General features: G+C 35.7%; 90 protein-coding genes and 2 pseudogenes. 60 read left to right on the top strand and 32 right to left on the bottom strand.

The features are described 5' to 3' along the window. Positions 1–346: 346 nt before the first annotated feature. Both F6K06_RS02795 and F6K06_RS02790 read right to left on the bottom strand, forming a co-directional pair. Complete coding sequence (locus tag F6K06_RS02795) at positions 347–2,548, bottom strand: ATP-binding protein (RefSeq protein ID WP_287239529.1); 2,202 nt, start codon at positions 2,546–2,548, stop codon at positions 347–349. A gap of 1,038 nt (positions 2,549–3,586) precedes the next feature. Further along, the gene (locus F6K06_RS02790) at positions 3,587–3,757 is read right to left on the bottom strand and encodes a hypothetical protein (RefSeq protein ID WP_192901129.1); all 171 of its coding nucleotides are present in this window, start codon (positions 3,755–3,757) and stop codon (positions 3,587–3,589) included. A gap of 121 nt (positions 3,758–3,878) precedes the next feature. On the opposite strand from F6K06_RS02790, the gene F6K06_RS02785 reads away from it, so the two are divergent. Both F6K06_RS02785 and F6K06_RS02780 read left to right on the top strand, forming a co-directional pair. Beyond that, positions 3,879–4,142, top strand: a complete 264-nt coding sequence (locus F6K06_RS02785) for a hypothetical protein (protein WP_124155128.1) — start codon at positions 3,879–3,881, stop codon at positions 4,140–4,142. Positions 4,143–4,496: 354 nt separating this feature from the next. Next, a complete protein-coding gene (locus F6K06_RS02780) occupies positions 4,497–5,048 on the top strand; it encodes a DUF2854 domain-containing protein (RefSeq protein WP_124145145.1) in 552 nt (183 codons plus the stop codon). Positions 5,049–6,587: 1,539 nt separating this feature from the next. On the opposite strand, the gene F6K06_RS02775 is transcribed toward F6K06_RS02780, so the two are convergent. Beyond that, on the bottom strand, positions 6,588–6,845 hold the full coding sequence (locus F6K06_RS02775) for a chlororespiratory reduction protein 7 (RefSeq protein ID WP_124145146.1): 258 nt from the start codon (positions 6,843–6,845) through the stop codon (positions 6,588–6,590). Positions 6,846–7,186: 341 nt separating this feature from the next. Here F6K06_RS02775 and sir point away from each other — a divergent pair. The 3 genes and pseudogenes from sir to F6K06_RS02760 form a co-directional block, all read left to right on the top strand. Continuing rightward, positions 7,187–8,971: pseudogene (sir, locus tag F6K06_RS02770) on the top strand (sulfite reductase, ferredoxin dependent); the annotation flags it as partial. A gap of 1,667 nt (positions 8,972–10,638) precedes the next feature. Continuing rightward, positions 10,639–11,397, top strand: coding sequence for a 16S rRNA (uracil(1498)-N(3))-methyltransferase (locus F6K06_RS02765; RefSeq protein ID WP_124145162.1), 759 nt, complete (start codon positions 10,639–10,641; stop codon positions 11,395–11,397). Between the two features lie 1,207 nt (positions 11,398–12,604). Further along, positions 12,605–13,714 carry a lipopolysaccharide assembly protein LapB gene (locus tag F6K06_RS02760; protein ID WP_124145148.1) on the top strand — a complete coding sequence of 370 codons (1,110 nt, stop codon included), beginning with the start codon at positions 12,605–12,607 and terminating at the stop codon, positions 13,712–13,714. Positions 13,715–13,786: 72 nt separating this feature from the next. On the opposite strand, the gene F6K06_RS02755 is transcribed toward F6K06_RS02760, so the two are convergent. Then, entirely contained in the window at positions 13,787–14,236 is a 450-nt protein-coding gene (locus F6K06_RS02755; protein ID WP_124145149.1) for a hypothetical protein, read from the bottom strand. A 470-nt stretch (positions 14,237–14,706) separates the two neighbouring features. Here F6K06_RS02755 and F6K06_RS02750 point away from each other — a divergent pair, with 470 nt between their 5' ends. Then, the gene (locus tag F6K06_RS02750) at positions 14,707–15,336 is read left to right on the top strand and encodes a triacylglycerol lipase (RefSeq protein ID WP_124145150.1); all 630 of its coding nucleotides are present in this window, start codon (positions 14,707–14,709) and stop codon (positions 15,334–15,336) included. Positions 15,337–15,438: 102 nt separating this feature from the next. On the opposite strand, the gene F6K06_RS33735 is transcribed toward F6K06_RS02750, so the two are convergent. Beyond that, complete coding sequence (locus tag F6K06_RS33735; protein WP_338043187.1) at positions 15,439–15,651, bottom strand: hypothetical protein; 213 nt, start codon at positions 15,649–15,651, stop codon at positions 15,439–15,441. Between the two features lie 3 nt (positions 15,652–15,654). Next, a complete protein-coding gene (locus F6K06_RS33730) occupies positions 15,655–15,858 on the bottom strand; it encodes a hypothetical protein (protein WP_338043188.1) in 204 nt (67 codons plus the stop codon). A 393-nt stretch (positions 15,859–16,251) separates the two neighbouring features. Between F6K06_RS33730 and F6K06_RS02740 the strand changes: the two genes are divergently transcribed. Both F6K06_RS02740 and F6K06_RS02735 read left to right on the top strand, forming a co-directional pair. Then, entirely contained in the window at positions 16,252–16,428 is a 177-nt protein-coding gene (locus tag F6K06_RS02740; RefSeq protein ID WP_205127377.1) for a hypothetical protein, read from the top strand. 76 nt (positions 16,429–16,504) lie between these two features. Further along, on the top strand, positions 16,505–16,852 hold the full coding sequence (locus F6K06_RS02735) for an IS200/IS605 family accessory protein TnpB-related protein (protein ID WP_275670381.1): 348 nt from the start codon (positions 16,505–16,507) through the stop codon (positions 16,850–16,852). Positions 16,853–17,117: 265 nt separating this feature from the next. Here the strand turns inward: F6K06_RS02735 and F6K06_RS02730 are convergent, their stop codons facing one another. Further along, a complete protein-coding gene (locus tag F6K06_RS02730; protein WP_124145151.1) occupies positions 17,118–17,555 on the bottom strand; it encodes a VOC family protein in 438 nt (145 codons plus the stop codon). A gap of 317 nt (positions 17,556–17,872) precedes the next feature. On the opposite strand from F6K06_RS02730, the gene F6K06_RS02725 reads away from it, so the two are divergent. The 8 genes from F6K06_RS02725 to F6K06_RS02690 all read left to right on the top strand — a co-directional run bounded on the left by F6K06_RS02725 (position 17,873) and on the right by F6K06_RS02690 (position 29,078). Further along, a complete protein-coding gene (locus F6K06_RS02725; RefSeq protein ID WP_124145152.1) occupies positions 17,873–18,697 on the top strand; it encodes a TIGR00297 family protein in 825 nt (274 codons plus the stop codon). 389 nt (positions 18,698–19,086) lie between these two features. Continuing rightward, positions 19,087–19,851: a peptidylprolyl isomerase gene (locus F6K06_RS02720; RefSeq protein WP_287239519.1), complete on the top strand. Its 765-nt coding sequence runs from the start codon at positions 19,087–19,089 to the stop codon at positions 19,849–19,851. Positions 19,852–20,379: 528 nt separating this feature from the next. Beyond that, the gene (locus tag F6K06_RS02715) at positions 20,380–21,153 is read left to right on the top strand and encodes a class I SAM-dependent methyltransferase (RefSeq protein ID WP_124145154.1); all 774 of its coding nucleotides are present in this window, start codon (positions 20,380–20,382) and stop codon (positions 21,151–21,153) included. Between the two features lie 384 nt (positions 21,154–21,537). Beyond that, the gene (locus F6K06_RS02710) at positions 21,538–22,752 is read left to right on the top strand and encodes a HEAT repeat domain-containing protein (protein ID WP_124144716.1); all 1,215 of its coding nucleotides are present in this window, start codon (positions 21,538–21,540) and stop codon (positions 22,750–22,752) included. Positions 22,753–23,619: 867 nt separating this feature from the next. Further along, positions 23,620–25,341, top strand: a complete 1,722-nt coding sequence (hflX, locus tag F6K06_RS02705) for a GTPase HflX (RefSeq protein ID WP_124144717.1) — start codon at positions 23,620–23,622, stop codon at positions 25,339–25,341. Between the two features lie 189 nt (positions 25,342–25,530). Next, positions 25,531–25,791 (top strand): glutaredoxin 3, encoded by a 261-nt coding sequence (gene grxC, locus F6K06_RS02700; protein ID WP_124144718.1) that lies wholly within the window; start codon positions 25,531–25,533, stop codon positions 25,789–25,791. A 200-nt stretch (positions 25,792–25,991) separates the two neighbouring features. Beyond that, positions 25,992–26,981 (top strand): glutathione synthase, encoded by a 990-nt coding sequence (gene gshB, locus F6K06_RS02695; protein ID WP_124144719.1) that lies wholly within the window; start codon positions 25,992–25,994, stop codon positions 26,979–26,981. Positions 26,982–27,953: 972 nt separating this feature from the next. Beyond that, positions 27,954–29,078, top strand: a complete 1,125-nt coding sequence (locus F6K06_RS02690; protein ID WP_124144720.1) for a Gfo/Idh/MocA family protein — start codon at positions 27,954–27,956, stop codon at positions 29,076–29,078. Positions 29,079–29,275: 197 nt separating this feature from the next. Here the strand turns inward: F6K06_RS02690 and F6K06_RS02685 are convergent, their stop codons facing one another. Continuing rightward, complete coding sequence (locus tag F6K06_RS02685; protein ID WP_124144721.1) at positions 29,276–29,818, bottom strand: GAF domain-containing protein; 543 nt, start codon at positions 29,816–29,818, stop codon at positions 29,276–29,278. A gap of 179 nt (positions 29,819–29,997) precedes the next feature. On the opposite strand from F6K06_RS02685, the gene F6K06_RS02680 reads away from it, so the two are divergent. Both F6K06_RS02680 and F6K06_RS02675 read left to right on the top strand, forming a co-directional pair. Then, positions 29,998–30,906 (top strand): ion channel, encoded by a 909-nt coding sequence (locus tag F6K06_RS02680; RefSeq protein ID WP_124144722.1) that lies wholly within the window; start codon positions 29,998–30,000, stop codon positions 30,904–30,906. Between the two features lie 136 nt (positions 30,907–31,042). Further along, complete coding sequence (locus F6K06_RS02675) at positions 31,043–31,531, top strand: DNA-binding protein (RefSeq protein ID WP_124144723.1); 489 nt, start codon at positions 31,043–31,045, stop codon at positions 31,529–31,531. A 164-nt stretch (positions 31,532–31,695) separates the two neighbouring features. On the opposite strand, the gene nadC is transcribed toward F6K06_RS02675, so the two are convergent. Then, positions 31,696–32,598, bottom strand: a complete 903-nt coding sequence (gene nadC, locus F6K06_RS02670) for a carboxylating nicotinate-nucleotide diphosphorylase (RefSeq protein ID WP_124144724.1) — start codon at positions 32,596–32,598, stop codon at positions 31,696–31,698. 504 nt (positions 32,599–33,102) lie between these two features. Between nadC and nadA the strand changes: the two genes are divergently transcribed. From nadA to F6K06_RS02580, 18 genes and pseudogenes are all read left to right on the top strand, one after another. Further along, positions 33,103–34,074 carry a quinolinate synthase NadA gene (nadA, locus tag F6K06_RS02665; RefSeq protein WP_124144725.1) on the top strand — a complete coding sequence of 324 codons (972 nt, stop codon included), beginning with the start codon at positions 33,103–33,105 and terminating at the stop codon, positions 34,072–34,074. Positions 34,075–34,098: 24 nt separating this feature from the next. Then, positions 34,099–34,701: a cyclopropane-fatty-acyl-phospholipid synthase family protein gene (locus tag F6K06_RS02660; RefSeq protein WP_240038928.1), complete on the top strand. Its 603-nt coding sequence runs from the start codon at positions 34,099–34,101 to the stop codon at positions 34,699–34,701. A 363-nt stretch (positions 34,702–35,064) separates the two neighbouring features. Further along, positions 35,065–36,180, top strand: a complete 1,116-nt coding sequence (locus tag F6K06_RS02655) for a mandelate racemase/muconate lactonizing enzyme family protein (RefSeq protein ID WP_287239509.1) — start codon at positions 35,065–35,067, stop codon at positions 36,178–36,180. A 42-nt stretch (positions 36,181–36,222) separates the two neighbouring features. Continuing rightward, on the top strand, positions 36,223–36,837 hold the full coding sequence (locus F6K06_RS02650) for a class I SAM-dependent methyltransferase (RefSeq protein WP_124154366.1): 615 nt from the start codon (positions 36,223–36,225) through the stop codon (positions 36,835–36,837). Next, positions 36,837–37,742: a 2-hydroxyacid dehydrogenase gene (locus F6K06_RS02645; RefSeq protein ID WP_287239506.1), complete on the top strand. Its 906-nt coding sequence runs from the start codon at positions 36,837–36,839 to the stop codon at positions 37,740–37,742. The genes F6K06_RS02650 and F6K06_RS02645 overlap by 1 nt, the downstream gene beginning before the upstream one ends. Before the next feature lie 13 nt (positions 37,743–37,755). Beyond that, positions 37,756–38,559, top strand: coding sequence for an aldolase/citrate lyase family protein (locus F6K06_RS02640; protein ID WP_161564486.1), 804 nt, complete (start codon positions 37,756–37,758; stop codon positions 38,557–38,559). Positions 38,560–38,589: 30 nt separating this feature from the next. Then, entirely contained in the window at positions 38,590–39,564 is a 975-nt protein-coding gene (locus F6K06_RS02635) for a hypothetical protein (RefSeq protein ID WP_124144729.1), read from the top strand. Between the two features lie 16 nt (positions 39,565–39,580). Beyond that, positions 39,581–40,903: an MmgE/PrpD family protein gene (locus F6K06_RS02630; RefSeq protein ID WP_124144730.1), complete on the top strand. Its 1,323-nt coding sequence runs from the start codon at positions 39,581–39,583 to the stop codon at positions 40,901–40,903. A 629-nt stretch (positions 40,904–41,532) separates the two neighbouring features. Next, on the top strand, positions 41,533–41,751 hold the full coding sequence (locus tag F6K06_RS02625) for a glutathione S-transferase N-terminal domain-containing protein (protein WP_287239503.1): 219 nt from the start codon (positions 41,533–41,535) through the stop codon (positions 41,749–41,751). 301 nt (positions 41,752–42,052) lie between these two features. Next, the gene (locus tag F6K06_RS02620) at positions 42,053–42,268 is read left to right on the top strand and encodes a hypothetical protein (RefSeq protein ID WP_287239500.1); all 216 of its coding nucleotides are present in this window, start codon (positions 42,053–42,055) and stop codon (positions 42,266–42,268) included. A gap of 14 nt (positions 42,269–42,282) precedes the next feature. Next, complete coding sequence (locus tag F6K06_RS02615; protein ID WP_287239498.1) at positions 42,283–43,713, top strand: flavocytochrome c; 1,431 nt, start codon at positions 42,283–42,285, stop codon at positions 43,711–43,713. A gap of 170 nt (positions 43,714–43,883) precedes the next feature. Next, entirely contained in the window at positions 43,884–44,774 is an 891-nt protein-coding gene (locus tag F6K06_RS02610; protein ID WP_124147805.1) for a phytanoyl-CoA dioxygenase family protein, read from the top strand. Between the two features lie 369 nt (positions 44,775–45,143). Further along, positions 45,144–45,489, top strand: a pseudogene (locus F6K06_RS02605) (IS701 family transposase); the annotation flags it as partial. Positions 45,490–45,653: 164 nt separating this feature from the next. Further along, positions 45,654–46,397, top strand: a complete 744-nt coding sequence (locus F6K06_RS02600) for an isochorismatase family protein (RefSeq protein ID WP_287239494.1) — start codon at positions 45,654–45,656, stop codon at positions 46,395–46,397. A gap of 865 nt (positions 46,398–47,262) precedes the next feature. Beyond that, positions 47,263–48,972: an L-aspartate oxidase gene (gene nadB, locus F6K06_RS02595; RefSeq protein ID WP_287239491.1), complete on the top strand. Its 1,710-nt coding sequence runs from the start codon at positions 47,263–47,265 to the stop codon at positions 48,970–48,972. A gap of 419 nt (positions 48,973–49,391) precedes the next feature. Further along, positions 49,392–49,613: a transposase gene (locus tag F6K06_RS02590; protein WP_124147808.1), complete on the top strand. Its 222-nt coding sequence runs from the start codon at positions 49,392–49,394 to the stop codon at positions 49,611–49,613. A gap of 591 nt (positions 49,614–50,204) precedes the next feature. Next, positions 50,205–50,771: a hypothetical protein gene (locus F6K06_RS02585; RefSeq protein WP_287239488.1), complete on the top strand. Its 567-nt coding sequence runs from the start codon at positions 50,205–50,207 to the stop codon at positions 50,769–50,771. An 883-nt stretch (positions 50,772–51,654) separates the two neighbouring features. After that, positions 51,655–52,134: a DNA polymerase beta superfamily protein gene (locus F6K06_RS02580; RefSeq protein WP_124147811.1), complete on the top strand. Its 480-nt coding sequence runs from the start codon at positions 51,655–51,657 to the stop codon at positions 52,132–52,134. A gap of 122 nt (positions 52,135–52,256) precedes the next feature. Here F6K06_RS02580 and F6K06_RS02575 read toward each other — a convergent pair whose 3' ends face one another. From F6K06_RS02575 to F6K06_RS02565, 3 genes are all read right to left on the bottom strand, one after another. Further along, a complete protein-coding gene (locus F6K06_RS02575; RefSeq protein ID WP_124147812.1) occupies positions 52,257–52,685 on the bottom strand; it encodes a hypothetical protein in 429 nt (142 codons plus the stop codon). A gap of 640 nt (positions 52,686–53,325) precedes the next feature. Beyond that, on the bottom strand, positions 53,326–54,363 hold the full coding sequence (locus tag F6K06_RS33725) for a glycoside hydrolase family protein (protein WP_353734848.1): 1,038 nt from the start codon (positions 54,361–54,363) through the stop codon (positions 53,326–53,328). Between the two features lie 595 nt (positions 54,364–54,958). Next, complete coding sequence (locus F6K06_RS02565; protein ID WP_124147814.1) at positions 54,959–55,618, bottom strand: NAD(P)H-binding protein; 660 nt, start codon at positions 55,616–55,618, stop codon at positions 54,959–54,961. Between the two features lie 513 nt (positions 55,619–56,131). Here F6K06_RS02565 and F6K06_RS02560 point away from each other — a divergent pair. Next, complete coding sequence (locus F6K06_RS02560; RefSeq protein ID WP_124147815.1) at positions 56,132–56,830, top strand: DUF1997 domain-containing protein; 699 nt, start codon at positions 56,132–56,134, stop codon at positions 56,828–56,830. Between the two features lie 57 nt (positions 56,831–56,887). Here F6K06_RS02560 and F6K06_RS02555 read toward each other — a convergent pair whose 3' ends face one another. Then, on the bottom strand, positions 56,888–57,355 hold the full coding sequence (locus tag F6K06_RS02555; protein ID WP_124147816.1) for a DUF4079 domain-containing protein: 468 nt from the start codon (positions 57,353–57,355) through the stop codon (positions 56,888–56,890). Between the two features lie 102 nt (positions 57,356–57,457). On the opposite strand from F6K06_RS02555, the gene F6K06_RS02550 reads away from it, so the two are divergent. Next, positions 57,458–58,936 carry an ankyrin repeat domain-containing protein gene (locus tag F6K06_RS02550; protein ID WP_287239480.1) on the top strand — a complete coding sequence of 493 codons (1,479 nt, stop codon included), beginning with the start codon at positions 57,458–57,460 and terminating at the stop codon, positions 58,934–58,936. Between the two features lie 230 nt (positions 58,937–59,166). Here F6K06_RS02550 and F6K06_RS02545 read toward each other — a convergent pair whose 3' ends face one another. Continuing rightward, positions 59,167–59,295: a hypothetical protein gene (locus tag F6K06_RS02545; protein ID WP_275670476.1), complete on the bottom strand. Its 129-nt coding sequence runs from the start codon at positions 59,293–59,295 to the stop codon at positions 59,167–59,169. A 949-nt stretch (positions 59,296–60,244) separates the two neighbouring features. Between F6K06_RS02545 and cpeB the strand changes: the two genes are divergently transcribed. Together cpeB and F6K06_RS02535 are read left to right on the top strand one after the other, a co-directional pair. Beyond that, positions 60,245–60,805 carry a C-phycoerythrin subunit beta gene (gene cpeB, locus F6K06_RS02540; protein WP_124147818.1) on the top strand — a complete coding sequence of 187 codons (561 nt, stop codon included), beginning with the start codon at positions 60,245–60,247 and terminating at the stop codon, positions 60,803–60,805. Positions 60,806–60,940: 135 nt separating this feature from the next. Next, complete coding sequence (locus F6K06_RS02535) at positions 60,941–61,435, top strand: bleomycin hydrolase (RefSeq protein WP_124147819.1); 495 nt, start codon at positions 60,941–60,943, stop codon at positions 61,433–61,435. 1,402 nt (positions 61,436–62,837) lie between these two features. Here F6K06_RS02535 and ispF read toward each other — a convergent pair. Next, positions 62,838–63,323 carry a 2-C-methyl-D-erythritol 2,4-cyclodiphosphate synthase gene (gene ispF / locus F6K06_RS02530; RefSeq protein WP_124147820.1) on the bottom strand — a complete coding sequence of 162 codons (486 nt, stop codon included), beginning with the start codon at positions 63,321–63,323 and terminating at the stop codon, positions 62,838–62,840. A 112-nt stretch (positions 63,324–63,435) separates the two neighbouring features. Between ispF and F6K06_RS02525 the strand changes: the two genes are divergently transcribed. From F6K06_RS02525 to F6K06_RS02515, 3 genes are all read left to right on the top strand, one after another. Beyond that, the gene (locus tag F6K06_RS02525; protein WP_124147821.1) at positions 63,436–63,750 is read left to right on the top strand and encodes a PqqD family protein; all 315 of its coding nucleotides are present in this window, start codon (positions 63,436–63,438) and stop codon (positions 63,748–63,750) included. Positions 63,751–63,995: 245 nt separating this feature from the next. Continuing rightward, a complete protein-coding gene (locus F6K06_RS02520; RefSeq protein ID WP_124147822.1) occupies positions 63,996–64,472 on the top strand; it encodes an SET domain-containing methyltransferase in 477 nt (158 codons plus the stop codon). Positions 64,473–64,586: 114 nt separating this feature from the next. Then, positions 64,587–65,156, top strand: a complete 570-nt coding sequence (locus F6K06_RS02515) for a GNAT family N-acetyltransferase (RefSeq protein ID WP_287239475.1) — start codon at positions 64,587–64,589, stop codon at positions 65,154–65,156. Positions 65,157–65,178: 22 nt separating this feature from the next. On the opposite strand, the gene trmD is transcribed toward F6K06_RS02515, so the two are convergent. Beyond that, entirely contained in the window at positions 65,179–65,865 is a 687-nt protein-coding gene (trmD, locus tag F6K06_RS02510; RefSeq protein WP_124147824.1) for a tRNA (guanosine(37)-N1)-methyltransferase TrmD, read from the bottom strand. Between the two features lie 251 nt (positions 65,866–66,116). Here trmD and F6K06_RS02505 point away from each other — a divergent pair, with 251 nt between their 5' ends. Then, the gene (locus F6K06_RS02505; protein WP_124147825.1) at positions 66,117–66,989 is read left to right on the top strand and encodes a cyanophycinase; all 873 of its coding nucleotides are present in this window, start codon (positions 66,117–66,119) and stop codon (positions 66,987–66,989) included. On the opposite strand, the gene F6K06_RS02500 is transcribed toward F6K06_RS02505, so the two are convergent. After that, positions 66,973–67,200 (bottom strand): hypothetical protein, encoded by a 228-nt coding sequence (locus tag F6K06_RS02500; protein ID WP_124147826.1) that lies wholly within the window; start codon positions 67,198–67,200, stop codon positions 66,973–66,975. The two genes, F6K06_RS02505 and F6K06_RS02500, sit on opposite strands and share 17 nt — an antisense overlap. 130 nt (positions 67,201–67,330) lie before the next feature. Here F6K06_RS02500 and cphA point away from each other — a divergent pair, with 130 nt between their 5' ends. Continuing rightward, a complete protein-coding gene (cphA, locus tag F6K06_RS02495) occupies positions 67,331–70,045 on the top strand; it encodes a cyanophycin synthetase (RefSeq protein ID WP_124147827.1) in 2,715 nt (904 codons plus the stop codon). 381 nt (positions 70,046–70,426) lie between these two features. Here the strand turns inward: cphA and F6K06_RS02490 are convergent, their stop codons facing one another. The 4 genes from F6K06_RS02490 to F6K06_RS02475 form a co-directional block, all read right to left on the bottom strand. Beyond that, positions 70,427–70,570, bottom strand: a complete 144-nt coding sequence (locus tag F6K06_RS02490; RefSeq protein WP_124147828.1) for a chlorophyll a/b-binding protein — start codon at positions 70,568–70,570, stop codon at positions 70,427–70,429. A gap of 212 nt (positions 70,571–70,782) precedes the next feature. After that, a complete protein-coding gene (locus F6K06_RS02485; RefSeq protein ID WP_124155088.1) occupies positions 70,783–70,926 on the bottom strand; it encodes a high light inducible protein in 144 nt (47 codons plus the stop codon). A 212-nt stretch (positions 70,927–71,138) separates the two neighbouring features. Then, the gene (locus F6K06_RS02480; protein ID WP_124145065.1) at positions 71,139–71,282 is read right to left on the bottom strand and encodes a chlorophyll a/b-binding protein; all 144 of its coding nucleotides are present in this window, start codon (positions 71,280–71,282) and stop codon (positions 71,139–71,141) included. A gap of 290 nt (positions 71,283–71,572) precedes the next feature. Next, the gene (locus F6K06_RS02475; protein ID WP_124145066.1) at positions 71,573–71,716 is read right to left on the bottom strand and encodes a chlorophyll a/b-binding protein; all 144 of its coding nucleotides are present in this window, start codon (positions 71,714–71,716) and stop codon (positions 71,573–71,575) included. Positions 71,717–72,867: 1,151 nt separating this feature from the next. Here F6K06_RS02475 and F6K06_RS02470 point away from each other — a divergent pair. From F6K06_RS02470 to F6K06_RS02460, 3 genes are all read left to right on the top strand, one after another. Continuing rightward, a complete protein-coding gene (locus tag F6K06_RS02470; RefSeq protein WP_124145067.1) occupies positions 72,868–73,263 on the top strand; it encodes a hypothetical protein in 396 nt (131 codons plus the stop codon). 313 nt (positions 73,264–73,576) lie between these two features. Beyond that, entirely contained in the window at positions 73,577–77,269 is a 3,693-nt protein-coding gene (locus tag F6K06_RS02465; protein ID WP_287309003.1) for a DUF4912 domain-containing protein, read from the top strand. Between the two features lie 372 nt (positions 77,270–77,641). Then, positions 77,642–77,803, top strand: a complete 162-nt coding sequence (locus tag F6K06_RS02460) for a hypothetical protein (protein ID WP_287239459.1) — start codon at positions 77,642–77,644, stop codon at positions 77,801–77,803. A gap of 234 nt (positions 77,804–78,037) precedes the next feature. Here the strand turns inward: F6K06_RS02460 and F6K06_RS02455 are convergent, their stop codons facing one another. Beyond that, positions 78,038–78,196: a hypothetical protein gene (locus F6K06_RS02455; RefSeq protein WP_287309001.1), complete on the bottom strand. Its 159-nt coding sequence runs from the start codon at positions 78,194–78,196 to the stop codon at positions 78,038–78,040. A gap of 20 nt (positions 78,197–78,216) precedes the next feature. On the opposite strand from F6K06_RS02455, the gene F6K06_RS02450 reads away from it, so the two are divergent. Beyond that, entirely contained in the window at positions 78,217–78,540 is a 324-nt protein-coding gene (locus F6K06_RS02450) for a hypothetical protein (protein WP_287308999.1), read from the top strand. Between the two features lie 229 nt (positions 78,541–78,769). Here the strand turns inward: F6K06_RS02450 and F6K06_RS02445 are convergent, their stop codons facing one another. After that, positions 78,770–79,573, bottom strand: a complete 804-nt coding sequence (locus tag F6K06_RS02445; protein ID WP_287239453.1) for a calcium-binding protein — start codon at positions 79,571–79,573, stop codon at positions 78,770–78,772. A gap of 90 nt (positions 79,574–79,663) precedes the next feature. Between F6K06_RS02445 and F6K06_RS02440 the strand changes: the two genes are divergently transcribed. From F6K06_RS02440 to F6K06_RS02415, 6 genes are all read left to right on the top strand, one after another. Continuing rightward, positions 79,664–80,662 carry an ATP-binding cassette domain-containing protein gene (locus tag F6K06_RS02440; protein WP_124145072.1) on the top strand — a complete coding sequence of 333 codons (999 nt, stop codon included), beginning with the start codon at positions 79,664–79,666 and terminating at the stop codon, positions 80,660–80,662. A 617-nt stretch (positions 80,663–81,279) separates the two neighbouring features. Then, a complete protein-coding gene (locus F6K06_RS02435) occupies positions 81,280–81,405 on the top strand; it encodes a hypothetical protein (protein ID WP_275670379.1) in 126 nt (41 codons plus the stop codon). Continuing rightward, complete coding sequence (locus tag F6K06_RS02430) at positions 81,374–81,727, top strand: DUF1963 domain-containing protein (RefSeq protein WP_205127372.1); 354 nt, start codon at positions 81,374–81,376, stop codon at positions 81,725–81,727. The genes F6K06_RS02435 and F6K06_RS02430 overlap by 32 nt, the downstream gene beginning before the upstream one ends. A 6-nt stretch (positions 81,728–81,733) precedes the next feature. Beyond that, positions 81,734–82,102: a DUF1963 domain-containing protein gene (locus F6K06_RS02425; RefSeq protein ID WP_205127375.1), complete on the top strand. Its 369-nt coding sequence runs from the start codon at positions 81,734–81,736 to the stop codon at positions 82,100–82,102. 41 nt (positions 82,103–82,143) lie between these two features. Next, the gene (locus F6K06_RS02420) at positions 82,144–82,932 is read left to right on the top strand and encodes an ABC-2 family transporter protein (protein ID WP_287239450.1); all 789 of its coding nucleotides are present in this window, start codon (positions 82,144–82,146) and stop codon (positions 82,930–82,932) included. A 30-nt stretch (positions 82,933–82,962) separates the two neighbouring features. Then, the gene (locus tag F6K06_RS02415) at positions 82,963–83,151 is read left to right on the top strand and encodes a hypothetical protein (protein WP_287239447.1); all 189 of its coding nucleotides are present in this window, start codon (positions 82,963–82,965) and stop codon (positions 83,149–83,151) included. A 541-nt stretch (positions 83,152–83,692) separates the two neighbouring features. Here the strand turns inward: F6K06_RS02415 and F6K06_RS33720 are convergent. The 4 genes from F6K06_RS33720 to F6K06_RS02400 all read right to left on the bottom strand — a co-directional run bounded on the left by F6K06_RS33720 (position 83,693) and on the right by F6K06_RS02400 (position 86,636). Next, a complete protein-coding gene (locus F6K06_RS33720; protein ID WP_338043185.1) occupies positions 83,693–83,956 on the bottom strand; it encodes a Uma2 family endonuclease in 264 nt (87 codons plus the stop codon). Beyond that, complete coding sequence (locus F6K06_RS33715; protein ID WP_353734921.1) at positions 83,931–84,260, bottom strand: hypothetical protein; 330 nt, start codon at positions 84,258–84,260, stop codon at positions 83,931–83,933. Before F6K06_RS33715 ends, F6K06_RS33720 begins: the two co-directional genes overlap by 26 nt. A gap of 510 nt (positions 84,261–84,770) precedes the next feature. Continuing rightward, a complete protein-coding gene (locus tag F6K06_RS02405) occupies positions 84,771–85,205 on the bottom strand; it encodes a hypothetical protein (protein ID WP_124145075.1) in 435 nt (144 codons plus the stop codon). Between the two features lie 3 nt (positions 85,206–85,208). Beyond that, entirely contained in the window at positions 85,209–86,636 is a 1,428-nt protein-coding gene (locus F6K06_RS02400; RefSeq protein ID WP_124145076.1) for a DASS family sodium-coupled anion symporter, read from the bottom strand. A 247-nt stretch (positions 86,637–86,883) separates the two neighbouring features. Here F6K06_RS02400 and cysC point away from each other — a divergent pair, with 247 nt between their 5' ends. Then, the gene (gene cysC, locus F6K06_RS02395; protein WP_192901124.1) at positions 86,884–87,480 is read left to right on the top strand and encodes an adenylyl-sulfate kinase; all 597 of its coding nucleotides are present in this window, start codon (positions 86,884–86,886) and stop codon (positions 87,478–87,480) included. A gap of 815 nt (positions 87,481–88,295) precedes the next feature. Here cysC and F6K06_RS02390 read toward each other — a convergent pair. Together F6K06_RS02390 and F6K06_RS02385 are read right to left on the bottom strand one after the other, a co-directional pair. Beyond that, positions 88,296–89,471, bottom strand: coding sequence for a phytanoyl-CoA dioxygenase family protein (locus F6K06_RS02390; RefSeq protein WP_240038957.1), 1,176 nt, complete (start codon positions 89,469–89,471; stop codon positions 88,296–88,298). A 1,017-nt stretch (positions 89,472–90,488) separates the two neighbouring features. Further along, positions 90,489–91,607 carry a RuBisCO accumulation factor 1 gene (locus tag F6K06_RS02385; protein WP_287239446.1) on the bottom strand — a complete coding sequence of 373 codons (1,119 nt, stop codon included), beginning with the start codon at positions 91,605–91,607 and terminating at the stop codon, positions 90,489–90,491. 700 nt (positions 91,608–92,307) lie between these two features. Between F6K06_RS02385 and F6K06_RS02380 the strand changes: the two genes are divergently transcribed. The 4 genes from F6K06_RS02380 (at position 92,308) to F6K06_RS02365 (ending at position 96,005) form a co-directional block, all read left to right on the top strand. Beyond that, positions 92,308–93,246 (top strand): response regulator, encoded by a 939-nt coding sequence (locus F6K06_RS02380; protein ID WP_287239445.1) that lies wholly within the window; start codon positions 92,308–92,310, stop codon positions 93,244–93,246. A gap of 190 nt (positions 93,247–93,436) precedes the next feature. Further along, complete coding sequence (ubiE, locus tag F6K06_RS02375) at positions 93,437–94,153, top strand: bifunctional demethylmenaquinone methyltransferase/2-methoxy-6-polyprenyl-1,4-benzoquinol methylase UbiE (protein WP_124154398.1); 717 nt, start codon at positions 93,437–93,439, stop codon at positions 94,151–94,153. A gap of 68 nt (positions 94,154–94,221) precedes the next feature. Continuing rightward, complete coding sequence (locus F6K06_RS02370; protein ID WP_124145081.1) at positions 94,222–95,448, top strand: DUF445 domain-containing protein; 1,227 nt, start codon at positions 94,222–94,224, stop codon at positions 95,446–95,448. A 260-nt stretch (positions 95,449–95,708) separates the two neighbouring features. After that, the gene (locus tag F6K06_RS02365; protein WP_124145082.1) at positions 95,709–96,005 is read left to right on the top strand and encodes a DUF3493 domain-containing protein; all 297 of its coding nucleotides are present in this window, start codon (positions 95,709–95,711) and stop codon (positions 96,003–96,005) included. A 509-nt stretch (positions 96,006–96,514) separates the two neighbouring features. Here the strand turns inward: F6K06_RS02365 and F6K06_RS02360 are convergent. The 3 genes from F6K06_RS02360 to F6K06_RS02350 all read right to left on the bottom strand — a co-directional run bounded on the left by F6K06_RS02360 (position 96,515) and on the right by F6K06_RS02350 (position 101,821). Beyond that, positions 96,515–96,745, bottom strand: coding sequence for a hypothetical protein (locus F6K06_RS02360; protein ID WP_192901126.1), 231 nt, complete (start codon positions 96,743–96,745; stop codon positions 96,515–96,517). A gap of 816 nt (positions 96,746–97,561) precedes the next feature. Beyond that, on the bottom strand, positions 97,562–100,684 hold the full coding sequence (infB, locus tag F6K06_RS02355) for a translation initiation factor IF-2 (RefSeq protein WP_287239440.1): 3,123 nt from the start codon (positions 100,682–100,684) through the stop codon (positions 97,562–97,564). An 840-nt stretch (positions 100,685–101,524) separates the two neighbouring features. After that, a complete protein-coding gene (locus tag F6K06_RS02350; RefSeq protein ID WP_353734922.1) occupies positions 101,525–101,821 on the bottom strand; it encodes a YlxR family protein in 297 nt (98 codons plus the stop codon). Positions 101,822–102,174: the final 353 nt, after the last annotated feature.

The raw sequence follows: 102,174 nt of genomic DNA, 5'->3' as shown, positions 1-102,174 counted from the left end.
TACATGGTGTGTGCAGTTATAGATCCCTGGAATAAGAGTATATTTTAGCTCAAAATTGGGTACAATTTCTAATTCAAAATGCCTTTAATCGCTGAGTGTGTAAGTTTTTTAAATTTATTCAGCAAGCCCGAATTATTAATTATTAATTGTTGAACCATGTTTCCATATCCCTAAATTCCCAGATATTTTTTTCACAAATTAAATTGAACTACTATTGAACAAAGTCAGAAGTTATTGTTATAACAGGAATTTTGAGCAAATATCCAAAAATATTTCGCCTTAAAATAAAAGGCGGGGTTTTAGACCCAATTATTTTGATAAAAATTCTCTTATCTTTATTGAATCTTTAATGACTACTTAGTAAAGATTTAACAGTAGCAATCATCTTTTCAATATTCAAAGGCTTACTAAGATAAGCTGATGCACCAGCATTAATACATACTTCTCGATCGCCACTCATTGCCATAGCAGTTACAGCAATAACTGGTACAGACCCCCATGTGGGATGAGCTTTTATTCTTCTAATTAATTCTAACCCATCAACTTTTGGTAACTGAATATCCATCAAAATTAAATTAGGTAAATTTGGAGGAGTAACTAGAGGAGAATTAATTGTATCCAACATAGTTTTACCATCACTAATCAGCTCAACAGTATAGCCCTCTAACTCCAATACTTCAGAAATTAAAAGTTGATTATAAAGTTGATCTTCAACAATCAAAATTCGATAAATTTTTTCAGATTCTCGTCTTTTTTCAGCAATATTTCCAGAAAAGACTTGAGAACTTTCTTCAGCTTCAAAATTAACAATTAACTCCTGTTGCATCTCTGTTAATGGCAACCAAACACGAAAAACACTACCTCTACTAACCTGAGAACTTAAAGAAACAGTACCCCCATGTAATTCAGCCAATTTTTTTGTCAAAACCAAACCCAAACCCGTACCTTCATGTCTCCTAGATAAAGAAGAATCAACCTGCTGGAAAGGACTAAATAAAAATTTCCATCTATCTTCAGAAATACCAATTCCAGAATCTTTTACCTCTAAACATAAATAAGGAGTGCTAGGATTAATCGGAGAACAATCAGGTCGATAATCACCTTGAATTTGACTACCATAAGCTAAACGTCCGCTAAGTTTAACTTGCCCCCCCTCTGGTGTAAACTTAACAGCATTAGACAATAAATTAATAATTATTTGTCTTACACGACGTTGGTCTAGAAAAACTTTAGATAAACGATAATCTAATTCTAGAGATAAAGCTAACCTTTTTTTATCAGCTCGTGGCTGAATCATTTTCAAACAGTCAGTACAAAGTTCGTGAATATTTACTGACTCTAAATTTAGCTCTGTTTTTCCAGCTTCAATTTTGGATAAATCAAGAATATCATTAATTAACTGTAGTAAATGCTGACCACTTTTTTGTATTAGTCGAACTTGATGAAGTTGGCGATCGCTTAACTGCCCAGATTTTTGTCGCTGTAGTAAATCAGAAAACCCTAAAATACTATTAAGTGGAGTTCTCAACTCATGGGACATAGAAGCTAGAAACTCTGACTTTAACTGAGAAGAACGCTCTAATTCCTCATTAATTTGCCGTAGATGTTCTTGAGACTGTGCCCTTTCTATGGCCACTCCTAGAGTGCGACAAGCTGCAAATAACATATCTTTTTGAGGAGCTTCTTGTAGTTTTTGCAGATTACGAGATTCTAGAGTTAAAACACCAATAATTGTCCCATCTGTGGCAGGAATGGGAAAAATTCCTAATTGACCAATAGCGGGATTACAAAATCCTGGTATAGCTTGAGGGTGAGAAGCATAATCTTCAACATACATAGGTTTACCACTTTCAACTACTTGCCACAAAAGTCCTTGGCCATAAGGAATGCCCTGTTTCAATAAACCTTCCATTTCCATTACTGCAGGTTCACCATAAGTAGCAATAAATTGAGAAGTCATTTGATTAGATATTGGCCCTGCTTGGCGATCTTCTCCTTCTCCGCTAATAACTTTGACATCTCCAAAAGCAGCATTCATTACCTCTACTAAATAATTCAGAGCAAATTGGGCAATTTCTCTTAAGCTGTCTGAGTATTGCAGTCGTTCGTTGAGACCCAAGAGAAATCTTAATCTCCTCAATTCAGCATTAAGGGTATTTTGGGACTTTTGATAGACAGTCATATCTCGAAAAGTGAACAGATGTCCCCCATCTGATGTGAGAGTGCAGTCCACATTAAGAAAAATATGGTTAGCTTGTTCTATATCTAGGAATAGACTTTCTGTTTCTGTGTTGAGTAGACAGTCTTTGAGCTGTTGACATTGTTTTGTTGACCAATAACCTTGAGCAACTATTTCGGCAAATATAGTATCACAATGAGGCTTTAGAGCAAGCCACTCTGGCAATAATCCCCAAATTTCAGCAAGTTTTTGATTAAATAAAATTAAGTGATGAGATTTATTAAATAGGGCAATAGCATTATCTATTTGGTTAAGGATAAGTTCTTGCTCTTCCTTTAACCTCTGTAAATCTATTTCAAAATTCTCCATTTTTATGACTTATTATTTTTTCCATTCTTAATTAGACAAACAGGCAAGTTTAAGTTTCTTTACATAAATTTACAAAATCTTCTACTATTGAAGAGTGATAGCAATTAGATTGTGTGTGTGATCTTCAGCACACTCAAATAATTTTGTCGATCTATTACTGAAATAAACGAAATAAATATTAATAATATATAAGTAGAGAAAGTTTGATTAAATACTCATTTGTACTAAGAAGTTTTTGGTGTAAAATAATGAAAAATTATCAGCTATTTTGCATTTAAACCATATATTCAATGATCAAGTAGGGACAAATAGCCATTCGTCCCTACTGCCCAAATTAATTAGTAACATTATTTTTCCAAATTGGTATTAGATTGTGTGAAAATATCTGCCAAAAAGGAAAGAATATATCTGAAAACAAGGTTGAAGAAGAAAGAAGTGGATGGAGACTCAAACTCCAACCAATTGTAAAAACCTTGTAGACAGCGGGGTATTAAACCCAAAAGAAAAGGATAAGAGTTTCCGACTTTTGATATGGTTTTTTGATTTTTTATAGATGATTTAGGATTGCTATATATCCGGTTTACCGAATAATTAATAATTAATAATTAATAATTAATAATTCGCGCCTTGAAGCCTCCCCTTTTAAGGGGAAAAAAACGGTCGTTAGCGCAGCTTCCCGAAGGGTGGGATGGTGAGGTCTCCTCACCATCCCTCGACCAAGAAAAGAAATAATATTTCCTTATATTCAATCAAGAGCGGTTTTAACCAGAGGTAATTATCAATTATCAATTATCCATTATCCATTATCCATTAATGAAATAGATTATTCATGGAGATAAGCAACAGCCAATCTGGAAAAAGTTATAACTCTAATTTAGTAAACCGGATTTTGTATTACATACTAACTTTCAAAGTGAACTATAAATCTGCTGCTGTATTTTCTAAGCATAAAAATCAGGCAAATTTAAACTATTTTTCTTAACTTCATTGTTTGTCAATCTATCTTTAACCAATGAATTGAAGAATACTAATTTTCTCTCAATCTGGAAAAGTTCGCTTTAATTCATCAATCAAGTCATCAATCTCTTCTAGAGCTTGATTAATATCAATTCTGAGTGTACCCAAATCTGGTTTTTCTAGCAGTTTAACTAGAGATTCTCGCTTGCTCTCAATATTAGCCACTCTTGCTTTGATTATCTGTGAGTCCATTTGAAATTCCTGATATACTCTTGTTAATACGATATTTTAGTTTAACTCAATAGTTAGATCTATAAATCTCAACAATCTCTGGTTATTGAAAATAAATTATCATAGATACTAGATACTAAAAATGTCTAATTTAGATCCAGAAAAGGAAGCTAAGACAGTTGATAAAGCAATGTTAAAGCAAATTGATTCCCTCAAAAAAGAGGATGAAAGATTGTACAATATTTTAGCAATAGATGTTTGGGCACTAGCAAAAACAATGGATGAATTTCAGCCTGGATTTTGGGCAGCTTTTATGAAAAATAGAGATAAAGCTTTGAAAAATTTTATGGCTGATACAGTTAAAAATAAACAAAAAAATGATCGTAGTCCACCTTTTCTTCATTAATATATACTGAAGAGTATCTAGGCAAAGTCAGATAATTGACTTAGTATTTAATACATCTCCATACCCCTGAATTTTTCACTCTTTCAAGTAGATTTTTGGAGACATAAATCAATAAGTAAATATAGATTGAAACTTAAATCATTTATTCAATATTGAAAATTACTAGAATATACCTCTATTCCTTGTTTGGTGTTCCCGACTTTAAAAGAAGTATAAAATAACTAAAATAATAGTTGACCTCGAAGTCATAATGAGGGTAAGATACACTTAGCAATACTAAAATTCTAGTTACAGAATTTATAAAAGCAAGAAACTGACTATCTATATATTATAATATTTTCTCTTTTTAAAGATATGCTAGGTAAAACTTCATTAGCAACAGTAGGATTAATTGTAGGTGGAATTATTTCTGTGATTGGAACAGCAGCTTACTTTACCAATCATCCCACACTTAATTTAGCAGGATTCTTCTACGGAATCCCGCTGCTTCTAGGAGGACTTGCTCTCAAAGCTGCTGAACTTGAACCAGTAACTTTTACACAACCAACTACCAAAGAAATTGTAACTCTCAGAGAAAAACAAGCTACTCCCATCCAAAATCAATTACGCAAAGATGTGACTCGGTATAGATATGGCCAAAAAGTACATTTGGAAGAATCTCTTAATCTCTTAGGTTTAAGTCCCACAGATGAAGAAACACCAATACTTAAGGGATTAAGGGAAGTAGATATTAATGATAATTATGCCTTAGTGCTGGAATTTTCTTCTCCGTCAATTCCGTTAGATACTTGGCTTCAGAAACAAGATAAACTATCAAGTTTTTTTGGACCAAATATCAAAGCAGAGGTAAATCAACCTACAGAAGGAAAGATTGACTTAGTTCTGATAACTACTCCAGAAGTATAAAATTATCAGGTAGTGGTACATAGTAATGGTAGAAGGAGATAGGTCGATGGGTCGATGAGTCGATGGGTAGTGGAAAAAACTGTGAGTAGGAAAGAAACAGAAATACATCCTCTCTCTTGGTCGATTGGATATGGCGAGGAGACCCGAAGAGTGACAGAGCTGCTCCGCTTTACATGTTGCGGAACAAAACACCATCCCTCAACTGCTTTCTTTTAATTGGATCTGAGGTAATCACAGCTAATATAATTAGGTAATTTGTCCCCAGTTAAATCAATACTATTGGTACTTACACATTTTCTGGCAAAAAAATGCCTAAGAGTCGTCTGCATAAGGGAACTACGTCAATGGCCTAAAAATGCCTGGAACCCGTGCTTGTGAAGGAATTATACCTTTTTGACGTAAAACTCTCTACCTGTATATATTTGAGACTATTTTATGGCTCTATTTTGTGTAAGTCCCACTATTACGGTTGCAGGACTGCCAATTATTATAGTGGTTTTCACAAAGGTAGACTACAGACAAAATATAAGTATGTTTTAAGTTTAATAAGTTACAGACCTAACAGCTATATTCTATGTTAATGAAAACCGCTATAAATATATAATCTTTAATACTTAATCAAAAATAAATTGATATTTTGTAGAAAATATTAACTTTATTTTCTGGTGTAGAAGTATTTTCAAAAAGTAATCTTTTAGATAGTTGCATCGGCAAGTTGATGAAGAAAATATTCTTTTAAAAGTCGTCAAAAGTAGCAAAATTAATCAGCTTGCATAAAACTCACAAATAAAGACCTGCTTTTGAATCAATTAACAGTGAACGGGTTGATAATTGGTTAGTTAAATAGTTATTAGGCAAAAGTTTTCAGTTATTAGCAAGTAGTTCAGCATTGAAACTGTATCTCTCAAATTTTAGCTAAAAGAAGTCATATCCTTATACCCGATACTTCCTATCCTAATCCACCTCAAACACTTAAGATTAAATCTGTTAATTAGCAAAAAAATGGTCTATTGGAGTTGGAAACTTATAACTATTAACTTTTAAATAAATAGTGGGAGTCAATTACAAACTGGTTAAAAACATTAACTGATAACTGATAAAACTTTGTTCCGCATACCCGATACTTCCTATCCTAATCCACCTCAAACACTTAAGATTAAATCTGTTAATTAGCAAAAAAATGGTCTATTGGAGTTGGAAACTTATAACTATTAACTTTTAAATAAATAGTGGGAGTCAATTACAAACTGGTTAAAAACATTAACTGATAACTGATAAAACTTTGTTCCGCTACACGAAAGAGAAAATGTTATTGAAAAAATTCCCTTAGAGCTGATTTGTCAACTTAGCTGTTTGCCCAGCATCTCCGTTGGAAAAGTCTTATACTACCTAGCTTTTAATAATTTGGGATTTACTGGATAAAAACTCGCCAAGCCTAAATATAGCAAGGAATTTAGCCTCTTAATATTTACTTGATAAATCAGCTCTTAGCTGGGGGGTGGATATATTAGAAATGAATAAAAATCTTATGGTAGAAACTTACTTTTCCAAACGCACCACATACCATTGTATAAAATTACCATTGCTTAATTCATATTCACAATAGGTATCTCTTAGTTGTTGAGCTTGAGCATCTAGGGAAGATAACTTTTGTAAATCTCTAGGTAAATCATGTTGTTTTTGAGCTAGAATAAGCCGCAATTTTTCTAGTATTTCTAAACCTGTCATCAACTGCTCAGGTTTATTTGGTTCTAAGACGACGTAGTTTTCTTCTTGGTACATAAGTGAATTAGGCATTTTTAGAACGAAAATAGTTGAGTGTGACTAATACTGAAAATTCTATAATCAAGAAAAATCAAATACCGTATGTTTTCAAGGCGAAAAAAATATAAGTGACACAAGGAATCATTATAAGGTTGACAAAATACGGTTATATGAGAGTATAATAAAAGACTAATGAGTTACTTGTAAATTAATGGTAAATTATTATAAATGCTAAAAATAAAAAGATTAGTAAAAATAAACATATAGTGAATTATAAATAAATAAAATTAAGGAAACTACATTCCTAATTATAAGATTAAAGGAATATTTAATACGGTAACTCTACTTAAATATTAGCTATTAGCAACTTTAAAATGATAACTCCATCTCAAAATTTAGTACAAAAAGAGCAAAAACCTTCTAAGGTAGAAGGTATAAAAGAAAATAGCAATTTCTTGCGGGAACCCCTAGCAACTCAACTGCTAGAAGATACAACGCACTTTACTGAAGAAGCTATTCAAATACTCAAATTTCATGGTTCTTACCAACAAGATAACCGGGATAATAGAGCGAAAGGGCAAGAAAAAGATTATCAAATGATGCTTCGCACTAGAAATCCAGGTGGCTTTATTCCGCCACAACTTTTTCTCACCTTAAATCGTTTATCTAATGAATATGGTAATGATACACTTCGTGTAACAACCAGACAAGGTTTTCAGTTGCATGGCATCTTAAAGAAAAATCTGAAAACGGTTATATCATCCATAATAAAAAGTATGGGATCGACTCTAGGAGCTTGTGGGGATCTTAATAGAAATGTAATGTCTCCTCCAGCTCCATATAAAAACCGTCGCGAATATGAATATGCAAAAGAATATGCGAATAAAATAGCAGATTTATTAACACCACAGACAGGTGCATATTATGAGATTTGGCTAGACGGGGAAAAAGTAATTAGTGCAGAAGAACATCCTGAAGTAAAAGCTGCTAGACAACTTAATAGTAATGGCACAATATTCACCAATAGTGAAGAACCTATTTACGGTACTCACTATATGCCAAGAAAATTTAAGTGTGCTGTAACCGTACCAGGAGACAACTCAGTAGACCTATACACTCAAGATGTTAGCCTAGTCGTAATTACCAATGAAACAGGAGAATTAGAAGGGTTTAATGTTTTAGCAGGGGGGGGTCTAGGTAGAACTCATCGAAAAGAAGAAACTTTCCCTTGTTTGGCCCAAGAGGTCGGGTATGTGGCCAAGGAAGATATTTATGAATTAATCAAGGCTATAGTAGCAACTCAGAGAGATTATGGCGATCGCAGCAACCGTCGCCATGCCAGAATGAAATATTTACTCCATGACTGGGGAATAGAAAAATTTAAGGCCAAATTAGAAGAATACTTTGGTAAATCCATTGCCCCCTTTAAACCTTTACCAGAATGGAAATATTTGGATTTTCTGGGATGGCACGAACAAGGAGATGGCAAGCTCTTTTTAGGAATTTCTGTAGAAAATGGCCGTGTAAAAAATGAAGATTCATTTCAGCTAAAAACAGCACTGCGGAAAATTGTTGAATTGTTTAAACTACCCATGCTGTTAACACCGAATCACAACATAATTCTCTATGAAATTCAACCACAGCAGCAACAAGCAATAGAACAAATTCTGGCTCAACATGGTGTTAAGAGTGAAAAAGATATTGATCCCTTAGTGCGCAATAGCATGGCCTGCCCAGCTTTGCCGACTTGTGGACTAGCAATTGTAGAATCAGAAAGGGCCTTACCTGGTATACTGGGACAAATTCGGTTATTGTTGGACAAGGTGGGACTAGAACAGGAACATCCTGTGATTAGAATGACAGGATGTCCCAATGGTTGTGCTAGACCTTATATGGCCGAGTTAGGGTTTGTCGGTAGTGCTCCTGATGCTTATCAGATTTGGTTGGGAGGTTCACCCAATCAAACACGACTGGCAAAAACTTATGTTGACAAATTACATATCAGCGATCTGGAAGCTGAGTTGGAATCGATATTTATCTATTTCAAACAACAACGCCAACCAGATGAAAGTTTCGGCGATTTCTGCAATCGTGTTGGTATTGAAGCCATCCGTCAGTTCGTAACCAACTATCAATCTAGTTTCTCAATGAATACAGATATTAACAATTCAATGTTGACCTCAACCAACTCTGAAAATAATACTCCAGTAGTTACTAATGTTACTGAAGCAACTCCAGAAACTAAACCTCAAGAAGAAGGGGTAACTACAAATCAAGAAAATAATCAGGAAACGAATCTGATTAATAATCCAGTAAATTCACCCGTTAATTTTGATAGTACTCCGCCAGTAACTACATCAACAGTAAGTGAAACCCAGTCAGTAAATACTTCTGTATCTGGCGAAGTGGCAAATACTACTACAACACCATTTCCTGCTGTGGGTCAAGAGGTTAGTCAATCCACCCCTTCTAGTTTTGGTCAAGAGGTTAGTCAACCCACCCCTTCTAATTTTTCTCCAGAAACTGGTCAACCAACCGCTTCTAGTTTTGGTCAAGAGGTTAGTCAATCCACTCCTTCTAATTTTTCTCCAGAAGCTGGTCAACCACCCTCTTCTAATTTTTCTCCAGAAGCTGGTCAACCACCCTCTTCTAATTTTTCTCCAGAAGCTGGTCAACCACCCTCTTCTAATTTTTCTCCAGAAGCTGGTCAACCACCCTCTTCTAATTTTTCTCCAGAAGCTGTTCAACCAACCGCTTCTAGTTTTGGTCAAGAGGTTAGTCAATCCACTCCTTCTAATTTTTCTCCAGAAGCTGGTCAAACAGCTCTTCCAGAGAAGCCAAAAGATACCAGTAAAATGCGACATCGGGTTAGCGTTAGAGATGAAATCTATACCAAACTAAAAGAAGAGTCAAAGCGTCAGGGTAAACCAGTAGTTCAATTAGCAACTGAAGCAATTGCAGAATACCTGGAGAAAATTAGGAATAACGAAAGCTTATCTGCTGCTGATGAAACTAATTTTAAGCAAGAATAGTTAATAGATTATTTCACTCCAAGAAATTGAAAAGTTGTGGGAGATAAGGGGTAGTAATTGTCCTCTAATTCAAAATTCGAGGTAGATTAAAAACCCCTCCCACCTAAAGAGTTTTTCAGTATTTCTAGGCTGAAAATTATGATGTGCTAGTGAATCTGAAATATCAATTTCAATTAGCTGTAATGAATTTACTACCCAGTCACATAACTTGATCGTAGGTTAAAAATATGATGTGGTAGTGAATCTGAAATATCAATTTCAATTAGCTGTAATAAATTTACTACCCAGTCACATAACTCGATAGTTAGAACTATCCAAAAATACCGATTTTGGCACAGTAGCATCAGGGTTTCAGAACTTTTTCTGGAGATGTTTATCTAAATGTTGGCAGGAGAGCGCGGGTCTTCTGCCAACATTTAGATGAAAAAACCTATCTTCTTACACAGAGCAAATCTCCTGATTATCCCTACTCCCTACTCCCTTACTTTATAAGTATTCAACCGGACATGATATGACAAAGGTTTGAGATTAATTATCTTTTCCCTTATGGGTTTAATACCCCACCGTCTACACGGTGCTTAAAATTGTTTGGGATTCTAACCCCAAACAATTTTCCCTTCTGCCTTCTGCCTTCTGCCTTCTTCAATAGCAGAAGTCTAATAGACATCTCCAATAATCAAAAATCAAATTAATTATTGTACATAAATCATTAATTATTTCCGCCTACTCCTTCTTTTATGGAGATGTCTAATTTAAGAATAACCAAGTTTGAACAATTAAATTTTTTTCTAGATATGGCTAATTTGCAAAGATTAGCGATCGCCCCCCACCAAATTGAACGACAGAAAGTATATCTAAATCCTGAACAACAGCATTACTTAGGTCGAGTGTTGCGACTAGGGGAAGGAGACCAATTTATTGTAATGGATGGTCAAGGTAATTCTTGGTTAGCGAAACTTCAAACAGAAACCTCTAAAAAAAGTACAATCAATGCAATTTTAGAGAAAGAAATTTTTATTCAAAATGAACTACCCATAGACCTGATTCTAATTTCTGCCTTACCCAAAGGAAATAATTTTGATGAAATTGTTAGGCAAAGTACAGAATTAGGAGTTACTCATATTTTGCCAGTTATAAGTTCTAGAACTTTACTAAAACCTAGTCCGCAAAAGTTGCAAAGGTGGCAAAAAATTGCCCGTGAAGCTGCTGAACAATCAGAGCGTCAAATAGTTCCAATAATCAGAGAAACTATGGAATATTCGGCAGCTTTATCATTATTCGATGGTCAAACTTTATCTAATTATTACAAATATATATGTGTCGCTCGTAATAACTACTCTTCTTTACTTGAGAATTTATTAGATAATCAACTGCCAAAATCAATAGTAATAATTACAGGTCCGGAAGGAGGTTGGACTAATGTGGAAATAGAAGCAGCGATCGCCACAGGTTTTCAAGCAGTTTCTTTGGGTAAACGTATTCTCAGAGCAGTTACAGCTCCTTTAGTTGCATTGTCTCTAGTTGCTGCTGTATTAGAGAAAAGAAAAGTATAAAAGTAGGTTTTGCTTACCCATGCTCCGCTGAATACTAGCGCGATAGAACTCCGTTCCGCTACGCGATAACTACGTTTAGCTGCGCTATCGTACCACCACTTACTAATTCGGGCTTGCTGATTAAACCTGAAAGTACTGACTGATATTGGCTTTAGCCTTTTTGGGTTGGAAAAAGTACCAGCTTTTAAGTGGAAAAAGCTCAAAAAGCAAGTATTTTGGGATAAGGGGGGCAGGAAAATCTCTCGAACAATTATTCATCCTACTTTCTCTGTCTTCCCACCCTCCCCACACTTCCCACACTTTGCTTTTTTCAACAAACCCTAATTCTCTACTTCATTTTAATAAGCACCTACGCAGAGCGAATTACTTACCTCAAAAATACACGAAAATTTCTTCATAAGCAACCACCCTGTATTTCTTGCATATCAACACTTTTAATAAATGGCCAAAACAGAGGCGATCGCAGCCAAATTACCCCTATTTTTCCCCTAGATAGCTCATTTAAACTTTTTTGGGAAAATTAAGTTTAAATTTCAAATATATTTGACAATATTTTATAAATTTAATTTATACCTATATTTTTTCAGCAATTATTAAACCTTAAAAAGCTTACAGATAAAGCTTTTCAGAAGAGAAAACAGGAAGTATATTTTCTATAGATGTTTAATTATGACTATTGTCTATGTCAGAATGGCAATGATAGTATCTTAATTAAGAAAGTAAAGTAGAAAGTAGAAAGATTAGAATAGATTTGGAAAAAGTACCTTTTGATAACTAACTAGGGTTTGCGTATGGAAAATCTTTTTGCTGTTTGTAGGGAGTAGGAAGTAGGAAGTAGGGAGTAGTTAGAACGTAGAATAAATGGAAATTACAGAGTCAGTGGCCAACACAGTAGTAAGAGTGATTTTTCGGCTTTTGCTTCGGTGAAAATCTTCACTTTTTTAACAATCCCTTGCTGAAAAGCTCATACTTTTTCAAGACATAAATTGCCTAAAACCAATATCAATGAATGCTTTGATATTTAATCAGCAAGCCATAACTAGGTTTGGTATAACCTCTAATTTAAAACTTTCAAAATAAAAGTTTCATTTATAATTTCCAAATTGCAGAGGTACTGATAACTGATAACTGATAACTGATAACTGAAATGACCTGCTCTTTTCTTTTTCCGAGATATTTTCTAGCAGCTTAAATAGGACTATTATATATGAAAGAAATAAAAGAAGTTGCTACTTTCCTAGAACAAAAAAACTATCAACAGGCAGGAAAATTACTAAAACAATTACAAAAAGAATATCCTCAAAATCTATGGGTGCAACTTTATATTGGGCGATGGTATGAAAAAATAAATAAATTAGAATCAGCAGAAAAATTCTATAGAAAATTGCTGAAAGATGCAACAAATCCACAAGTAGTTGCGCAAGCACGTCAAGGTTTACAAAGAATAGAAACTATAGAGAAAAAACGCCAGCAACAAGCGATCGCCACTGCTAAATCTGACCCCAAAAATACCGAACCAGGATTACTTATTATTGAAGCTATTAGTAAAGAAAATCAACAGGAAGCTGCTAAAAATCTAGCTAGAATTATGAAAATTGATCCTTATACAGCTAGAATGCAATTACAAAGTAGAGGTTGGCGAATTTATCGTCTTGGAGCTATTGGGGAACTAAAAATTTATGGTGAAGAAATGATCAAAGCAGGCATTCCTGTATTTTGGGCAAAAATATCAGATATTGAGAAGATAAATATATTTAGAGTTCAATATTTTCAATCTATTTCTTCTTCTGAGGCAAGTATTGTTTGTCTAAATGAACAGGATAAAATGGGAAGTTTAAATTTTCAGTGGTCGGAAGTAGTAAACAAAGTTGAGGGATTATTACCTATATTTATGAATGCTATGGATTACGATCCTAGACGACGTTCCGAAAAAATCCGTCATAAACAAATGACTCAAGATTATGCCAATATATTAGATTTACATCTTCCTAATCGCCGTAGTATTATCAGATTTTGTGACCAAAATTATCAATATCAAAAAGGAATTACTCCTAAGGTTAAGACTCAAGAGGAATCCCGATTAACACTACAAACTACTAATAGAAGTAAATGGAATGACTTAGTAAATATGATTAATCCAAAATTAGCTAAAGTAACAACTTGGTCTGATTTTACTTCTTTTGGAGAAGCCGCAAGTCGAGATTACACTCAACTATTAAGTCGCCTCAAATATTACATTGATATATCGCGTAAAATAGAAACAATGTGGGACCCAGCTTTTCATTTATATAGTACCTTAGTATTCTTAAAAAATTAGGGGCTTAACATAGCAAATATAAAGTTAAAAGCTAAATTTTTACCCCTTTATTTTTAAGTTCTTTATCGAATATTATCTTGGCAGATTTAAATCCTTAGCCATACCACGAAACATACCCATGCTAGGACCAGGGCGACGACGTTTTGCTGTAGGTTTTGGCATTAAAAAGTTAGGAGCAAATAATACTAACTCTTCTGGTTCCTGGGAAACTTTAACATTAGTTACAGGAGGTTGTGGTGTTGCGACTGTAGGAGTGCCATTTTCAGCTTCAGCTTTTTTAGCATTTTTTTTAGCCTCAGAAAGTTTGGCTTTAGCAATTTTTGGAATTTCAGGACTAGCAGGTTTAGTTTCTTTTTTTGTAGTAGGTTCTGGCGCTGCTACACTCCCTTGAGTAGATTCTTCCTTGGATTCATTAGTGCCTTGATCGTCCTTAAATTCTAATAAATAATCAGACTTCTTTCCCAGCAGATTTCCCAGGATACCAAATACCCCGGCGAACAATCCTCCGATAAAAGCTAACATTATCTTTATCTCCTAAATGATTTTCTGTAAACAATTTTACAGTTAAATTCCTGATATGTTTAAATTAAAAGCAAGCGTAAGTTTTGTCTATATTTATTTATAAAACTTTACATTAACCAGAAGAGGTAGATCGTAAAATTGGCAATTGGAGAAAATCAGAAGCAAAAAAATTTGTAATTGTTTATATATATCTCATAATTAGGGAATAGGGAATAGGGAATAGGGAACAGTTTTTTCTTGCGGAATCCGTCAGGAAACTGGATTGAAAAATTTCTTAACCAATTCTTGTAGTGCTATAGCAGTCGAAAGAAAGGGTGCGGACATATCAAAAGCTTAAAACTCAGACAAAACAATATTTCTCCTTCTTCTTTCTTCTGCTAGATCAGTCAAAAGATTGTCCTACTCAACAAAAGAATAGCGATCGCTCCACTCTAGAATTTAGAATAAGATCAGCACGATAAATCAGGAATATGAAAAGTTTAAATAAACCTAATCCGGTATTATTAGTCCATGGAATTTTTGACACCATGAGAATATTCGATAAAATGTCTCGATACCTAAAAAAATTAGGATGGGAAGTATATTCTCTGAACTTAGTTCCTAATTACGGTATTTTAGGTTTAGATAAATTAGCCGAACAAGTAGCGAATTATGTAGATAAAATATTTCCTCCTAACCAACCCTTTGATTTAATAGGTTTTAGTATGGGAGGAATAGTCAGTCGTTATTATGTTCAAAGATTAGGTGGTATAGAGAGAGTAGAACGTTTTATTACTATTTCTTCTCCACACAACGGCACATTAACAGGCTATGCTTTAAATTTAGCAGCACCGACTCAGATGCGTCCTAAAAGTGCTTTTCTGGAAGATTTAAACCAGGATATTGCTTTATTAGAGCAGATAAATTTCACCTCTATTTGGACTCCTTATGATGCGATGATTTTGCCTGCTAGAAGTTCTCAAATACCAGTGGGTAAAGACATCAAAATAAATGTTTTACTTCATGCTTGGATGGTATCAGATGAAAAAGTTTTGAAACTAATTGTTGAGGAATTAAAAGTAGATCCAAAGTCAAAACTAAATCTCAATTTTATCCGTTAATTTTAGTCCCAAGGAATTGCTGAAAAGATATATTTGCTGATTCACTATATTTCGAGAGAAAAAGCAAGCGATCGCTCCAAATAATTTGTATATTTCTTATTTTTATTCTTGGTCTAGATTTATTCCTATTTGACATAATTTTTCTGCTAATCTCTCAGCACGTTGATATTCTTGTTGAGCAAGTTCTTCACCAGTCAATAATAAATTACCTTGATTATACCTCCCATGGCAAATTCCTAACTCAATACCTAACTGTGGAATAGAAAAATGACTCCGTTCATTAGCCTCTACAAATTCATAATCATTAGAAGTCAAACTTTATAATTCTACAGCAGATTTTTTAACTTTATAAATGCCGTAAAATGGAATTCTAATCCTTTGTTCATAAACCCAAAACTTACCTGTTTTTTTATGCTCTTGAAAATCCGATATTACTGGTGGAGTTTTGTCTCTTTCTTCAGTACCATCTCCAGAAACAAATTCTAATACAATGATAGGGCAAATATATTTTTGCCAAAGCACATAAGACCGTCGTAATTCTCCATTTAGTAAGGGTGGAACATGAAGAGTTAGGAGGGATTAAAATCCCCTTCTTTACACTTTAGAAAATAATCTTGCTGACTGCTGAGTGCTAACCGCTTTCTTAAAGTCTCCTTCTCCACTTAGAAGTAATTATTCATTAGCAAGAAATTATTAATCCAAGTAAAACTGGAATTTATCTAAAAACTTTAGTACCTACTTCACAAATTAAACAGGTTCGTTTAGTCCCTAAACTTAACCATTATGTAATAGAAGTGATTTATGAAGCGACTGAAAAATAATACGAGCTAGAAAAAAAACGTTGTGCCAGTATTGATATAGGATTAAACAATTTAGCTAAATTAACTTTTAATCAAGCCGGAATCAAACCCAAGAGTGATAAATGGCAGACCGTTAAAATCTATAAATCAATACTATAATAAAGTTCAAAGCTTCCTACAATCTCAACTACAGGAAAATAAATCAAGTAAGAGGCTGAAAAAGCTTTGCATTGAAGAAGGAGACAGGAGACAGGAGACAGGAGACAGAAGGAAAATTACATGGGGATTCTAACCCCAAGTAATTTTGAACACCCCCGTTGACGGTGGGGTATTAAACCCACAAAGAAAATGATAAAAGAGAATTCAAAATTAATGATTATCTTCATAAATCATTTCGTTTGGTTATTAATACCCTGATTAATCAGAAAATACGAACATTAATAATAGGGCACAATGAAAACTGGAAACAGAAGATAAATTTAGGTAAAAGAAATAATCAAAATTTTATATTTGTTCCCTATAACAGGTTAATCGAAATGTTATCTTATCAAGCCAAGATTGTAGAGATAAATATAATTATTACAGAAGAATCTTATACGTCAAAAGCAAGTTTTATGGATAATGATTTGATTCCAGTTTACAACAAAGGTCAGAAAAATTATGTCATCTTCTCAGGTAAAAGAGTAAAAAGAGGAATGCAATTGCACCACCAGTAAAGGATTAATTAATGCTGATTTTAATGGTTCTTTGAACATTATGAGAAAAGCAGCTCCCTTTTGTCTTTGACTATGGGATAGAGAAGCCAGTGCGTTGGGCGGGTTCCCCGACTTGAAGCAACTGGCGTGGTGTTGTAGTTCACCCAGTTAGGGTAACACCTGCAAAATAAAGATATGTCATATTTGACTATATTTTTATGAACTATTAGATAAGTTAGATAAGTCTATTTTTGATAACTTTTCCACATCTAACAACTAGACTAATTTAAACTGCTACAGCATCGCCAACTTTTTGATGTTCATTGCAGCCAAAAATTGCTTCTGAATGACAATAATATTTGAACTCTAGCAAATTATGAAACGGGTCTTCCAAGAAAAAAGTACGATGCTCCAAAGGAGAATTTGTAAACCGTCGCTTAGGTTGCTGATAAAATTTAAAATTATTTTTTTCGGCACGTTCCAATAAAGCTTCCCAGTCACTTTCTAGAGTAAAAACTAAACCAAAATGTCTCGGATAAATTCCTTTTTGCGGTTCTAAAGTGTCTTTAGCAACATGAGCAACTATTTGATGACCGTAAAGATTTAAAATCACAGAATTTGGAGATTCTCGACCAACTTCACAACCCAAACCATCAGCATAAAATTTTTTTGTTTGAGCAATATCATTAACGGGAAAAGCTAAATGAAAAATAACTTGATTCATACTTAATTCCTAGTAATTGATCGATAGATTTTTGACTAAAAACATCCGATAAAATTTAAACAAAAAGGAAGAATCAACATTCCGTTGTGGATTTGAGTTTCTTCAATAAGTTGGGGATGTTTGACCGATAAATTGTGGGTATGCGCCTCCCCTTTTAAGGGGATAAAAAAAGAGAATATTCCTGATGTCAACCCTCCTGATTGCAGAGGTACTGATAACTGATAACTGAGAACTGAAATGACCCTTACTTTTTTTCCATACTCTTCTTTCTTCCTTCCAGTTAAAATTAGAATAGATGTTTCCAATGAGTAGATACTATGTTTTCTGCAATTAATTCTATAAATCCTTGGCTAATAGCTATCAGCTTAAATACTATCTTACTCAGTCTCGTTTATTTTGCCCCTAAAAAATTGTTAACCCCAGCAGGAATACTTCATGCTTGGATATTAGGAGTAATAATTTGGGGTAGTTTGGGTTGGCCTGGATATCTAGTGGTGGCCTTTTATTTTTTAGTAGGCTCCGGTGTTACCCGCATTGGAATGGCCCAAAAACAGGCGGCCGGAATTGCAGAAAAGCGAGAAGGAGCTAGAGGGCCAGAAAATGTTTGGGGTTCAGCTCTGACTGCTGCTATCTGTGCTGTGGGAGTTTGGATCATTGGTCTGTTATACCCGAATCATCCTCCCATAGAAAATTTACCATTTTTACTAATGTTGGGTTATGTAGCTAGTTTTAGCACTAAGCTTTCTGATACTTGTGCTAGTGAAGTAGGAAAAGCTTATGGTAAGCGGACTTTTTTAATTACAACTCTACAACCAGTACCACGGGGAACCGAGGGTGCTGTGAGTTTAGAAGGGACTTTAGCTGGTATCGTAGCTTCCGTGGCGATCGCTCTGGTTGGTTGGTCTGTAGGTTTAATTGACTTGACAGGAATAGCTTTTTGTGTATTAGCAGCCTTTATTGCTACTAATTTAGAAAGTGTGATTGGGGCAACTGTACAATCTCAGTTTGAATGGTTAACCAATGAAATAGTAAATATTATTAATACTTTAATCGGGGCGATCGCTGCAATTTTATTAGCCATAGTTTGGTACTATGCTCTAGTAAGCATTCAGCCGTCAGCTATCAGCTATCAGCAGTTTTAGATAAAAGCTTTACTAATTAAGTCAGAGTCAAGTATTACTACAAAAATTGGCTAAAACAGTCTATTGACAGTGAGCTAGCTGTTTGCGTAGTATTACGCAGGAAATGCTCATATGCTCTAACTTCAGTAATTTAACTAAAACGTATTATCTTTTGATGTTGGGTTTAATACCCCGCCGTCTACAGGGTGTGGACAATTACTTGGGGTTTGTAGACAGGAAGTGGTCGGTCGTTGACTATCCCCATCCACTTTTTCAGTCCTTCAGTCCTTCCTTCTTTCTTCTTCCTTCTTCCTTCTTCAAGAAGATTTAGTAAAGGCAGATTGAAAAAATGATTAGTTGAGATAGACTAAAATCTGGAGCAAGATTAGCTAAAGAATGGAATATTAAAAATGGAATCTAAACCACTATTAACTATAGGTGAAGAACAATTATCTTGGGGGCAAGGTTTAAGATATTTACAAGCATCTGGAAAATTACAATCTTTTGTCACAGAAATTGTCCGTCAATATGTGATAGAAAAAGAATTGCAATCTAGGGAAGATATTAATGTAAATCCGGCTGTTATTCAACAGGCTATGATTGATTTTAGATTGCAAAGAAAGCTGGAAGACCAAAAAAAATTTCAAGAATGGCTACAACAGAATCGAATTAACTATAATGCTTTAGAATCACAGATAGAAAATTATTTTAAACTAAAGCAATTAAAAGACTCAGTTACTGTAGAGAAAATAGAAACATATTTTAATGAACGGAAAGCAGGTTTAGATTATGTAATTTTATCTAGAATTGTGGTGGGAGATAAAGAATTAGCAGATGCTTTGCGTCGAAAAATTGTGGAAGAAGGTAGCAGGTTTGAAGATTTAGCCAAGGAATATTCAGTGACAAATGATAAAAATTTTAATGGTATTATGGGTGCTGTTAGTTTAAGTAGTTTGCCAGAAGATTTGAGAAATAGTGTTAATACAGCTAATCCTGGAGAGATTTTAGGACCATTTCAGACTAATAAGTTTTGGAGTTTATTTAGGTTAGAGCAGTTACAAGGTGCCTCTTTAGATAATCCTGAAATTAGGAAAAAATTAGACGGTGAATTATTTGAGCGCTGGATATCAGAGAAACTTCAAGATAACAAGATTACTCTTCATGTAAATGATTAAATTAATACTATAAAGGGTGGGGAGTTTGGTTGAGGGAAGAGTAGGGAAGTTATATGGAACTTTCCTACAAAAATATTTGATTTATAACTAAGTATCCAAAAATGGGCGTTGGTGAAAAGAGGTTATGACATCTTGTCCGGATAAGAGCACAAACAAAAAACTTTCTCCCTCTACTACTCTTTGTTCTTCTTTCTTTCCTCCTGACTGGGTAATCCCCCTCCTCCTCCCAGGAGGGGCGAGGGGTGGGTTGACTCCTAGATAATTAATATTAATAATACACGCGCTTCACCGACACCCAAAAATGATATTCTGATTGAAAATAAGAAGAGATTAAAATTTATTCATCATTTGCTGTCGACATCTCCCATAATCAAAAATAAAATCAATTATTGTACATAAATCATCAATTATTTTTCCCTACTCCCTACTCCCTCTTTTCTGAATATTTCTAGTAATGTTGTCGCATTAAATTATATAAGCTTTTCCAATACCTGAAAATACAGAACTTTTAGAGAAAATAGAAAAAACATGAGTAATGAATATAAATCCATTCACGAGTTTGATTTGAGATTAATCTACGAATATTTTTCGACAATGGAACGACAAGGACCAGGGAGTCCTGAAATAACTATTAAAGCTTTAAGCTTTATTGATAATCTGACAAATGAATCAAAAATTGTTGATATAGGTTGTGGTACCGGAGGTCAGACAATGGTAATAGCTAATAATACGTCAGGGAATATTACAGCTATCGATCTGTCTTCCATCTTTATAGATATATTCAATATTAATACTCAGAAATTGAATCTCCAGGATAGAGTTAATGGTATTCTAGGTTCAATGGATAACCTTCCTTTTCAGAATGAAGAATTAGATTTAATCTGGTCAGAAGGATCAATCTATAATATCGGATTTGAACGAGGTATAAATGAATGGCATAAATTTTTGAAGAAAGGAGCTTTCGTTGCCATTTCAGAAGCATCATGGTTCACTCAAGAACGACCTGTGGAAATAGATGAGTTTTGGAATCGTGAATATCCAGAAATAGATACTATTTCAAATAAAGTGACACAAATGGAAAAAGCTGGATATATTCCAATTGCTACTTTTGTGCTGCCTGAATATTGTTGGACTGAAAATTTTTATGCTCCACAAGTTTCTGCACAGGAAAAATTTTTGCAAAAAAATGTAGGTAATAAAACTGCCGAAGAATTTGTAGAAAATCAACGACATGAAGCTAAATTGTACAAGAAATATAAAGAGTTTTATGGTTATGTTTTCTATATAGGAAAAAAGATTTAAATAAAAATGAGATGACACAAAATCCATATCCCCCACTTGTTTTAGCTAGATCGCCGAGAAGCCTCACGCCATAATCTGTGATTTGGCGACCAGATGAATCGGCGGCCAATTGAATGGGTTCGATGCCGATTCAATTTGCATGATATCTCAGCAAAAACCTTCGCCCGGAATCTGGGGGAGACCCAAAAGCTACGGGAGAGTCCGACCTCTGGTTTGGTAATAGTGATATTGTCCATCTAAGTCATCTCTGTGAGCGTAGAATCATCAATGATGAGAATCCCGCATCATAATCTGTGATTTGATGCCGGGAGTATGTCAATTATTTACCTATTCTGTTTTACCTATTCTGTAAAAGTTGCCTCTGAAAACTCCTAAGAGAACATCATGGCCTATTACAAATCCATCTTTTCTATCATTACGTCCTTGACTTTCCTGTACTCTTCTGCGACCCCGAGTAGAGCTATCGTAGATGATTACAGTACAGGAGAATTAAATAATCGTAGCTTTACAGAGGCAGAAAATTTACAATCAACCAATCAGATTAATTATCCAGTATCATTAACCAAATCTTCATTTCCTCTGTATATTGCTCAAGATACTGATTCAGAGGCCAATAAATCTCAAAATAACAATCAAAAAGAATCGAAATCCTCGGACTCAAAAGTTCCGAAAGCTATTCGTGTCATACTCAAGGCTCTAGGAGGACGAAAAGCACTATTTATTTTAAGCATAACATCAGTTCTTGTCACTGGTACAGCAGTATTTATCTTACTTAAGCTTTTTGACGATCATCAACCTAAAGACTTAGATCCAGAAGACTTACAATCTCAAGATCAAATACCAAAAACAACTTCAACTGATTTAAATTTAAAGGCTAACGATTCCGAACAGTCCCCCTCTAAATGGCCTAGATTCCCAGAAACCTCTTATTTGGCCAATAAAAACAATTCTTTAGATTCTTTTGTCCCCCCATTACAGAAGTCTGGAGAAAATACTTCTGTAGAAATTTCAAAACATAGTTTAAAATCCCATAATTTAGATATTAAAGCTGAAAATTTTTCTACAATTGAGAGTGAAGAAAATAACCACTATGAGCGACCAGAAAATAAAGTGAATTTATCACAAGCAAATAATCAACATTCTACAGTTGAAGACTCTAGAGATATTACTCTGCCAAATAACTATCCTTTACCAGAAGTTAATGTTGTTGAAGAATTAATTAGTGGTCTACAAAATTTTGACCCGAAAAAACGGCATCATGCTATCTGGGAATTAGGTCAAAGAGGAGATTCTAGAGCTGTTCAACCATTAGTTAATTTACTGATAGATTCTGATTCTAAACAGCAAAGTTTAATTTTAGCGACTCTCTCAGAAATAGGAACTAAAACATTAAAACCAATGAATAGAGCTTTAGCAATGTCAATGCAAAATGACAATGCAGAAGTCAGAAAAAATGCTATCCGAGATTTAACTCGAATTTATGAGTTAATCATTCAAACAACTAGCTTATTGCAACAAGCAGAATATGACCCAGACCCTGAAGTTGAAAAAACAGCAAAATGGGCTTTAGAACAGTTAAATAGAATTCGTCCAAGGTGAGTTCAACAATTAACAATTAATAATTAATTATTAATTATTAATTATTAATTATTACCTCTTCTGTAATAGAAGGATTGGCTAAAAGTATTTTTTTTCCTTATCTTGGCCGATGGTTGGCCAGCGAGGAGACCCGAAGAGTGACAGAGCCACTACCTCTTACAGAGGAGCTTTCCTATGGTCATGCTGCGCAAACGCTAACGCTAATGCCATCCCACCCTTCGGGAAGCTCCAAAGATCGACCGCTTTTTCTCCATGAATGGAGAGGCTTTATACTTTAATTTTTCGGTAACCAAAAACCAATTCGTCCCCAAGACGAAACGCAAAAGCAATTTCCTGAATGCTTGGTGGAGGAGAGTCATGCATAAAAAAATTTAACATAATTACCGAAAAATTGTGGGTATGCGCCTCCCTTTTTAAAGGGATAAAAAAAGAGACTATTCCTGATGTCAAACCTCCTTATTGCAGAGGTACTGATAACTGATAACTGATAACTGAAATGATCGGTCTTATCAAATTATCTTTAAGGTAGATCGCAAGGAATAAATTAAGTTAAAACTCCATTGATTTGAAGCCACCACTTAAGACTTATATTATGTCCGGTAGCATCGGTATTGTATAGCAAAGGAAGGCAACAGGCAACAAACAGGAAGGCAATTGAGCAAGAAAAAAACTTAAATTTCCTGTAGATATCCACGCTAACTTTTACACAAACGATACCAACGGACATGATATTATTTATATTTCCACAAAAATTGTACAAAGGTAATATATCAAGTGGACTGTGTTGAACTCAAAAATTAGGATTATAATAGAATATTTATAATTCTAAAGTAGTATTAGAGAGGGGCCACATTTTCGTGGCTAGGAATGCCTATCGAAACCATCTACGGAAATCTTCAAGGTCTAAAATCTAGCCAACTTAAACAACTGCAAAGGTTGTACCATCAGCGATTACCAAGCGATTGCCTAACTACCTCAGAATTTGCCCAAAGAGTCGCCTCAATCAGCAAAGAAGTTGGCCAACCAGTCTGTGTTTATGTCAATCGTAGAGGAAAAATTATCCGGGTAGGAATTGGCACACCCCGCCAAACCCAAATTCCTCCTCTAGAATTACCCCGTTACGGTGCAAGTCGCCTTAGTGGTATTCGTTGCATCGCTACTAACCTGAAACCAGAAGTGCCTTCAGAAGCGGCTCTGACTGCAATGGTGATTCAACGACTTGATGCTCTGGTGGTGCTTACCCTCACAGGTGAAGGATTTAAACGCAAGGGGGGTGGAGCTACTGGTTACATTAAACAAGCTTATTTAGCTCACTTGTTACCTACTCAAACAGATCGGACAGATACCAATATCCAAGAATTACCGTTTTGGACGGTATCACCCCCTCTGAGTCTGGATATGCTTGCTAAACAAGACTTTATTGACTTGATTGATGGATTAGAAGCAGAATTTGAAAGAGAATTTATTGCTCAAGAAGTTGATTCTGACCAAGATAAGGTTCTGTTGGTGGGACTAAAAACAGACAAAATGAAGGATAGGGAATTTGAAGATGGGTTAGCAGAATTAGCTAGACTTGTTAATACTGCTGGAGGTTTGGTATTAAAGACAATGCAACAGAAGCGATCGCAACCCCATCCTCAAACTGTGGTGGGAGAGGGTAAAGTCCAAGAAATTGCTCTGACTGTTCAAACTGTGGGAGCTAATTTAGTTGTATTTGACCGCGACCTTTCTCCTGCTCAAGTTCGTAACCTAGAAACTAAGGTTGGTGTGAGAGTTGTAGACCGTACTGAAGTTATTCTCGATATTTTTGCTCAACGCGCTCAGTCTCGCGCCGGAAAATTACAGGTCGAACTTGCTCAACTAGAATATACTATCCCGCGTCTTACAGGTCGAGGTGAGGCAATGTCTCGTCTTGGTGGTGGTATTGGTACTAGAGGACCTGGTGAAACTAAGTTAGAAACGGAACGTCGGGCAATTAATGCTCGAATATCTCGGTTGCAGAAAGAGGTAAATCAGTTACAAGCACATCGTTCCCGTCTACGTCAACATCGTCAAAGTCAAGAAGTACCAACGGTGGCAATAGTTGGATACACTAATGCTGGTAAGTCTACATTACTGAATACACTTACTAAATCAGAGGTTTATGCTGCAGACCAATTGTTTGCAACTCTAGACCCTACTTCTCGTCGTCTGATTATTCCTGATGCAATTACGGGTAAGCGAATTCCGATTGTGATTACCGACACAGTGGGATTTATTCACGAACTCCCACCTACCCTAATTGATGCTTTTCGGGCAACCCTCGAAGAGGTGACAGAAGCAGATGCTTTACTTCATGTTGTCGATCTGTCTCATCCTGCTTGGCAAAGTCAAATACGTTCTGTGATGACTATTTTGGCGGAAATGCCAGAAACTCCAGGACCTGCTTTAGTTGCTTTTAACAAGATCGATGAAGTAGATGGAGATACTTTAAGATTTGCTCACGAAGAATATCCGATGGCAGTATTTATTTCTGCTGCTAAAGCTCTAGGTTTGGAAACTTTGCGTCAACGACTTGCACAACTTATTGATTATGTTATTGCTTCTTGAACAAGTAGAAATTAAGATAAAGCAGTAAGATAATGAGGTTAAAATAGCACGAAAACTTTTCCCTATTCCTTAACCTCAACATTTAGAATTTTTCAGTAGGCTTAAAATCTAAAATATAATTTTTTTCAGAGCAAATTAATATTAAAATTGTTAAAGAAATATTTTATATAGAAAATCTAATCTATAAATATGGCAGCTAACATAGAAATTTACACTTGGTCAACTTGTCCATTTTGCATCCGCGCTAAAGCTCTGTTAGATAAAAAGCAAGCAGAATATCAAGAATATACTATAGATGGTGATGATGTAGAACGAGAAAAAATGGCTAAAAGAGCTAATGGCCGTCGCTCTTTGCCTCAAATCTTTATCAAAGACCAACATATCGGTGGTTGTGACGATCTATATGAACTAGAGGACCAAGGTAAACTAGACCAATTACTAGAAGTTTAGTATAGTTTTCTATTTCTGTAGTTATTGATTATTTTGTGGCTGGTTCATCTAATTGGTTAAGACTTATTAATTTAACCAGGACTTACCCACGGAAACTAAATGTAGTGAGGGCGAATGGCATTCGCCCCTACTATTGCAACATTTTAGCTGTGTCAAAGCACTACTATTAAAAATATTTTGAAATAATAAACCAAATAAAGATGAAATTTGCATTCATCATAGACCCTATAGAACGACTCAACCAAGTTCACGATAGTACCGTTGCACTGATGGAAGCTGCTCAAGAACTTGGTCACGAAGTTTGGATAACGGAAATTAACCAATTAAGTACTATTGAAAGTAAAGCTTGGGCAACCCTCAAGCGGGCACATTTAATGCCAGTTGAAAGGGTAGAAAATCATTGGGTTGCTAGTAACCCTTGGTATGATTTGGGAAAAGCGATGCTACAACCATTGGAGTCAATGGATGCTGTATTTATGCGCAAAGACCCACCTGTAACAATTCCTTATCTCTATGCTACTTATATTTTAGACTATATTAATCCAGAAAAAACTTTAGTCATAAATTCTCCTCAAGGGTTACGCGCTGCTAATGAAAAAATGTATGCTTTGCAATTTAAAAAGGTAATTCCAGAGACAATTGTTAGTCAAGAAAAAGAGGTAATTAGAGAATTTTTAGAGTCACAAGGAGCAGCAGTTTTGAAACCTTTGGGAGGAAAAGCTGGGGAAGGAATTTTATTTTTAGAACCCACAGATAAAAATTTTAATTCCCTAATAGAAATTAGTACAAAACAAGGTAGAGAACCTGTGATGATTCAGAGTTATTTACCAGCAGCAAAAGAAGGAGATAAGCGAATTATTATGCTTAATGGTAAGTCTATTGGAGCAGTAAATCGGATTCCTACTGGTAAAGAATTTAGAGGAAATATGGCAGTAGGTGGGCGAGTTGCTCAGACAGAAATTACGGAACGAGAATCTGAAATTTGTGAGTATTTAGCACCTAAATTAATAGCAGATGGTTTATATTTTGTTGGTATAGATGTAATTGGTGGTTATCTGACAGAGGTTAATGTTACAAGTCCAACAGGAATTAGAGAAATTGATTTATTTGATAATGTTAATCTGGGGAAACAAGTAATAGAATGGGTAATTGATCGAGTTAAAAGTCAAAAGTCAAAAGCGAGTGTGTAATTCTGAGGGTACCTCAGAATTACACACTCAAGACAGTCAAAAGTAATAATTTGTAATTCCTGTATTTGAATTTATCTGGATTTGTATTTTGCCAGAGCTATTAATTAATATCCTAGAGTCTAAATATAATAGTTAAGAAGTAATATCACAATTAAGTAATTATTTCTTATTAAATTTAGTAGGGTTTTGGTCTCCAAACCTTGAAAATAAAGTACAATTTTGAGAAAGTAAACAGCTCATCTGGCAATATTCAACAGTGGGTTGGCAGGATGTTTAATTAATTTTGCTTAGATACTTAAATATAATTTCAGATTAGTTATAGTTATAAAAAATTAAGGTATCACTATCCTAAATGATTTTTATAAATTCCAAACTTGATAAAAATTATCAAATATTCCTCTGTTAGCTCTTGCCTAAAAAAAACAAATATTTTTTTACAGGAGTTAATAAAATAGAACTGCTATAAGTATTCTTTCCTAACTTATATTGTGTTTCCTTGAATGCTTATAATAAACAATTGATGATTTTTATAACTTTGTAGATTGGGTTGACGCAGGAAACCCAACAATAATAGATACCTGTTGGGTTTGGTCTCACTTGCAAACCTACGGTATTATAACTTAGCTAAGTAGGTAGGTAAAATTAAATAGAAAATGATTGTTGAGACGGAAAACCGGAAAATAAGAACTGTGGATAGTGATTAAACAATTTCTCTCAGCTCACGTGGCATTTGCCTATTGATTTTATTTTTTTTTACCTAATAATTAATAATTACAATTAATAATTAAATAATTCAGGTTAAAAGCTTCCCCTTAAAAGGGGAAAAAAATAAATTTTTTCCTTCTTGGTCAATCCTCTCCCTAAAAGGGAGAGGTAATTATCCATTATCCATTATCCATTAATGAAACCTACCTACTTACTAAAAATTTACCTTCTTCCTTCTTACTTCTTCCTTCTTACTTCTTATAAACAATGAACAATCAAACTATTGGCGTAGCAGTTATCGGTACAGGATTTGGTCAAAAAGTACATATACCAGGTTTACAAGCACATCACAAAACTCAAGTATTAGCTGTCTATAACCCTGATTTAGAAAAAGCTAAATCAATTGCATTAAGCCATAATATACCTCATGGTTGTAATACTATAGAGGAAATTATTTCTATACCTGAAGTTGCAGCAGTAACAATTTCTACTCCACCATTTTTACACTATGAAATGGCAAAAAAAGTCTTATCCGCAGGCAAACATTTATTGTTAGAAAAACCCACAACTTTAAAAGTAGAAGAAGCCCAAGAATTATATCAAATTGCTGCTACTAATAGATGTGTAGCAACTATGGATTTTGAATTTCGTTATGTTCCTGCTTGGCAACTATTTGCAGAAATTTTAGCCGATGGATATGTAGGAGATAAACGCCTAATAAAAATTGATTGGTTAGCATCAAGTCGCGCTAACCCAAGTCGTCCTTGGAATTGGTATTCTCAAAAGGATAAAGGAGGTGGTGCATTAGGAGCGATCGCTTCTCATTCTTTTGATTATATTAACTGGTTATTTGGACCTACGAAAAAACTTTGGGGACAACTGAATACTTCAATTAAAACTCGTCCTGACCCCACAGAGGATAACAAGTTAAAACCAGTAGATGCAGATGATACTTGTAATATTATGCTAGATTTGGCGGACGGTACTCCCTGTCAAATTTGTATTAGTTCTGTTACCTATCAAGGGCGTGGTCATTGGGTAGAAGTTTATGGTAGTAAAGGTACACTAATTATAGGTAGCGATAATCAAAAAGATTATGTACATGGGTTCAAAGTTTGGGGTTCTCAAAATGGGGAGACTTTAGTAGAAATAAAAGTTCCTGACAGATTAGAATTTCCTCAAATTTATCCTGATGGTAGAATTGCACCTTTTATTCGAGTAGTTGATAATTGGGTAAAAGCAATAGAGGTCAGAAAATCTGTAGTTCCATCTCTGAGAGAAGGTGTTTATTCTCAGTTATTAATGGATTTAACCCATGAATCTAATATGACAGGTAATTGGGTCAATGTGCCAGATTTAGATAAATTATTGGCAAATAGTAGTAGCTTTTAACTGAATGTCGTCGCGGGGTCGCACCACTTTGTCAAAGGGACATCTCCTGTAAAATATTTTAATTAAGCTTATTATTCGTAATATTCTTTGTTCAAATTGGTATAATAGACATCTGGTAAAAATCAAAAATAAAATCAATTCTTATCCATAAATATTCAAATATTTCTTTCTGTTCCCTATTCCCTATTCCCTTAATATTAGCTATCTCTAATAGCTGGTGCAGTTGCCAAACTGACTGCTGCCTTTTGCATAATTTCTATATCTGACTTTGACCAGGAGCGTGCATCCTGACATTGATGAGCAACTAGCAACCCCCATAACCTCCTAGAATTAAGAATCGGCACTACTAAATTAGCTTTAACCCTTATACTACGGAGAAAATCTCGATGGCAAGGATGTATTGCTTCTAATTCAATATCTTCGATCACTCGGACTCTTCCCTCTTGATACATAGCAGCATATTCATCATTAAAACATTCATCAGCTCCTGTTGAACCATAAATTGATAGTTCCTCATCACTCAAAGACTCAAATGTTACTTGTCCTTTCCACTCACGATAAAAATAATATAATACTACTCTTTCTGATCGAATATAGCCTCTAATATTATCAAGAGTTTCTTGGATAAAAGTGTTTCGAGCTACATTTTGAGCAAGGCGTTTTGTTAGTTTTTCTAAATCCGGGTCAGTATGAGACATATTAGGGCGATTATTACACTCTTTATTGTTACTATTAGCCATGCTCTGTATCAGTTAACTTACAATTTTTAAAGCTTATATCGGTTGAAAATTTTGACTAGCAGATCGGTCATCTTTATTTTATGCTCATAACTTAGTTTGACTCATTTCAAATTTTTTTGCCATGGTTATTTGTCAGAGAATTTGATAATTTTCATCAGCACTATTATTCGGTAATTAAAATGAAAAATTTTAAACGAAAACCTCAAAAAACTTTTGTAAGAAAAATCGGTCCTGTAGACTTTATAATTTCAGGAATGACTCGCTTTGAGTGGAGTGATTTTTACCATTGGTTAATACAAATTTCTTGGCAAAAGCTATGGGGAATAATCATTAGTTTTTATTTAATAATTAATATTATATTTACATTTTTATATTTGGCCAGTAGTAATGGAATTGCTAATGCTCAACCTGGTTCTTTTAGTGATGCTTTTTCTTTCAGCGTACAAACCATGGCCACTATTGGTTATGGCGCGATGTACCCGACAAATACTTATACCCATATTTTAGTAACTATAGAAGTTTTTATTGGTCTAATTGCCATGGCAATGATTACAGGACTAATGTTTGCCCGTTTTTCTTTGCCAACTGCGCGGGTACTTTTCAGTAAGGTAGCAGTTATTTCTCCTTACAATGGTATTCCGACTCTTATGTTTCGTATTGCCAATCAACGCCAAAATTGGATAGTAGAAACTCAAGTGAGAGTAACTTTATTAATGGATAAAGAGGTTTCTGCTGAAGGACATTCTTTACGAAGATTATGCGATTTAAAATTGGTTCGTTCTCAAACACCAATGCTTGCTCTTACCTGGTTAGTAATGCACCAAATTGATGAAAATAGTCCTTTATATAATTGGTCTGAAGATGATTTTAAGAATTTAAATAATCAGGATATGCGATTTTTTATAATGCTTACGGGATTAGATGAAACTGTTTCTCAGACTATTCATGCTCGTCATATTTATACATTAGACCAGATAATGTGGCATCAGCGTTTTGTTGATATAATGTTTACTTCTGCGGGTGGTCAAAACTATGTTGATTACTCACATTTCCATGATGTTATGCCTTTAGAAATAAGTAAAAATTGACTGAAAATTCAGAAATTAAAGTATGAATGAATACTGATAAATACTGGAAAATCAAAAATTTTTGCCAAACTAAGTTTTTTGTGGTTTAATCATCAAGGGTTATTCACTTTATAAAATATATATTCCGGAATAGTTTATGACAGATACAGTAGGTACAACAGAAGCAGCTTTTCTTCTCAATATTTCTACCGCCAGACTCAGGTTACTTCTCAGGCAAGGTCGCCTCAAAGGAGCCAAAAAGGTCAAACGATTCTGGATAATTCCTTTGAATAGTCGGGGAATGCCAGAAATTACTCCAGGTCGTCGAGGTCCTCAAGGAACTTGGAATAAAGGATTTCGTACAGGCAATACTTTTATCCATGTGCTACGAAGAGAAATTGACTATAACCGAGACAATGGCACATCTTTACCAGCGATATCTGTAAAACAGGGAAACAGAAATTATCGTTGTCACGAAGTAGAGATTCTGGGAAACTGCAAAATCGTGTATCGTCCTCATAAACCTAACAAGAGTCAAGCTGGTGGTGCTCGCCTGTGGATTGAGGTAGACCCTGATATTCAAATAATTCGCAAATCTTTCCTAGATACAGAGCCAGAGGAAAATAAACCTAAAGGTTTTGGTTAGCTTTAAGTCTGATTGTTAAGTTCAACCGAATTTTTCTCTATTTCTCTATTTAATAGTAATAGTATCGGTGTTGCCTTCTTTGACTTTTGGGCTAACACTACAGATTCTTATGGAAATGATTCTGATATTTCTAGCAGTACCAAGCTGCCTCAAAATCCTCTTCCCTATTCCAAACCTCTTCCTCCTCCTGCGATATTGGTAATATTTTTTTCTATCTTCATACTTAAATCTAACCAAGTTGACCGAGTAATAGGAGCGCTAGTAGAAACATAATCGACACCTGTTTCAGCCACATTTCTAATAGTATCTAAAGTAATATTTCCAGAAGCTTCAATTTTGATACGATTATTGTTTTGCCTAATCATTTTAACTGCTTGCTGCATTACTTCAACAGACATATTATCCAGCATAATAATATCTGCCTGATACTCCAAAGCAGTTTCTACTTCTGCCAATGTTTCTGTCTCCACTTCAATAGTTAAAGGATAAGGTATTGTTTCTCTGACCTTAGCGATCGCTTTCCCAATACCTCCAGCAGCAGCAATATGATTATCCTTAATCATCACCGCATCATCCAAACCCATGCGATGATTTTTTGCCCCACCAACTTGAGTCGCATATTTTTCTAAAATTCTCAGTCCTGGAGTTGTTTTGCGAGTATCAACCAGTTGCACCGACAGATCGGCAATTTTATCTGCATATTTACGAGTCATAGTCGCTATCCCACTCAAACGCATCCCTAGATTTAAGGCCACCCTTTCCCCAGTCAATAAACTATCTAAAGGCCCATCTAATTTAGCGATTACAGTACCCGACTCGCACCATTCTCCTTCTGTAACAGTAGGTAAAAAGTTGACCTTTTCATCCAAAAGTTGAAATACTCTAGCTGCAATTGGTAACCCCGCAATAACTCCTGATTCCTTGACCAACCAATAACCGGCACCTGTAATTACTTGGTCTGTTGAAAATAACCCTGCAGTAGTGCGATCACCCCTGCCAATATCTTCTAGCAGCCAATTTTTTAATAAGTTGTCTAATATTATGTTTGGAGGTATAACAGATTGCATATTGTTACTGAAATTTTATTCAAAATTACTGGCAGAGTAGCTCCCACCTAATATCAAATCCGGTTGAATACTTATTATATAGTTGGGAGTAGGGGAGTGGGAGAGTGGGGGAGTAGTGGAGAAGAAATATTCAAGTAATTTAAGAAATTATAAACAGATATTAAACATCTACTCCACGCATAGGGAGTAGAGAGTAAAGGGAAAGAAATAAGAGTGCGATAATTGATTTGATTTTTTATTATTGGAGATGTCTATCATATAACTAGATTCTATGTGCAATTAACCGTATTTGATATAAAATATTTAACACAGCAAATATCAACTCGTCCATTTTTTGAATCTATATTCGTTTACTCAACAAGGTTAACTTTTTCTCCCATAACTAACTCTAAATTCAATTTTTGATGAATTCTACTATAATTAATAAATCTATCATAAAATAGACTGATTAAAGTGTCTTAAACTTACCACTGGTCAATAAGTAAATTACAGAAAGATTTAATAATGTTTGCTACTCAACTTAAAACTAACCAAACTTTAGATAATATACCTAACGATATATTTGAAGCGATCGCTTACCTCAAGCAAGAATTAAATGCTGTTATCTTAGCTCACTATTATCAAGAACCGGATATTCAAGATATTGCTGACTATATAGGTGACTCCCTCGGTCTTTCTCAACAAGCAGCAGAAACAGATGCTGATGTCATCATTTTTGCCGGAGTTCATTTCATGGCGGAAACAGCAAAAATTCTCAACCCAAATAAACTGGTACTCCTCCCAGACTTAGATGCAGGTTGCTCTCTCGCCGATAGTTGCCCAGCGGAAGAATTTGCCAAATTTAAAGCAGTCCATCCTGATGCAATAGTAGTTTCTTATATTAATTGCACTGCTGCTATTAAAGCAATGAGCGATATTATCTGCACCAGTTCCAACTCAGTCAAAATAGTTAAGCAAATACCAGCAGACCAACCAATAATTTTTGCCCCAGACCGGAACCTGGGTCGTTATGTCATGGAGCAAACCGGACGAGATTTAATTTTGTGGGAAGGAAGTTGCATTGTTCACGAGACATTTTCTGAAAAAAAGATGGTGCAATTAAAAATAGAGCATCCCGAAGCTGAAATTATCGCTCATCCAGAATGCGAACCGAGTGTGTTGCGTCATGCTAATTATATTGGTTCAACCACTGCTTTATTGAAGTATTGTCAGGAAAACCAAAACCAAACATTTATTGTGGCAACGGAACCAGGAATAATTCATCAAATGCAAAAGAAAGCACCGAGCAAAAACTTTATTCCTGCACCAGCGATGAATAATTGTGCTTGTAACGAATGTCCTCACATGAGGTTGAATACTTTGGAAAAACTTTATCTGGCAATGAAAAATAAAACACCAGAAATTGAGATTCCTGAAGAGACGCGAGTAGAAGCACTAAAACCTATTCAAAAGATGTTAGAACTTTCATTTAATTAGGCAAAAGTTATAGATAGAGGATAAATGACAGAAGCAGTAAAAATTGCCCAACAATATTATGATGACACCGAAACCGACAGAATGTATGCAGCTATCTGGGGAGGGGAACATATTCATGATGGCATCTACACCCAACCAGACGAAGCAATTCACTATGCGTCCCTGCGTACCCTAGAAACCATTGCCCAAACTCTAGAAAAAATAGACCAAAATTCACGGGTCATCGACCTGGGAGCTGGATATGGAGGGGCAGCTAGGTATTTGGCTAAAACTTATGGCTGTTCCGTGTGTTGTCTCAATTTAAGCCAGTTGCAAAATCAACGCAACAGTCAACTTAATCAAGAACAAAACTTAAGCCACTTGGTAGAAGTTACTCAAGGAAGTTTTGAGGATATCCCCTATGCAGATAACTCCTTTGATATAGTTTGGTCTCAGGATGCCATTGTGCATAGTGGCGATCGCTGTCTAGTTTTCCCAGAAATTAAAAAAATATTAAAACCGGGAGGCGAATTAATTTTTACTGACCCCATGCAAAGCGAAATTTGCCCCCAGGAGCATTGCAACCTGCTTTTGACCGTCTGGGAATTAGTGATATTGGGTCTTATCTGTTTTACAGTCAAACAGTAAAAGAGTTTGGTTTTGAGGAACTACATTTTATTGATCTTTCTCAAAATGTACCAATTCATTATCGACGTTTTGGGGAAGAAGTACAGACAAGGGTTCAATGAAGTGGTCAAATTGACCTCAACAGAATTTACCAGTTATAAATAAATGACAGAGGAGTCAGGAGTCAGAAGTCAACAAAGAAGAAGAAAGAAGAAGAAAGAATAAAGAGGAGGAAAAGGAGAAAGTTTTTTTGATCACTAATTATCCGGACATGATATTATAATTAATTATTAATAATTAATTATTAATTGTTGAACACTTTCTTACTTAAGTTTTAGTCAATGATTTAAGCTATTATTTTTGAGTTAACAACAAAATTCAAACATGACAATTAAAATTTGTGAGATCAATATTTACGAAGTAGAATTACCATTAATTAAGCCATATCGAATTTCAGGTGGACGTTTATTTGTGGACAAAATGGACAGCATTATTGTCGCTATTACAACCAGTGATGGTATCGTAGGTTGGGGTGAGTCCTGTCCTTTTGGACAATCTTACTTACCTGCTTTTGCTGGAGGAATAAAGGCAGGAATGGCTCAATTAGCTCCTATACTTATAGGAGCTAATCCCCTTGAGTTAGAGAACATAAATCATCTTATGGACTTAACTCTCAAAGGACATTTATATGTCAAGTCTGCTATTGATGTAGCTTGTTGGGATATATTAGGTAAATATGCTAATTTGCCCCTCTATACACTGTTGGGAGGACGTTTTAGCGAACACGCTGATTTAATAGGGGCTTTTGCCAATGGTACACCAGAAGAAATGGTTGCCGATCTCAAACAACGAAGAGATCAAGGATATCATATTTTTTCTCCTAAAATTGGTGGGGAGGTTTCCCTTGATATTGCCCGTATTCAAGCAATCATGGCAGAATTACAGCCACAGGAAAAGATTACCATAGATGCTAATCGTGCTTGGTTGCCAGATCATGCTATTCAAATTATGAATTCTATCAATGATAAAACAGTATATTTTGAGCAACCCTGTGAAACATTGGAAGAATGTTTAACCGTGCGTCGCCTAACTCAACACCCCATTATTTTAGATGAGTGCATTCACACTTTTCAAGATTTATTATTGGCTCAACGAGAAGGTGTGGCACAAGCTATCAATATTAAAATTGGAAGAGTTGGAGGGTTAACTAAAGCCCGTCAAATGCGAGATTTTTGTCTGGCCACTGGACTTCGTATGAATATAGAAGAAACAGGCGGTAGCGTCATAGGAGGCACAGGTGCGATACATTTAGCCGTTGCTACCCCCCTCAGATATCGTTTAGCGACTTCAGATTCTACTAGATTACATACCGTCATTCCTGCCAAAGGTGGCTATACTTACAAAAAGGGTACAGGTATTCCACCAGAAACACCAGGTTTAGGCATAGAACCGATTATGGAAATATTAGGTGAACCCATTGCCGTTTATACTAAATCATAGTAATTTTTTCTAAAAGTATTTTCTAAACAACATATAATATAGATGATCAATCACCAAGAACGATATGATAAGTGGGCTTCCACATACAATGTAGATGTTAAAAATAGAAATTATTATGCTCCAAGCTACATCGTAGAATATCTCATGGAAGTTGTAAATCAGCAAGTAATAGATTACAGTAACAAATCTGAGCTTAAGGTTTTAGATGCCGGATGTGGTACAGGTTTGCTTGGAGTTAAATTACGCAAAGAGGGATTTTCTTATATTGATGGGGTAGATTTTTCTCATGAGATGGTAAAGTTAGCCTATGAAACAGGCGCATATCAATACTTGATGGGTTGGTGTGATTTGAATAAAAAACCACCCTTTTTTTTCCATCATCAATATGATTTAACTATTTGTTGTGGTGTATTTTCATTTGACTTAGTAAAGCCGACTGCATTAAGATGGCTGATGGAAGTAACAAAACCAGGAGGCATAATTTTAATGAGTACAAGATTGGTTTTTTGTGAGACTTATAATTTTGAAGGTTATTATAAAGAATTAGAGCAACTTGGAGAATTAAAATTAATAGATTGCAGAATGAATAAACCTTATTTAGGAGAGGAATCAAACGCACATTACTGGGTATTTGCTATTCCTGAAAGTAAAAAATAATGAAAAAATGCTTATTTTTAAATAATAGAGAGCCTTATCCAGAAGATATATTCAATCATCTTTCTCATGTGAATGTAGTTTGGTATCAGGATAATTCGGGTTCATTTTCCCTAGAAAAAATATTAGAGACCCATAATGATACAGAAATTTTGATAACAACTTTCATGAATTTAGATGCAAGTAATTTATCAAAACTTCCTCAACTGGAATTTATACTGGCAACAACAACGGAAACCAGTTATATAGATCGGGAATATTGTCACAAAAACAACATAAAAGTTGTAAACACTCCCAAATATACAGGTGCATCAGTTGCTGAACATGCTGTAGCTTTAATGCTTTCGGCAGCTAAAAGAATTGTTGATTTTAATACTAAAGTCAGATCGGGTGACTTTCAATTGTTTGAACATCAAGGTATGGAATTATCTGGCAAAAAAGTAGGCATTATAGGAATGGGTGATATTGGGAAAAGAATTGCTAAAATACTTCAAGGTTTTGAAATGAAAGTTAAGTATAGTAATAGAAGTCAGCTTACTACCAGTTTAGGGATACAGACAGATTTGAATACCTTACTATCAGAAAGTGATGTTATTTTTCTGACACTACCTTTAAACCAAGATACTAAGAATATCATAAATTTTCAGAATATTTCCCAAATCAAAAAAGGAGCTATATTGATTAATATTTCTCCTGATAAATTGATCGAATTTAATGCTTTGAAGTGGGCTTTGGAAGATGGCAAATTATCCTATGCTGGAATAGACTTACTGAGTGAAGATGAAAAATATTTTCAACTTCCTAATCTAATCATTACACCTCGTCGTGGTTGGTATACTAAAGAATCCTTTACACGAAGAATTAAAATGGTTGTAGAGACTCTTACGAATTATTTGAGAAATTTTTAAAATTATGAAAGCGATGAAAAAAACTGAACTGGAGCTGAAAAAATCACTAGATTTAGAGACTAAAACTTTAAATATAATGGTTGATGAGCTTTATAACTCTTACGGTTTAAGAATGTTTAAAGCTGGTTCAGAATGGGAAAATATGGACTTAGAAGAAATTGCTTACCTCAAGCAATTAGGAAGCCATGATATACCCGTATTAATGAAAGTTGGTGGAGTTGAAGCAAGAACAGAAATTAGAAATTTGCTAGAGATTGGAGTAGAATCTTTTTTAGCTCCAATGGTAGAGTCTGAGTTTGCCTTGGAAAAGTTTGTTACAATTACTAAAGGAATTTGTCAGAAACATCATAAAAAGCCCAGACTAGCTATGATGATAGAATCAATTCAGACTTATAATAATCTTGACATCATTCTTAATAGTCCCTATTTTGATGAACTAGAAATGCTAGTGTTAGGACGCTTGGATTTATCAAATTCAATGGGAATACAAAATGTTGACGCTCCAGAAGTACAAGAAATATGCAAAAAAATCATTGATGCAGTACATAAAAAAGGGAAAAGTGTTTCTGTGGGAGGTTTTGTAAATCCTCGTACTGCTCTTTCTATCAAGAATGAGTTCCAAGCGGATCATTTGAATACTATTAATTTTTTACTGAATATTGATAAGTGTCAAGACTTATCTGAAGGTGTAAGATTGATGTTAAATACAGAAATAGCATATTATGAAAGTCTTAAAAACTTGAATCCTCAAAGGAATGATTTTTATCAATCCAGAGTTGAAATTACCAAGAAAAAATTAGTTGCTTCAGTTGACTAAAGCGATCAATATAATTATTTGTTATCAAAAATGAATTTTTTACAAAAACATAGTGCTATAGATGTAACCTTAAGAGATGCAGGTTTCCTTAACAATTGGGACTTTTCTGAAAGTGAGGTTTTCCAAGTCGTTACTGGAATGGATAAAGTTGGTGTAGATGTGATTGAAGTTGGTTATCTGAGTGAAGATCCTGAAAGTATGCTTACTGCTACTTGTCCATCATCCTTATTAGCTAGTTTAAAAGAAAAAGTTAACTCCGCCTCTGTTGGTGGAATGTTGAGATGTTACGAAGAAAAAGTAGATGAAATATTAGATTCAAGGGGTGAATTTCTTGATCTGATTCGTATTGTAGTAAGTGTAAAAGAAGAAATTCCTTTGGCAATAAAGATAGCTGAAAAAATAAAAAAATTAGGTATATCATCTAGCTTGAATTTTGCTAATTTTACAGTCTATACCCCTGATGAATTATTATCCGCAGTTAAATTAGCAGCCACAGCAAAAGAGGTATTTGATATATTTTATTTTGCTGATTCTAGGGGTGCAGCACAACCCGATGAAGTTTTTTCTTTTATCAAATCTGCACGTCAAGAATGGGATGGGGTATTAGGTTTTCATGCTCATGATATGTTAGGTTTGGCTTCTGCTAACTCTCATGCAGCGATGGCAGCAGGATGTACTATAATTGATGGTTCTATTAATGGCTATGGTTTAGGTGCAGGTAATACTAAAATTGATCAAGCTTTAGCTATCGTGGAACATTTTCACAATGAGAAGTTATATCAATATGAACATCTCAAATCTCTTTTCCATATACTCCAAGTTCCTGTTTTACCTGAACAAAGATATTTACAATACCTCGCAGGTAGTAAAAATCTTTCAGGATTATGGGTAGCCCCTCTGTTAGAACGTTATGGGAATACAACAATCGATTTTTTACAACAATTGCCTTGGAAACGTTACAAGACAATAGAAGAAATTTTACAACCACAAGAAGTTACTGTTTAAATCTCTGACATTAAAAATGCAAGTAATCAATTTTATTCATCAACTTAAGTTAGAAGATATTCCAGAAGCAATCCAACGAGAAGGAATTCGTAGCTTAATTGATACTTTGGGAGCGGCAATAATTGGTCACAACACCAAACTTTCCCACATTGTGAATGAATATGTAGTGGCGACTTATGGTGGTAAAGGCGGGTTTTTATGGCTTGATGGTAGGGAAGTATCTCTACCTGCGGCAGTATTTGCTAATGGGATGACTACCGATGCTATGGGTATTTATGGAGGACATCCCCTCGCTAGGGGTACAGCTGGGGCTACTTTATTAGCTACTTTATTAACTACAGTTACCCCCAATGCTACAGGAAAGGAACTTTTGAAATCATGGATTATGGGCTTTGAAATAGCTTTCAGAGCAGGAATAGCTTTAAATAAGAGAGATAGTAGTAAAGCTCATACCGCTTGTACTTGGAATATTATAGGTAGTGCGGCGATCGCATCTCGTCTGTTATCATTGAGTCCCTCTCAAACGGAACACGCTCTTGGTATAGCTGAATATGTAGCCCCTGTTGCACCCATTCCCAAAACCGTTGGTTATCCCACTATGGTGAGAACTGGTGCTGGTTGGGCAGCAATGGAAGGGGTTACCTCTGCATTGTTAGCTAGACAAGGTTTTACAGGAGCGCCCACTTTCAATATCGAGGAAAAAGAAGTAGCCGATATTTGGGATGATTTAGGACAACATTGGCAATTATCTAAATCTTATTACAAACCTTATACCGTTTGTCGGTGGATGCAAGCAGGTATGGATGCGGCATTAGTACTTAGAGATAATCTGAAAGAAGATTTTAAAAGTATTACGTCTATCAAAGTTCATTCTTTTGCTGTGGCAACCAAGGAAAGAAATATGCCTATGCCCAAAAATACCGAGGAAGCTCAGTTTAACCTCAAATTTGCAGTGGCGGCTATACTCGTTTATGGTGAATTAGGCAGAGCAACAACATTTGAAGCCGCATTTAAAAGTGATATTGTTGCTCATTTGTATGATTGTATAGAGACTATTGAAGAAGAAAAATTTACCAGTATTTATCCCAATCAGCGATTTGCAAGGGTAATTATCAAAACATACAGTGGAATGACTTATGATTCTGGTGATATTGAGGAAAAATGGGCATCAACTGAGCCACCCACGGATGAAGAATTAAAAGAAAAGTTTCGAGCTTTAACCAAAGGTGAGTTGTCAGAAAAACGAGCAACTGATTTGGAGGAAATGGTTTGGAATTGCATAAGTTTATCAAATGTAAGCAGTCTGCTTGAATTGATGAATCAACCTAGCTTGAGTTAATTTAATTGCAATCATTAAATGAAAGAAACTAACAGGACTTACCCAGAGACTGTACATATAGCGAGGGCGAATACCATTTGCGTTTCGCAAAGCTCCGAATCGCGCCCCTACAAATGGTGGTTTAAAAGTCAATTTGCGTAAGTCCTGACTAATTTAAACATAAGTAGAAGTATATATTGACATCCTCCCGACGTTGCGCTTACGCGACATGACGATGACGAACGCGGGATTCCTAAACCTCGCGGCTACTGGACTTTCTGCTTCCTCTTGACAGAGGAGCTGCGCTAACGTAGCACCTGCTGAGGAGGCCAAACCTCTTTTTGGTCTAAAGGCGCACTCCACAGACTGAAACTGCTAGCCCAGCAGCCCTTATCTATTTAGGATAGCATACTATGTGTAAGAACCGCTCTTATTGATTGGTTTTCCCATGCGACGCTCCCCTTCGGGAGAGCGCGGGTCTTCAACCAACGTTGAGATAACAAAAGCTTTATGCTTTATGGAAAAATATTTACTTTATTGGCATCCAAGAACTTCATCTATTGCCCCTCATATTACAGCGGTTTTCATTTGGGTAGACCACAGTAAGGACGTTCCATGGAACGTCCCTACAGGATTTTGCTTGTGAAAATGTGGTTCATCAATTTGAAAAGTGCTGTATTCTAGAGGAAATAGGAGTAAATTACGCAACTCAATTAATAGACATTGACATAGGGCAACACAAAAGCGAATGGTTTCTCAAGATAAATCCCCATGGTTGCTTATCTTTGTTATTATTAGAAGATAAACATATGGTATCAGAATCGGCAGCTATTGTAATGTACCTAGTGCAGGATGGCGGAAATAACTGACCAGTTACAAAATCCCAAAAAATTACAAATCAAAAATGATTGACTGTCAGATGTGCGTCTTACATTCTGGAGGGGCTGTGTGCGGAATTACTTCCGCACAGTAGGCGCGCCGTAGGACACCTCGCCAATTAGCACTCGATGCATGAATTTTGACTTTTAACTTCCGCGTAGCGGCACTAGCAGATAAATACCATCAAGCAGGACTTGCTCCATGTGTAAGGGCGAATGGCCATTCGCCCCTACAGTTCTTTAATACTGAATAACACCGATGCTACCGGATTTGATATTAAAAGCCTGACAGATGAAATCGATCCTTTTATTTCAAACTATCTCTCTCATTCCTGTAAACTTACTTCATGCTTCACAGCCAAATATTTCACCTTATCAACGTAGAGCTATTATTATGTGGTATAATAGTGTTAATAATCTTCCTACTCGAAATAATGAAAGCCGTGTAGCTCACTTGTCTAATCCTGAGCAAAAAGCTATTGTGGCTAGTGATAAATTTTATGAATGAACATATAATAAATAATGCTTAATTCACAGCAAGATAAATATAAGGAATCTGAGAAAAATTTACATAAATGGAATAATGAGGTAGATGTCATTGTGATCGGTAGTGGTTTTGCCGGTTTAGCCACCGCCATTTCTGCTAGAGAAGTAGGAGCATCCGTAATGGTTTTAGAAAAGCAAAATCATTGCGGTGGTAATTCTTTATTTAGTGATGGAGTTTTAGCAATAGTTAATCCGAATTTTCAAGGTGAAAATGGATTAGTTGATTCTCCTGATTTACTTATGCAAGATATGTTAAGTGCAGGACGTGGTTATTGCGATGAAAAACTAGTAAATATCTTGGCTAATCAAGCAAATGAGGTTTTTCAATGGCTTGTTGAAGACATTGGATGTTGTTTCCAAGATCGTGTAGATAAATTTGGTGGGCATTCAATGCCTCGTAGTTATACACCTTGTGATGACTCTGGCAAGGGAATTATTAAACCGATGTTGGCTAAATTCAAAAGCTTAGATGGTAAGATTAAGCCTAATACAAGTTTTAGAGAATTCCTTACCAATGAAAAGAATGAAATCATTGGTGTGGTTATTCAGTCTGTTCAAAAAAATTCAACACTTCCTCTAGAATATATTAAAGTCCGAAAAGGAGTTGTCTTAGCTACTGGTGGTTTTTCGGGGGATATTTCATTCAGAATCAAATATGATCAGCGTCTCAATGCTGAAGTTGATCATACGAATATACCTAACACTACTGCCCAAGGAATGTTACAAGCTGTAGCACTAGATGCTCAAACAGTCAATTTAAACTATATTCAACTTGCCCCTTGGACTTCGCCTGACGAGAAATCTTATGGTACGGCTCCAATTTTTGCTAGTTACGCTGTATTCCAATATGGATTTATGGTTGATGTAGCCACAGGTAAACGATTTGTTAATGAATTAGCAGATAGAAAAACCTGTACAGATGCCATGTTTGAACTCTCACAGCCAAGTGTTGGTATTGCAGATGCCCAAGGAGTCGAATTAGCTGGAAAAAGTATTAAAAGTGCTTTGAGGCGTGGTGTTGTGAAAAAATTTGAGACTTTAGAGACTTTAGCTGAGGCATATAACATCCCTGTTAAGACTTTATGTGAAACACTACTTGAATACAATACTTATGTTGAGACTCAGTGTGATGTGGCATTGGGCAAACCTATTCTTGAAGGTAGCAAACCATTAAAACCTCCATTTTATGGCGTACGTTTATACCCAAAGGTTCATCATACAATGGGTGGACTGAAAATTAATACAGATGCACAGGTGCTGAACTCAAAAGAAAAACCCATTAAAGGTTTATATGGGGCGGGAGAAGTAACAGGTGGTGTTCATGGAGTTTGTAGATTAAGTACCTTAGCTATAACAGACTGCCTTGTATTTGGTCGTATAGCTGGCCGGAATGTTGCAAAGCAGTAAAGTTATACTTTATAATTGGTATTGCTGAATCAAGGTATGAAAATCAAAACTGAAGAATCTCAAATATTTGTCATTAATATAGTTTAGCAATCGCCAAAAAATACAAATCATACCAACGCATCAGCAACGCCTAAAGTTCTATGGGTAAATATAATTTAACTTTTTAAACAATGGCTCAAACAACAGTAAAAACAAATCAAGAAATTAAAAGTATTCGTCCTCTCACTGATGAGGAAGTTACTCGTTTTCATAAAGATGGTTTTATCATCATCAGAAATATGTTCTCTGCACAAGAGCTTAAACCTCTTCAAGAAGCCCTGAAAAAAGATCCTACTATGGGAAATTCACAAACAGCCGTAATATATGAGGACGGCAAGAGTTGGAAAGTTTCAGCTTGGACAGACTTAGGGGAAACTTTTTTGGGCATTATGCCTCGTACAGCAAGAATTGTTGATGCTATTGAGTTACTATTAGAAGAAGAATGTTACCACTGGCACTCAAAAATTGTGATCAAGCAACCTGGTGATGGTAAAGTTGATTGGCACGCTGATTTCTCTGCATGGTATCAGGATGGATGCCTTTACCCTAATATGATTACTTGTTCTATTGCACTAGACAAGAATGATATTTCTAATGGTTGTTTGCAGATACTTCGTGGTTCCCACGTTATGGCTAGGCTAGATGATGTGACTAGAGGTAATTCTGTGGCTGGTGATCCGGTTCGTATGGAAAAAGCTTTTGAAAACCATGAATTGGTGTATTGTGAAATGGACGCTGGTGATGTTTTATTTTTTCATGCTAAAACGCTTCATGGTTCTGATGGCAACAATAGTCATGAAGTTCGTTCTTTAATACATTCAACTTTTAATGCACGATCTAATGAGCCTATTTTTCGTGAACGACAACAACATCACTTATATAAACCACTAACTAAATTACCAGACTCTGCACTAAAAGATGCTAATTGTTCAGCTTTTGATGATCAAATATTTCACGGAAAGGAAACTGACGGTAATAAAAGGAAAGGTATATTTCTAAGAAGATTGCCCCACAAAGAGTGAAAACTGCTTTACCGAAAAATTGTGGGTATGCGCCTCCCCTTTTCAGGGGATAATAAGCGGTCGTTTGCGCAGCATGACCTAGGATGGGATGGCGAGGTCTCCTCGCCATATCCAATGGACTCCTGTGAAGAAAAAATTTTCATGAATTTGTCAATCCTCTTCAATTCATGGAGAGGTAATTATTCATTATTCATTATTCATTGTTGAATGATGACTTTTCTCGGAAATGGTACTAATATCAATAACAATGTTAGGCTAGGGCAATTATTTTACAGAAAAAAAGTTATTAAAATAAAAGGTTTTCCACGAGACAAAAAAGCGAGTGCGTAATTCTGAGGTTTCCTCAGAATGTAAGACGCACTCAAGACAGTGAAATTATTTTGGGCTACTGTTACCGCCAACAGAACAGAATATATTGTTACTAATGATTTGAGCCAATCTTAAGAGCGATGATGTAGAATTTGAGTCACAAACCAGATGGAAAATAAAAGAGTTCCATAGAGAAATTAAGCAATTAACAGGACTTGAGCAGTGCCAATGTCGTAGGGCGAGAATTCAGAAAAACCATATTGCTTGTGGTATGTTGGTTTGGAACCATTTAAAAGAGTTAGCTGGAAAAATGGGGAAAACTATTTATCAACTGAAACATCAATTGTTATCTAAATATTTAGTATCTGAACTCAAATATCCTACAATTAAAATGACGGTGGTTTAAGTTTTTATGAATAGGAATAGAATCAGCAAAGCTGGGCGATAGCTATAATTTTGTAGGCGATCACTATATTTAGTATACGCTATATATAGTGTCTTTGCGTAAGTCCTGAATAAATAAAATTTAGCTAAAATTATTTATACTATTGTTTCATTGAGTAAATTATAATGACAACAACTCTAGGGACTCCTGATACTACCTTAGCAACTATTCAAGCTGCTTTACCTGTTGATCCACAACCTTATATTATAGCCGATCGCTCTGCCGGATTAATTGTAGTAGATGTACTTAATGGTTTTTGCACTGTTGGGTTTGGTCCCTTAGCACCCCAAGAACCTAACGAACAAATTGCTACAATGATTTCAGAAAGCGATCGCCTAGCGAGAACTTTTGTTGAACGAGGTTGGCCAGTTTTAGCATTTTTAGATACCCACGAACCAGGGAAACCAGAACCTCCTTATGCACCTCATTGCGAAAAGGGAACAGGAGAAGAAGAACTTGTCCCAGAACTGAAATGGTTACACGATAATCCCCTCGCAACATTAGTTCCCAAGGATTGTATTAATGGATTTATCGGTTCTATTGATGTTAATACTCAGCGTAATGTATTGTTAAACTGGATAAATGAATACAAACTGGAAGTCTTAGTTGTGGTAGGAATTTGCACCGATATCTGTGTGATGGATTTTGTTGTAACTATTCTGTCGGTTCGTAATCATGGTTTAGTGCCTACTTTAAAAGATGTGGCTGTATATGAAAAAGGTTGTGCTACCTTTGACCTCACAGCAGAAATGGCAGCAGAGCAAGGTTTACCAAAAACTGCTATTCATCCACAGAAAGTATCACACCATGTCGGATTATATAAAATGGCCGAACGCGGTGCATTTATTGCTTCTACTATTGAAATTTAGAGGCCGACCGACTGTTAAAAGTAGAATTTTCCGGTATTGAAAATAAGTTAGACACCTATACTGTGTTGATGATAAGCTTCAAAAATTACAGCAGTTTTCGAGTTGATCAGTTACAAAGTTTGATACTTTTAGGGAATAGGTAGCAGGGATCAAGGAATGAATAAAAATTATAGATTATTCATAAACTATACCGTAATTATTCGGTAAAAAATCACAAATATTTGTAGCAAATAAAGAAGTTTTCGAGTCTTGGAGGTAGAAAAAATTATGCTTTTAAAACACAGGGAATAGGGAATAAGAATTAGAGATAAACTTTAAATTATACCTTACTACCCTGAAATTTGCTGTATTTATTTAATTACTGTTAGAGTTCAAAGTTAAAAGCTGATATCAAATCCGTCTAATTGCATATGCTTCCAATTACCTTACGATCAGTTTTAGCCTAATAGACACCTCCAATTATAAAAAATCAAATCAATTATCGTACTCTTATTCATCAATTATTTCCCCCTACTCCCTACTCCTTCTTTTATGGAGATTTCTAATGATTGTGAGGTTATTTAACCGGATTTGATATTAAAAGTAAAACCGAAACATAATAACTTCTGAATATAAATATAAGTTCCTCTAAATAATTTTTGATTCATAACCGAAGAAATTGTAAAAAAGTAGCTGAATTTTAAGAAAGCAATTATAATCTTTCTAATCTGTAGACAATGAGCAAGCATTCTTCTTGTCCCTTCTTAATTGCAAGGGATAGTCTATTGCTATCTATAAATATGTATCTGAAATTCCTTATAGAAAAGCTTTGCTCAACAAAATTGTACACTGATTTATTCTAGATCAAATAAATAACTTTATACGAATGCCAAGATTAAAATCTCTAAATATTTCCCCCTACTTTGATGTTATAGTAGTAGGTTCGGGTGCAGCAGGACTTTATGCTGCACTTTGTTTACCTACTCATCTTAGAGTTGGTTTAGTTACTAAGGATGTCATAAATATGGGATCGAGTAACTGCGCTCAGGGAGGTATTGCTGCTGCTGTAGATCCATCAGATCATCCATTCTTACACTTAGAAGATACCCTCAAAGCAGGTGTGGGTTTATGTGAAAAAGAAGCGGTAAAATTCATGGTTGAGAATGCAGGTGAAGCGATCGCTCATCTAGTAGAAATGGGTGTTGCTTTTGACCGCAAAGGAGAAAAACTGGCAATGACTTTAGAAGCTGCCCACTCATATCCTCGCGTACTTCATTCCGCAGATACTACAGGTCGAGCTATTATTGATACACTGACAGCAAAAGTGTTGGAACGTCAAAACATTCAAGTTATTTCTCAGGCAGTAGCATTAAATTTATGGCTAACACCACAAAAAAATCGCGTCCAAGGTATTAGTCTTCTCCATCAAAGTAAAATTCAGTGGTTAAAATCTTCTGTAGTTGTGCTGGCAACGGGTGGAGGGGGTCAAATATTTGCTCAAACAACTAACCCGGAAGTGAGTACAGGGGATGGAGTAGCAATAGCTTGGCGTGCGGGAGCTGTGTTACGAGATTTGGAATTTTTCCAATTTCATCCTACTGCTTTAACTAAACCAGGCGCTCCTCATTTTCTGATTAGTGAAGCTGTGCGGGGGGAAGGAGCGCATCTAATTGACGATCGTGGAAACCGCTTTGCCTTTGAATATCATCCTGCTGGAGAGTTGGCACCAAGAGATGTTGTCAGTAGAGCTATTTTTCATCACTTGCAAAAAACTGCAGATGATCCCACCCAAGCTCATGTTTATTTAGATTTGCGACCTATTGCTCCCGACCGCATTCGTTATCGCTTCCCCAATATTATCAATGTCTGCAAACAATGGGGTATTGATGTTTTTCAAGAACCTATTCCGGTTGCTCCTGCTGCTCATTATTGGATGGGTGGAATTGCTTGTAACTTAATGAGTAAAACCTCAATTCGTGGACTCTATGCCATCGGAGAAACGGCAAGTACGGGAGTTCATGGAGCAAATCGTTTAGCTAGTAATTCTTTGTTGGAATGTTTAGTGTTTGCTTCTCAACTATCTCGCATTGAAATTCAGCCAAATTTAGTTGCGCCTAATTCTGAGGTGTCGCAGGTAGACTTTAATTGGAGTGGGGATATGGAAAAGATAGAATTGATTCGGCAAATGCTACCGAGTTTAATGTGGGAAAGTGCGGGTATCTCTCGTGAAAGAGAGTTGTTAGATAGATCCCTACATAAAATTAATAATTGGCGAGAAAGTTTGGCAGGTTTGGATATAGTTCAATTTTTAGCAAATCTATTGCCTAACCAGATGATAGAGTTAAACTCGACTGATGCTGAACAACAGTTGCGGATGGTTGCAGAAACGCTCAATCTTTTGGATCTAGGTTATTTAATTCTCAAAAGTGCTGCATGGCGAATTGAAAGTAGAGGTGGACATTATCGTAGCGATTATCCTCAAACTTCTGACCGTTGGAACGTACATACTTTGGTGCAGGGCGATCGCTTGTGGAAATCGCCCATGGGAATTAATTCTGAAGAGTTAAAAATCAAAAGTATGGCAGTTGAGGCATAATATGATCTCAGGTTAACTACTGAATTATCATCATAAATAAACCTTTGATCAAACACCTGCAGGGAAGCTCTATTTAACTTCTCTGCATTCTTTTTCAAATCTATGTCTAAAAATCTTAGAGACTGTTTGTAAAAAAAAGCTAAAGATAGCCATGAAGAGGTATTTAAGGTAGGAAATTGAAGAAGGAGACAGGAGACAGGAGACAGGAGACAGGAGGAAAATTACATGGGGATTCGCTCCCCCAAGTAATGCGTGAACACCCCCGTTGACGGTGGGGTATTAAACCCACAAAGAAAATGATAAAAAAATCAATGATGAGTGTCAAATCAATGTCCCGAAAATTTTATGCCAGTTACCTAAGCGATCGCTTAGGTGGGAGCTACTAGAACCTTTGCTACCAAAACCTCGATGAGTGTCAAATCAATGTCCCGAAAATCTTATGCCAGTTACCTAAGCGATCGCTTAGGTGGGAGCTACTAGAACCTTTGCTACCAAAACCTCAAAAACGAGGGCAAAAACCAAACACTAATCTCACAGAAGTAGTTAATGGTATCTTCTATATCTTTTATTCTGGTTGTCATTGGCGTTCTTTGCCCTATGATCTACCACCTTGGCAAACTGTATCAACTAAATGTACGTAAATGGCAACGACATGGTGTTTGGGAGGAAATAAATCATACTCTACGGCGAGAAACAAGAATACTCGAAACACGACACCCAGAACCTACTGCAGCAGTTGTCGATTCGTATGGCGGTAAAAACAACGGCAAAAAGCGCACCGCCCGCGCTGAGGAAACCTCAGCGTAAGGACGGAGCAAGCAGGGGGAGGTATATGGCTATGATGGCGGTAAAAAAGTAAAAGGCCGGGTATCGTCATATCTTGGTTGATACTCAAGGGTTACTACTAGGGGTACTTGTCAGTGAAGCAAATATGGGAGAATGCTTGGGATCTATGGCATTTAGGGTAAGCTACCATCTTTAAAATTAAGATATATCAAGGTGTGTAAGGTTTTAATATTTTGATACTTACACAAAGAAATTAAGATCAGTGTAGTTAAGTAAAATTACTTATCAAAATGTATGTAATTGAAATTTTTGATTATAAGATAATAGTGTACACGGAGACAAAAGAAACAGACAGAGTGGATTTACTTTGAGATATTAAAAGTGAGCGAGACCAAGGACAGTTAAGGAGTAATTTCAATACAACACTTATTGGGGAGGTCTGACTTATGAATATAAAAGAAATTTATAAATTAGGGATACCTCTAACTTTAGCGTCGAGTTTGATCTTAGGACTAATAGTTAACTATCCATCCCATACTCAAGGAGCACAAAATATAGACCCTGAACCTTTCATTGATAAAACTGAGAATCCTATCAGGCTAGCAGGAAATATTAAGCGTTCTTGTACTGGGTACTATCAGGTAGAAAGTTCAAGTTTAACCGCTAAAAACGGCGTAATAGTAGGTAGATTTAATGCCAGAAGAGGATGCGGTCATAATGTACCAAATAGATGTCGGAGAAGAGCAAGAGATGCTGCCCACACTTGTATGGAAGATCACTGGAATTATCAAAAAGTAATGCCTCAATCATGTCAAAGTAAAGGAGTGCAAAATTATAATATTCGAGATTTATCACAGGAGCTAACCCGGACGGTTTGTTCATATACTAGTGATCCATACTTCAGGGCTAATATTTACAGAGTTACCAAAGGAAATAAAGGGTGTGGACCTAATAACGAGAAACAACAGAATACCCTTCTTAAAACGAGATATGTTTTTCGATGTGGATCTTAGAGACTGTTTGTAAAACAAATCTTAAGAACAGCCAGATTTTTTAGCACCAAGCCTTTGTAACATTAATCTAATTATTGCAGTGTAAATCAGAGCTTCACTAATCTCTGGTAGTTGTTCATAGTCGAGAACTAAACGTCGGTATTCTCAAATAGCAGAATAAATTTGAGTATATGGGGAGATGATATCAAATCCGGTAGCGCGGTTTTCCTGCACGGTAGACCACATTAGGGACGTTCCATGGAACTTCCCTACTGGGCGCGTGATTGTGACGATGTGGTTCATCTCAAAACACTCTGATATCAAATCCGTTTAATTGGACATAAAAAAAATCTTCAATCGCCATAACTACGTTTATCTTTGTAATTCTTTCTCCTCCTGAGGAGGTCCGACTGACTCCCCCTCCACCGGAGGGGTTAGGGGTGGGTTGACTCCTCCTAACTTAACCATTCTATGGCTGTTTAACCGGATTTGATATGACCCAACACAAAGGATCATATTTATGACTAATTAAAAATTAGAAATTAAAAATATATTCATTACTATTTTGACATACGCAATAGTAGAGTATCAAGCCTTGTGAAAACTGAACTTGAAGTCATTTGCGCTCTCATCAAACTACTCTCACAAGTCAACCGACACAAACAACTAGGATTATTAAAAATTAGAAATTAAAAATATATTCATTACTATTTTGACATACGCAATAGTAAAAAATCACATTCTCACAACAGTCAATCAACATCTTTACCAGATGGCAGGAATATTTTTTTTTGTAATATATTAGTAACATAAATAATACACCGAAGCGATCCCTCTGAAAAAAAGCGATCAAAAGCCCCAAGGATCTTCTTATATAACTTTTGAATTTTGAATTTTGATTTGAATGGATAGAAAAACAGTAGAATCAGGATTAATATTACTTGCCCTGACAGGTTCTCAAGCTTACGGTACTTCCACACCTTCATCAGATTGTGATTATAAAGGCGTTTTTATTGCTCCCAAAGATTATTATTTAGGTTTCAAATCTGTTGAACAAAAAGACCGAGGTTGGGATGAACCAGGAATAGGTTTATATCCAGTATTAGATAATGTCAAAGATTGTGTGGTTTATGAGTTAAGAAAATTTCTGACCTTGGTCTATAACAACAATCCCAATATGTTAGAAACTCTGTGGTTAGATTCAGAATTTTACTTACATTTATCGCCAGTGGGAAAAAAGCTAATTTCCTATCGTCAGGCATTTATTTCCCAGAAAATCAGAGCTTCTTTTGCGGGATATGCTTACTCTCAAATTAAACGAGTGGAAACTCAATTTAAAAAACTACAAACAAAAATTTTTTTATCACTTATTATCCTGACATGATATTATATCATAATCTTTGATTTGATTTAGGATTCCTACCTATCTAATCAAACAACTGAAGTTGAAATAAAATGCTCTTTGTAAATACACAAAAAATTCTCCGCATGAGCAGCTCCTAACTATTAAATTTCTGGAGGGAACACATCAAGAGGGGCAGTCTTTCCTCTTACATTGAATTTTTCAGCACCAGCCGACGTTCCTTGATGAAGGTAGACTATAGTTGGGTATAACTGTAACCACATACCCAAGCGTTGAGCTACATCATAAGTTGTCATTGCTCCCAGACCCTTAACCCGATTAGTAACAGATTCTACCCAGTCATAAAGTTGCTCGAAGGTCTCTAAGGGAGGTTGTAGGCCATCTGCTAGTGAAATTCTCAATCCTACCGCTAATTTAGAGGATACTCGACGCTGATGAGAGTGTATTTTGCCATCTGGAAACCTAGACATCCAAACTCTCTCTAAAGCACCTTCCCAATTCAGACTTTTATCGCCCCACCATTGTTCTTGAAAAGTATAGTAATTATCGTAATATTTTAGATAATCTTTCACCAAATCTGAAAGAGTTTTTTTCTGAGGAGTCAGAGATTTACTATTGCATTGATTTGAAGTTTTTACTATTCTTTTTTTCGTTGTAGTAGTGCATAATCCTACCCATAATAACTTTATTTCTACAATTCGGTAGTCCTGTAGATGTAGTACTATTTATAAGTAAATCCCTTTCACTATCAGAAACAAAACTACAAAAATAAATACTTGTACACCACTACCTACAATTCAATAACAGAAGTTATTGAATGATTGGAATAGCTTAATATAGTATCCGGATAATTAGTTATCGTATAATTTAGTAGTCAGTAGAAAGGAGAAAAGGAAGGATGAAAGTGGAAATTATCTAGGGATATTCCGACTTTTTATATCTGCATTGAATGTAAGTATAGATTGCGACAACTGCATAACCAAATTTCATATTAAGAGGCAGATTTTATTATTATTAAATCCCAATTAACTATCAAGTAAATTAATATAGAAATTCTCAATTATTTGCGAGAATTTTCCTCTTCCCTGTTTAGCGAATAATTAAACTTTAAAGTCTCTGATTTCAAGAATAAATAAATCAAAAAAATACTTTTCGCCAATCCTATTCATTTGAAGGAGAAGGAGAAGTAATTATTAATTATTAATTTTTGAATTAATCATCTCTAGTAAAACTAGATTTTTCCCGAACTTCCTCTAAGGTTAAAGATGGTCTATTTTTTACCTCTGGGTCAGCTCCCACTTGAATCAATAAATCTGAGAATGCAACTTTTTTATTAAAAGGCCGAATAGCTTTAATACTAACACCTGAACTAATTAATTTTTCAGCAACTAATTTAACATCTTTTATACTTACTGCTGAACCAAACCAAATTGAATTACTAGGCATATCCACTACTATAGTTGGTAAAAGTATTAACTGATAATCTAAAGTTCTTAAAGCTTTTTCAACTACTCCATTGTCAACATCCTTAGGAAAATACTCAACTATCACAGAGTTTTCCTTTTTTTGATAAAAATTATCCCCTAAAATACTTAATTCATTTTCCAAAACTTCCCGATATACTCTTGGTAAATTCCTACTCATAGAATTAGTTTCAATTCCATATCCTAAACTCGTCCATGTTCCAGATAATAACCGCAAAACTCGGTCTAATTTTCCTTTTCTTAATAACCCAGGAATATCTGCTTTCCAATATTTGCGATCGCTTAACCAACCATGTACAACAGCATCCTGATATTTTGGCTCAAAACTGTAAGATTCCCAAAACATAAACCAGCCACGTTGAGGATGATAACGTCTTGCCATTAGATACCAAGTATTTGTTAACATTTGATATCGTCCAGCTGCAGTGCTACAATTCCCTTTATTCGGACCAGAAACGATGGTAATACACCAGTCTGGATGTTTACTCAAATTAGATACATTTTTACCTGTATAAACAACATGATAAGGCCGAGAATAATTAGACTCGCTAGCTGAAATAGTTCGCATTAATGCACGAATATAAGGATCTCCACCTTTCATTGCTAGTTGAGGCCATTTATCTCCACCATTGTAATTATATTTATTAGGAGAAATTAATTTAGTTATTTCCTGTTTACTTATATTTGAGTTCCCCTTAAAAATTTGGAAAAATGAAATAAAAGAGATGATAAATATAGATATAAAAATTAAACGTTTGAAAAGCATAAAACGACCATAAGAAGACCTTGACTTCTTTCTTCTGATAATCTTAGGTTTAACCGGATGCATCTAAATAATAAAGGAGGAATTTTCAACATTTTTTTGGGAGCTACCTACTATGAATTTCATGTAGTAAAGTTTCCTAATCAACCTCTAGTTTAACCTAATTATTAAAAAGTTGCGCCCCTTTTTTTTTAGTACAATAGCTGATTTTTTTATAATAATTACTGTATTAAAATAATTTTAAAATGTGCTATGCCATAACTTATACCAAGTCCAGTATAATCGGTATTTTCATTAATGGATAATGGATAATTACCTCTCCCTAAAAGGGAGAGGATTGACTAAAAGGAAAAAATTTATTTTTTTCCCCTTGAAAGGGGAGGCTAACAAAGCTGAATTATTTAATTATTAATTCTTCGGTAAAGGTAAGGAAGAAGGAAGAAGTAAGAGGGAATAAGACTTTAGTTATCTAGAACAGAAGACTTAAAAGTCCAAAAAAACTTAAATTTTTTGTAGATATTCACCCTTTGGTTTACACAAACGATACCAGAGGACATGATATTAAAGTTCATCTTGATTTATTACCTTCAAACTACATTTAAGAGACAGAAATAAATAACTCTTCCCAAGATTTTTCTGGTGCTTCTGCCTCAGTAATAATTTCCACAATTTTATTACAAGCTGCTGGTTGAAATATTGCCTCCACAGAAACTTGTGCTACCTTAGTTCGAGGAATACTACCTTCAAATAAGCGATCAGCAGATTCCATAACAATAGGAAATTGATTATCATCATTTTTCAGACCACCAGGGCGAACAATAGTATAATTCAGACCACTTTTCTGAATATATCCTTCAGCTTGTTTCTTCCAGAATAAAATTAGCCAGAATAGATTTAGGGGATGAAAAAATTTAGACACACATAGGGATGAAACTAAAATAAAACGATCAATACCTTTCTGTTTAGCAACATCCACTAAATTTTTAGTTCCTACATAATCCACTTGATATGGACCAGTAAAGTCAAAACTAGGTTTAGCACCCGTAGCACATAATAGTACTGTGCTATCTTCAATAGCAGCGTAGAGACCTTGAGAATTCAGGACATCCCCCATTACCAACTCTGCTTCTGGAGGCAAAATTTCTTTAGCTGTTTCTAAGTCACGAACCAGAGCTTTTACAGGAATATCTCGTCTTACTAAGTCTTGTACAATTCGACAACCTGTTTGGCCAGTTGCTCCAGCAACGAATACTTTCATTTTTCAATTTATCTATAATAAAGTTCTAAATTTTAACAGTTTTTGAATGCAAGTTAGTAATCAGCGGTCAGAAGGGAATTGTAGATAGGGTATTTGGATAGCTCTGTGCTTCTAGTTAAGGGGTAACTTAGATTTTCAAATCCTTATAATTTGCACGAGAGTATCTCCAACGAACTTAACTTTCCCTCCTGACACCTTCTTCAATTACGAACTCTCTACTTTTAAAGATATAGCAATAGACATCTGGTGATAATCAAAAATCAAATCAATTATCGCGCAAAAACCATCAATTCTTTCCTCCTACTCCCTACTCTCCTCCCTCTTTTCCAAAGAGGTCTAATAGACGGGTATAGCACGGACAATAGACTGATGACTATCCGAATCAGGGTGTTTTTCTCACTTTTCCCTGTTGCCTGCTATAAATATAAATTCTTTGTATAAATCTATATAGCAATTTGGAAATCCTCAAAATATTATATATAGTGTATATATATATACATAGGAGAATGAATCATGGATCACAACTTTGCAGGACATCAAACTGTAGAGATGGACAAAAACTTGGTTAGTGATTTCTATGTAAGTACAACAGAAATAGAAGTATCAGAAACTAACCCAACTACCTGGTTTAAGACAAAATACAATGACTGCATGAAATTATATGCAAATGTAGATACTGTAGCAAAGCACTTTGCATCTCATCGTAGTTGGTTTTGTCAATGTGCTCATCCGATGAAAGTTGAGCCTATTGGAGAAAATGGCTATGATTTGTCGCTCGGAAAATTTGGTTCTTTTGGATACCAGGTTGAAGCTAGAGTAGGTCTGGAATTGGTACCACCAGACTCCGCAGGAATATATAAAATTAGATATATCCCAGTGCCTAATTATACACCTCCTGGATATCAAGTAAACTTTCAATCAGAAATGAAGTTGCTAGAGTTACCCACAGAACAGTTTTTTACTCAAGAGGAAATTCAAAAGTTAGGACTGCCTCCTGTGATGACTGGTGCAAAATGGGATTTGGATTTGACCGTAGGTGTAAAATTTCCCCAGTTTATTCGGAAAATGTCTCCTAGTTTGATTCAAAAAACTGGCGATAGTTTATTACTTAAAATAGTACAACAAGTATCTAGATGCTTGAGTCACAAAACTCAAGTAGATTTTCATACCACTCATAACTTGCCATTTCCCAAACAAAGAAAACGCAAGTAAAAGATATGGAACCTAAAAATCAGGGAAAAATTTAATCCCCTGATTAATTCCAATCTTTTACATATTGCTAATTATCCTTAACATAATTTCGACTCCCGTTACCGCTTGCCAGCTAAAAAGACCAAGAATTGACACATTAAGAACAATATGACTGTAGCGAGCCCAATCTTGGCCTTTCTGCATAAAAGGAGTTAAAGATGCAGAGATAGCGATCGCTCCTGTCATGCCTAACCCGGCTAAGAGATGAGGGCCAAAAAATAATTTTCCATTATTGATATAAGTGACGGCCATTCCACCAAGAGACCCTAAAACCATAAAAGCTAAGAGAAAGGAGCCAACTTGGTGATGTTTGATTTTAAATTTAGCAAATTCTTTTTTCTTTTCTGTATCTGTAGCAGTTCTACTATTACGAACTTTGATGCCGAGATATAAGGCGTAAATTGTCAAGGCCAATAGTATCCACATAATGGCGGGATGAAAAAAATTGAGCCATGGTTTAATAGATTCTGGAATTGGCAGATCCATAATTAATCTTCTCTCTGGGATTAGTAAAAAAACTTCATAAAAGTTAGCATAACAGCAAGTTAATCTTATGTGATCTTAAAAACGTAGATTATGGTTGTCGGTATGGCTTCGCAAAAAGAAGAAATTTTCTTAGTCCAGGCTGTTAAAAATGCTAATTTTGCCCAAGTATGTACCTTGCTGGCTCAAAATATTGATGCTAATGCTCAAGCTCTAGATGGTACAACGGCTTTAATGATTGCTGCAGAAAAGGGGTATGCTCAAATAGCCTCTACTTTACTAGATAAAGGTGCTGATGTCAACTATATAAGAAAAAAATTGGGTGTTACAGCTTTGATGTTAGCTGCAGCTCATGGACGGGCGGAAATAGTAGAACTTTTGTTAAGTAGGGGTGCTGATGTCAATGGCAAAAATGATGATGGTAGTTCCCCACTCATGGTTGCTTCAATGAATGGTTATGTAGCAGTGGCCAATCAATTAATCGCTGCTGGAGCTGATGTTAACGTGGTGGATAAAGACCATGATACAGCCTTGGGTTTAGCAACGAGTCAAGGTTATCAAGATGTAGTTAAGGTCTTACTAGATGGTGGGGCGAGGGTCGATGAGTCTACTTTATCTATAGTTGCTGATAGTAATTATGCAGAAATAAGAGAAATTTTGATTAATCATGGTGTGAATGTAAATACTAGAAATTTACAAGGTAAAACATGGTTAATGCAAGCAGCAGAAACAGGTGATTTACCTGCTGTAAAGACTCTATTAAAAGCTGGTGCTGATATTAATTTTAAAGACAAAGATGGAGAAAATCCACTCATTTTAGCTGCTGACCTAGGTCATTTAGAAGTAGTAAAAGTTTTGTTAGAAGCAGGGGCAGATGTTAATATTAAAAGTAGAAATGGTGGTACAGCTTTGATGGCTGCTGCTGCAGAAGGAAATGTAGCGATCGCTTCTACTTTATTGGATGCTCATGCTGATGTTAATTCTCAAGATTTAGAAGGAGAAACAGCTTTAAGTTTTGCTGTAGTAGAAAATCATACCAAAATGGTAAAACTACTGCTAAATTATGGGGCTGAAATTGTTACTAAGAATCAAGCAGGTGATACTCCTTTATTTGGAGCAATTTTTCATGGTTATACGGATATTGTATCAATTTTATTGAACAAAATAGAAAAGCAAAATTTGACATCTTTATTGAATAGTAAACATCTTGGAGAAACAGCTTTAACTTTGGCAATATGGCAAAAACATCAAGAAATTATTAATGTTTTGCTAGATGTAGGGGCAGATGTTAATATTTCTGCTCAAGGTGGTTCTACTCCAATGATGAAAGCAGCATATCAAGGCGATATTGAAACATTAAAAATACTCTTAGAAAAAGGAGCTGATATTAATCTTAGAGATGATAATGAAGCGACAGCTTTAATGTGGGCAGCATATCAAGGCCATGCTGAAGCTGTAAAACTATTAATTGATTATGGTGCTAATTTGAATGATAAAAATCAAGGCGGTTGTACGGCTTTAATGCTTGCAGAATTTAATGGTTATCAAGATATTATCAGGTTACTTAATAACGCTGGATCATAATACCAAATTAATAGATATAGGCGTGAAAAAGATATAGACTTTTTGTAAAGGTAGGGAATAGGGAAAAGGGAAGATTTTTTTAGAAAAAAAACACGGAAAATGATTTTTTGAGTTATTACACTCTAGTTTAGGGCTTGTTGATTAAATCTAAAAGTATTTACAGATAAAGGTTTTAGCCTTTTTGGGGCCTTTAAAAAGTGCCTGGTTTTCAGTTCTTCACGCTCAAAAAGTTAGTATTTTAGGCCAGAGTTGGGCATAAAAATCATTCTTAAAATTCTTACTCCTACCTCCTCGTTCATTCCCATTTCTCCTGTCTCCTGTCTCCTGTCTCCTGTCTCCTGTCTCCTACCCTCACTCATAAGACTTTTTCAGCAAACCCTAGTTTATAGCAAATAAAGGGCAAGTTTATTTTCTGGAGATGTCTAATATACAGATAGGGGGATGGGGAGATGGGGAGATGGGGAGTGTGGGAGAAATTAAAAAATAGAGTTGTTGGGAAATAAAAATTCAAAAGCCTCAAAAGCTTACTATATAAGCTTTTGAGGTTTTTAGGCTTAAAAAACACTATAAACTTTGACTAATAAGGGTTTTAGCCATTTTTTTAGCTTAATTCCCAAAAACTCTAATATATATCCTCACCATTACCATACAGGACTACCAAATATCTTTAAAATAACCGAATTTGGTATGACTCCCCTAAAACTTGTTGACAAGCATACATTTATCGAGCTCGAAACTTTAAACTCAAGCTAATTGTACTATGTAATTAGGACAACTAAAGTCTTTACCCTAAAAGGCTCGCTCGTTTTCATCCCCTGATTCAAACACACTTACTCTCAACGGAAGCTTTTCGGTAATGATTGATTGACATTTTGGCATTTATAGCACTACGCAAATAGGGCGCGGACATTTCTCTATTCCCTACTCCCTACTCTCTACTCCCTGACAACCCAAATTTATTGTCATATCATGTCCGTTTAATTAGTAATAAAAAACTTCCTTCTTCTTCCCTCCTGTACGTTGCTAATCCGACGGCTCACCTACCTAGCTCCTGACTCCTCCGTCGTTATTTATAAGTATTCAACCAGACATGATATCAAACGCCAAAAAACCTACTGCTATATATAAATATTTGGTTTTGATCGTAGCTTCTGGACACCTGATTGGCTAATTGCCTGGAAAGTCGTAACAAATATTTACTTGTTTACGAATTATTACTTTCTTCCTCAGAAAGCGAGACAAAAGAGACCTTCTTATTAGAAACTTCAAATCAAGGTTACAAAAAAATCAATTTTTAAGGAGAGCTCAATGTTAGATGCTTTTTCGAAAGCTGTAGTTTCAGCAGATGCCTCAACTTCCCCTGTTAGTGGCGATGAATTAAATAAGCTCAAAGAATTTATTGCTCAAGGCAACAGACGTCTTGATGCAGTAAACGCCATTGCTAGTAACGCAAGCTGCATGGTATCTGATGCTATTGCTGGAATGATCTGTGAAAACCAGGGATTAATCCAAGCTGGTGGAAACTGCTATCCTAACCGTCGTATGGCTGCTTGCTTGCGTGATGGTGAAATCATCCTACGCTACGTTACCTACGCACTACTTGCTGGTGATGCTTCTGTTCTCAACGACCGTTGCTTAAATGGTTTAAAAGAAACCTACACTGCATTAGGTGTTCCTGCTACATCTACAGTTCGCGCTGTTCAAATTATGAAAGCTCAAGCTGCAGCTCACATCAAAGATCAGCCTAGTGATGAATTTGCAGGAGATAAAAAGCGCATCATGGGAGCTACTGTAACAGAAGATCGTTGCGCTAGCCTAGTTGCTGAAGCAAGTGGCTATTTTGATACAGTAATTGCTGCTCTAAGCTAATTACTCTCAAAAAGTCTTGCTACACCATACCTCTAAAGGTATCTAGTTTATTGGCTTTTCAGTTATTACGATTAGCCAAGACCAAGTAAGTTTCAATACCAATCTAACAAAGTCAAACACAGAAGAGAATAAACAATGAAATCAGTTATTACCACAGTAGTTACCGCTGCTGATGCAGCAGGTCGTTTTCCTAGCAGTTCCGATCTAGAATCAGTACAAGGTTCTATCCAGCGTTCCGCAGCTCGTTTGGAAGCAGCTGAAAAGCTAGCTGGTAATCTTGATGCAGTTGCTCAAGAAGCTTATGATGCTTGCATCAAGAAGTTTCCTTACTTGAATGATGCTGGTCAAGCTAACTCCACAGACACTTTTAAGGCTAAGTGTCTCCGCGATGTCAAGCACTATCTGCGCTTAGTCAGCTACTGCTTAGTAGTTGGTGGAACTGGCCCTCTTGATGAGTGGGGAATTGCTGGTCAGCGTGAAGTTTATCGTGCTCTAAGCTTACCTACTGCACCTTATGTTGAAGCTTTAAGCTTTGCTCGTAATCGTGGTTGTGCTCCTCGCGATTTGTCTCCTCAAGCTTTGACAGAGTACAATTCTCTCTTAGACTATGTAATCAACTCCTTGTCCTAGGAAATTAGGGATTTAGGCAAGATTATAGAACTCTTGCTTTAAAACTTCTTTAATTCTAGAACTGTGGGACTCTTAGTTTGTTACTTACCTAATAATGGGTGAGCAACTAACCAAGAGTCCCTTAGTTTTTCTTGTAACGGGACTTACACAACTTTTAAGCCAAAATATAGCCTCAACTCTTTCTGTGAGAAGAAAATACGTCACGATTATTAGCCAACCAATCAAAAAAAACGGGGTTGCACATTATGGAATGATATCGCCAAAAATTGGTTTAGATTTTGACTAAAAAAAACCATTAATTAATCATTCTAGCAATTGATTAATCCACAATCCAATTCTATCAAAAATATCAAATCATTCGTCACTGTGCAACACCAAAAAAACGGAAAGATATAGCTATACGAAAAGCGTACTATTGCATCAGTAAATGTCTTCAAATGTTTCCCCCATTGCCTCTGTAATCCTGTAGTTAGCTTATGCCAAATGATCAAAGTATAGGTATAAAATACTCTCGATCAAATGGCGTTCTAGACTCCATTTATCTGTTACTTGATATTCTTTTAATCCCAACCATCATCAGCGCTTCTCGGTAAAAAACTTCTATCCAGTGTCTGTTTGAGTAGCTATTTACTATCCACTCAAATGTCACTTTTGACGGCTCGACAAGGCTCAAAAGCTTACTCTATAAGATTTTCAGCATTGGATAAAAAAAAACACTATAAACCTTGACTAATAAGGGTTTTATATCATGTTCGGTTGAATACTTATAATATCTGTGGACCAAAGGCAGAAGGCAGAGGGCAGCTATGCTGAAGGGAAAGAGCAAGGTTAGAAGGCAGAAGGTTTATTATAACTGATTATCCGCAATTCGTAGCTCCCCCGGAGGGGAACATGATATTAGCCATTTTTTTAGCTTAATTCCCAACAACTCTATGATTATTAGTGAGGGTATAGTTGAGGCATAGAACTCCGTTCCGCGCTCCGCGACCGCTCAACTATGAATTGATTTATTATTCAACTAAAGAGTACTAACAAAACTTATATTGGATCAATTTAAAAATTTTTAGTTATGAAATAAATTCTGAGATACCAAAAATGCAAATACTTAATGCGTAGTTTGTAAATAGCTGCAATCACAAAGATATGATAATTTTTCCATCTCCATTTAATAGGTAATGGTTCACAACATTTAGCTAGATAGACTTGACCATTTTTCCATATTCTTCTCTTTTTCTTTCCTATAGCTGTCCTAAATAGGTTTTGAACAAATATTAGTTATCTAAATACTGAGGGTTACTTCTCTTGATATGTAGCTAATGCTCATATTTTATCTAAGATGGCTATATTCCTAAAAATCCTAGAACGAAAAAATATTTCCACTATTAATATTTCCGATGACCACTTATCCTTCATATTTATTTAGCAAAACTACAGCATAAGCAGCAATACCTTCTTCTCGACCTACAGGACCTAATTTTTCATTAGTAGTAGCTTTTATGCTGACTTGATCTGCTTGTAGTTCTAAAGTAGCAGCGAGGCGCGATTGCATTTCTTTGATATGTGGCTTGAGTTTAGGACGTTCTGCTACTACTACTGAATCAATATTACTAACTTGCCAGCAGCTAGCCTTAACTAAATGATTGACACGATTCAACAATTCTATACTATCAGCTCCAGCCCATTGTGGATCGCTGGGAGGGAAAAAATGGCCAATATCACCCAAACTCAGAGCGCCTAACATTGCATCCATAATTGCATGGGTCAGAACATCCGCATCGCTATGACCAATTAATCCCATTTCATGGTCAATTTTGACTCCTCCAAGTATTAGAGGTCTTCCAGGTCCTAACTTATGGATATCGTAGCCATTACCTATGCGAAGATTCATTTTTCTAATTTAAATACCTTAAATAGTAGTTTTTATCAAATTATTGTATAGTATATCTTGACTGTACAAAACTACTTTTTTTTATTAACTTTATTGTCAGTAGAGGTAAGTTGTGGAGATTATATTAACTCAACAAGTGCTATTAACGGATAATTTTTTTTTAGCAGAAGATGAAGGAGAAATTTTTTTAGTTAACTCTCAACAAGAAGGTGAAGATTTTATTTTGGATGATATGGCAGCTAAAATGTTATTTGCTTTAATAGGTTCTGGGTCTATTCAAGAGGCTTATGAGGATTTATTAGAGGAAGAGCAGGTAGAGCCAGAAGTACTTAAGAATGATTTATTAGAATATATCAGAGATTTAACAAATGATGGAATTGTTAAAATTATCGATCAACAAGATAATTTATCTGTGGCAGAAGGTTAGTAGAGAGAGAAATTGGCATAAATCTGCTCTTTTTATCTTTAATCTTTAATGGAAAAGGCTAAATAGGGCTTTATGAAAAAGTTACCTGTAGCATAACTGTTTTTTGGTTTTTTCAAAAGAAGAATCTGAAAAATTTATTCATAACTAATTTTTTTATTAAATTACACAAATATTTTTATATCTGTCAAGAAAAATAGTATTATTTATTCTAGAATGTTAGGAAATTGTATCTCAATAAAAAATTTATGCAGGTAAGTCAAAAAATCACAAAAGTTAGCTCTATTGCGGAAATTCGGGAGTGTAAAATCAGTGGAAATAAGTCTCTACATACGACTATTGAGTTGAAGTCTGGAGAGGTTATCAGTAATTTTAGCCATAAAGAAATACTCGATCGCCCCAACTATTTAACCGTCCAAATTAGCGATAACCAACATATTATGCTTGACCCAGAATTTTTGCAATATATTAACCATAGTTGCGATCCTAATGTTTTTTTCGATACTAAAAAAATGGTAGTAATTGCCCTACGAGACATCGAAATTGGAGAAGAATTCACATTCTTTTATCCATCTACAGAATGGTCTATGGATCGAGGATTTGATTGTATTTGTCAAAGCGAAAATTGTCTGGGATACATTCAAGGTTCTGCTCATTTACCCCTAAATGTGTTAAAAAAATATAAATTGTCAGAATTTATATGGGAAAAGCTAGGAGTTGAGTGAATAATTAACAATCTATAAATCCTTTACATAAGTAATTTTTGTGAGGATTTATTATACATAAAAAAAACACCTCTGCCATCTTGAAAATTGTGTTAAGTTGACATTATAAATACCATGTTAGAAATAACACTAGCTCAGACTCCTGAAGAAAAAGAAGAAATTTTCAAATTGCGCTATCAAATCTATGTAGAAGAACTGGGATGGTTTGAAAATTGTCCAAACTATGAACCGAACCATCAACAAAAGAAAGTAGAAGACCCATTGGACTTATATGCTAATCTATTTATGGCTCTTGATCATAATGAATTGGTTGGTACTATTAGATGCAATTATACTAAAAACTTAGACTCAGAAAATTTAGACATAGATTACTATACAAAACTCTATCAAATGGAAAAAGTAGGAGATGCACATCCTTTATGTACATCAATTACTGGGAGGTTTATGGTTCAAAGTAATTTTAGAATAAATGGTATAGGCTTAAGAATAATGCAAGCATTATACAAACAACAGTTGCTAGATGGAATTAAATTTGATTTTGTAGATGCCGAAGCATACTTAGTTCCTTTTTTTGAAAAACTAGGCTATCAAACTATTGATAAAATTGATTATCAAATGTATGAAAGTAGTGTGCTTATGGTATTAGATATACCTAATATCAAACACCATGAGCAAGTTAAGTAGATCGACAAAATAACTAGATTTTCTAGAGGTCTCTATTATTTTTCAGTAAATCTGGGCGACGAGATTTTGTTCTTTGAATTTGTTGTTGATAACGCCATTCTGCTATTTTAGCATGATTTCCAGATAGCAGAACTTCTGGTACTTTCCAACCACGAAAATTAGATGGTCGAGTGTAATGAGGATAGTCAAGTAATCCATATTCAAAACTTTCGTATTTTAGTGACTCAGCTTTACCTACTGTTCCTGGAAGTAACCTCACTACACCATTAATTAAAGCTAAAGCTGGTATCTCTCCACCTGTAAGGACAAAATCTCCTAAAGACACTTCTCTAGTAACTAAATATTGTACTCTTTCATCAATACCTTCATAATGACCACAAATTAAAATAAGTTGGTCATAGTCTATAGCTAACTGCTTAAATAGCTGTTGACACATTGTTTCTCCCTGGGGAGTTAAGAGAATAACTTCTCGTCGCGGTCTAGTTGTTAATGACTCTACAGCAGCAAATATAGGTTCTGGTTTTAACACCATTCCTACTCCTCCACCATAAGATTCATCATCAACCTTATGATACTTGTCTGTGGTATAATCACGAGGGTTAACTAAATTAACCTTGGCAATCTCTTTATCAAGGGCTTTCCCTAACAAACCTGAACTTAGGGGTGTTGTAAAAAAGTCTGGAAACAGAGTGATAACATCAAATTGCACAAAACTTAAAAATATACTTAGAGTGTCTTAAAAAATTTAGAAATTGTTGAGATTAATCTTTATTTAGACTATGCTAAAAGTTTACAAGTTAATCCAGCCAATTGAAATTTAGATTCTAACTAAATCAAATGATTTGTTGAAAAATTCAATAGTTAGCTGGGGACTTGCAAGGTTATAAGATAGTCTAGTATTATAACAGACTATTGAAATTATTGAAATTTAATGCGTACCTGCTGTCCAAGACTAATAAAATGATACAGTTAGAGTCTCAAGCTTCAAAACTAGATATATTACGTCCGACAAAAACAACCATTATGGTAATCGGAGGGGCGGAAGATAAAGTTCATGGAAAAGAGATTCTACAAACTTTTTTTAATCGTGCAGGAGGAGTAAATGCCAGGCTAGCAGTTATCCCTTCTGCCTCTAGAGAACCAGGAGCACAAGGAGATAGATACCGCAAGGTTTTTGAAGAAATGGGTGCTGTAGGTCTGAAGATATTTGATATCCGGGAAAGGTATCAGGGAGAAGACCCAAGATGGTTAGAATCCTTAGAAGATTGTACTGGAGTCTTTATGACTGGTGGAGACCAACTGCGTCTTTGTTCCCTACTTGCTGAAACACCTTTGATGGATGAAATCAGAAGTAGAGCTATAGATGGAAAAATTGCTCTAGCTGGAACAAGCGCAGGAGCAGCAGTAATGGGACATCAGATGATAGCAAGTGGTGGTAGTGGCTCATCCCCCAATAAGTCCTTAGTTGATTTAACAACTGGCTTGGGTATATTGCCAGACCTGATTGTAGACCAACACTTTCATAATCGAAATCGTATGGCCCGTTTGTTGAGCGCCATTGCTACCCATCCGGACAAAATAGGTATAGGTATAGATGAAGATACCTGTGCATTATTTGAAGGAGATAGTCAAATTCGAGTAATGGGTAAAGGTACAGTGACAATTATAGATACTACAGAAATGTCATATACAAATGCTACGAAAGTAGATGTAGCAGATCCCTTGAGCATATCAAATTTAAGAGTACATATAATGTGCCACGGCGATGGCTACGATCTCCATTCCCATACCATGAAACCAGGGCTGTCTGAAACAATTATGCCTCTTGATTAATTAATAGAATTTCTGATAATTTACTAAATTCGTAACTAATGTGTTGTGGTAGATTAGTAGCTTGCCTAGTTGGGTGGACAGAAAATCTAATTTTAAACTGAAAAGAATGTATTTTTTGTAAAACAGAATAAAAAGCCCAAATTCTTCCTTCTACCATCAAAGGATTATCAAAAAAACTGATAAATTTATTTATCAGATATATATTTTTCAAGATGGAGAAAGGATTAGTGCAGCCTGAAAAAAAGTTTGTATTAAACAGTTTAGCAAATGGTGTGAGCTGAAATTCAAAATAAAACCGCCATTGCTTCTGTAGATTCTGAGCATAACCTTCAAATCCTCCTATGAAAATCCTCAAACTCCAGACATTACGCGGTCCAAACTACTGGAGCATCCGCCGGCATAAACTGGTGGTTATGCGTCTAGACTTAGAAGACCTGTACGAAAGATATACATCTGATATTCCTGGCTTCTACAAAGGATTAATCAAGGTACTACCAGGTCTTGTAGAGCACTATTGTTCCCCTAGAGTCAGGGGCGGTTTTCTCAGTCGTGTTGAAAAAGGGACACTAATAGGCCATGTCATAGAACACGTTGCCCTAGAACTTCAACAACTCGCCCAAATGCCAGTTGCTTTTGGTCGGACACGGGAAACATCGACTCCTGGAATATTTCAGGTAGTAATAGAATATGAACATGAACCAGCAGGTCGCTATGCTGCACGAGCAGCGGTGAGACTTTGCCAAAGTATTGTTGAGACAGGTACATATCCTGCAACCGAATTACAGCAAGATTTAGAAGACCTTAAGGAATTCAAAAGTCAGGCAGCTTTAGGGCCAAGCACAGAAGCTATAGTCAAAGAAGCAGAAGCAAGAGGTATTCCCTGGACTCAACTAGGAGCCAGATTTATGATTCAGCTTGGCTATGGTATAAATCAAAAAAGAATCCAGGCAACCCTAAGTAACCAAACAGGGATTCTTGGTGTAGAACTTGCTTGTGATAAAGAAGGCACAAAAACCATTCTCAAAGATTCTGGAATACCAGTACCTCGTGGTACAGTTATTCGCTACTTTGAAGACCTTCAAGATGCCATTGAAGATGTCGGAGGCTATCCCATTGTAATTAAGCCACTAGATGGAAATCATGGTCGTGGAATTACTATTGATGTGAGAAACTGGGAAGAGGCAGAAGAAGCCTATGATTTAGCTAGCAAGGCTTCCAAAACAAAAACAGTAATTGTAGAACGTTACTATACAGGCAAAGACCACCGAGTATTGGTAGTAAATGGTAGAGTTGTAGCTGTGGCCGAACGAGTTCCGGCCCATGTAATGGGAGATGGTAAGTCCACGGTGGCAAAACTGATTGAAGAAACTAACAGAGATCCTCAAAGAGGAGATGGACATGATAACGTTCTGACTAGAATCACCGTGGATAAAGCTGCTCTTGGGATTCTTGAAAGACAAGGATATAGCATTGATTCAATACCAAAAAAAGGAGAAATTTGCTTTTTAAGGGCAACAGCTAACCTCAGTACTGGAGGTATAGCAGTAGACCGTACTGATGAAATACATCCAGAAAATGTCTGGCTATTGTCCAGAGCTGCGAAGATTATAGGTCTAGACATAGCAGGTATAGATGTAGTTACTGAAGACATTTCTAAACCTTTGCGAGAAGTAGAAGGGGTCATAGTAGAAGTTAACGCTGCCCCTGGTTTCCGGATGCACGTCGCTCCTAGTCGGGGTCTACCTAGAAATGTGGCCGGAGCAGTAATAGATATGCTATTCCCTGGGTCTAAAAATGGCAGAATACCAATATTTTCAATTACTGGCACCAATGGTAAGACAACTACTACACGCTTGCTAGCTCACATAATGAAGCAGACTGGAAAAATAGTGGGCTATACTACTACTGATGGTACTTATCTTGGTGAATATCTAGCAGAATCAGGAGATAATACTGGACCTCAAAGTGCCCATTTAATACTCTCAGACCCAACTGTAGAAGTTGCAGTCTTAGAAACAGCACGGGGTGGTCTTCTGCGTTCAGGCTTGGGTTTTTCAGCTTGTGATGTAGGAATGGTATTAAATGTAGCTGCCGACCACTTGGGTATTGGGGATATAGATACTGTAGAACAACTAGCTCAACTCAAAAGTGTAGTTGCTGAGTCAGTAATGCCTAAAGGATATGCCATTTTGAATGCTGACGATCCATTGGTTGCTGCAATGGCAGAGAAAGTCAAAGCTCAAGTTGCTTACTTTTCAATGGAACCAAATAATCAACTTTTAGTTAAACATACAGAAGCTGGTGGTTTGGCAGCGGTTTATGAGAATGGTTATATTTCAATTATCAAAGGAGATTGGACTTTAAGAATTGAAAAAGCAGTTAATGTGCCAATCACAATGGCAGGTAAAGCTCCATTTATGATTGCTAATGCCCTTGCAGCTTGTTTGGCAGCTTTTGCTCAAGGGGTGAAAATAGAGCATATTAGAGAAGGTTTGTCAACCTTTGTGGCTTCGGTGGATCAAACACCAGGCCGGATGAATATGTTTAATATGGGAGATTATCATGCTCTTGTGGACTATGCTCATAATCCTGCTAGCTATGAAGCATTGGGTGGATTTGTCAGAAATTGGCCAGGAAAACGGATTGGTGTAGTTGGTGGGCCTGGCGATCGCCGTGATGAAGACTTTGTTTCTCTGGGTGAACTAGCAGCAGATATCTTTGATGAAATTATTGTCAAAGAAGACGACGACACTAGAGGAAGACCTAGAGGAAGTGCTGCGGAGCTAATTTCTCAAGGTGTGAAGCAGTTTTTAAATCAAGCTAAAGATTCTGAGTCAAAGGCTACTTATGAATCAATTCTAGATGAGACAACGGCTATTAATACAGCCTTAGATCGTGCCTCTTCTGGTGGCCTGGTAGTAATTTTACCAGAAAGCGTAAGTCGAGCTATCAGTTTAATAGAAGCTCGTAACCCTGTTCAGGATCTTGAATTACCTGAAAGTAGTCGAACATCCTCTAATTCCTCAGAAGAGTTAAACACTTCGATTGTATATTGAGTTAAATATCTAAAGGAAGTAAGAATAAATAAGTAATAGTTGATTCAGTCAAAAAAAATTTAATCAACTTCCTTCGATTTAAACTTCTACTGAAAAAGGGGTTGAAAGTTTTCAACCCCTTGAACTTTGTCAAAATTTGTTAGTTAGTATCTGAAAACTGGAACATCAATTTTCTGACAGTACTACCCTGAAAAACAAAACTGTTTAACTTCTATAATTCTATCGAGTAACTCCTGCAAATTTAGCGAATGTAATGTAGAGAAAAGATATAAGTAATAAAGCCAAGAATACTCTCATCTCTACTATAGAGTATACTTAATAATCTTATATCCTTGTTAACTACAAACTGTTGGTGATTTTTAATTGTTTTGTAGCCTTGAACTACATTAGACCAAGTTGAGAAAGAATACTTTGACCTGTGAAGTATTCAGTAGCTACACCAATGATAAAGCCTAACATTGCCAAGCGACCATTCCAAGTTTCTGCAAATTTGGTAAAACCTAGCTTTTGATCTTGAGTTTCCATGATGATTAACCTCTAATTAGTATAGTTAAACGTTGGTAAGTACAACAGAAAAGTTATTGAGAGCTGATTTTTAAACTTAGCTAAAACCCTTATGTAATCTAACTCTCAGGGATTTAAGTATTATTGGATATAACTCCCAAAACCCTTGTATTGCAAGGAATTTAGCCTCTTAATATTTACTTGATAAATCAGCTCTCAAAAGGAACAATTAATTACATTAAGCCAAGTTGAGAAAGGATACCTTGACCTGTGAAGTATTCAGTGGCAATACCAATGACAAAGCCTAACATTGCCAGGCGACCATTCCAAGCTTCTGCAAAATCGGTGAAGCCTATTTTTTTCTCTTGATTTTCCATGATAATTAACCTCTAATTAGTGTAGTTAAACGTTGGTAAGTACAACAGAAAAGTTATTGAGAGCTGATTTTTAAACTTAGCTAAAACCCTTATGTAATCTAACTCTCAGGGATTTAAGTATTATTGGATATAACTCCCAAAACCCTTGTATTGCAAGGAATTTAGCCTCTTAATATTTACTTGATAAATCAGCTCTCAAAAGGAACAATTAATTACATTAAGCCAAGTTGAGAAAGGATACCTTGACCTGTGAAGTATTCAGTGGCAATACCAATGACAAAGCCTAACATTGCCAGGCGACCATTCCAAGCTTCTGCAAAATCGGTGAAGCCCATTTTTTTCTCTTGATTTTCCATGACCATTAACCTCGTTTGATTTCAAGCTTATGTAATATAACTTAACGTAAAATTTTAAATATGGCAACATTACTTAATATTTTGATTCGTCATTTTTTTCGGTAAATACAACAGAAAAGTTATTGAGATAAAATCTGAATAATAACTATACCCAAATGGTTGTGACTGGGACAAAGTGAAAGGTTTACCCAGAATTAGGCAAGGAAAGCAATCTCCTAAGTTATTGAGATTACTTCCTATTATTGCAATGACGATATTCAGGCAAATGCTATATGAGAAGGAACAATTAATTACATTAAGCCAAGTTGAGAAAGGATACCTTGACCTGTGAAGTATTCAGTGGCAATACCAATGACAAAGCCTAACATTGCTAGGCGACCATTCCAAGTTTCTGCAAAGTCGGTGAAGCCTACTTTTTTATCTTGATTTTCCATGACCATTAACCTCGTGTTATTTCAAGCTTATGTAATATAACTTAACGCAAAAATTCAAAGATGACAACATTACTTAATATTTTTATCATTTTCTTTGTGGGTTTAATACCCCACCGTCTACACGGTGTTCAAAATTACTTGGGGTGAGAATCCCCATGTAATTTTCCTCCTGTCTCCTGTCTCCTGTCTCCTGTCTCCTTCTTCAATTGTCTAGACAATTAAGTAGATGGACTTCTATGTGTAATATCAATTTAATGTGAAACTGCACAGAATAAGATTGCAAGAATAATTGACTGTAGCTTAATGTAGATTAAAGACGGATAAATTAATGAATTTCACAGCCTTATCTCAAATTGCTATTACTCCGATAAAATAATTAAGTATACTGATGAGCGATCGCCGAATCTAGTCTCACATAGTATCTCTACTTATTGTCATGGTCAGTGCCACGCCAAAATATTTTTGCCAATCTATAAATTCATAATTTTAAACATCAATTATAAATAAATTGATCGGAGAAAGGGATCAAAGTAAAAAAATTCTAGTTTACTTTATACCTAAACTAAATATTTGATCTTAGACATTTGGTGCAAACTAAGTGTTTGCCCAGGTATAACAAGGGTTTGAGATTAATTATCACCAGAGGTCTATTGAATAGATATAAAATCATATCAATTAGTAAAAAAAAATCAATAATTTATAGGTGTGTAGTTAGTGGTTTATATATTATTCTGTATTTGATATTCTATATAAACTAGAATTATGAAATATTTATAGCTAATCAATTTTGGCAAATATGACAGGATTTATTGAGGTAAAATCATAGTCAAATCAGAAAAATACTAACAGTTTTTTTGAAAATTTTTAATGTATTTTCAATGTATTGAATAAGTATCAATTAATATTAACTTAATACTATCAGAACTAAATTTGGATCAAAAAAAATTGATAGGACAACAACACCATTAAAGCTACAAATAGGTGTAAACTAACTATTGAGTCCGATCGCAAAGTAATTCTTCGACTAAAGTAGCCATTTTGTCTGTTATGAATTTTTGGACACTTGTATTTATACATATTTTAGAAAATTTATACTAGCAGTGGCCTTAGTTGAGAAGACGAAAAAATTTTAGTAGGAAATAGAAAAAAATATGGAAGGTTGTACAGTTACGGATCTGAAGATTGACAGCAAAAAAAACTGTTATGTCCTTGACGCTGAAGCTATGCGACAGATACAGGAAGAAACAGCAGTTTCGACAAAATTAGAACCAGGGATATATGTAATTAGAATCCGTAGTGGTTTGTTTGGATACCGCAACGATGAAAATAATGTTGGTGAACCCATGGTTATGTTGTGGATTTATGGTGGCAAGTTCATTAATAAAAAAACTAACTTGGAGGTTGAAGCTACTTGGTCAACTTTGAATGGTGATGACGATACATTAACTTTAGAAGTAGTGCAAACAACAAACCTTTGTGCTTTTTTCTTCGATAGTTATATTGATGATAATCAAGGAGAATTGACAATTTCTATAGTTAAAATGTGAATTATTTTTTCTGAACCAAGAGTCATAAATTTCAAAAAGCACTATTGCTTTATTTTAACTTTACATATAAATAATCAATACTATATTGATCAAAATATATGTATTTAGATTGAAAAAAATCTCAGTCAAAAGCTAACTGAGGATGTAATTACAAAAATCATTCATAAGGAACTTAGCCTTCAGTTGGAAAAAAAATTAACTGTAAACTTATTAGTAAAAAACTAATAGCTGATAGGTAAATTATATTCAAGTTGAAGGCTAATTACTAAAGGTTAATTTAACCATATTTTGTCAACCTAAAAGCCAGGTAAAAATGTCTTCATCTAGCAAAAAATTATTTCAAATATCAGTAGTATTGCTAACCTTAACTGCTACTCCCAAGCCCTTAGCAGCTACTAATATATCTAATATTATCCTAGCTCAATCCGTCAACTCAAATACTGTCTACTCATTACCTGAATCCCTGCCAAGTGGTACAAAAATCAGATTACATGGCTCTAATAGTATGACAGTCATTAATCGATCACTCAAACAGCGTTACGAAGAAAAATTTCCAGACGCTCAAGTTGAACTAGCAGCAGGTGATACCAGTGAAGTATTAGAAGCACTCCGAAAAGGAGAAACAGATATAGCCGCAATAGGACGTCCATTAACTGCTCAGGAAAAAGAGCAAGGATTAGTTGAAGTTCCTATTGAGCGTGGCAAAATTGCTGTGATAGTTAGTCCTGAAAATCCATTTTCAGAAAATCTCTCATTTGAGCAATTTGCCAAAATACTCCGGGGAGAAATCACAAACTGGTCAGAAATAGGTGGGTCTCAAATCCCAATTCGCTTTCTTGATCGCCCAGAGTTTAGTGATACCAGAGAAGCTCTTAAAAGTTATGAAGTGTTTAAAAAAAGTCCATTTCAGACAGGAAGTAACACTACTCAGATATCTCAGGATGATACAGCAGCAGTCATAAAAGAACTTGGTAAAGATGGAATTAGTTATGCGATCGCCGACCAAGTCATGAATAAGGGAAATGTTCGGGTCATTCAGATGCACAAAACCCTACCAGACGATCCTCGTTACCCATATTCTCAACCCCGTAACTATATTTATAACAAAGATGCTGCTCCTCCAGAAGTTCTAGCATTTATGGGTTTAGTTACTTCTAAAATTGGTCAAGAAGTTGTGGCAGCATTAGCTCAAGAAGGGGAAACAGAATCTACTATTTCTCCTGGAGCAGCAACGACAAACAATTCAGATACTCAAACTGAGACAGCAGCAAACTCACCAGAGGTGGACTCAGGGGAAACAGATGCTGCTATTTCTCCTGGAGTGGTAACGACAAACAATTCAGATACTCAAACTGAGACAGCAGCAAACTCACCAGAGGTAGACTCAGCAGCTCCGGGGGCAGTAGTAACAGCACCCAGTCCAAATACTTCCACAGTCAATGAAGCAAACTCTTCAGAGGCAGTAGATTCATCTAGTCCCGCTCAATCAGATAGTGCACTATTACCAAATGATATCAGCCAGGAAACAGAAACAGAAGGATTCCCCTGGTGGCTCCTTTTTCTGTTAGGAATTCCTTTACTAGGAGCCTTAATTTGGGGACTACAGAGAGGGCGTGGAGGTGATTCAGCAAAAAAAGATATAGAAACTGCCACTCCAGTTGATGGAAATGAAAATAAAGAGATATCAACACCAAAAGTAGGGGTAGATACTACAGATAAAGCAACAACTCCCGCTGATGGAAATCAAACAACTCCAACAGATGGCATACCAATAGCACCAATAGCAGGAGGATTAGGAGTCGCAGGATTATTAGCAGCATGGGCAAATCACTCCAAAAATAGTGAAATAAATCTCACAGCACAACCAAATCAAAGTGGATTAGCAACTTGGTCAGTTCCACAAGCAGACAAAGATGCAGCTAAATCCCATGGAGGTCAAGAATATCAACTGCGGGTTTATGATGTCACAGATATAGACCTAGATTCACAACCTGCTCCAACTGTGCAGCAGTATGATTGCTCAGAATCAACTACAGACAAGCAAATAGATTCTTTAGTACCAGAGCATGACTACCAGACAGAAATAGGTTATGTAACTGATGATGGTCAGTGGTTAAAGTTAGCTCGTTCTGAGAAAATCAGGATATCAACACCAGAAACTGTTGCTCCAATGGATGGAGGTGACAGTACGGGAATATCAATACCAGAAGTAGGGGTAGATACTACAGATAAAGCAACAACTCCCGCTGATGGAAATCAAACAACTCCAACAGATGGTATCGGAATAGGTCAAATATTAGGAGGATTAGGAGTCGCAGGATTATTAGCAGCATGGGCAAATCGAAAACGGGAACTAAATAGTGAAATAAACCTGACATCTCATCATAATAAAAGTGCATCAGTAACTTGGTCAGTTCCACAAGCAGACAAAGATGCAGCTAAATTATATGGAGGTCAGCAATATCAACTGCGGGTTTATGATGTCACAAATATCGATCTGGACTCACAACCAGCTCACAGTACCAAGTATTATGATTCCGAAGAGTCAAATCAGCAGTGGCAAGTAGGAAATTTACTAGATGATTGCGAATATCAAGCAGAAATAGGTTATGCTACTGATGATGGTCAGTGGCTACCATTGGCTCGTTCTAACCGAGTTCGGATATCAGAATATCCTGTAGATGAAAATATAGATGTAACAAAAGAACCAGAATTATTAGGTAAAACACCAGTAAAATGGGTATTACCTCCCTGTAAAATTACTATTACTCCTGAGAATGAAGAGAATATGATGGTGGTTTGGGAAGTTCCTCAAACTGCGAAAAATGCAATCAAAGAACAGGGGGGAGAACAATACCAGTTGCGAATTTATGATGTTACAGGTATTGACTTGGATACACAGCCAGCATACAATGTACAAGCCTACGATTGTGAGGAATCTACTCAGCAAATGCAAGCACCTGTTTTTGTAAAAGAACGCGAATATCAAGCAGAAATAGGCTATGTCACTGATGATGGTGAGTGGTTAAAATTGGCTCGTTCTAATCGTATCTGGATACCTGTACCTAACTTTACTGTAGACAGTGATGAAGTAAAAAGTACACAATTAGACACAACTCCCACCACAGTAACTATTCCAGAGGAAGCATTGAAATCCAGTTGGATTACTATAGTACCTAATGATAATCAGAGTGCTTGTGTTCATTTAGTAGTTTCTCAAGCTGCTAAAGATGCAGCAAAACAACAAGGTGGAAAGCAATACCAATTGCGGATTTATGATGTTACAGATGTTGATATAGACTCACAAAAAGCTCAAAAGATACAACAATACGATTGTGAGGAGTCTATCCAGAAACAGAAAATACCTATCAATGTTGGTTCTCTTAGTTATGTTGATTATTTAGCAGAGATTGGTTATGTCACTGATAATTTGCAGTGGCTAAGGATTGTTTGTTCTGACCCACTGCGAATACCTGTTTTGACTCGAACTGATGATATTGAGGCAGTAGGAACAGTTCTTCCTGGCGAAACAGCTATTGATACAGATGTAATATCTCAAGTATCAGAAAGTGAAGAAGAAACAGCGATCGCAGCAAGCAATATTACTCCTGGTGACTGTGAGATTCAGCATCTTGTTGTCCATAGTCATAACAATTGCTATTCACTAAATGATGCACAAATCAAGGGACTGCAAGAAACGGCCGTCTCTAAAACCCTTGAACCAGGTATTTATGTTGCACGGATTAAAAGTGGTACATTTGGTTACGGTTCTAATATTTGTCCCTCTGGTGAACCATTTGTTTTACTTTGGATTTTTGGTGGAAAAGTCAAGAATAAAAAGACGAATATTCCGGTTGGGCAAACCTGGTCTACTTTGAATGGGTATCACGAAACACTAACGTTAGAGGTTTTGGAGACCACTACTTTGTATGTCTTTTTTGTTGATACTTATCCTGATGACAATAACGGAGAGCTTACTGTTTCTGTAGCTAAGTTATATTCCTAAGTAATAGGGTGGGTAAATCTCGCAATATTTATCCATCTACAATTATCTTATTAGGACTTACGCAGATACGCTATATATACTGTTCAAAACTATTGTCCAATAGTTAATTTACACTATAAATAGTGCCTTTGCGTAAGTCCTGATTATATTAGATCATGTCCGGATGATCGCTAACAGCGGTTTTCATTTTGGTAGACCACAGTAGGAGCGAATGACCATAGGACTTACGCATGAACGCTATTGGTAGGGTGTGTTAGCGATAGCGTAACGCACAAAACCCTAAATCTATATGTCAGTGCGTAAGTCCTGGACCATTTGCTAACGTAGAAGCTCTTTGCTTTGCTCCGCGACCTGAAAAGTTAATGTACTCCCATGAAATTCACCATATCCGAAAACGTAATTATCAAGAAACCTCTCCCAGCAGCAGGTATTGTTTGCTCCAATCCTCAGCGCGCTCAACGTCTAGTCAACCGTTATTTTCCTTCAGCTCAATTACATACCGACAGTTGGGGCATAGTTATCTACACAGAGTAGTTACCAGGGGCACTATATGTTTGTTGCCAGTGTACCAATGGGTGCTGGTGGATCTGGCTTTGCTTTTCTGGAAATGTATGCTGCTGAAGCTAATTATATTGTTCGCTACGGGTCTAATGATCGATATGTAACTCCAGACAATCTTAGAGACATTAATATCATTGACGAAGCTAATAACCTTTATCATTTTCTTTGTGGGTTTAATACCCCACCGTCAACGGGGGTGTTCACGCATTACTTGGGGGAGCGAATCCCCATGTAATTTTCCTCCTGTCTCCTGTCTCCTTCTTCAAGGGTTGATGCGCGATTCGGGTCTTTCTGCTTCACAATTGGGTCAGAGTCTTTTTGCTTCTCCCTTACTGGTAGACAGTCTTCGGCATCAGGCAGAATCACTGTTTTACCCAGTACAGTTAATGATTTGCCATCATGTTGAAGATTATCATGCTTATAATTACCCTGAGCTAATCGGAGAAAGGACTGATAATGTTAAAAGTCTGATTAATATCTTAGAAAGCAGTACCCAGAAAAATAGTGCCTGGGATATGGAAACTGCTGCTTTGTTTTGGCGAGCGACACAGTTTAAGAAACACGCAGTAACAGTTCTACAGTCCTTAATTAAGCATCGGGGAGAAATGACACCCTATGAAGGAGAGTATGGACGTATAGCAACAGAAATGGAACAAGTTTTTGGTCAGTTAATTTTAGATAGCTTAGTGGCCGTTTCTGTGGGTGTTTAAGGCTGACAGAGACTTTAATGCTGCTGTCAACCTAGAAAACTATGTGCGTCTTCCTTGACATGCTCCCGACGCCCGTGCTTGAGCGACAACGCGGGATTCTTCAACCCGCAAAGGAGTTGCAGTTTATACAGAGGTGATGTCCTCCCCCTGTGTTCTTATATTATAACATGGTCGCTTTCCTATACGACGTTCCCTTGCACTAGAACGCGGGACTTCTCGCTATTTTTTGTTAAAAATTAACACTAATAAACTGTGACTCTGGCAACGCTGCTATTTCTGTCGAAGTTGTGTTCAACACATATCCTAAAAGCTGATTTGTACCACTCATTTTAATCGCAGTACCCTCTAAAACACCATCATTATTTGGATCTAAATCCTGTACTGAAATATCTGCTTTGGTTAACAGTTCAAGTTCATCACTGACAAATGGTAAAATCAAATTTGTATTAATCCCAAACTCCTCAAAACTATTAAAATCTTCAAATATCAAATCAGATTTTGTCATCCCTCCTGTTAATCCAATAATATCTTCAGAAGAGTTAAAATCAGTAATAATTGCATTAGGCAATTCAACACTACTGGGAATTCCTGGAAGTAAAGAAATAACATTACTTAAATCTTGTGTTATTCCTGCTAACTCTGTTCTGAAAACATATACATCACTTCCCAAACCACCTTTATAAATATCAACACCAGCACCACCAATCAGAATATCATTACCATCTCCACCATTTAATAGATCGGCACCCTTACCTCCATACAATGTGTCATCACCAAGGCCACCATTGAGAAAATCTGTATCCTTGTTACCATGCAAAATATCATTACCACCCTCTCCAAATAACTCATCTTTCCCTTCACCACCAAAAATTAAGTCGTTGGCAGATGAACCAGTAATGATATCATCACCACTGAGAGCTAATACTCCCCCAGGAAAAGAAGTAGCTTGCTCTACTGTGAGAATCTCATTATCATCACCGTTTGTTCCCAATAAACGAGGAGAAGAGTCTGAAAAATCTGGAATAAGTACCATAACTTAGTATGCCTCCTAAAATATGCTAAATTTCTTGCTGTTCTATTTATGGCCAATGTTGCCTGTAACTCAAATTAATATTCAAAAGTTATGTCTATTATACTCGCTAAAAATCTGAGCAAAATCTACCCAGTAGCCATCAAAGAACCAGGAATTAAGGGAACATTAATTCATTTTATACGTCGCACCTACCAATATGTTAAGGCAGTTGAAGATATTACATTTGAAATAGACCCGGGGGAAGTAGTGGGATTTCTCGGACCCAACGGTGCTGGCAAAACTACTACTCTGAAAATGCTCACAGGTTTAATTCATCCGTCTAACGGTATAGTTAAAGTCGGAGATTATGTCCCCTTTGAACGCAAGAGAAAATTTTTAGAGCAAATTACCTTAGTCATGGGGCAAAAACAACAGTTAATCTGGGATTTACCAGTGTTAGACTCTCTAAAAATTAATGCTGCTGTTTATGGTCTTTCTGACAAAGAATATTACAGACGGTTGATGGAATTAACAGAGATGTTGTCCCTGGAGGGAAAGTTGAAGCAACCAGTCAGAAAATTATCTTTGGGGGAGCGGATGAAGGCAGAGTTGATGGCGGCGTTATTACATCAACCGAAAGTTTTGTTTTTGGATGAACCAACTTTAGGTTTAGATATAAATGCACAAGTGGCAGTGCGGGAGTTTTTGCAAGAATATAATCAACGTTATCAGGCAACTGTGTTATTGACGAGTCATTATATGGCTGATATTACGGCTTTATGTAAGCGCGTGTTATTGATATATCAAGGTCAGTTAATTTATGATGGCAGTTTAGATGGTTTGCTTGATCGTTTTGCTCCTTATCGAGAGGTACAAATAGAATTACTTAATCCTGTGCCTACGGATGTAGATAATTTTGAGCAACATTTATCTAATTATGGGGAGGTGGAAATGCTGGAAGGTCAGTCAGTACATTTATTGGTACGCCGGGAAAATTTAACGGCAACTGTAGCTCAGATTTTGGCAGAATTAGAAGTGCAAGATTTAACGGTGACTGACCCACCTATTGAGGAGGTCATTGGTAGAGTTTTTCGTGCAGGAAAAGTTTAATTTAAGTCAAAAGTCAAAAGTCAAAAGTTTGAAAGGTTTCAATTTTTTAAATTAATTACTAAATATCAATTAGTATTTTCTTGGTTTAGCTTGTGAGGCGATCGCTAAACTACTAATTGATCAGCTAATGTAATAAATAATCTGAATCCTTACATTTTTTAAATTAATTAGGGTTTTCTGAAAAAGTCTTTTAGTAGGAGGAGACAGGAGACAGGAGACAGGAGAAATGGGAATTAAGAGGAGGTAGAAGTAAGAATTGTCAATTTGGGATTTTTCTGCCCAACTCTTACGTATGGTGCTTTCAAGGTGATTCTGCGTAAGTCCTGTTACTTATTAATTAGGGTTTGCGTATGGAAAGTATTTTGGTAGGGGTAGGAGACAGGAGACAGGAGAAATGGAAATTATAGAGGAGGTAGTCGTAAAAATTGTCCCAAGATTTTTCTGCCATAATCATCCCAAAATACTAGCTTTATGCAGCTGTTTAGACCGAAACAGGCGCACTTTTTTAGACAAAAAAAAGCTGAAACCCATATCTGTCAGTGCTTTGATATTTAATCAGCAAGCCCTAATTACTATCCTCCAAATAGTTTATTTAATTTTTTCTACAAATAAATATTATGACTAATATTCCGCTAGAAATTCAACCCTATAAACGTGAAGCTTGGAAACCAATAACTATCGATGGAGATGGTGCTTTAACTGCTTCTAAATTTGCTGGTAAACCAAGGTTTACCAAAAGATGAACAATGGCCGAAATGTCCTCATTGCCAAAATCCTCTACAATTCTTTCTTCAGCTAAACCTTAATACCTTACCAGAAGCATTAAAAAATGAATTTGGCAGTGGTATTTTACAGATGTTTTATTGCACTAATGAAGAACTACTTTGTGATTGCGATAATGAAGGATGGGAACCATTTTCCGACATTCATTTAATTAGAATTTTTCAGCCAGAAACAGAAGCACAAGATGTAAAAATTCCTGAAAATCAAAAAGTTTTTCCTCCTAAATTAATCGTCGATTGGCAACAACTAGAAGATTATCCTAACTATGCTGAAGCAGCATAATTTGGTATAGAATTAGATGATGAATTATATGAAGATAATTTCTTAACTGAAGAGGATAGTTTCCCAATTGAAGGAGATAAATTATCCGGCTGGCCTTTCTGGATTCAGGGAATAGAATATCCTAATTGTCCGATTTGTGGTGAAAGAATGAGATTAGTTTTTCAGGTTGATTCTGACGATAATTTATCTTTTATGTTTGGGGATTCTGGTTGTGGTCATATTACTCAGTGCCAACATCATAAAAATCAAGTAGCATTTGCTTGGACTTGTTTATTATATAGCACTCAGCAGTTACTTTTTTGGTTTTTAAGTTATTATTTTACCTTACTCATCTACCGCCTTTTGATAATATTATTTTTCTTGAAATACACTTAATCAAAGCTCCTGTTTAAATTAATAGTAAATAATTAAAAACAATGAAAAAAATTATCAAAATTGCTAAAGTTTTTCTATCTACTTACTACGCCTATATGTTAGAATATAGAGCTGAACTATTCTTATGGGTATTGTCATCTTCTTTGCCTTTTATTATGATGGGAGTCTGGATAAAAGCTTCAGTAGCAGGAGAATTTGCATTAGATAAATCACAGTTTTCTCATTATTTCTTAGCTGTATTTATTGCCCGTGCAATCACACCTGTTTGGGTGATTTGGGATTTTGAAAAAGAAGTAGTTCAGGGGAAATTATCTCCTAAATTATTACAACCGATAGATCCTGTTTGGCATCATTTCTTTGGTCATATTGGAGAAAGGCTTGCTAGAGGACCTTTTATTTTAGGTTTAATATTATTATTGTTGATTCTATATCCCCGGATATTTTGGTTGCCAAGTTTGGGTGATTTTTTGTTATTTTTAATTGTAGCAGTAATGGCATTTGCATTACGATTTTTAATTCAATATACAATGGCTTTGTTTGCCTTTTGGATAGAAAGAGCTAGCGCCCTTGAGCAGCTTTGGTTTTTACCTAATATGTTTTTATCGGGAATAACAGCTCCATTAGAAGTGTTTCCAGAATCAGTGTCTCAAATAGCATTATGGACTCCGTTTCCTTATATAGTTTATTTTCCTGCTTCTATCTTAGTGGGATTGCCTGTGGATATTGGACGCGGGTTATTGATGATGTTTGCTTGGGGTGCGATATTTTTGGGATTAAATCGTTGGTTGTGGCGAAAGGGGTTAAAGCAATATTCGGGGATGGGTGCTTAATAATTAATAATTAGGGTTTGCTGAAAAAGTATGAGTGGTAGGGGTAGGAGACAGGAGACAGGAGACAGGAGACAGGATAAATTGGAATTTATAGGAGGTAGGAGCGGGCGTTTTGTAAGAATGATTTTTCTGCCCAACTATGCGCCTAAAATACGCTCCATGCATGAGCATAAAGAGGTGAAAAATTTGCACTGCAATTCGACTCCAAAAATTCTTTAGTCTTTATATGTCAATGCTTTTAGATTTAATCAGCAAGCCCTAATTAATAATTAGTTATTAATTATTAGGGTTTGCTGAAAAAGTCTTTTAGTAGGGGTAGGAGACAGGAGACAGGAGACAGGAGACAGGAGGAACGGGGAATTATAGAGGAGATAGTAGGAAGAATAGTCCCTTAATTTTTCTGCCCAACTCTTGAGCAAAATCCGCTCCTAATTGAACCATTACCACCTAAAACCTCGCACTTTTTGATACTTAAAAAGGCTAAAACTTTTATCTGTAAAGACTTTTATATTTAATCAGCAAGCCCTAATTAATAATTAATAATTAATCATTACCTCTCCTTGAAAAGAAGATGATTGACGCTTATAGCGGTTTTCATTAACATAGAATACAACTATTTCTGTAGCTTATTAAACTTTAGGTATATCTATAATTTTTACTGTAGTCAACATGAGTGAAAACCGCTATAAGGAAAATGTTTTCTTCTCTTGGTTTTAACCAGAGGTAATTATCCATTATCAATTAATGAATCCTTCCTTCTTCAACCATCAAAAACTGTAGAAACTTTCAAATTAAGCCTTCTAAATCCAGGAGATAATACTAAATCATTACCAGAAAAACTACCTACTTCTGTATAACTTGTGCCGATTAATTTTAATATTAAAATAGTTTTAGTTTCAGGGTCAACAATCCAATATTCAGGAATACCACAATCTTGATATTGAATTCTCTTCGCAATATAGTTTCTTTCTCTTTGTATCTCTCCAGGATTAACGACTTCAACAACTAACAAAGGAGGATACATAGAAAGGCGAATTATTCTGCTTTAATAATTTTTGAATATGTTCTTCTCCGATGATAGTCAAATCGGGATAGCGGTTTTTCGGCTCTCCTCTAACCTCTAATTCTAATCCTTGACCCCGTACTCGACTATGACCTAAAAGTAAGACAAATCTCAGTAACAAGAAAGTAGCAATTTCAACATTTAAACGTGATTCTGGAGGCATTTCAATTAATTCACAATTAAATAATTCACAGAGTTTTTCTGAATTGTTACTATATGATAAATATTCTTCAAAGCTTTGAAATTTATGTTTAACTTGTACCATCAGATTCACTTCTTTTGTCAAGATTGTGTGTCTGCCAGGAATCAGGAAAAAAAATAGGAAAATATATATTTTGTCGCTTGATTCAGATAAATAAGTTGATCTTACTTAGTAAGTAATAGAAAATCCGGAGGGAGATTGTTTATCAGTAAGAAGCTATGTTTTTTGATATAGCTTGAAGTAAAGGGCGCAGACATCTCAAAAGCTTAAAACTAAAACAACGCCAGATTTTTCCTTCTTCCTTCTTTCTTCTGATATAACTGATTATGCAAATATAATATTATTGACCGAAAATTTTTAGTCCCAAGCCTCCCCTTTTAAGGGGATAAAAAAAGAGAATATTCCATATTTAAAGCCTCCTTATTGCAGAGGTACTGTTAACGCAGTTCCTCCGTTAGGAGGCTAACTGATAACTGAAATAACCTACACCAATTTTTAACTTGATGAGATACATATTTTTAGAGCTTCATTGAACAAATAAATAAAATACTATAGGGATTAATTACATTGTTTTTAATCTTCCTCAATATACTCTGCTATACTTGGTAAATTTGCAACTCTAGTAGTAAGTAACTGAGGACCAGCAACAATAATTTTTATTGCATCTTGCTCTACAAGCTCAAACAGATATTCTTCTAAACTAGGTCTTTCTATTACTTCTTGAATATCTAATTCTACTTCTTTTTCTTTAGCTTTACGCTTTACCCGCTTCAAAACATCACTAGCTAGAGCGCGATAACCCTCTAACATAGAGTCTTGAAGTTTATGCAAAGGATTAGACCCTAACCAACCAGTTTGCCCCAGTTCACCAATAACATCATTAATAGAGTTATTATTAATAAAAAACACAACTCTCAATTTAGCTTGATTTTGTTGAGCTTCTGAGATTCCTTTCCACATTGCTTTATCGTAAGCATAGGGATTTGCAACCACCAACCAAATATTCATATCTTACACCCCTAGCCCAAATAAAGGCCAATAAAATTTCGCCATTGCCAAGAATATCAAAGTCCCCACTAATTTTAGCAATAAGCCACGCTTAAAAGCTTCAGCAGGCGACACATAACCACTACCAATGATAATGGCCATTACCGGGGTACTTACTGGCAACAGAAAAGCCAGACCTGATGGCAGAGTAATACCCAATGTCATTGCTCTAGGGTCTATGCCATATTTAGCTGCTAAAGCAAGTCCAACTGGCATCAAAACTGCCACAGCAGCAGCATTACTCATTCCTTCTGTCAAAATAGTAATAATCAAAACCATTGCCACAAAACAAATGAAACCAGAATTAATCCACGATCCCAATAAAATTTCTGCTAATGCTTGTGCTGCCCCTGTATCTCGTAACACTGCACTTAGAGCAATAGCACTACCATACATTAAAAAAATACCCCAGTTAACATCTTCTTCTACTTCTTGCCAACTTGCCAACCCAAAAATGAAGCTACACATCACCCCAAAGAAAGCTATTGTATCTAGTCCCCAAGCTGTTCCTCGAAAAATCCACAATAAAACTATCCCTGCCACTAATACTAATGTACCAATTTCTCTTGGTGAAATTCCTCCCAGACTTTTTGACCTAATTTTGAGAAATTTTAGGGCATTTGGTAAAGACACAACTGTACCTTTTCCTATTTGGAGTAAGATAAAATAAGCTACTGTTAACAGTAATACGACTAAAGGAATAGACCAAATAAACCATTCCACAAAACTGACATCGTATTCTCCGTTAGTGGTGCTGCGAAGAACTCCTAATGCTAGTGGTGCTCTGGCACCTCCAAGTAAAGTTGCGATACCACCAATACCACAACCCCACCCTAAAGCTAAGAATGCTGCTAGTCCAAAACGTCCACCGGGTCTAGCTCCTGCTGCTTGTATAACTTCTATCACTACTGGAAATAACATTGCCGTAACAGCGTAGGAACTAATCACAAAAGACATTACGGCTGAAAGAATTAAAATAGAGGCAATTAAAGTATTCTGGGTATTGCCAAAACGGGAAACTACTGTTAATGCTAGACGGGTACTCAGTCCTGAGCGTTGAATAGGACTAGCTAAAATAAATGCTCCTAATACAAAAAATACTGCTTTGTTGCCGAAATAGGCATAAGTTTCTGTGGCAGACATACTACCACTGAGGGGAATTAAAAATAAGACCATTAAGCCTGTGACTGCTACTGGTAAGGTATTTGTTGCCCACAGGAAAGCTGTTACCCCAAATACTGCTAAAGCTCCTTTTGCTTCTTTTTCTATTCCTGCTATTGGAAACAGGAGAATACTTACATAGATTAGTGCTGCAGCTACAAACCAAAACCAACGATACTGAGGTTGACGAGATATGCGTAACCAACTACGAAGATGTCTAATATTTTCCATTTATATGAGTTAAGTTGTGGAGATTTAATTGGCAATGCTATGAGGAATTTAAAATAGTTTTTACTGTTTCAATTATAGTTATAACTGATTGGGCTGTTATACTTTACGCTATATTTGACTTATAGCAAGTTAAACAATTATGTTATCATAGTAGATATCTTAAGTCAAGAAAATGATGAAACTTTAAATTCCTAAAATTCCTATTTTTATTCGGGATTTAAACTTTGTTTTTTATAGGATGTTGTGAATGGAAAAAATTAATCAAACTGCTGTAACAGTGTGGTTTACTGGTTTAAGCTGTGCTGGTAAAACTACTCTGAGTCTAGCTGTGGCAGAAGAGTTGCGATCGCTTGGTTATACGGTAGAAGTTCTTGATAGTACTATAGTTCGTCAAGATATTGGTAAAAGTTTGGGTTTTAGTAAAGTTGACCGAGATGAAAATATCCGCAGAATTGGTTTTTTAGCTCATCTTTTAACTCGTAATGGTGTGATTGTTTTAGTGTCTGCTATTTCTCCTTATAATCAAGTTCGGACTGAGGTTAGAAGAAGAATTGGCAATTTTATGGAAGTATATGTTAATGCACCTTTAGAAGTTTGCGAAGCGCGGGACAAAAAAGGACTTTATCAACTTGCCAGAGCTGGAGGAATTAAAGAATTTACTGGCATTGATTCACCTTATGAAGCACCTCCTCATCCTGAAGTTGAATGTCTAACTGACTTAGAAACAGTTACTGAAAGTAAGGAGAAAATTATACTGAAGATGAAGAATTTAGGTTATTTAGAACCTAGCGATCGCTCCCATATTAACGGTGATTTTGTGCGGGGGTTGCACATTATGGAATGATATTGCCAAAAATTGGTTTAGATTTTGACTAAAAATAACCATTAATTAATCATTCTAGCAATTGATTAATCCACAATCCAATTCTATCAAAAATATCAAATCATTCGTCACTGTGCAACGCCTTTGTGCGAATTTAGGAGATTTATTTAACCCAGTTTTATGACCCTAAAGTTGATTTATTTGAATCATAAAACTGAGTTTTTTGACCAGACAATATTATTTACAGCAAATTCGATATATTCCATCATGGGTGAGGTATACCTATAGGGGGCAAGTCCCGCATTGGGAACATAATATATAGCAGAAGAAAGAAGGAAGAAGGAAAAGTATTACGTTGTCTGAGTTTTAAGCTTTTGATCTATCCTAACCTTTGCTTCAACTGCTATATACCAAGACTTACCCAAAAGATGAAGTTATATCATGTCCGGTTGAATAATTAGACTTTGGTGGAAGGAAGGCAGAAGGCAGCTATGCTGGAGGCAGAAGGTTTTCTCCTATTATCACCTTAATTTTATACACGCTCCGATGCTACCGGAGATGATATTATAAACCATTTGTAAGGGTTAACGATCGTTAACCCCTACCATAATTGGTGGTTATGTGTAATACCAAGCGTGAAAAAAGAATGTTACAAATAGTTTAGCTCCTTTAGATGTGAAATAATTTCCTGAAATTACTGTAGTGTCAAAGTTTTGAGTCCTAAAAATATTACTTTTAACTTTTAACTTTTAACTTTTAACTTTTGACTTCCGTGAAACGGTATAAGTCCTATTGAGAACTGATAACTGATAGCTTATAGCTGACTGCTGAATTTACTATAATTCAGATTGATATAACTGAGTTCTTAATCTTTCTAATTCTGTCTCAATTGACTGATTTTGAGCTTCTGATAATTGAAATTTTGTTTGATAATCATATAACTGAATACGTAACTTTTCTAGTTCTGACTCAACTGTTTGAAGTTGAGGTTTTAATACAGTCAGTTCATCCTGAAATTGCATTGCCATAGGTCGTAATTTTTCTAATTCCTCCTGAAATTGTAACAGTTGATATTTTAATCTTTCTACTTCATACTGTTCGGGATTAACTTCAATTTTCTCACCATTATAAATATGATCGACGATTTTTCCTGTCATAATATTTCTCACTTCTTTCAAATGAATTCTATGTAAAAATGGATCTGAAAGTAAAGGAATATAATACATACAATCAGAGAAATAATAATGTGTTACTTGACTATATCTGGTGCGGTTTTTATCTAAAACTGGACTACCCCCATGTAGTAAATTTGCAGCCCAAATTAAAGCTTGCCCTTTCTTGACATAAAGTTCTACTTTTTTTAAACCATTATGTTCAATTAATGACTGTAAAAACTCTTCATATATGGGATAAACATCATAAGGTTTATTTTGATAACTACCTGTAATTCCTAAGTCGTTTAAATCAAATATTGGTAATTTATGACTGCCAGGATAATAATGTAGCGGACCGTTATTTGCGTCTATATCTTCAAGAGCTACCCAAACTCCACACATAAATCTAGCTGGCATTGAATTAAAATGTATACTGTCACTATGAGTAGATTGTTGAGTACCAAACTTAAAATTTAAGGTTTGAAATGGGATTGGTTCTCGCTGATAAAGTATTTTTAATAGGTTAATAATTTTGGGAGAAGTGGCAATTTTTTTTACATCTTGATTGAATGTCCAAGCATCCTGAATTCGATCGTGATAAATCCAAGCTGATTCTACTTTGCCTTTGTCTCCATATATGGGAGTTAAGTCTTTAACTATTCTATCTGTAGTTTCTGTAATATTTTCTATACCTAAGTCGTCTATGATTACATATCCTTGTTCGGCAAATTGTTTGACAAGTTTTTTTGTATCTTTGTCTAAAGTTAACTGGCTAAAAATTTGTTCAAAAAATGGCGAATCTACCAAAGGTAAATTCATCACAGGAGGAGTAAACTTTTTATCTGTTGTTTTGCTCATAATTTGTGAATAAAGAAATAAGTAAGGAGGAGCAAAAGATTATAGCAATTTTCATTAGATATCTCCAGAAAAGAGAGAGTAGGGAGTAGGGGAAAATAATTGATAATTTTTGTGCGATAATTGATTTTATTTTTGATTCTTGGAGATGTCTATTTATAGCAGGGAACAGAGAATAGGGAATAGCGGGAAAAACATTTCCCCTGATTCAGATCATCATCCACATAAGTCCTAAACTGCCTGTCTTTTGGAATAGATAGTACCAAATTCACGCCAAGGTCGTTACATTTTATATCATGTCCGGATAATTAGTGATAAAAAAACTTCCTCCTTCTTCATTCTTTCTACCCTCCTGTCTCCTGTCTCCTGTCTCCTGACTCCTTCGTCGTTTATTTATAACTGTTCAACCGGACATGATATTAATCTGTATTTTCTGCCTTAAGTAGAGTAGAATAAAAAGTTTTCTCGCGCGCAGATATTGTAAATATCGGGACTTTAGCCAAAAACATCTGAAAAATACTATCAAAAGTTTACTTATGAAAAGTTTAACGTCAAATCAGCTTGTTTTTGATAGGTGTAGCTTTTAACTATTTTACCCTTTTGATGTATTTTCCTTGCTCTGTCTGTATAATTTTCAGCTATTTTTGTCCTCAAAAATATCAAAGTCTCGATATTTAACCTTTTTTTCTACTCTTCTAGAACCCTTATATAGTCATTCTGAATAAGACTGGAACACTTTTTTAGCTGAAACTCTTTCCAGGTAAGAAACCCTTGTCTCAATCTTAACTGGAATAACTATAGTATCTTTGCAGGTGGTATGTGCTTTTGGCATAGAAGTAGAGGTGAATGGCAGCTTCCCCCCCTACAGAATTCAGGAAATTCAGAAATAGAATAGGGGAAAAAGCGGATGCGACCCCGCGACGGTTAGTCGCATCTGGTAGCGCACCAAGGAAGTAGAGAAATACTCCCCACTCCCCTACTCCCCTACTCCCCTACTTCCCAATTCCTTTCAGTGAATTATTATTCCTCAAATTGCAAAAGGTCTTTCACAAATTCTTGATCGAGAATCTTTTTGGGTCTTAATACTAGCAAAACCCGCCCAAGTAAAGGTATATTAGGTAATTCATCAAAGCACTGCATCTCTATTTTCCCAGCTTGGTCTACGATAAAATAACCATCCTCATGCCATTCACGTTGAGACCTATCAATAATTAACAAAACTTCCTCAGTTGCTCCTGGTATTGGAGTAGGCAAGCGATCGCTATTTTCAATCACTGCTACAGGATCTTCTGCTTGCATGACAACTCGCCATCCAGGTATCCCTACCCAAGCACCTGTTCCACCAGAAAACTTTACTATTCCATGAGACCCCACCTCCTCAACTATAGGGACAGCTTTTAAATCTTCCGTGTTCAGGGGTAATTTTCCCACTACTGGTAAAATACGGGGCAATTCTTCTTCTGACTCCATTCGATAAATTGGCAGACGGGGTGCTGGTCTCTGAGAAACAATAGTAAAATCAGTTAGTAACTTTTCAAGTTGTTTTCTAGCTGTTTGAGAATTAGCTAATTTAAGACCTTTAGCAATGAGGCGAGACCGTTGTTGTAAGTCATTTTGCTGCCTAGCTAGTTTCCAACATTGATAAGCTACTATATCTCCAGGGCGATCGGAAAATCCTTCTGGGATAGTTCTCATCCGAGCAAAATCCTTAATGGCCTTTGCTAAGTCTTTAGCATCATCAACATCAAGATTATGCTCAACTATAAACTCAGTTGCTATAACTCTTTGCTCTTGAGTTAAAATTCTCAATTCGTAAAGAATATCACTTCCCGATCTCTCAAAGCGCGATAAAAAATCTGTTCCACTTTGCGACTGTACATTTTTTGCGGTTTTGGCATTGACAATACTTGTATATACTTGAGAACCTACTATCACCTGATTTTGTTGTACAGGTTCAAATCCTGTTGCTTCAAATATTTGCTGAGAAGTATATCCAGCTTTTTGTAGTTTGGCACAAGCTTGTCCCCACTCTACCCAATTACTTTCTTTGCGACGTAGCAAACCAATTAAGTTTTCTATCTCTACTGGGTTTGTTGATTTTTCTTGAGAGTTGGGGGAATTTTCTGGTGTTTCGATCATAGTTGAGGGCGCACTTTTTTTATTTAAAATGAATGGATAAGCCTTTGACCATGCTACCTAAAAATATATCAGCTACGGATATAAGGCCATAAGTTAATTTATTTCTGAGATATAACACCAAAAATCAAGTGGAATAATTTTTGGCTATACAAGGTTTCGGTTGAATATTGACAACTTCTAAGATAGATGGTTGTTAGATGATACCAATTGACTTTTAAATATGTCACAAATAGTTTCAAACTTGAAATGTGAAATAATTTCCTGAAATTACTGTAAACTCAAACTTATGAGCTGATAAAATCTTACTTTTGACTTTTGACTTTTGACTGTCTTGAGTGCGTCTTACATTCTCAGGGGGCCTCAGAATTACGCACTCGCTTTTTACTTCCGTGAAATGGTATAAAGTAGTATTTCATAAATAATGACTATTCCCAAAACAACACCACAATCTGTTAATATTATGGCACTTGGTGGACATTAAACAAATTGCTTCTAATGAGAGTTGGGCTTTTCTTATGCCTGGCCTAGTTAAGACTGGATAAGATAATAAAATTAACAGGAAACTCTTAAGCATCCAATCACATCAGCTTTCCGTTTCACCTATCCTTGGCATCAATAAGTATTAAAAGTTTGGGGAAGATGTCGAAAATTGAATTAGTATTATGTTATTTTCGGGTTACAATTGCGGAGGTTTGTTTTAATGGAAGCAATTCCTCAACAGTTAGATAGCATAAAAAGCCAACTGATGATCTTAACTAGAAGAAAAAAGCCTAAAATGCTAGTGGTAGATGATGAACCAGATAACTTGGACTTGCTCTACCGCACCTTCAGACGAGATTTTAGCGTACTAAAAGCTGAAAGTGGTATTCAGGCTTTGGAAATTTTGGCATCAGAGGGAGAGGTGGCTGTCATTATCTCCGATCAACGAATGCCAGAAATGAAGGGTACAGAATTTTTAAGTAAAACATTGCCCCAATTTCCTAATACTATCAGAATTATTCTCACAGGATTTACTGATATTGAAGATTTGGTGGAAGCAATTAATTCTGGACAAGTACATAAGTATATTACTAAGCCTTGGAACCCCAAGGAACTAAAAGGAGTTGTACAAAAGGCAGCACATACTTATGAACTTTTGAATCAACGTACTGAAGAATTGCTAAAAGCTCAAAATCAATTGGAATTGTTGAACAATGTGGTTAATATCTCTCAAAATTCTGACAGAATAGAGCAAGCTTTAGAGGACATTGCATCTGTCTATAGAGAGGCTTTTTCTTGTGATGTATGTATTTTGCAATTGATTGAGGATAATGGTCTAACTTCAATTCAAGGGGTTAGTAGTAATTTGGGTAAGGTGGACAATTGGTTGGTTAATGACCCTCTGGCAATTGAAGCGATCGCTTCTCAAAAGTTACAAGTTGTGATGGATGTATCAGAAGATATTGATCTTTCTAATGTGGCAAATTATCAAATTTCAGGAATAAAGACTCATATTGTCATTCCAATTTCCTATCGGCAAAAACTTGTGGCCTTGATATCCTTACAATGGCAACAACCAAGCAAAATACGTCCAGAAGAACTTGATACGATTAATATCTGTACTCAACTACTGTCATTGGCTTTGAATAGTTTTGCATAGCTTCAGGCATACTATAAGCTTTACTTATAAATAATTAGGTAGGCCAAATATTTGTATTCCAATAAATTTATGTTCCTAGCTCCGCTTCTCTCTAACGACTCTACTAAAGTGGAACACATAATCTCTATACTTAGCATAGCTGCCTGCTGTCATTAACCAAAAGTCTCCATAACTTAAACTTACTATAAAAATGAAAACTACTACTTATGATTATAATTCCACAGAAGTTCAGGCCATATTTAACAGAATTGCCCCAGTTTATGACCAACTTAATGATGCACTAAGTCTGGGACTACATAAAATCTGGAAGCAAATGGCTGTAATGTGGAGTGAAGCTAATGATGGCAATACCTGCTTGGATTTATGTTGTGGTAGTGGAGATTTGGCTTGGATGCTGGCCAAATATGCGGGTAGTCAAGGTATAGTGTATGGAGTAGACTTTTCTGTACAACAATTGGCGATCGCTCGTAACCGCAAATCAACTTTATTTGGTCAGGTTAGTCCTATTAATTGGGTAGAAGCAGATGCCTTGAATTTACCCTTTGCAGATAATTATTTCGATTGTGCTACAATGGGATATGGTTTGCGTAATGTCTTGGATATTCCTCATTGTTTACAAGAGTTATATCGAGTCCTCAAGCCCAATTCTAAGGCAGCCATTCTCGATATGCACCGTCCTAGTGCTTCTTTAGTCAGAAGTTTTCAACAGTGGTATCTGGATAAAGTAGTAGTTCCTGTGGCTGGTAATTTGGAGCTAACTCAGGAATACGCCTATATTAGTCCAAGTCTGACAAAATTTCCCACTGGGGTAGAGCAAGTACTAATAGCACATCAAGCCGGATTTGTCAATGCAAAACATTACCCTATTGCTGGGGGTATGATGGGAATATTAGTAATTACAAAATAATTTTTCAACTGATAATCTTATAATTGTTATTAGTCTTGTCAAAAGTAGATAGTCTGAAATAATTAAAGTTGTCTAATATCTGGCTTTATTTTGTACCACCAATCGCAGGTGGAATTATTGGGTATTTCACTAATGATATAGCGATTAAAATGCTATTTCGCCCTTATCGTCCTTACTATGCTTTTGGGCAAAAGCTACCCTTTACTCCTGGATTAATTCCTGCGAACCAAGAACGTTTAGCAAAGCGAGTTGCTGATACTATAATGGGTTCTTTGTTAACTCCTTCAGAGTTGCAGAATTTAGCACGTCGTTTGTTGCAAACGGAGCGAATGGAGGCAGCTATTCTTTGGCTGTTACAAATGTCCTTAGAACAATTTAAAATCGATACAAGTAAGAAAACTGCTAAAATTCTAGCAAATATTCTACGGGATCTATTAGGTCAATCTTTGCCAAGACTTCTCAAAGTTTGGGCAAAAAAAGAAGATTTTTTGGAAGCTCAACTCAACCAAATTTTTGACCAAGTCTTGCTAGAGTTTCAACTAACAGAAATGCAGGCAACTCAACTATCAGATTGGTTGCTTAAAATTGTACTACCACCAGATATATTAAGGCAGACTTTAATTGATTTTCTCACAGATCAAAATATTTCAATTATTGATGAAGATTTTCGCGAAAAAGCTAGTGGTACTTATTGGGTAGTAGCTAATTTGTTTGGGTTGCGTAATACTTTGATTAGATTAAGAACTTTCTGTTTAGATGATAAAGAATTAACTAATCAGCGTTTAAAAGAATTAATCAGAGCATTAGGTGTTAGAGAAAGAATTCAGGAATGGTTACAAAATCTTTCCATGCAAAATTTACCTGTTTCTACGGTACGCCAGTTAAGAAATACAATGGGTGATAGTGTACGTCTATACTTGCAAGAACGTGGTGCTGATTTAATTCAAGGTTTAAGTTTATCTATAGATTGGGAGCATATTGCCGATTTAATTATTAATCGCTTACAAGCTTCATCAATAATGAATAGTTCTCTAGAGTTGGTGAGTCAAGAATTAGCTTTGGTTTTAGAACGCTATTTAGAACGGGATTTAGAAAATATTGTGGCTCAAGCAATTCCAATTTTAAACATTGACCAAGTAATTATTGACCGCGTTAAGGGTACTTCTCCTGAAGAATTGGAAGTTGCTGTTAATGTAATTGTCAAAAATGAGTTGCAAGCTATTGTTAATTTGGGGGGTGTTTTAGGTGTTGTGGTTGGTTTATTTCAGACAATATTGTTGTTGCTACAAAGGTAAGTTCAAAATTATTGTTAATGTTTTTAATATATAGGTTTTTATTCATTGAATAAGTTGTAAATATTTGGCTGGAATTGATTAGTTTTTGTAAATATTAACTACTAATTATTAACTAATAAGTAGTTAGGCACGAAAAAACCAAAGTATGTAATGAACAGTAAAGTTGCTCAAAAACTTCTGATATTTCGCCCCCTGCCTGATCGTCACTATAATTTTTAATACTGACCTACTTACTTCTTCAAGTTTGTATCTAAAATACTATGTCAACTCCAAAGTCAAATAATAATTCCTCTCAAACTAAACTTAGCCCAGAAAAATATGCTCGCCTCAAAGGTGAACTGGATGCACCTTATCGAGGACTACGGCAATTTATATATATAGCTTTCGGAGCTTCTGGTTTCACCGGAGCTTTTATTTTTTTAGCAAAAATTATTGCAGGCCAAAATATTGCTTCTACTTTACCTAATTTTGCTTTACAAGTCGGAATTGTCATCCTGATGATTTTCCTATTTCGTTTGGAGCAAAAGGCCAGTAATCGATCCTCTTCGTCTAAGTAACAAAAGTTTAAACTTTGTAATGTGGATATATATTTGGCCATAAAAATACAAAAAAATAAAGAAAATATTACGAAATCCTTGATCCCTGTCAAGTTGTTGTTAAATAGTAAATGACTATAAATTGAGGTCAGCTAAAAATAAAGACCTTAAATATTTAAGTTGGGTCAGCTAAGATAAAGACCCTAAATATAAAAAACCCTTTTTAAAAGCAAAACGCCTACTTCTAAATATATTAGGATTAGGCGTTTTGTAATTTGAGTTGTTTTCAGAATTATGGTATAGCAGAAGGAAGAAGGAAAAATCTTACGTTGTCTGAATTTTAAGCTTTTAATTTTTCCTAGCCTTTCCTTAGACTGCTATAGAACTAGAATACTTTTTGTGATGGTATAAGATCAAGTTAAATCTTACTATCTGTTTCCTGTCTGTAAGAGTAATGAAACCTTGTCTCTTATCAAGTAGAAAACTACTGTAAAAAATGAACAAGAAGATTTGTAATATAGACTACTGTTTTAATAAGCTAGTGTTTCTAAAGTTTCCCGTAAATATATACTAACTTGCCGATCTAAGGATATATTTTGCTGCTGACCTTCATTAATCTTACGCTCTAATTGCCATCTCTGAAAACCTGAACTTACAGCGATCGCTTGCTTCAAACTATCCCACATTCTAGATTCTGATTCATTTTTTGTAATTACTTTGGCTGAATTATTATTCCAAGAGGTAACATTAAATTTATTCATAATACTTACCTGAGTTAGTGATAAAGTTACTGAGATTTACAGCTTCTACTTCTTTAAAGATAGCTCACTATTCATAAACCAGGTATTAGTATGACTATATATGTCATCAAATCTTGACTTGTAGATATCATCTTTGGCATTGCTGAATCAAGTTATGAAAATAAAAACTGAAGAATCTCAAATATTTATCATTCAATAGTTTAGCAATCGCAAAAAAATACAAATATCAAATCCGGTTAAACAGTTATAGATTGGTTAAGTAAGGAGGAGTCAGGAGTCAGGAGTCAGGAGGAGAGAGAATCACTTTGATGAGCGTAGTTATGACGATTGAAGAATTTTTTTATGTCCAATTAAACGGATTTGATATCATACCCACGCATCAGCAACGTCCCATCTTTAATTTATTCAAACATTAAGATAGGTAGGTATTAAACCTACCTATTTCTCAAATTATTTGCTAGTAATATCATGTCTCATGAAACAACTGTAATAAACATTGCTTCTCCTAACCCGTAGAGATATTGCATAAAAAGTCCCTATATGTGAGTTAATTAATGTGACTTGATATAACTCTCTTTTGTAACTCTCCTAAAACTATTGTAATTTCTAAACTCTAGAGCTTTTGTATATCAGATGATCGCCAGCTTTTTTCTTCCTAGAAATTCCAGATAGCTGTTAAATAGCTGTTAAATTGCCAAAATTAGATCGTCAAACTTTGTATTTCTTGTTATAGCTCCTTTCGGTGGAAGTTCAAATCATAGAAAAAACCGGAGAGTAACAAAAGAGGGATATTACTTCTGCCTGATAATGAGTATTTTAAATAGACAGTTTCCGGCGCTTAGTTACCATTTGGTAGCCTTCAACTATATCACCTTCAGCCCAATCACTAAAGTTGTCTAAGCTAATGCCACATTCATAACCTGCGTTGACTTCTTTTACATCATCCTTGATACGCCTTAGCGAGTCCAGTACACCTTGGTGAATAACTTCTCCTTTGCGACGTATTCGCACCTTACAATTACGGATAACTTTGCCAGAAAGCACATAGCAACCTGCAACAGCACCACGATTAATCGTAAACACAGCACGTACTTCTACTTCACCTAACGGTTCCTCTACTAGCTCAGGGTCTAATAGACCTTCCATTGCCCCTTGAACATCATCCAACAGTTTGTATATGACGTTGTACTCCCGCACATCTACTCCTGCCGCATCCGCTGCTTGACGTGCTCCTGATGCCATCGTTGTATTAAAGCCAATAATCACAGCTTCACTAGCAGCTGCTAAGTCAATATCTGTTTCTGTCACTTCTCCAGCTCCAGAGAATAATAGCCTTAGTTGGACTTCTTTTTGAGGTAGTTGTCGCAGAGCTGCAACAATAGCCTCAACAGAACCTTGAACATCTGCTTTCAGTATCAAGTTTAGTTCTTTGAGGTCTCCTGCTTGGGCACGAGCTGAAACAGCACCAAGAGTTGTCCTACGCATAATCCGAGATTCTCTTTGAGCATCTGCTCTATCTGTAGCAATTGATGAAGCATCTTTTTCATTTTCAAACACATCAAACTCATCGCCAGCTTGAGGCACGTCTCTGAGACCAAGAACTTCTACTGCAAAAGATGGACTTGCTTTTTCCACCCGGTCGCCTCGGTCATCAATCATTGCCCGCACTTTTCCGTAGACAGAGCCAGCAACTACAATATCTCCTACTCTCAAAGTCCCATTCTGTACTAACAAACTAGCTACTGGTCCTCTAGCTTTATCCAAGTGAGCTTCAATTATGGTGCCTTTGGCCAAACGTTCTGGGTTGGCTTGCAAGTCTTCTACCTCGGACACTAAAAGAATCATTTCTAGTAAGCTATCCAGATTCTGTTTCTTGATCGCACTAACTGGAACCATAATAGCGTCACCACCCCATTCTTCAGGAACTAAGCCATGTTCCATCAATTCTTGCTTAACACGATCTGGGTTAGCTTCTTCCTTATCAACCTTGTTAATTGCTACTATAAGTGGTACTCCCGCAGCTTTCGCATGGCTGATAGCTTCTATGGTTTGTGGTTGTACACCATCATCTGCTGCTACAACTAGCACTGCGACATCTGTAACTCTTGTTCCTCTAGCTCGCATTGCAGTGAAAGCTTCGTGACCAGGAGTATCTAAGAATACTACTTGTTGCATCTTACCTTCATGTTCAACATCAACATGATAAGCTCCAATATGTTGAGTAATACCGCCTGCTTCCCCTGCTGCTACTTTAGTTGCACGGATTGAGTCTAGAAGACTGGTTTTTCCATGATCGACGTGCCCCATAATTGTTACTACTGGTGGACGACGTTCCAGTTTTTCTAGATCGGCATCTTCTAGCATTTCAGTGGTTTTCTTCGCTGCTGATTCTTCTTCTAGGGCTTCTACAGGAATTCCTTCTTCTTCTGCTACCATTTCTATGGTGGCAATATCTAAGCTTTCTGTAATGTTGACTGCTATGCCTTTCATAAACAGTCTTTTAATAATCTCTGTTTCTGATACTGCCAAAGCTGTTGCTAATTCTTGAACTGTCATGCTCGAATTAATTACTAGCTTTTCTAAAGGTTGAGCTTCAACAGATTGATTTTGTTCAGCAATTTCAGACTTGACAGGTTGCTGTGATTTACTAGATTTCTTTTTGATGCTGGGAGCGTTGTTACCAGAATTGGATTTAGTTTTGCCAGGACTACTGTTTGGTTTTGGTGGGCGAGCTAAAGATAAGCTCATTGTCACTGGTTCTGGCTTATTTAAAAGTTCTTCTAAATCTTCATCATCTTCTTCTAGGAGTGGTTTTGGACGAAGACGTTTAGCTTTTGCACTAGCTTTAGCATTTTTCTGAGCAATTTCGCTTGAATCTTCTTCTTCTTCTTCCCAAGTTGGACCTTTCTTTAATTTTGCAGATGGAGGCTTACTTGGAGATATTATTTTTCTTCTTGGTTTTTCTACCTCATTATTATAATCTAATTCTATTACTTTTTCTTCTGGCTCTTTTTCTTCTGTTATATCTAAATCAATATCTGTATCTTTTGGAGAATCAACTGATATTTTTAGTCTCGGTTTTGGTGCAAGTTGAGGTTTTTGTAATTCTTGAACTTGCTTTGGTTTAACCGTAGGTCTATCTCGATGTTTTTGCTTTGACTGACTTGAGGTTTCAGGGCTGAGAATAGGTGGTCTTACACTTTCTTTTTGAGAAGTATCTTTGTTTTCCTTTTTATTAACAATTGCAGGCTTTTGAGAAGGTTTTTCTTCTCTATCTTTTCTTTTTTTACCTTCCTGCTTTGTTTTTTTATTTTTTTGATTAGGCTTTGTTATGGAGGGACTTTGTAGATTTCGATTTATGCTAGGAGGTGCTGGTCTTACAGGTGGTCTTACTAACTGGGGAACTTCTGTGACAGTTTTTTCTAATGATCTGTCTGGAGCTATATCTGTAGACTTTTTATCTACTGCTGATACAGATTTACCTTTTTCTCCCTCTAGCTTTAGGGACAGGTTGGGCCTTGGTTTACTGAGAGGTTGAATTTGCCGATCTAATGCTTCCGGTGCTGGAGGTTTTGGAGGAGTTGCCACTAATTGAACGTTATTATTATGGGTTTGGGTTTGATTTTTAAGTTTAGCTCTTTCTTCCAATGGTTTTGGTCTTGGTTTGCGTATTTCTAATATCTGCTGTTTTTTACCCTCGTTATGATTAAAAGTTGACTCTTGATTTTGAGAGTTACTTTTTTCTGGAACAGCAGACCTACTGGGAGAGTGGGGTAAGCTTTCTGCCGTTTTGCGGATTAGTTCTGCTTCTGGTTCTGTAATAGTACTGCTGTGACTCTTCACAGATATGTTGAGCTGTTCACAAACTGCTAATATATCTTTGTTATCCAAATTCAATTCCTTTGATAATTCGTAAATTCTTACTTTTCCGTTGTTCATCCACTCTACCCTCTCTTTTACAAATCTATAATTTTACATTGTTATAATGTTGATTTTACGACTACACTACAATCATACTAGTTTTAGGCTCAGTTTAGCTACTTAAAAGCTTTTTTTTTATTTTTACTGCTTTCAGTTTATGAATTGTTTAGCTACTGTCTAGATTAAGTTTATATTTTACTTAAAACCCATCACTATTTAGATTGGAGAAATGAGTATTTCAGAGTAGTTCCCTGAAAGTCTACTTGCTCCATTTATTAACTAGACTTGATTTTTTGGGATAGGTTAAAAATTATACATATAAGTTAAATTTTTAAGCAATTTTATTAATTGCAATTTCACAATTTCAGTTTGTGATTTTTTATACATATAATCTTTATGGTACTTGAGTCAAGGGTTTGACTTTTATAGATATATAGATATATTGATTTCAATCATAGTTGAAGTTTACTATTTATTAATTGCAATTTCACAATTTCAGTTTGTGATTTTTTATACATATAATCTTTGTGGTACTTGAGTCAAGGGTTTGACTTTTATAGATATATTGATTTCAATCATAGTTTAAGTTTCCTAAGACATTTATTGCCCTCGGAATATCTATCTTAGCAGGATTTATAATTTTTCTGTGGTCTCAATGCTGTCTTAAGCTGTTCAGCTATCTAAAATTAAAATGCACCATAGCTCAGTAACTTATAGGTATATATTAATTTAGAAATGAAATATCTAACTGCTAGAGAAGATACACAAAATTAGTTGTGGTATTCGATTTATTTAGTAATTCAGAGTTAATTTGTGGATAATGCAAATATTATTCTGTTGTACAACTATTTTCAGCGATCATTTTTTGGATGAAGAATTTTTCAATCTTTGCCATAATGCTTGATATATTTCTGGTGATACATGGGTTTTAAGTGAACGGCTTAATTTATTCTTTTTACGAGCAATTTGAAAACATTCTGTTTGTGGACAAATGTAAGCTGAGCGTCCTTCTCCTTCATCTAATCTAATGGTAGAAGATTTTTTAATACGAATAACTCGCCAAAAATCTTCTTTAGGAGCAAGTTTTTTACAGCTAACACACCGACGGTAATTTGGCTTCATTTTTACTTTTTCGTTGATTAAAACTTTACTCAATTACTTTTTGTTTTTTTCAAAATAAATTGGCAAATATTAACCAATATATTTATAGATATTTTCCCTAATGTTTTTACTGAAAATTTTGATTTTCTCATACTTCAAAATTCCAATTAAAGTTATAAAAATCATTCACTTTACTCTTCATTAAATCCCATTGATTAATTAAAAATAATGACATTGTGCTGAAAACCTCTAATTTTGATATCTGCCATTGAAGAAGGATACAGGAGACAGGAGACAGGAGACAGGAGGAAAATTACATGGGGATAGTCAACGACCTGCCGCTCCGCGTCTACGCTCCCCCAAGTAATGCGTGAACACCCCCGTTGACGGTGGGGTATTAAACCCAC

The sequence above is a fragment of the Okeania sp. SIO1H4 genome (genome assembly GCF_010672695.1).
GTDB lineage: Bacteria > Cyanobacteriota > Cyanobacteriia > Cyanobacteriales > Microcoleaceae > Okeania > Okeania hirsuta.
The sequence above is the reverse complement of the archived record's forward strand: the minus strand, read 5'-3'. Positions and strand labels throughout refer to the sequence as shown.

Coding starts and splice junctions, on each gene's coding strand:
- F6K06_RS02795 (WP_287239529.1), bottom strand. CDS start 2,548: ATGGAGAATTTTGAAATAGATTTACAGAGGTTAAAGGAAGAGCAAGAA.
- F6K06_RS02790 (WP_192901129.1), bottom strand. CDS start 3,757: ATGGACTCACAGATAATCAAAGCAAGAGTGGCTAATATTGAGAGCAAG.
- F6K06_RS02785 (WP_124155128.1), top strand. CDS start 3,879: ATGTCTAATTTAGATCCAGAAAAGGAAGCTAAGACAGTTGATAAAGCA.
- F6K06_RS02780 (WP_124145145.1), top strand. CDS start 4,497: ATGCTAGGTAAAACTTCATTAGCAACAGTAGGATTAATTGTAGGTGGA.
- F6K06_RS02775 (WP_124145146.1), bottom strand. CDS start 6,845: ATGCCTAATTCACTTATGTACCAAGAAGAAAACTACGTCGTCTTAGAA.
- F6K06_RS02765 (WP_124145162.1), top strand. CDS start 10,639: ATGGCTAATTTGCAAAGATTAGCGATCGCCCCCCACCAAATTGAACGA.
- F6K06_RS02760 (WP_124145148.1), top strand. CDS start 12,605: ATGAAAGAAATAAAAGAAGTTGCTACTTTCCTAGAACAAAAAAACTAT.
- F6K06_RS02755 (WP_124145149.1), bottom strand. CDS start 14,236: ATGTTAGCTTTTATCGGAGGATTGTTCGCCGGGGTATTTGGTATCCTG.
- F6K06_RS02750 (WP_124145150.1), top strand. CDS start 14,707: ATGAAAAGTTTAAATAAACCTAATCCGGTATTATTAGTCCATGGAATT.
- F6K06_RS02730 (WP_124145151.1), bottom strand. CDS start 17,555: ATGAATCAAGTTATTTTTCATTTAGCTTTTCCCGTTAATGATATTGCT.
- F6K06_RS02725 (WP_124145152.1), top strand. CDS start 17,873: ATGTTTTCTGCAATTAATTCTATAAATCCTTGGCTAATAGCTATCAGC.
- F6K06_RS02720 (WP_287239519.1), top strand. CDS start 19,087: ATGGAATCTAAACCACTATTAACTATAGGTGAAGAACAATTATCTTGG.
- F6K06_RS02715 (WP_124145154.1), top strand. CDS start 20,380: ATGAGTAATGAATATAAATCCATTCACGAGTTTGATTTGAGATTAATC.
- F6K06_RS02710 (WP_124144716.1), top strand. CDS start 21,538: ATGGCCTATTACAAATCCATCTTTTCTATCATTACGTCCTTGACTTTC.
- hflX (WP_124144717.1), top strand. CDS start 23,620: ATGCCTATCGAAACCATCTACGGAAATCTTCAAGGTCTAAAATCTAGC.
- grxC (WP_124144718.1), top strand. CDS start 25,531: ATGGCAGCTAACATAGAAATTTACACTTGGTCAACTTGTCCATTTTGC.
- gshB (WP_124144719.1), top strand. CDS start 25,992: ATGAAATTTGCATTCATCATAGACCCTATAGAACGACTCAACCAAGTT.
- F6K06_RS02690 (WP_124144720.1), top strand. CDS start 27,954: ATGAACAATCAAACTATTGGCGTAGCAGTTATCGGTACAGGATTTGGT.
- F6K06_RS02685 (WP_124144721.1), bottom strand. CDS start 29,818: ATGGCTAATAGTAACAATAAAGAGTGTAATAATCGCCCTAATATGTCT.
- F6K06_RS02680 (WP_124144722.1), top strand. CDS start 29,998: ATGAAAAATTTTAAACGAAAACCTCAAAAAACTTTTGTAAGAAAAATC.
- F6K06_RS02675 (WP_124144723.1), top strand. CDS start 31,043: ATGACAGATACAGTAGGTACAACAGAAGCAGCTTTTCTTCTCAATATT.
- nadC (WP_124144724.1), bottom strand. CDS start 32,598: ATGCAATCTGTTATACCTCCAAACATAATATTAGACAACTTATTAAAA.
- nadA (WP_124144725.1), top strand. CDS start 33,103: ATGTTTGCTACTCAACTTAAAACTAACCAAACTTTAGATAATATACCT.
- F6K06_RS02660 (WP_240038928.1), top strand. CDS start 34,099: ATGACAGAAGCAGTAAAAATTGCCCAACAATATTATGATGACACCGAA.
- F6K06_RS02655 (WP_287239509.1), top strand. CDS start 35,065: ATGACAATTAAAATTTGTGAGATCAATATTTACGAAGTAGAATTACCA.
- F6K06_RS02650 (WP_124154366.1), top strand. CDS start 36,223: ATGATCAATCACCAAGAACGATATGATAAGTGGGCTTCCACATACAAT.
- F6K06_RS02645 (WP_287239506.1), top strand. CDS start 36,837: ATGAAAAAATGCTTATTTTTAAATAATAGAGAGCCTTATCCAGAAGAT.
- F6K06_RS02640 (WP_161564486.1), top strand. CDS start 37,756: ATGAAAAAAACTGAACTGGAGCTGAAAAAATCACTAGATTTAGAGACT.
- F6K06_RS02635 (WP_124144729.1), top strand. CDS start 38,590: ATGAATTTTTTACAAAAACATAGTGCTATAGATGTAACCTTAAGAGAT.
- F6K06_RS02630 (WP_124144730.1), top strand. CDS start 39,581: ATGCAAGTAATCAATTTTATTCATCAACTTAAGTTAGAAGATATTCCA.
- F6K06_RS02620 (WP_287239500.1), top strand. CDS start 42,053: ATGAAATCGATCCTTTTATTTCAAACTATCTCTCTCATTCCTGTAAAC.
- F6K06_RS02615 (WP_287239498.1), top strand. CDS start 42,283: ATGCTTAATTCACAGCAAGATAAATATAAGGAATCTGAGAAAAATTTA.
- F6K06_RS02610 (WP_124147805.1), top strand. CDS start 43,884: ATGGCTCAAACAACAGTAAAAACAAATCAAGAAATTAAAAGTATTCGT.
- F6K06_RS02600 (WP_287239494.1), top strand. CDS start 45,654: ATGACAACAACTCTAGGGACTCCTGATACTACCTTAGCAACTATTCAA.
- nadB (WP_287239491.1), top strand. CDS start 47,263: ATGCCAAGATTAAAATCTCTAAATATTTCCCCCTACTTTGATGTTATA.
- F6K06_RS02585 (WP_287239488.1), top strand. CDS start 50,205: ATGAATATAAAAGAAATTTATAAATTAGGGATACCTCTAACTTTAGCG.
- F6K06_RS02580 (WP_124147811.1), top strand. CDS start 51,655: ATGGATAGAAAAACAGTAGAATCAGGATTAATATTACTTGCCCTGACA.
- F6K06_RS33725 (WP_353734848.1), bottom strand. CDS start 54,363: ATGCTTTTCAAACGTTTAATTTTTATATCTATATTTATCATCTCTTTT.
- F6K06_RS02565 (WP_124147814.1), bottom strand. CDS start 55,618: ATGAAAGTATTCGTTGCTGGAGCAACTGGCCAAACAGGTTGTCGAATT.
- F6K06_RS02560 (WP_124147815.1), top strand. CDS start 56,132: ATGGATCACAACTTTGCAGGACATCAAACTGTAGAGATGGACAAAAAC.
- F6K06_RS02555 (WP_124147816.1), bottom strand. CDS start 57,355: ATGGATCTGCCAATTCCAGAATCTATTAAACCATGGCTCAATTTTTTT.
- F6K06_RS02550 (WP_287239480.1), top strand. CDS start 57,458: ATGGCTTCGCAAAAAGAAGAAATTTTCTTAGTCCAGGCTGTTAAAAAT.
- F6K06_RS02545 (WP_275670476.1), bottom strand. CDS start 59,295: ATGAGTGAGGGTAGGAGACAGGAGACAGGAGACAGGAGACAGGAGACA.
- cpeB (WP_124147818.1), top strand. CDS start 60,245: ATGTTAGATGCTTTTTCGAAAGCTGTAGTTTCAGCAGATGCCTCAACT.
- F6K06_RS02535 (WP_124147819.1), top strand. CDS start 60,941: ATGAAATCAGTTATTACCACAGTAGTTACCGCTGCTGATGCAGCAGGT.
- ispF (WP_124147820.1), bottom strand. CDS start 63,323: ATGAATCTTCGCATAGGTAATGGCTACGATATCCATAAGTTAGGACCT.
- F6K06_RS02520 (WP_124147822.1), top strand. CDS start 63,996: ATGCAGGTAAGTCAAAAAATCACAAAAGTTAGCTCTATTGCGGAAATT.
- F6K06_RS02515 (WP_287239475.1), top strand. CDS start 64,587: ATGTTAGAAATAACACTAGCTCAGACTCCTGAAGAAAAAGAAGAAATT.
- F6K06_RS02505 (WP_124147825.1), top strand. CDS start 66,117: ATGATACAGTTAGAGTCTCAAGCTTCAAAACTAGATATATTACGTCCG.
- cphA (WP_124147827.1), top strand. CDS start 67,331: ATGAAAATCCTCAAACTCCAGACATTACGCGGTCCAAACTACTGGAGC.
- F6K06_RS02490 (WP_124147828.1), bottom strand. CDS start 70,570: ATGGAAACTCAAGATCAAAAGCTAGGTTTTACCAAATTTGCAGAAACT.
- F6K06_RS02485 (WP_124155088.1), bottom strand. CDS start 70,926: ATGGAAAATCAAGAGAAAAAAATAGGCTTCACCGATTTTGCAGAAGCT.
- F6K06_RS02480 (WP_124145065.1), bottom strand. CDS start 71,282: ATGGAAAATCAAGAGAAAAAAATGGGCTTCACCGATTTTGCAGAAGCT.
- F6K06_RS02475 (WP_124145066.1), bottom strand. CDS start 71,716: ATGGAAAATCAAGATAAAAAAGTAGGCTTCACCGACTTTGCAGAAACT.
- F6K06_RS02470 (WP_124145067.1), top strand. CDS start 72,868: ATGGAAGGTTGTACAGTTACGGATCTGAAGATTGACAGCAAAAAAAAC.
- F6K06_RS02465 (WP_287309003.1), top strand. CDS start 73,577: ATGTCTTCATCTAGCAAAAAATTATTTCAAATATCAGTAGTATTGCTA.
- F6K06_RS02460 (WP_287239459.1), top strand. CDS start 77,642: ATGAAATTCACCATATCCGAAAACGTAATTATCAAGAAACCTCTCCCA.
- F6K06_RS02450 (WP_287308999.1), top strand. CDS start 78,217: ATGATTTGCCATCATGTTGAAGATTATCATGCTTATAATTACCCTGAG.
- F6K06_RS02445 (WP_287239453.1), bottom strand. CDS start 79,573: ATGGTACTTATTCCAGATTTTTCAGACTCTTCTCCTCGTTTATTGGGA.
- F6K06_RS02440 (WP_124145072.1), top strand. CDS start 79,664: ATGTCTATTATACTCGCTAAAAATCTGAGCAAAATCTACCCAGTAGCC.
- F6K06_RS02435 (WP_275670379.1), top strand. CDS start 81,280: ATGACTAATATTCCGCTAGAAATTCAACCCTATAAACGTGAAGCTTGG.
- F6K06_RS02420 (WP_287239450.1), top strand. CDS start 82,144: ATGAAAAAAATTATCAAAATTGCTAAAGTTTTTCTATCTACTTACTAC.
- F6K06_RS02415 (WP_287239447.1), top strand. CDS start 82,963: ATGAGTGGTAGGGGTAGGAGACAGGAGACAGGAGACAGGAGACAGGAT.
- F6K06_RS33720 (WP_338043185.1), bottom strand. CDS start 83,956: ATGTATCCTCCTTTGTTAGTTGTTGAAGTCGTTAATCCTGGAGAGATA.
- F6K06_RS33715 (WP_353734921.1), bottom strand. CDS start 84,260: ATGGTACAAGTTAAACATAAATTTCAAAGCTTTGAAGAATATTTATCA.
- F6K06_RS02405 (WP_124145075.1), bottom strand. CDS start 85,205: ATGAATATTTGGTTGGTGGTTGCAAATCCCTATGCTTACGATAAAGCA.
- F6K06_RS02400 (WP_124145076.1), bottom strand. CDS start 86,636: ATGGAAAATATTAGACATCTTCGTAGTTGGTTACGCATATCTCGTCAA.
- cysC (WP_192901124.1), top strand. CDS start 86,884: ATGGAAAAAATTAATCAAACTGCTGTAACAGTGTGGTTTACTGGTTTA.
- F6K06_RS02390 (WP_240038957.1), bottom strand. CDS start 89,471: ATGAGCAAAACAACAGATAAAAAGTTTACTCCTCCTGTGATGAATTTA.
- F6K06_RS02385 (WP_287239446.1), bottom strand. CDS start 91,607: ATGATCGAAACACCAGAAAATTCCCCCAACTCTCAAGAAAAATCAACA.
- F6K06_RS02380 (WP_287239445.1), top strand. CDS start 92,308: ATGGAAGCAATTCCTCAACAGTTAGATAGCATAAAAAGCCAACTGATG.
- ubiE (WP_124154398.1), top strand. CDS start 93,437: ATGAAAACTACTACTTATGATTATAATTCCACAGAAGTTCAGGCCATA.
- F6K06_RS02365 (WP_124145082.1), top strand. CDS start 95,709: ATGTCAACTCCAAAGTCAAATAATAATTCCTCTCAAACTAAACTTAGC.
- F6K06_RS02360 (WP_192901126.1), bottom strand. CDS start 96,745: ATGAATAAATTTAATGTTACCTCTTGGAATAATAATTCAGCCAAAGTA.
- infB (WP_287239440.1), bottom strand. CDS start 100,684: ATGAACAACGGAAAAGTAAGAATTTACGAATTATCAAAGGAATTGAAT.